Annotated in this window: 85 protein-coding genes, 3 rRNA genes, 3 pseudogenes and 1 riboswitch (2 of these 92 only partly in view); of the genes and pseudogenes, 54 read left to right on the top strand and 37 right to left on the bottom strand. The window is 46.1% G+C overall.

Annotated features, from left to right (window positions below):
* Together JNUCC31_RS19110 and JNUCC31_RS19115 are read left to right on the top strand one after the other, a co-directional pair.
* A protein-coding gene (locus JNUCC31_RS19110) for a glycosyltransferase family 39 protein (RefSeq protein WP_192263387.1) crosses the window boundary here: on the top strand, window positions 1-254 show its end. It extends 1,330 nt beyond the left edge of the window; only the last 254 of its 1,584 coding nucleotides appear in the window; the start codon falls outside the window, past its left edge; the stop codon is at window positions 252-254.
* 5 nt (window positions 255-259) lie between these two features.
* A complete protein-coding gene (locus tag JNUCC31_RS19115; protein ID WP_192263389.1) occupies window positions 260-796 on the top strand; it encodes a hypothetical protein in 537 nt (178 codons plus the stop codon).
* A gap of 145 nt (window positions 797-941) precedes the next feature.
* On the opposite strand, the gene JNUCC31_RS19120 is transcribed toward JNUCC31_RS19115, so the two are convergent.
* The 3 genes from JNUCC31_RS19120 to JNUCC31_RS19130 form a co-directional block, all read right to left on the bottom strand.
* Window positions 942-1,154: a DUF6366 family protein gene (locus tag JNUCC31_RS19120; RefSeq protein ID WP_192263391.1), complete on the bottom strand. Its 213-nt coding sequence runs from the start codon at window positions 1,152-1,154 to the stop codon at window positions 942-944.
* A gap of 119 nt (window positions 1,155-1,273) precedes the next feature.
* Window positions 1,274-1,879 (bottom strand): hypothetical protein, encoded by a 606-nt coding sequence (locus JNUCC31_RS19125; RefSeq protein WP_192263393.1) that lies wholly within the window; start codon window positions 1,877-1,879, stop codon window positions 1,274-1,276.
* A 146-nt stretch (window positions 1,880-2,025) separates the two neighbouring features.
* Window positions 2,026-2,532 (bottom strand): helix-turn-helix transcriptional regulator, encoded by a 507-nt coding sequence (locus JNUCC31_RS19130; RefSeq protein WP_192263395.1) that lies wholly within the window; start codon window positions 2,530-2,532, stop codon window positions 2,026-2,028.
* Between JNUCC31_RS19130 and JNUCC31_RS19135 the strand changes: the two genes are divergently transcribed.
* From JNUCC31_RS19135 to JNUCC31_RS19170, 8 genes are all read left to right on the top strand, one after another.
* Complete coding sequence (locus JNUCC31_RS19135; RefSeq protein ID WP_267132477.1) at window positions 2,488-3,531, top strand: glucose PTS transporter subunit IIA; 1,044 nt, start codon at window positions 2,488-2,490, stop codon at window positions 3,529-3,531. The two genes, JNUCC31_RS19130 and JNUCC31_RS19135, sit on opposite strands and share 45 nt — an antisense overlap.
* A 159-nt stretch (window positions 3,532-3,690) precedes the next feature.
* Complete coding sequence (locus JNUCC31_RS19140; RefSeq protein WP_228469104.1) at window positions 3,691-4,263, top strand: RNA polymerase sigma factor; 573 nt, start codon at window positions 3,691-3,693, stop codon at window positions 4,261-4,263.
* Window positions 4,238-5,083: a hypothetical protein gene (locus tag JNUCC31_RS19145; protein ID WP_192263399.1), complete on the top strand. Its 846-nt coding sequence runs from the start codon at window positions 4,238-4,240 to the stop codon at window positions 5,081-5,083. Before JNUCC31_RS19140 ends, JNUCC31_RS19145 begins: the two co-directional genes overlap by 26 nt.
* Window positions 5,064-5,939, top strand: coding sequence for an ABC transporter ATP-binding protein (locus JNUCC31_RS19150; protein ID WP_192263401.1), 876 nt, complete (start codon window positions 5,064-5,066; stop codon window positions 5,937-5,939). The genes JNUCC31_RS19145 and JNUCC31_RS19150 overlap by 20 nt, the downstream gene beginning before the upstream one ends.
* Complete coding sequence (locus tag JNUCC31_RS19155) at window positions 5,936-7,006, top strand: ABC-2 transporter permease (RefSeq protein WP_192263404.1); 1,071 nt, start codon at window positions 5,936-5,938, stop codon at window positions 7,004-7,006. The genes JNUCC31_RS19150 and JNUCC31_RS19155 overlap by 4 nt, the downstream gene beginning before the upstream one ends.
* 152 nt (window positions 7,007-7,158) lie before the next feature.
* Window positions 7,159-7,833, top strand: coding sequence for an Imm41 family immunity protein (locus tag JNUCC31_RS19160; protein ID WP_192263405.1), 675 nt, complete (start codon window positions 7,159-7,161; stop codon window positions 7,831-7,833).
* 89 nt (window positions 7,834-7,922) lie between these two features.
* Window positions 7,923-8,372: an SMI1/KNR4 family protein gene (locus JNUCC31_RS19165; RefSeq protein WP_192263407.1), complete on the top strand. Its 450-nt coding sequence runs from the start codon at window positions 7,923-7,925 to the stop codon at window positions 8,370-8,372.
* Window positions 8,369-8,815 carry a hypothetical protein gene (locus JNUCC31_RS19170; RefSeq protein WP_192263409.1) on the top strand — a complete coding sequence of 149 codons (447 nt, stop codon included), beginning with the start codon at window positions 8,369-8,371 and terminating at the stop codon, window positions 8,813-8,815. Before JNUCC31_RS19165 ends, JNUCC31_RS19170 begins: the two co-directional genes overlap by 4 nt.
* A 174-nt stretch (window positions 8,816-8,989) precedes the next feature.
* Here JNUCC31_RS19170 and JNUCC31_RS19175 read toward each other — a convergent pair whose 3' ends face one another.
* Together JNUCC31_RS19175 and JNUCC31_RS19180 are read right to left on the bottom strand one after the other, a co-directional pair.
* Window positions 8,990-10,141, bottom strand: a complete 1,152-nt coding sequence (locus JNUCC31_RS19175; protein ID WP_192263411.1) for a hypothetical protein — start codon at window positions 10,139-10,141, stop codon at window positions 8,990-8,992.
* Between the two features lie 279 nt (window positions 10,142-10,420).
* The gene (locus JNUCC31_RS19180; RefSeq protein WP_192273143.1) at window positions 10,421-10,825 is read right to left on the bottom strand and encodes a CBS domain-containing protein; all 405 of its coding nucleotides are present in this window, start codon (window positions 10,823-10,825) and stop codon (window positions 10,421-10,423) included.
* A 147-nt stretch (window positions 10,826-10,972) separates the two neighbouring features.
* Here JNUCC31_RS19180 and pbp4 point away from each other — a divergent pair, with 147 nt between their 5' ends.
* The 6 genes from pbp4 (at window position 10,973) to JNUCC31_RS19210 (ending at window position 18,444) form a co-directional block, all read left to right on the top strand.
* On the top strand, window positions 10,973-13,042 hold the full coding sequence (pbp4, locus tag JNUCC31_RS19185) for a penicillin-binding protein PBP4(5) (protein WP_192263413.1): 2,070 nt from the start codon (window positions 10,973-10,975) through the stop codon (window positions 13,040-13,042).
* 310 nt (window positions 13,043-13,352) lie between these two features.
* Entirely contained in the window at window positions 13,353-13,772 is a 420-nt protein-coding gene (locus tag JNUCC31_RS19190) for a VOC family protein (RefSeq protein WP_192273145.1), read from the top strand.
* A gap of 284 nt (window positions 13,773-14,056) precedes the next feature.
* Entirely contained in the window at window positions 14,057-15,301 is a 1,245-nt protein-coding gene (locus JNUCC31_RS19195; RefSeq protein ID WP_192263415.1) for an FxLYD domain-containing protein, read from the top strand.
* 14 nt (window positions 15,302-15,315) lie between these two features.
* Window positions 15,316-16,464, top strand: a complete 1,149-nt coding sequence (locus JNUCC31_RS19200; protein ID WP_192263417.1) for a S1C family serine protease — start codon at window positions 15,316-15,318, stop codon at window positions 16,462-16,464.
* A 120-nt stretch (window positions 16,465-16,584) separates the two neighbouring features.
* A complete protein-coding gene (locus JNUCC31_RS19205) occupies window positions 16,585-17,184 on the top strand; it encodes a TetR/AcrR family transcriptional regulator (protein ID WP_192273147.1) in 600 nt (199 codons plus the stop codon).
* A 39-nt stretch (window positions 17,185-17,223) separates the two neighbouring features.
* Window positions 17,224-18,444 (top strand): MFS transporter, encoded by a 1,221-nt coding sequence (locus tag JNUCC31_RS19210; protein WP_192263419.1) that lies wholly within the window; start codon window positions 17,224-17,226, stop codon window positions 18,442-18,444.
* A 97-nt stretch (window positions 18,445-18,541) separates the two neighbouring features.
* Here the strand turns inward: JNUCC31_RS19210 and JNUCC31_RS19215 are convergent, their stop codons facing one another.
* The 3 genes and pseudogenes from JNUCC31_RS19215 to licT form a co-directional block, all read right to left on the bottom strand.
* Window positions 18,542-19,951 (bottom strand): glycoside hydrolase family 1 protein, encoded by a 1,410-nt coding sequence (locus JNUCC31_RS19215; protein WP_192263421.1) that lies wholly within the window; start codon window positions 19,949-19,951, stop codon window positions 18,542-18,544.
* Window positions 19,952-19,993: 42 nt separating this feature from the next.
* Window positions 19,994-21,892: pseudogene (locus tag JNUCC31_RS19220) on the bottom strand (beta-glucoside-specific PTS transporter subunit IIABC).
* A gap of 184 nt (window positions 21,893-22,076) precedes the next feature.
* A pseudogene (licT, locus tag JNUCC31_RS19225) lies at window positions 22,077-22,937 on the bottom strand (BglG family transcription antiterminator LicT).
* A gap of 312 nt (window positions 22,938-23,249) precedes the next feature.
* Here licT and JNUCC31_RS19230 point away from each other — a divergent pair.
* The gene (locus tag JNUCC31_RS19230; RefSeq protein ID WP_064642109.1) at window positions 23,250-23,417 is read left to right on the top strand and encodes a DUF3934 family protein; all 168 of its coding nucleotides are present in this window, start codon (window positions 23,250-23,252) and stop codon (window positions 23,415-23,417) included.
* Window positions 23,418-23,589: 172 nt separating this feature from the next.
* Here JNUCC31_RS19230 and JNUCC31_RS19235 read toward each other — a convergent pair whose 3' ends face one another.
* Window positions 23,590-25,356, bottom strand: coding sequence for a methyl-accepting chemotaxis protein (locus JNUCC31_RS19235; protein WP_192263423.1), 1,767 nt, complete (start codon window positions 25,354-25,356; stop codon window positions 23,590-23,592).
* A 997-nt stretch (window positions 25,357-26,353) separates the two neighbouring features.
* Between JNUCC31_RS19235 and JNUCC31_RS19240 the strand changes: the two genes are divergently transcribed.
* The 6 genes from JNUCC31_RS19240 to JNUCC31_RS19265 all read left to right on the top strand — a co-directional run bounded on the left by JNUCC31_RS19240 (window position 26,354) and on the right by JNUCC31_RS19265 (window position 33,717).
* Window positions 26,354-27,906, top strand: a 16S ribosomal RNA gene (locus tag JNUCC31_RS19240).
* Window positions 27,907-28,216: 310 nt separating this feature from the next.
* Window positions 28,217-31,263 (top strand): 23S ribosomal RNA (locus tag JNUCC31_RS19245).
* 80 nt (window positions 31,264-31,343) lie between these two features.
* Window positions 31,344-31,460, top strand: a 5S ribosomal RNA gene (gene rrf / locus JNUCC31_RS19250).
* The 16S, 23S and 5S rRNA genes sit together here, the layout of an rRNA operon.
* Before the next feature lie 226 nt (window positions 31,461-31,686).
* Window positions 31,687-32,310, top strand: coding sequence for a deoxynucleoside kinase (locus tag JNUCC31_RS19255; RefSeq protein WP_192263436.1), 624 nt, complete (start codon window positions 31,687-31,689; stop codon window positions 32,308-32,310).
* The gene (locus tag JNUCC31_RS19260; protein ID WP_192263438.1) at window positions 32,307-32,963 is read left to right on the top strand and encodes a deoxynucleoside kinase; all 657 of its coding nucleotides are present in this window, start codon (window positions 32,307-32,309) and stop codon (window positions 32,961-32,963) included. The genes JNUCC31_RS19255 and JNUCC31_RS19260 overlap by 4 nt, the downstream gene beginning before the upstream one ends.
* 271 nt (window positions 32,964-33,234) lie before the next feature.
* Window positions 33,235-33,717 (top strand): hypothetical protein, encoded by a 483-nt coding sequence (locus JNUCC31_RS19265; RefSeq protein ID WP_228469106.1) that lies wholly within the window; start codon window positions 33,235-33,237, stop codon window positions 33,715-33,717.
* 271 nt (window positions 33,718-33,988) lie between these two features.
* Here JNUCC31_RS19265 and JNUCC31_RS19270 read toward each other — a convergent pair whose 3' ends face one another.
* The 12 genes from JNUCC31_RS19270 to JNUCC31_RS19325 form a co-directional block, all read right to left on the bottom strand.
* The gene (locus tag JNUCC31_RS19270) at window positions 33,989-34,732 is read right to left on the bottom strand and encodes a MerR family transcriptional regulator (protein WP_192263440.1); all 744 of its coding nucleotides are present in this window, start codon (window positions 34,730-34,732) and stop codon (window positions 33,989-33,991) included.
* 378 nt (window positions 34,733-35,110) lie between these two features.
* Window positions 35,111-35,776 (bottom strand): thiamine phosphate synthase, encoded by a 666-nt coding sequence (gene thiE / locus JNUCC31_RS19275; protein WP_192263442.1) that lies wholly within the window; start codon window positions 35,774-35,776, stop codon window positions 35,111-35,113.
* A complete protein-coding gene (gene thiD / locus JNUCC31_RS19280; protein WP_192263444.1) occupies window positions 35,776-36,588 on the bottom strand; it encodes a bifunctional hydroxymethylpyrimidine kinase/phosphomethylpyrimidine kinase in 813 nt (270 codons plus the stop codon). Before thiD ends, thiE begins: the two co-directional genes overlap by 1 nt.
* Entirely contained in the window at window positions 36,585-37,397 is an 813-nt protein-coding gene (gene thiM / locus JNUCC31_RS19285; protein WP_192263446.1) for a hydroxyethylthiazole kinase, read from the bottom strand. The genes thiD and thiM overlap by 4 nt, the downstream gene beginning before the upstream one ends.
* Before the next feature lie 313 nt (window positions 37,398-37,710).
* Window positions 37,711-38,778, bottom strand: coding sequence for an ABC transporter substrate-binding protein (locus tag JNUCC31_RS19290; protein WP_192263448.1), 1,068 nt, complete (start codon window positions 38,776-38,778; stop codon window positions 37,711-37,713).
* 161 nt (window positions 38,779-38,939) lie between these two features.
* Window positions 38,940-39,752, bottom strand: coding sequence for an ABC transporter permease (locus JNUCC31_RS19295; protein WP_416234320.1), 813 nt, complete (start codon window positions 39,750-39,752; stop codon window positions 38,940-38,942).
* Window positions 39,739-40,506, bottom strand: coding sequence for an ABC transporter ATP-binding protein (locus JNUCC31_RS19300; RefSeq protein ID WP_192263450.1), 768 nt, complete (start codon window positions 40,504-40,506; stop codon window positions 39,739-39,741). The genes JNUCC31_RS19295 and JNUCC31_RS19300 overlap by 14 nt, the downstream gene beginning before the upstream one ends.
* Before the next feature lie 177 nt (window positions 40,507-40,683).
* Window positions 40,684-40,786, bottom strand: a riboswitch (TPP riboswitch).
* Between the two features lie 116 nt (window positions 40,787-40,902).
* Window positions 40,903-42,015 carry a histidinol-phosphate transaminase gene (gene hisC / locus JNUCC31_RS19305; protein WP_192263452.1) on the bottom strand — a complete coding sequence of 371 codons (1,113 nt, stop codon included), beginning with the start codon at window positions 42,013-42,015 and terminating at the stop codon, window positions 40,903-40,905.
* 24 nt (window positions 42,016-42,039) lie between these two features.
* Window positions 42,040-42,816, bottom strand: coding sequence for an ATP-binding cassette domain-containing protein (locus JNUCC31_RS19310; protein WP_192263460.1), 777 nt, complete (start codon window positions 42,814-42,816; stop codon window positions 42,040-42,042).
* Between the two features lie 23 nt (window positions 42,817-42,839).
* Window positions 42,840-43,625 (bottom strand): ABC transporter permease subunit, encoded by a 786-nt coding sequence (locus JNUCC31_RS19315; RefSeq protein WP_228469108.1) that lies wholly within the window; start codon window positions 43,623-43,625, stop codon window positions 42,840-42,842.
* 27 nt (window positions 43,626-43,652) lie between these two features.
* Window positions 43,653-44,708 (bottom strand): ABC transporter substrate-binding protein, encoded by a 1,056-nt coding sequence (locus JNUCC31_RS19320; protein WP_192263464.1) that lies wholly within the window; start codon window positions 44,706-44,708, stop codon window positions 43,653-43,655.
* Window positions 44,705-45,865, bottom strand: a complete 1,161-nt coding sequence (locus JNUCC31_RS19325; RefSeq protein ID WP_192263466.1) for an iron-containing alcohol dehydrogenase family protein — start codon at window positions 45,863-45,865, stop codon at window positions 44,705-44,707. Before JNUCC31_RS19325 ends, JNUCC31_RS19320 begins: the two co-directional genes overlap by 4 nt.
* 286 nt (window positions 45,866-46,151) lie before the next feature.
* Here JNUCC31_RS19325 and JNUCC31_RS19330 point away from each other — a divergent pair, with 286 nt between their 5' ends.
* From JNUCC31_RS19330 to JNUCC31_RS19380, 11 genes are all read left to right on the top strand, one after another.
* The gene (locus JNUCC31_RS19330; RefSeq protein ID WP_192263468.1) at window positions 46,152-46,844 is read left to right on the top strand and encodes an aspartate/glutamate racemase family protein; all 693 of its coding nucleotides are present in this window, start codon (window positions 46,152-46,154) and stop codon (window positions 46,842-46,844) included.
* A gap of 137 nt (window positions 46,845-46,981) precedes the next feature.
* Window positions 46,982-47,857 (top strand): radical SAM/SPASM domain-containing protein, encoded by an 876-nt coding sequence (locus tag JNUCC31_RS19335; protein ID WP_192263469.1) that lies wholly within the window; start codon window positions 46,982-46,984, stop codon window positions 47,855-47,857.
* A 279-nt stretch (window positions 47,858-48,136) separates the two neighbouring features.
* Window positions 48,137-50,926, top strand: a complete 2,790-nt coding sequence (locus JNUCC31_RS19340) for an S-layer homology domain-containing protein (protein ID WP_192263471.1) — start codon at window positions 48,137-48,139, stop codon at window positions 50,924-50,926.
* Window positions 50,927-51,295: 369 nt separating this feature from the next.
* A complete protein-coding gene (locus JNUCC31_RS19345; RefSeq protein WP_192263473.1) occupies window positions 51,296-51,964 on the top strand; it encodes a pectate lyase in 669 nt (222 codons plus the stop codon).
* Window positions 51,965-52,853: 889 nt separating this feature from the next.
* Window positions 52,854-53,447, top strand: coding sequence for an ECF transporter S component (locus tag JNUCC31_RS19350; RefSeq protein ID WP_192263475.1), 594 nt, complete (start codon window positions 52,854-52,856; stop codon window positions 53,445-53,447).
* Entirely contained in the window at window positions 53,448-54,956 is a 1,509-nt protein-coding gene (locus JNUCC31_RS19355) for an ABC transporter ATP-binding protein (RefSeq protein ID WP_192263477.1), read from the top strand.
* Window positions 54,931-55,725, top strand: a complete 795-nt coding sequence (locus JNUCC31_RS19360) for an energy-coupling factor transporter transmembrane component T family protein (protein ID WP_192263478.1) — start codon at window positions 54,931-54,933, stop codon at window positions 55,723-55,725. Before JNUCC31_RS19355 ends, JNUCC31_RS19360 begins: the two co-directional genes overlap by 26 nt.
* A gap of 109 nt (window positions 55,726-55,834) precedes the next feature.
* Window positions 55,835-58,117, top strand: coding sequence for an outer membrane protein assembly factor BamB family protein (locus JNUCC31_RS19365; RefSeq protein WP_192263480.1), 2,283 nt, complete (start codon window positions 55,835-55,837; stop codon window positions 58,115-58,117).
* A gap of 133 nt (window positions 58,118-58,250) precedes the next feature.
* Entirely contained in the window at window positions 58,251-59,069 is an 819-nt protein-coding gene (locus JNUCC31_RS19370; protein ID WP_192263488.1) for a methionine ABC transporter ATP-binding protein, read from the top strand.
* Window positions 59,056-59,727 carry a methionine ABC transporter permease gene (locus JNUCC31_RS19375; RefSeq protein ID WP_192263490.1) on the top strand — a complete coding sequence of 224 codons (672 nt, stop codon included), beginning with the start codon at window positions 59,056-59,058 and terminating at the stop codon, window positions 59,725-59,727. Before JNUCC31_RS19370 ends, JNUCC31_RS19375 begins: the two co-directional genes overlap by 14 nt.
* 76 nt (window positions 59,728-59,803) lie before the next feature.
* On the top strand, window positions 59,804-60,643 hold the full coding sequence (locus tag JNUCC31_RS19380; protein WP_192263492.1) for a MetQ/NlpA family ABC transporter substrate-binding protein: 840 nt from the start codon (window positions 59,804-59,806) through the stop codon (window positions 60,641-60,643).
* Window positions 60,644-60,765: 122 nt separating this feature from the next.
* On the opposite strand, the gene JNUCC31_RS19385 is transcribed toward JNUCC31_RS19380, so the two are convergent.
* Complete coding sequence (locus JNUCC31_RS19385) at window positions 60,766-61,629, bottom strand: helix-turn-helix transcriptional regulator (protein ID WP_192273153.1); 864 nt, start codon at window positions 61,627-61,629, stop codon at window positions 60,766-60,768.
* 142 nt (window positions 61,630-61,771) lie between these two features.
* Here JNUCC31_RS19385 and fabF point away from each other — a divergent pair, with 142 nt between their 5' ends.
* The gene (gene fabF, locus JNUCC31_RS19390) at window positions 61,772-63,010 is read left to right on the top strand and encodes a beta-ketoacyl-ACP synthase II (protein ID WP_192263494.1); all 1,239 of its coding nucleotides are present in this window, start codon (window positions 61,772-61,774) and stop codon (window positions 63,008-63,010) included.
* 261 nt (window positions 63,011-63,271) lie between these two features.
* Here the strand turns inward: fabF and JNUCC31_RS19395 are convergent, their stop codons facing one another.
* On the bottom strand, window positions 63,272-64,501 hold the full coding sequence (locus JNUCC31_RS19395) for a nitrate/nitrite transporter (RefSeq protein ID WP_192273155.1): 1,230 nt from the start codon (window positions 64,499-64,501) through the stop codon (window positions 63,272-63,274).
* A gap of 428 nt (window positions 64,502-64,929) precedes the next feature.
* Between JNUCC31_RS19395 and nirB the strand changes: the two genes are divergently transcribed.
* The 7 genes from nirB (at window position 64,930) to JNUCC31_RS19430 (ending at window position 80,629) form a co-directional block, all read left to right on the top strand.
* Window positions 64,930-67,251, top strand: a complete 2,322-nt coding sequence (gene nirB, locus JNUCC31_RS19400) for a nitrite reductase large subunit NirB (protein WP_192263496.1) — start codon at window positions 64,930-64,932, stop codon at window positions 67,249-67,251.
* A complete protein-coding gene (gene nasC, locus JNUCC31_RS19405) occupies window positions 67,154-69,286 on the top strand; it encodes an assimilatory nitrate reductase catalytic subunit NasC (RefSeq protein ID WP_192263498.1) in 2,133 nt (710 codons plus the stop codon). The genes nirB and nasC overlap by 98 nt, the downstream gene beginning before the upstream one ends.
* 328 nt (window positions 69,287-69,614) lie before the next feature.
* Window positions 69,615-70,034: a hypothetical protein gene (locus tag JNUCC31_RS19410; RefSeq protein ID WP_192263500.1), complete on the top strand. Its 420-nt coding sequence runs from the start codon at window positions 69,615-69,617 to the stop codon at window positions 70,032-70,034.
* A gap of 23 nt (window positions 70,035-70,057) precedes the next feature.
* A complete protein-coding gene (locus tag JNUCC31_RS19415) occupies window positions 70,058-75,043 on the top strand; it encodes a DUF4132 domain-containing protein (RefSeq protein ID WP_192263502.1) in 4,986 nt (1,661 codons plus the stop codon).
* A gap of 639 nt (window positions 75,044-75,682) precedes the next feature.
* The gene (locus tag JNUCC31_RS19420; protein ID WP_192263504.1) at window positions 75,683-78,394 is read left to right on the top strand and encodes a beta-glucosidase; all 2,712 of its coding nucleotides are present in this window, start codon (window positions 75,683-75,685) and stop codon (window positions 78,392-78,394) included.
* 70 nt (window positions 78,395-78,464) lie between these two features.
* Window positions 78,465-80,030 (top strand): glycoside hydrolase family 30 protein, encoded by a 1,566-nt coding sequence (locus JNUCC31_RS19425; protein ID WP_192263506.1) that lies wholly within the window; start codon window positions 78,465-78,467, stop codon window positions 80,028-80,030.
* 152 nt (window positions 80,031-80,182) lie between these two features.
* Window positions 80,183-80,629: an acetyltransferase gene (locus JNUCC31_RS19430; protein WP_416234321.1), complete on the top strand. Its 447-nt coding sequence runs from the start codon at window positions 80,183-80,185 to the stop codon at window positions 80,627-80,629.
* Window positions 80,630-80,765: 136 nt separating this feature from the next.
* Here JNUCC31_RS19430 and JNUCC31_RS19435 read toward each other — a convergent pair whose 3' ends face one another.
* Window positions 80,766-81,554, bottom strand: coding sequence for a formate/nitrite transporter family protein (locus JNUCC31_RS19435; RefSeq protein WP_192263508.1), 789 nt, complete (start codon window positions 81,552-81,554; stop codon window positions 80,766-80,768).
* A gap of 386 nt (window positions 81,555-81,940) precedes the next feature.
* On the opposite strand from JNUCC31_RS19435, the gene JNUCC31_RS19440 reads away from it, so the two are divergent.
* Both JNUCC31_RS19440 and JNUCC31_RS19445 read left to right on the top strand, forming a co-directional pair.
* The gene (locus JNUCC31_RS19440; protein ID WP_192263510.1) at window positions 81,941-84,610 is read left to right on the top strand and encodes an S-layer homology domain-containing protein; all 2,670 of its coding nucleotides are present in this window, start codon (window positions 81,941-81,943) and stop codon (window positions 84,608-84,610) included.
* 48 nt (window positions 84,611-84,658) lie between these two features.
* Complete coding sequence (locus tag JNUCC31_RS19445; RefSeq protein WP_228469110.1) at window positions 84,659-88,696, top strand: S-layer homology domain-containing protein; 4,038 nt, start codon at window positions 84,659-84,661, stop codon at window positions 88,694-88,696.
* Window positions 88,697-88,798: 102 nt separating this feature from the next.
* On the opposite strand, the gene JNUCC31_RS19450 is transcribed toward JNUCC31_RS19445, so the two are convergent.
* The 4 genes from JNUCC31_RS19450 to JNUCC31_RS19465 all read right to left on the bottom strand — a co-directional run bounded on the left by JNUCC31_RS19450 (window position 88,799) and on the right by JNUCC31_RS19465 (window position 91,364).
* On the bottom strand, window positions 88,799-89,209 hold the full coding sequence (locus JNUCC31_RS19450) for a hypothetical protein (protein ID WP_192263514.1): 411 nt from the start codon (window positions 89,207-89,209) through the stop codon (window positions 88,799-88,801).
* A gap of 14 nt (window positions 89,210-89,223) precedes the next feature.
* Entirely contained in the window at window positions 89,224-89,736 is a 513-nt protein-coding gene (locus tag JNUCC31_RS19455) for a hypothetical protein (protein ID WP_192263516.1), read from the bottom strand.
* 27 nt (window positions 89,737-89,763) lie between these two features.
* On the bottom strand, window positions 89,764-89,982 hold the full coding sequence (locus JNUCC31_RS19460; protein ID WP_228469111.1) for a bacteriocin immunity protein: 219 nt from the start codon (window positions 89,980-89,982) through the stop codon (window positions 89,764-89,766).
* Window positions 89,983-90,374: 392 nt separating this feature from the next.
* Complete coding sequence (locus JNUCC31_RS19465; protein WP_192263519.1) at window positions 90,375-91,364, bottom strand: quinone oxidoreductase family protein; 990 nt, start codon at window positions 91,362-91,364, stop codon at window positions 90,375-90,377.
* 90 nt (window positions 91,365-91,454) lie between these two features.
* On the opposite strand from JNUCC31_RS19465, the gene JNUCC31_RS19470 reads away from it, so the two are divergent.
* The 3 genes from JNUCC31_RS19470 (at window position 91,455) to JNUCC31_RS19480 (ending at window position 95,172) form a co-directional block, all read left to right on the top strand.
* The gene (locus JNUCC31_RS19470) at window positions 91,455-92,369 is read left to right on the top strand and encodes a LysR family transcriptional regulator (RefSeq protein ID WP_228469112.1); all 915 of its coding nucleotides are present in this window, start codon (window positions 91,455-91,457) and stop codon (window positions 92,367-92,369) included.
* A gap of 15 nt (window positions 92,370-92,384) precedes the next feature.
* Window positions 92,385-93,485, top strand: coding sequence for a threonine aldolase family protein (locus tag JNUCC31_RS19475; protein WP_192263523.1), 1,101 nt, complete (start codon window positions 92,385-92,387; stop codon window positions 93,483-93,485).
* Window positions 93,486-93,792: 307 nt separating this feature from the next.
* Window positions 93,793-95,172, top strand: a complete 1,380-nt coding sequence (locus JNUCC31_RS19480; RefSeq protein WP_192263525.1) for a discoidin domain-containing protein — start codon at window positions 93,793-93,795, stop codon at window positions 95,170-95,172.
* Here the strand turns inward: JNUCC31_RS19480 and JNUCC31_RS33440 are convergent.
* Together JNUCC31_RS33440 and JNUCC31_RS19490 are read right to left on the bottom strand one after the other, a co-directional pair.
* Window positions 95,103-95,339 (bottom strand): annotated as a pseudogene (locus JNUCC31_RS33440) (aldo/keto reductase); the annotation flags it as partial. The gene JNUCC31_RS19480 and the pseudogene JNUCC31_RS33440 overlap by 70 nt on opposite strands.
* A gap of 9 nt (window positions 95,340-95,348) precedes the next feature.
* Window positions 95,349-96,380, bottom strand: a complete 1,032-nt coding sequence (locus JNUCC31_RS19490; protein WP_192263527.1) for a PocR ligand-binding domain-containing protein — start codon at window positions 96,378-96,380, stop codon at window positions 95,349-95,351.
* Between the two features lie 305 nt (window positions 96,381-96,685).
* Here JNUCC31_RS19490 and JNUCC31_RS19495 point away from each other — a divergent pair, with 305 nt between their 5' ends.
* From JNUCC31_RS19495 to JNUCC31_RS19525, 7 genes are all read left to right on the top strand, one after another.
* On the top strand, window positions 96,686-97,831 hold the full coding sequence (locus tag JNUCC31_RS19495) for a glycerol dehydrogenase (protein WP_192263530.1): 1,146 nt from the start codon (window positions 96,686-96,688) through the stop codon (window positions 97,829-97,831).
* The gene (gene dhaK / locus JNUCC31_RS19500) at window positions 97,828-99,597 is read left to right on the top strand and encodes a dihydroxyacetone kinase subunit DhaK (protein ID WP_192263532.1); all 1,770 of its coding nucleotides are present in this window, start codon (window positions 97,828-97,830) and stop codon (window positions 99,595-99,597) included. The genes JNUCC31_RS19495 and dhaK overlap by 4 nt, the downstream gene beginning before the upstream one ends.
* A gap of 990 nt (window positions 99,598-100,587) precedes the next feature.
* Window positions 100,588-101,967, top strand: coding sequence for a TldD/PmbA family protein (locus JNUCC31_RS19505; RefSeq protein WP_192263534.1), 1,380 nt, complete (start codon window positions 100,588-100,590; stop codon window positions 101,965-101,967).
* Window positions 101,968-101,981: 14 nt separating this feature from the next.
* On the top strand, window positions 101,982-103,325 hold the full coding sequence (locus JNUCC31_RS19510; RefSeq protein WP_192263536.1) for a TldD/PmbA family protein: 1,344 nt from the start codon (window positions 101,982-101,984) through the stop codon (window positions 103,323-103,325).
* A gap of 38 nt (window positions 103,326-103,363) precedes the next feature.
* Complete coding sequence (locus JNUCC31_RS19515) at window positions 103,364-105,133, top strand: ABC transporter ATP-binding protein (RefSeq protein ID WP_192263538.1); 1,770 nt, start codon at window positions 103,364-103,366, stop codon at window positions 105,131-105,133.
* Window positions 105,134-105,154: 21 nt separating this feature from the next.
* The gene (locus JNUCC31_RS19520; RefSeq protein WP_192263540.1) at window positions 105,155-106,876 is read left to right on the top strand and encodes an ABC transporter ATP-binding protein; all 1,722 of its coding nucleotides are present in this window, start codon (window positions 105,155-105,157) and stop codon (window positions 106,874-106,876) included.
* A 55-nt stretch (window positions 106,877-106,931) separates the two neighbouring features.
* Window positions 106,932-108,104, top strand: coding sequence for a trans-sulfuration enzyme family protein (locus JNUCC31_RS19525; RefSeq protein ID WP_416234450.1), 1,173 nt, complete (start codon window positions 106,932-106,934; stop codon window positions 108,102-108,104).
* A 161-nt stretch (window positions 108,105-108,265) separates the two neighbouring features.
* On the opposite strand, the gene JNUCC31_RS19530 is transcribed toward JNUCC31_RS19525, so the two are convergent.
* The 7 genes from JNUCC31_RS19530 to mprF all read right to left on the bottom strand — a co-directional run.
* On the bottom strand, window positions 108,266-108,835 hold the full coding sequence (locus JNUCC31_RS19530) for a class I SAM-dependent methyltransferase (RefSeq protein ID WP_192263544.1): 570 nt from the start codon (window positions 108,833-108,835) through the stop codon (window positions 108,266-108,268).
* A gap of 74 nt (window positions 108,836-108,909) precedes the next feature.
* A complete protein-coding gene (locus JNUCC31_RS19535; RefSeq protein ID WP_416234322.1) occupies window positions 108,910-110,010 on the bottom strand; it encodes a sensor histidine kinase in 1,101 nt (366 codons plus the stop codon).
* Window positions 110,003-110,686 carry a response regulator gene (locus JNUCC31_RS19540; RefSeq protein WP_267132478.1) on the bottom strand — a complete coding sequence of 228 codons (684 nt, stop codon included), beginning with the start codon at window positions 110,684-110,686 and terminating at the stop codon, window positions 110,003-110,005. The genes JNUCC31_RS19535 and JNUCC31_RS19540 overlap by 8 nt, the downstream gene beginning before the upstream one ends.
* A gap of 86 nt (window positions 110,687-110,772) precedes the next feature.
* Entirely contained in the window at window positions 110,773-111,354 is a 582-nt protein-coding gene (locus tag JNUCC31_RS19545) for a class I SAM-dependent methyltransferase (protein ID WP_192263545.1), read from the bottom strand.
* A gap of 22 nt (window positions 111,355-111,376) precedes the next feature.
* A complete protein-coding gene (locus JNUCC31_RS19550) occupies window positions 111,377-111,880 on the bottom strand; it encodes a DedA family protein (protein ID WP_192263547.1) in 504 nt (167 codons plus the stop codon).
* A 492-nt stretch (window positions 111,881-112,372) separates the two neighbouring features.
* The gene (locus tag JNUCC31_RS19555; RefSeq protein WP_192263549.1) at window positions 112,373-112,987 is read right to left on the bottom strand and encodes a HAMP domain-containing histidine kinase; all 615 of its coding nucleotides are present in this window, start codon (window positions 112,985-112,987) and stop codon (window positions 112,373-112,375) included.
* 154 nt (window positions 112,988-113,141) lie between these two features.
* Window positions 113,142-115,343: the 3' portion of a bifunctional lysylphosphatidylglycerol flippase/synthetase MprF gene (mprF, locus tag JNUCC31_RS19560; protein WP_192263551.1), read on the bottom strand. 429 nt of this gene lie beyond the right edge of the window; the window shows 2,202 of its 2,631 coding nt (coding positions 430-2,631); its start codon lies off the right edge, out of view; its stop codon occupies window positions 113,142-113,144.

Consider the following 115,343-nt stretch of genomic DNA (forward strand, 5'->3'; position numbering starts at 1 on the left):
ATTTCTTGATGTATTGTTTTATTTTCCTTCGCTTAATCGGTAGCATTCGTGGAAAACGGTATGATGAGGTCTCTTTAATCCTGATCATTCTCGGATTTATCGGGTTCTATATGCTGTGGGAGATTAAATCGAGGTATATCTACCCTGTATATCCGCTGCTGGTTGTGTTGTCGTACATGGGATTCAAAGATGCGTATGACTTTATTTTTCATAGAAAACTCGGCTGGGAACGTTCTTCCCTGAGAAAAGGGTGATCCGTATGCGGAAAAATGGTTATCTCACATCGGCCATGCTCCTGTTGTTGACCTGCTCAGTTTTGCTCGCAGCCTGCGACGCCATTACTGCCCAGAACATTACGAATACTGCTTCTGCGCAAGGCATGAACGGTGGAGGAATGATGAATGGCGGTGGCCCGGGTATGAACGGAGGAACACAGAGGGGGATGAGGAATGCCGATCTTACAGGTAGAGTGGTCTCTGCCACAGGGAGCACAGTCACGATCGCGTTACTTGAGGTGCAGGACAACGCATCCACAGGCTCCACGAATGGAAATGGAAGACAACCAGGCGGCTCCAGAGGCGAGAGCATGAATATGAAAGATACTGGCATCGAAATGAAATTGAACATCGGTGATGATGTGAAGATCACGGAAGGCATGGGCATAGGTGCCCCAGGTAACAACCAAAGCACTGATTCGTCTATTCAAGTATCCGATCTGAAAGAGGGCGATGTCGTTATGGTGTGGTATAAGGAGAACACCAAGACCGTAGAACGAATGGTTGTTACACAGTTTTGATACTTAATAGAGTATGATGGAAATAAAGAGCAGAAGCACGAGATGGTTGAGTATTTTCGGCAAACGAATAAGCGTATTCGGTGGAAAGCTTTGAATACGCTTATTTATTCAAGAAGCGAAGAATGCATAGTTATCCCTATCCTTTTTAGAACACTAATTTATAAATGACGTACCCTATTACCAATAACATAATGAGGATTCCGGAGACTTTCCAACCCAAACCGCCAACTAAATCTGCGAAACTCCCGAATTGTGCACGATTCATGCTATCACCAAACGTACCCATGGGATTTCCTTTTAATTCTTCTTGTCTCAAACGTTCTCTTTTTGCTTCGGGTGTTTCTTCTCGAAAATACATTGGACCACCCCTGGGATTTGATTTTTTGGTGAACAGAACCTATATTCAAAAAGAGCACAGGTGATCCAGAGTAAGTCAGGACGCTTTGTGCTCTTTGCTGTATTTAAATGATGTAGAGCTTAGGCTTCGATGCTTAGATCGAAATCAGGCTCACACATATAGTCGATGGGATAGAGATCATCTCTCGCCGAGATTAATGCACGTAGGTGCAGGTATATATTATTGGGTTGTACCACAACACCACCAACACAATAGGGGGCAAGTTCGGCTACGACGAAAACATCCTCTGCATTATTACATTTGAAAATTACATTATTCGGGTTGCACACTTCCTCCATATAACTGTAAGTCATAACATGGAAGGTGCGTCCCTTCCAATTCGTCTGGATTACTTGATAGGACTGCGTCCGCACAAGATCAAGATAACGTTCCAGTGAAAAGGTATGCTCGAACTGCGTGATATACCCCTTTTTATCCACATCAATCGTGAATTCCACATCATAGCTCTCTTGAAACTCTTCTTGGTACGTTCCCTTCATCATCTTCATCGCATCAAAGATTGAGCCGAATTCAGGATCTTCCACATAGGGAATGGCAATAAGCTCAGGATCAACATGATCGGTAATTATAGTATTCTTGGAAGTGCCAGTAATAAACTTGGACGGCTGAAGCTCAATTGATCCAATCATTTTTCCAGCGTAAGCAGGACTGCAGGTTATTCGCATCGTCATCTCCTTTGTTGATAATAAGTCATTAGACGAAAGATTTTAGGGGAAGTTGCGCCAGAATAAGGAAATAAAGATATTATATGACGCGCGATCCTCTATCGTCGAGCAACGTTGGCTTCCGAGTTACGCCCCTGTTCTCACCCTCATTCCTGCAATTTGGTAGTATGTTGCTCTCGATATTGCTGTGGCGTGATGCCGAAGTGATCCTGAAATTTTTTGTAAAAAAAACTGAGGTTGCTATGTCCCGTGCTGCTGGCTATGTCATAGATCGGGCGATCGGTATTGGCGAGCAGGAACGAGCAGTAGTTCAGTTTTTCGCTCTGGACCAGATCCTTGAACGTCTGGCCGGTCGTTTTTTTGATCAAGGTGGACAAGTAGTTGGGATTGAAATTGAAATGGTCTGCGGTGGATGTGAGAGTGCAATCCATGTAATGATTCTCGATGTATTTCAGAATTTCGATGATTGTCACCTTGTTCTGCGTCAGTGTGCCGGGGCGATTCGTATCATACTGAAACACACGTAGCAGTTCATAAAAGATCAACAGCATATAGGAATCCATCATTTCGGAAGAGCCTACAATTTCAATCCGATTCTGGCAGGACTTGTGCTGGGTGGACCGTGGATTCTCATTGTTATGTTTGGTTTGCATTGGGCCTTTATTCCAATCTTTATTAACAATATGGCAACAATCGGTTTCGATTCTCTTATGGGATTGCTGGCAGCGAATCAGTTTGCGATGGCGGGGGCCGCTCTGGCCTTTGGGCTGAGAGCACGGGACAAACAGATGAAAACGTTGGGAATTTCCACCGGTGGTACAGCCTTGCTTGGTGTGAGTGAACCCGCATTGTATGGCGTACTACTTCCTCAGAAAAAAACGTTAATCATGGCGATTATCGGCGGTAGTGTTGGTGGGGTCATCGGTGGAGCTTTTTTGTCCAAAGTCTATGCGTTTGCTCCGTCCGGTGTATTTGGTATTCGAGGTGCCGTTAATCCTCAAGGCATTGATGCTGGATTCTACGGTTATGTAGTACAGATGTTGGTGGGCCTCGTTGTTGGTTTCATTCTGACTTATCTGTGGGGGTACAAAACCCGATCAGAATCTGCGAAGTCTATACCCCAAGGTTCAGTAAATTCCGTATCTATATCTGATGTCCGTGGACAAAATAACAATTCAGGTTTACCCGTACAAAAGGCAGAGATGACGGTACACAGTCCACTGTCGGGCGAGGTGGTAGAACTGGCCAGTGTAGCGGATGAAGCATTCTCCAGTGAAGCCATGGGAAAAGGAGTTGCCATTATCCCTTCGAGTGGCACAGTGGTTTCTCCTGTTGAGGGTGTAGTAACAACCATAACCAAATCCAGACATGCGATTGCCGTCATTGGCAACGATGGTGTGGAGGTGTTGATCCATGTGGGCCTGGATACCGTCAAGCTGAAGGGCGAAGGATTCACCCTCAAAGTGCAGGAAGGTGATCAGGTGAAAGTCAGGGATGTAATGATGGAAGTGGATTTGGCAAAAATCAAGGAAAAAGGATTCCAATTGATTACGCCAGTAATCATCACGAATTTTGGCAATTATTCATCGGTAAGTGGGATCGGGGCACGGAACATCTCTGCAGGTGCGCCAGTGATTACGGTAAAAGTGTAGATTCATCCGTTATACGATTCATTTGCCTAAGAATTATGATAATATGACTCCAAGCCTGCGCTCATAGCGGGCTTTTTTTGCATTCAGAATATATACATAAATATTTTTGATCTTTTATGATCAGGTTATCGTTAATTGAATTGAGGGGGTGAGGGAGCGTTGAATGATGAAGAGTTGATTCAGGAAATTCGTAAAGGCAGCCGGGCTGCGATGGAAGTGCTGGTGAAGAGGCATTACAAGTCGATATTCGCCTATGTGTACCGGAAAACGGGTGACTATCATACCGCTTATGATCTAACCCAAGAGGTATTTGTGAAAATGATGAATTCACTGGACAAGTATCGGGACACCGGAAAATTCAGTCACTGGCTGCTGAAAATTGCAGTAAATCATTGCCTGGATTATTTTCGTGGACGCGATTTCAAACAACAGCAGAGAGAGAGTGAATTAACGGAAGAGGCGCTCCCTGCCAATGAACACCAGAATGTATGGAACATCTTCCATAAACGGCTTCAGAACGAACAAGTCAAGCAGGCGGTATTAAGTTTGCCCGAGCACCAGAGGGAGGCGGTTATCCTGAACTATTACAACGGACTAAAGATTAGGGAGGTTGCCGAACTGACGGGAGCAAATGAATCGACAGTGAAGTCACGCATACGTTTGGGCATAACGAAATTAAGGGAAATCATTCTGGGAGGTGATCGGGATGAAACGAAGAGGACACGGAGATAAACGAAATCGAGCAGCTGAATTGGAGATGGAGGAGTACAACGAAATTGCTCCCTATCTGAACGAGTATGCGGTCGATTTTCCATCCGAAATGGAGATCGACAGAACGATCAGGGCACTGGATGCCCATATGCCGGATCAGGTGAGCGTTCGCACGAAACAATCATACGGAAGGTTAATGCGGGAATTGTTCCAGCTTGTTCGGGGGGAGGTTGTGGTATTCCACAAATCATACTGGTTGGTTTGTTCACTGCTTCTGTTGCTCGGATTTTGGCTGGGAACACACAGTAAAATTGACCCTTACATGAGCGGTCTCGTTCTGGTTCCTGTACCTTTTGTTCTTGGATTGCTTGAAGTATTCAAAGGCAGGGATCAGGGGCTCATGGAAATCGAGCTGACCTGCAAAATAACGGCACAGCAGCTGATGCTGACCCGTCTGATCGTAGTGCTTGCAGGGAATATGGCATTTGTATTTCTGCTTATGCTGGTGATGTCCGGTGGATCAGGCAGTTCCATCTCATGGAGTGCAATCGGTCTATGGTACGTACAGCTGATGATTGCGGCAGGGGCCAGTCTGTGGCTAGCGATGCGTGTGAGGGGGGGGACAGCTGTCAGTATCTTTTTGACATTATGGTTCGGACTGATATGGCTTGCATTAAGTAATCCCCAATTTGTTGCGTTATTTCAATCGATCCAGCCGTCAGTACACATCGCAATCACGCTATGTGGAGTGATCCTGTTGATCAGTCAGATCTACCAGATGGCAAGAAAATATACATCACAAACAGAAAGAGGTTATTCCTTTGATATTGACCATGGATAACGTATCCAAAAAGTATAGAGACAAGTGGGCCGTAAAATCGTTCTCACTGGAGCTATCCAGCGGTGGCGTTTACGGTCTGCTCGGACCGAATGGAGCTGGCAAAACAACATTGCTGCGCATGCTTGTCGATATTGCCAAGCCAACGTCAGGGCAAATCATGCTGGATGGGCAATCCATAGCGCAGCTGGGAGATCGATATCGCAGTATATTGGGGTATATGCCACAGCGCTTTGGATTTTATAACCGTTTCAGCGCCCATAAATTTCTCATGTATATGTGTTCATTGAAAGGGCAGAGCGTGGAACAGGCCTCTGTCCGTGTGCAAGAAACGTTACGCATGGTTGATCTGGAACAGCAAGCCCAACATAAAATTCGTACGTTCTCAGGTGGCATGAGGCAGAGGCTGGGTATTGCACAAGCCTTGCTGAATGATCCGCAGATTCTGGTTCTCGACGAACCCACCGCTGGGCTGGACCCGAAGGAGCGCATTCGATTCCGCAATATTATTGGCGAGCTGGGGAGAGACCGAATTGTTCTGTTATCAACGCATATTATCTCTGACCTGGAGTTCTCGTGTAAGGAAATGATTCTGATGAACGAAGGTCAACTGATCACCCGGAACACGCCGGAAGAGATCATGAACAGGATGCAGGGCAGCGTTTGGAAGGCAATGTTAACGCAGCAGCAGCTTGCAGAGCTTACATCTCATTTCAAGGTAAGTGGCTTGTCCTATCAATCGGATGGCATCGTAGCCAGAATTTTGGCCAAAGAACAGCCTGTACCTCAAGCTGTACCGGAGACTCCTCGTCTCGAAGACGTATATATGCACTATTTTGACGAGGAGGCGACATCGTGATTCGTTTAACCCAATTTGAATTTGCTAAAATAATGACACGTAAAAGCATTTATCTGGCACTCAGCGGGCTGCTTGCGCTGCTTGTTTTATATGCCTGTTTCGGACATTCCGGCCCGTTGAACGGTACATCATATTACAAGCCTTACGAAGGAGCTATTACGGAGGAGAAGGTTAAGGCCGCGCAGGATCAGATGCAGAGCGAGGGTTACAGTGAAGAAAAGAATCAGAACCGATATGGTATATTTTATGAGATTGCCATATTTTCGCCGGAATCCATCAAGAACTTCACCAGATATGATGATAGCGGGAATGTCATGGAACGAACCGTAAGCGTCTCTGAAATTCACTACAATAAGCCATGGGGCTATCTGTTGGAATACATTGATCAATTTGGAGTGCTCTTTATGATGATCATGATTCTGCTGGGACTGGCACCCGTATTTGCGGAGGAATATGCACTCGGAACGGTAGCATTATTGCGTAGTAGCAAACGGGGGAGAAGCCAAATCGTATCAGCTAAATGGATGGCTTCCACGTTATATGTAGTGCTATGCGTCATATTGTTTACAAGTGCCAACTTGTTAATTTACTGGTTAAGGTTTGGAAATTTGGCTGGATCAGATACACCTCTTCAGAGTGTAGGGATGTATTTTCAGGGCTTTGACTATGAGTTCTCTCCTTATCGGTTATCCGCGGTTCAGTATTATGGAGTACAGTTGGTCACTCACTTGGCGGGCAGTCTAGTCTTTGCATGTGTTGTGTTATGCATCTCTGCGCTTAGTTCAACGTCGTTTGTTGCCATAGTCATTAATGTTGCGATTGTAGGCGTGCCTTATCTGGCATTCGATGTGTTGAACTTTAACCCGGGATGGGCCAAATGGATTGAGGAATTTTCATTCAGTACAATGATGCGGGCAACGAGGTTATTTCAAACACCGACGAGCTACTCCGTATTTGGATTGGAACTGTCCTATTTGAGTTTGTATATGATCATCATGGCTGTGGTTACTATTGGAGTCATACTTGGTACTTATCGTACGTTCCGCACTCGCGAGGTTTTTTCTTGATAGAATTCTATAGGGAATATTATTATTAAATGGGGGGTCCGCAGTTATGCGGGCTTCTTTTACATCATGTACATCATGTACATCATGTAATATTTCCAATCGTCCTACTCTTTTGATACAGTAACTGTAGTACATTGCGGAGGTAAAACCATATGGAACAATCGCTTCAGGAACTGCTGCGCAATGTGCGCGCGGAGGAGAATACCTTTTTGTACATGCTGCACGAGGAAGCGCGCTTCGACCAGAGGTTATTCTGGAAGTATGTAAACAGTATTATGGAACTGACCCGTCTCACCGCTGACCAGCCGTTGGATCGGGAAATGGCAAGTGCCGTTAGCTTCACATATTCCAAAATCATGGAGCATCTGCAATGGCATCATTCGGATCGGGATGTGTACGAGATCCAACAGTTTCCCTATGAATATGCACATCTCATCGTGGATCGTCTGGGCAGGGTGGTTGATGGTTTCTTTAAGGGCACCATGCTGGAAGAAAAGAACTTTGACGAAAAGTTTCCTAACCCGGCCTTCGCAGGGGAAATGGCAGAGGAGCAACCAGCGGTGTTGCAGCTGGGGTATTATAAACAAAATACGAATGTGTACGCGATCGACTTCCGAGAGGAAGATGGGACGTACCGAATTGTTTTGAACGAAGAAGAGGATAGAGAGCTTTTGGACTCCAGGCTGAGCCGCCGAGAGGTGGAGGGAACGTACCTCTTCATGGCTCCGAATGCCAGCAGCGCTCACCAATTATTTCATGAATGGGTGATGGGTAATCACACGCCATATCGCTCTGCAATTAATCTGTCTTCTGAAGATGTTGAATAGCCATACCTCTTACAAGCATTTAAAGTAAAAGATGAAATTTTACAGCCAGAAGGCTTACACTCATCATGTAATTCATTAGGAGGCTGAATATGTTATCCAATAAAATTATTGATTATTGTCAAAATCAGGGCTGGTGGCATGAAGATGTGCTAGCAGAGTATGAAGAAGCTTTACGTAAACTGGGTATTGATCTTGGATCGGAGTTTGCACAGTTTTATTTGCATGCGGACGATGGACCGACCTTTTACAGCAGGCATCAGGAGATCTATCAGATCTGCTGGGTGATGGAAAATACCGTATATTTGGAGGACATGACGGTGGCTCAACTCACGTTGGGATTACCAGAAGCTTACATACCGCTCGACAGCTTTGAGGGCGAGGGTGGATTCTTTTATAACCGCCAAACGGGAGAAGTGGTTCTGGTGGAGCTTGGTGAGTCGATTGAACGTTTCCTGAGCGGTGAAAGTGTACCGCAGTGGGCAAGCTTCAACAATTTTCTGGAATGGTATTTCGAACTGGAGGAGGCGGTTGCGGAGTGAAGGATCTGACACCAGAGCATCCCGAACTGGAAAGAGAAATTATCAAAACAGTTGAAGTGGGCAATGTTCTGGATGAAACGAAGCAGCATGAGCAGGCCCTGATCTATTATGATCAGGCTTGGGGGATGCTGCCTGAGCCGAAGACTGACTGGGAAATAGCAAGCTGGATTGCTTCCTGTCATGTGAATTCATATATGGACCTGGAGCAATACACACTGGCGAAGCCGTGGGCTGAAATGGCCCTGCAAACGAGAGGTTCCGATATTAATACCGGGCCGTGGATAGAGCTAGGTATGGTCTGCATGAGGCTAGAGCAGCATGATGAAGCTTTTGCTCATTTGAACCAGGCATATGCATATGGCAAGGAAAGAGCGTTTCAAGGCAGTCCGCGTGACGTTTTGCAATATTATAAGGAACAAAAGATGAAGCGTGAACGAAACTGATTCTACGGATTACAAGATGAAAAGGTACCCTATCTGCCAAAGCATTGGCCGTGGGGTACCCTTTTCTTTTAATTTTTTATATAAGTATGATCCTTCAGCGGGTTAATCTTTCGCTCCGTAAGGGAAAAATTCATCCACGAGATCCTGCGGCGATATGGATACAAATACGTGCGTTTACATGCGAAAAGGACGCCTTGCTTGTCGATCTTCCCGGGAACGTCGCTTTATGGCGCCAGAGGCTTTCCGTTGTCTTTTCCATAGCCAGTAGAGTATGAGTCCATGGATTCCGGCAGCTGTTAACAAGAGCCAAATAAACCATCCCACCGATGTTTTCATCAGTGGATCCGCAGGGCTGAGCACCTTGGTACCTTCAGATGGGTCAGGAATAGAACGTGGCGTCCCGTCGTTCTCCTGAACATTCATGGCCGAAGAGCGATCCAGTATGACGATTGTTGTCAGCCTCCATTTGCCATTTACAAGTGCGCGGATGGTGGCCCGCTCAGCATCAGCATCGGTATGAACCGTCAGCAGTCCATCCGGTGTAATGGATACGCCCTGAACGGGGGTGTCGAGCTGAAATTTTACATCAGGTGTTTCTTCTAAGGCGGATTGAACACCGTATTGGACTGTGGATTCCCCGGTTACAGGCTTCACCACACGCTCATCACCAGTCATTTGCAAGGTAGTGAGCCCGTTCTCGGCCACAGCTTGCTTCCTGGACAACGGCTTGATATTGCCGATGCGGAAGCTCAGCTTGGCGTTTTCGGGAGTAGTGGTAGTAATGCCCCAACCAATGACTTTGCCCAAGCTCACTTGACCTGTCGTGTTGGCTTTGTTCTTAACCATTAGGCTGGAAAAGGGAATGCGGATCTGTCCGACAAATCCCGGCTCCAACTCAATCAGGCCGGATACCGGGCGAACCAGTTCAGCCTGTCCGGTTGCTTTCTCGACTACGATGACGTTTCGATTATCAGAGACAGTCAGGGAAAGTTTATCCGATCGGGTCAGTACGATATTAAGAGGCAGCTTTTGGTCCGACTCATTGCGAATGGAGAAGGTCAAAGCCCCATAGCCTGACCAGTCCCGATTCTGCAGCTCATAGACGTAGGCCGAATAGTTTCCTTTTTTGAGCCCCTGTGTGGAGGTCTTAATCTGAATACTGCCTTTGTTATCAACGCTGGCGTCTACCTTGGCGCCGTTGTTCCATTCATGGAGTGTATTCCCACTCACCTTGAGCTGCTCTGCCTGAACAGCCTGAATGGGATATACGTTCCATAACACAGCAAGGCTGGCGACAAGCGTCAGTTTTTTCCACTTCTTGATCATGCTTCACTTGCCTCCTCTCTATAGAATACAGATAAGCCATCTCGTTCAGTTCGTCTGGAGAGATGTTGTTCTTGCCCTGGGGTGCAGGGTACAGGTTACCTCGTTTGTCACGCAAGGGTTGCCCCCATACGCATTACAGTGAGAGGTTTTCGCCAAGCGGAAGATGTGATCTGACATGAGCACCCAACACAAAAATGACAAGCCAGGGCTCGTCATTTTTGTTTCAGCCTTTTGATATCTTTCATCTTTCATCGGCAAAGGCCTATATTCAATTGAAAATCAGTCGGATATGTTGCGCGTGTAATACTCAATAATATCCTTGCGACGGATGATACCAAGGAAGACGCGATCCACGTCCACCACAGGCACAAAGTTTTGGTCCGCTGCGAGCGTCAGCATATCCTCCATTTCGGCCTTGATAAAGACGCATTCATTATATACCCGGTTGTCAATCTCATGCACCTGAACTTGATCCATGGTTTCGAAGGTCAGACCCGGAGTGCTCCGCATTTTCCATAACAAATCGCCTTCGGACAGGGTGGCAACATATTTTCCATCCTGGTCAATCACGGGAATGGCGGTATAATGCTGCGACTCAAGCTGCTCGATCGCATCTTTCATGGAAGCGGAAGACTTGATATAGGCCACTTCGGCTTTGGGGAGTAAAAAATAGCTGATTTCCATCATCGGGCTCCTTTACTATAATCTCACTATCCTTATTTAAACATATTATGTGAGCTTTCGGCTATTTTTAATGATAAATTCGTCAGATTTGTTCCATTGTTTAAATGCGGCTGGAAATCTATAGTGTATATTAGAGGTGATATGACCATGAAATCAAAACGTAAAATTATATACGGACTGCTTCCCATCTTGTTTGCCGGTGGAATTGGAATGTACTTATACATGCAGAATAACAAAACAGAGGAAGTAAAACCCGAAGCCACCGTTGACCAGTACATAGAGCATTTGCAAAAGAAAGAATTTGATCAGCTGTATACCTTGATGACACCTGCTTCGCTGGGTGAGTCAGGCATGAACCTTGAGCAATTTGTGGAGAAATATAATGCAATCTATTCAGGTATGGAGGTTTCTGCCGTTAAAGCAGAGGTAAAGCCGCAGGTAACCGAGTCGACAACCGATGGCAGTGGAAATCCAGCACAAACTCAGAACCCGGATACCTTTGAGACTGACTACAATCTGCAGCTTACGACCTTTCTGGGGGACGTGAACGAGACACATACGCTGAAACTGGTGCGCGAAGAACTTGAGGATGGGGGCAAAATCTGGCGGATTAACTGGAAGCCATCCTTGATTCTGGCCGACATGGTTAAGGGCAGCAAAGTCAGAGTGAGGACGCTTTTCCCTGAACGTGGGGACATTGTTGATCGCGAAGGGCTTCCTCTGGCAACAAAGGGAAACATATATGAATGGGGCATTGTACCGGAGAAGCTGGGGGATAACCCGGAAGCAATGATCTCCCAGATTGCGAAGCATTACAAGGTAACGGAGGATGGCATTAACAATGCGCTTGCTCAGAAATGGGTGAAGCCGGAATACTTTGTCCCCATCGCTTCAACAGAGGACTCCCGTGTACCTGCTGGACTGGCTGGTGTGCAAGTTCAATCCAAGGAGATCCGGTATTATCCGCTTGGTGAGGCTGCTGCACATCTGATCGGCTACGTGCGCAAGGCCACCAAGGAAGATCTGGAGAAGGATACAGAAGGTTACTACCGCGCGGAAGATTGGATTGGCAAAGCCGGACTGGAGCAATCGCTGGAGAAACAGCTTCGCGGGGAACGTGGTGGGCTGATTGAGATTACAGATGAATCCGGTAACACTCGCTCAGAGCTAATCCGCAAAGATGCAGTAGATGGACAGAATATTCAACTGACGATCAGCTCAGCGAAACAGCGAAAGTTGTATAAGACGTTATCCAGCAGTGGTGACGCCGGGGCGATGGTGTTGATGAACCCGACAGATGGTAACCTGCTGGCACTGGTCAGTGCCCCTGCTTACAATCCGAACAAGATGGTAACGGGGCTGACACAAGCTGAGTGGGATGCATATTCGGCAGATGAGAAGCTTCCTTTTATCAACCGATTCACGAATCGTTATGCACCAGGTTCAACCTTCAAAGCCATTACGGCAGCGGCAGGGCTGATGGAGAAGGTTACCACTGCGGACAAATCGCATGAAATCTCCGGTCTGCAATGGCGCAAGGATGAGAGCTGGGGCGGGTATTATGTAAAACGTGTAAAAAATGTGTCTCCTGTAAACATGGTTGATGCGTTGGTCTACTCGGACAATATTTATTTCGCAAAGGAAGCCGTAGAGATGGGCAGCGCCAAGTTCATAGATGGCATCCAGAAGTTTGGCTTTGGTGATAATTTTGGCCTGGATGAACTGTATTTGAAGCCAAGTCAGTATGCAAACGAAGCTCATCTCGATCTTGCATCCGAGGTGCTGCTCGCCGACACGTCCTATGGACAGGGAGAAATGTTGATGTCGCCGATCCATCTGGCATCGTCCTTCACCCCTTTTATTAATGAAGGAAAAATGGTGAAGCCTGTGCTGATACAGGATAAGGAGACCGCCGAACCGGAAGTTGTGATTACACCTGAGGTCGCAAATACGGTGAAGGATGCTTTGGGCCAGGTTGTGACCCGATCGGGGGGGACGGCCCATTCCTTGAACTCAATCCCTGAGGGACTTGCGGCCAAGACCGGAACAGCGGAGCTGAAGGCCAAGAAGGGAGAGAAGGGACAGGAGAACGGTTTTGTTGTGGTGTTTGATACCGATTCGCCATCCTTCCTTATAGCGGCAGTCATTGAAGGGGTAAACGGAAGAGGCGGCAGTCATTATGTTTTGGATAAATTGAAGCCTTTCCTGGAGAAATAGGGAGTAATGCAGTAATTTTGAGTACGATTTATGATGCATCTTTAGTATTTGAAAAGCCCAGCCATCATTTAAGTTCCTCTTAAAGGCGGCTGGGCTAATTTTTGCTTTTTATAAAATTATTTGCGGGCGTATCCCATGATAGCTGGCACGCGTTTTGACCCAGCCCGACGACTAATTACTTCGACGATTCGGTAGCAACATCCATTTCACCTCACCTTGTGGAATTACCGCTATTATAATGAATTGACAGCGTATACGCGAGGTGTTAATTTGAGATAGACTCTACTCTATTAGATTGAGGTGATCGATGGTGGCTGTTCGCGCCAAGCAGATTTTTGTCAATTTGCCCGTTAAGGATTTAAAGAAGTCCGTTGATTTTTTTACCAAAGTAGGGTTTGAGTTCAATGCGAATTTTACAGACGAGTTTGCGACTTGCATGATTATTGGAGACAACATCTATGCGATGTTATTGGTGGAGGATCGTTTCCAATCGTTTACTTCGAAGAAGATCTCCAATGCGGCGGACACGACAGAAGTCATTGTTGCCTTGTCGGTGGAGAGTCGTGAACAGGTCGATGTGATTGTACAAGCTGCCCTGGATGCTGGCGGCAAGCCACATAATGATCCTCAGGATCATGGGTTTATGTATGGATGGAGTTTTCAGGACCCGGATGATCATCTGTGGGAAGTTTCCTATATGGATCTAAGCAGCTTTCCGACACAAGAATAAATTTGAATTTACGTTCGTCAGTGCCTTCCTATTGAATAGGGAGGCATTTTTGGTGTCCATTTATTCGAATCATGCACACTCACACATCCATCTCAATATGGACATGAATAGGATAACGTAGGCAGAGATAGCGTTTGTCGGCATCTTTTTTTCGTGTTGTGGAAACAGGCACCGAATTTATCCTGATAACATATGGTGCAATTTACCTTTTTACTATATGATAAGTGTCGATTCATGTAAAAATAGCATAGTATACATACGTTCTTTTTGATGGAGGGATCAGGGTGTATTGTCACGTATGTGGGACCAAAAGCAGTCCAGGGGACAGCACATGTAGAAAGTGTAGAACGAAATTAAAAGATTCGGACTCTACAGAAGAACAGATCTGGGCAGAAACTGCGGTTGGACTGGAAAGTGGAGCGGGAAAAGCAGTAAACCAATTATCGAGACAGCAGCAGTCTGCACCGGAGCAGAGCAACACTGCTCAAGGCCGTGCATTTAGCTGGATCATTCCACTGCTTCTGGCAGCAGTGATGGGTGCTTTGCTGACGTATTATTACAAGCAGGAGATGGGGATTAATGCGGAGGTAAAATCGCTGCATCAACAGGCGGAACAAGCGGCCCTGGAAGGTAAATACAAAGTAGCTCTTCAGTTGCTGGACACCGCTCTAGCGAAACGACCGAACTATAATGCACTTGTACAGGATCGCCAAATTACGGCGAAAGCGTTCAATATGATGAATCAGTTAAATGAAGCGTCCACAAGTCTGAAGACGGGAAAATTGTCCGCAGGAGACAAGACCATACAGGCTGTAGCCAAAGTGCTGAACGAACGGAAAGAACCCGTATTTGCCAAGGTACGTGCCACATTAAACAACAGAAAGGTAACACTCGCTGTACTGAAGGTGAAAAAGGAAATCGATAGTTTGACCACGGTAGAGGCGCTTGCCGAGAAGCTGGATACCGTATCGAAACTGAAGGGAAATGAAGCCGAGGCTGTAGAGAAGCAAATCGTCGACAAGCTGGCAGGCCTCAGTTATAAACAGGCTGAACAGCAAGTGAAGAAAAAGGATTTCACGGCTGCCTTACAAACGGTGGATCAGGGATTGTCCTATGCGCCGGAAAATGAAAAACTGACTGCCTACCGTGAGCGGGTCATCAGTGAGAAAAAGGCGTTTGAGAAAGCCGAAGCGGAACGTATCCAATTGGCCGAGCAACAGGCTGCAGAAGAAGATTTGAAGAATCGGACATCCGCAGTAAACATCGTGAACGTTGAGGCAACGCTTGATATGTATGGTGACCTTTATATTAGCGGTTCAATGGTAAACAATGCGACCCGGCCAATCTCCTCCGTCACTGTCATGATCGATATTTATGGGACAGACGGTACCTATCTGGGCCAGACATATGTGGATGTGTATCCAAGCTGGCTGGATGTGAGGGAAGAAGGTTTCTTTGAAACCTATTATTATGGTGTGTACCAGGAAGCGGAAGTCTCTGTTGTGAATGCAACGTGGTATCTGGAATAGGAGGACAGGTTGGAATGGCCAAACGAACATGGAGTACGATCATATCCAGTGCCATAATTATTGGTGCTGGGGCAGGAGGCGTGTTCTGGATACATCAGCATTCAGTAGATCAGCTGCAGGATGGGCCCAGACTGGCCGTTGTCGCTGCGAAGGAAACGGAAAATGCGGCAAAGACGACTGCTTCCAAGAAACCTGAGAAGAAGACGCGCAAACAGATTATTGAAGAGAGCCAGAAGAAAGTGGTCACGATTGAGAGCAGCAGTGGATTGGGTTCCGGTTTCCTCTACAATGATCAGGGGGACATCGTCACAAATGCGCATGTGGTGGAAGGCTCAAAAGAAGTGATCGTCCGTACCCTGAGTCATGAGGAATATAAAGGGACAGTGATTGGTATGGGAGAAGAGACGGACGTGGCTATTGTCAGGGTACCGGATCTGAAAAAGGTCAAACCACTATCCATTGCCAAATCCAAAGCCGAGATCGGAGACGAGATCCTGGCACTGGGCAGTCCACTCGGACTGGAAAACACCGTAACTACGGGGATTATTAGCGGTGTAGGACGCAGCTTTGAAATAGCACCTTATATGTATAGCAATCTTTATCAGATCTCAGCGCCTATAACCCATGGTAATAGTGGCGGACCACTGATTAGTGCGGAGACGGGCGAAGTGCTCGGCATCAATTCAGCTGTGGTGGAGCAGGAAGGCGGAATTGGCTTCAGCATCCCTATGACCAGTGTGCTCAAGCAGGTACAGGCTTGGTCCAAGAATCCTTCAAGTACAACGACGATTCAGACGGCAGGAAATACGCATTCAGGCTCAACCTCCGCCTCAGTGGAAGCAGAGACACTTGTGACAGATTTCTATATGAGCCTGAATCTGAATGATTATGTAACCGCCTATGCATTGCTCGGCAGCGAATGGCAGAGTGGGACGACATATGCCAAGTTCCGCGAAGGGTATATAAATACGAGCTATGTAACAATCGGAGAAATGGCCTCTACGACCAACGAAAATAAAGAGATGGAAGTGGTGGCAGTCATTACTGCCGATGAGCGTAGAGATGGCGAGTATGTAACAACAAAATACAAGGTTACGTATCAGATAGGGTCTGAGAACGGCCAGCTGAAAATATTGCATGGCCAGGGCAAAAAGATCAAATAAAGCGAGGGAGGGGAGTTGGCAGATATGCCAACTCTCCTTTTTTGTTGATTATGCGCGATGGTTCTGTTAAAATACAGAACGAACGTTCAGTATGCGCGAGGTGGAGTGAAACGTATGAATATGAATAAAAAGCAACTACAAACCGAACAGACCAAGAAGAAACTTGCGGATGCCTCAAGAGCCCTTTTTGTGCAAAAAGGATATAAAGCAACGTCCATTGAAGATATTGTGGCTGCGACGGGCAGCAGCAAAGGAAATATTTATTACCATTTCAAAAGCAAGGAAGGTCTGTTTCTCTACCTGATTGATGAGTGGGATCGGGAGTGGGAAGAGAATTGGGCGGCCAAGGAACATCTGTATCATACGTCTACGGAGAAGATTTACGGCTTGACGGAACAATTGGTCCTTGATGACATGAATCACCCGCTGACGAAGGCGGCAGATGAGTTTTTCACCGGAGAAAAGAAAGAAAACGATATTGAAGAACGCATAGCTTTGATGTTTGAGCGGCATATTCAATTTAACAAACAATTGGTGGAACAGGGGATAGAGAGCGGAGAGTTCAAGGCGGACAACGCAGACAATCTTGCTCTCATTCTGGAAAGTACCATTATTGGACTTAGTCAGCTGTCGCGCGGAATGGAGCCAGAACAGGCTCTTGCCTTGTATCGTCAGGCGGCTAGCGTATTCTTGTATGGAATAGCAAAAGATAAAGCTTAAGCTTAAGGCAACATTTTGACAACTACGGAGGATGGAATCATGGCATTACTAACACGGAACAGGGGCGCATTGCTGCTGTTGATGTTTAATATTTTTCTCGTTTTTACAGGAATAGGGCTAGTTGTGCCCATTATGCCTGCGTACATGGATCTACTGCAAATCACCGGCTTCACGGTTGGTTTGCTGGTCGCAGCATTTTCCTTCACGCAGTTTCTGTTTTCTCCGGTTGCGGGCCGTTGGTCTGACATCCTGGGACGCAAAAAAATTATCGTTGGCGGCATGTTAATCTTTGCTGTATCGGAGTTTATGTTTGGTGCTGTGAATGCACCATCGCTGCTCTTCGCGGCCCGGATGCTTGGCGGAATCGGTGCAGCGATGATTTTTCCGGCAGTTATGGCGTATACCGCAGATATTACCACAGAGGAAGAACGCGGAAGAGGTATGGGATTAATCAATGCGGCAATTACTACAGGATTTATCATTGGTCCGGGGATCGGCGGATATATCGCTGACTTTGGCATTCGGATTCCTTTCTATGCCGCAGGTATTGCAGGTTTGCTGGCATCCATCATTACGTTAATCATTTTGCCCGAATCGACCAGAATTACCGGAGAGCAAACCAAACCTGTTGCGGGTGCACCGAAGGTCAAAAGCCCGGGCATGGTTTCCCAGTTGCTGCATTCGTACCGGGAGCCTTACTTTTTCAGTTTGATTATCGTATTTGTCATGGCGTTTGGTCTGGCTAACTATGAGACGGTCTTTTCGCTGTTTGTGGATCATAAATTTGGCTTCACCACCAAGGATATTGCATTTATTATAACGTTTGGTTCCATTGCAGGAGCGGTGGTGCAGGTCTCACTGATTGGCTGGCTGTTAAACCGATTTGGTGAGAAAAAAGTCATTTCAGTCTGCTTGCTCTTTGTCGCAGTATTTGTACTGTTGACTCTGTTTGTGAACACCTACTGGATGATTCTTGTCGTAACGTTTATCGTTTTCCTTGGTATGGATATATTGCGTCCGGCAATCAGTACGCAGATGTCCAAACTGGCGGAAGAACAGCAGGGTTTTGTGGCCGGATTGAACTCAGCTTATACAAGTTTGGGAAATATCGCGGGTCCAATTGTAGCGGGAGCACTATTTGATGTGAATATTAACTACCCTTACGTTTCGGCAGCCGCCGTTCTGGCAATCTGTTTCCTTTTATCTCTGCGGGTGTTAAGAGGTGTTAAATCCACAGGTAGTGCCAAAGCAGAAATGTAATTCTGATTTGAATAAGAGTACGTGAGTGAACCAACACCAAAAGCCAGTCGGCTGCACATGAACCATGTGTAAACGACTGGCTTTTTATTTTACAGTATTAACGGACTTCTCCATTGGTTTCGATCAGTTTTTGATACCAATGGAAGCTCTGTTTTCGAATGCGTCTTAATTCTTTGATATCGAATTCTTCCCGCTCCACGTAGATGAATCCATAACGTTTGCTTGATCCCTGATGTGTGCTGACCAGGTCAATCGCAGACCAAGGGCAGAAGCCAAATACATCTACACCGTCTGTAATAGCCAGTTGAATCTGTTCGATATGTTTATTGAAAAACTCGATGCGGTACGGGTCGTTGACCACGTCGCCTTCCTCCAGTTTATCAAATGCACCCAGACCATTCTCGGTAACGATCAATGGCAGATGATAACGGGAATAGATCTGGCGCAGTGTTGAACGGAAACCAACGGGATCAATTTCCCAACCAAATTCAGTCTTTTGCAGATTTGGATTTACAGATCCTCTATATGCGCCTGGTTCACCGACGATTTCGTGCTGATCTCCTGTATGGGAGAAGTCATTGCCATCGTTCAGACTTTCACCAACGGTTTGGGAAGTGTAGTAGTTGAATGCAATAAAGTCAGGGTTTCCTTGAGCCAGAAGATCCATGTCTCCATCTTCAATGACAGGGGTATATCCTTTTTCTTCGAGATAACTCCAGGCAATATGATTGTAGCGTCCATATACCGCCATATCGAGATAGAGCCAGTTTCGAATGGCAGCATAGTTATCAGCAGCGAGCGTATCCTCCGGTTTGGAACTCGCGGGATAGATTACACCGATATTGGGAGCTGGGCCGATTTTGGCTTCAGGAAGCATCTCGTGACACAGGACCATGGCTTTGGCTTGAGCGACCAGCATGTGATGATTTTGCTGATACAGCGTTTTTTGCGGATCAACAAGCGTTGTATCCAATGTACCCAGAGAGCCGGGATGCAGGATCAGCATATTTTGTTCGTTGATGGTCAGCCAATATTTGACCCGGTCACCGTAGTTCTCATAAAGGGTTTTGGCATATTGTTCAAAGGCTTCTATTGTTGCGCGGTTGGACCAGCCCCCTTTTTCTTCAAGTGCATATGGAAGATCAAAGTGATACATGGTCACAATGGGCTCAATGCCGTATTTAATTAACTCATTAATGAGAGAATCGTAAAATGCGAGACCTTTCGGGTTCACTTCACCTGCTCCTTGCGGATAGATGCGTGTCCAGGCGATGGAGAAGCGATAGGCTTTGAAGCCCATTTCGGCCATCAGCGCTACATCTTCCTTGTACATATGATAGTGATCACTTGTTACCTTGAAGTCGGTTACGCCTTCCACATGATTGCCCATGTCGATGACTGAAGGGCCTTTGCCATCTTCGTTCCAGGCTCCCTCGAACTGATAGGCGGAGGTTGAACCTCCCCAGAAGAAATCTTTGGGAAATGGCTTGAGTTGGGTATGCTTCATTGTTAGTTCCTCCTAAATTGAATACATAGGTTATAAGTTAAGTTAGACAACCAAAGTTAACAGGACATCGTTTTTCTTTACATGCTCTTGAGTCGTTTCGAATACATCCACTTCCTGCTGCGTAAGAGTCACAATGACAGGAGTCACGGTCTCGTATCCGGCTTCCTTGATTTTATCGATTTCAAATTGGATCAACAGATCGCCTTGTCTAACGATATCACCTTCCTGAACGACAGGAGAGAAGTGTTTTCCCTTCAGCGCTACTGTGTTGATGCCAACATGAATCAGAATTTCCGTTCCTGCGTTGGTCGTTAATCCAATGGCATGTCCAGTAGGGAAGAGTGAAGTTACAACGCCATCCACCGGAGCGACAACTTCACCAATTTCAGGGACAATCGCTAATCCTTTACCCATGGCACCTGTTGAGAAGGCTGGATCATTTATGGTGCTCAAGGCTACAGCTTTACCTGTAAGCGGGCTATAGATTAGTTCCTTTTTGATTTCAGTTGTCTTTGCCTCAGTTACGACAGGAAGTTCTTCCGTTGTAATTTCAGCCGCTGAGTTGGAGACCGATTCATTTTTTTCGGCAGCATTGTCTTTGGTTTTGCTTTCGTAACCGAACATTACGGTTAATACCGCCCCTATAGCAAAAGAGCAGGCAATCGCAATCACGTAGACAACCGTTGGTGTATAGACAGGAATGGCAAATAAATTATGGAACACATAAGCAGTCATTTTAACACCAAAGTGACCATTAATGGCGCCGCCAATCGCACCTGCAATGACAACGATAGGAATTACACGTTTATAACGCAAGATCAGACCGTATACAATGGGTTCAGTTACCCCTGCAAGTAAACCGGTAAGGCTGGTGGAGCCTGCAAGAGTTCGCAGCGTTTTGTTCTTTTTGGCTTTCAGGAAAATACCAAAGGCTACACCAATTTGTGCAAACACGGCTGCAGCAGCCATAGCCTCAATCGGATCGCCGCCAACCCCAATATTCTGAATCGTAATCGGTGTGAAGCCCCAGTGGAGTCCGAAGACTACCATGAAAGTCATGAATCCGCCCAGTACAATTCCTGACAAAATGCCGCTGACGCCAATAAGTCAAGTTACGCCGGAGGAGATCCAGTCACCTACCGTGGTGCCGAATGGTCCGAAGGCCATTGCAGATAAAGGAACCATAATCATCAGAGCAATCATCGGTACCAGGAATAATTGCAGATCCTTCAAAATGATCTTCTTCAGCTGCTTGTCGAGTACAGCGTAGATGCTGATGGATATGAAAATCGGGAACACGCTGGCTGAATAATTCATCATGACAACGGGTATGCCGAGGAACGATACATCCGAGCCTTTATCCATCAGTCCGGTGAAGTTTGGCTCCATCAGAGCGGCACCAATTACCCCGGCTACATAGGGATTGGTTTTCAGTTTCATACCGAGTGTGATACCGAGGAAGATAGGCAAGAAATAGAAGACAGCGTTGCCAGCAGCGGATAGAATCAGGTACGTGTCACTTGTATCAGACATCCATCCAAGCATGGTCAGGACGGTCAGCAAAGCTTTTAACATACCTGATCCAGCCATGGCCGGGATTAACGGTGAGAAACTTCCGGATATAATTTCAAAAACTTTGGATAATACCGAGGTCTTTTCCCCTGTGGACTCCGTAGATGAGGAGGAATCCCCTCCAAAATCTCTGTTCTTCATGATCTCTGCATATACATGAGCTACATTGCTGCCAATAACGACCTGGAACTGTCCGCCGCTTTCGACAACGGTGATGACACCGTCGTGTTTCTCAAGTGTTTCGCGTTCTGCTTTTTTTGAATCTTTCAGATCGAATCTCAGCCGGGTTGCACAGTGGACAAGCCCGTTGATATTGGCTTCACCGCCGACGAGGCGAACGATGTCATCCCCCATTTTTTTATGATCCATGTTCATTCTCCTTTGTTGTTAAGATTGCCTGAAAACAAAAAAATACCTAAACGAATGGCTATGATCATCGGAAAAATGACCCGCTGCCAATCATTTAGGTATCGCCTGCTTTACCGGTAACAATCCTTGTCGTTAAGTTGTGAGACCTACTATAAATGACGCCGAAATCGTTTGCAAGCTTTTTTTATTCAGCGTCCAGCATATCGTTACGGGAAGTGACACGGTGAATATGGATCGTCAAATACACTTTTTCATCAATGGACATGGCGCTTTCAAACTTCTCTTCAAGGTACTGATTAATCAATTGGGTACACTGAAAAGCCTTGGCATACTTGTCTTTAACCTGCTCATACAGGAAGTTGTCCCCCGAAGCAAATTGCTCCTGTTCGTTACTCAGCATTCTCTGAACAAAGTACTGCAGATGGGTAATAAACCGGGAATAATTAAATGAATTTTCATCCAGGGCGATGTGGTAATGATTGGTGACAATGTTGAAAATATCATCAATAACCTCGGTGATTTAAACTGTCTGTTTCATCCCCTGACCATCTTGGCGGGCGTTGACAAAATGCATGGCAATAAAGCTGGCCTCATGTTCATCCATTTGGATGCCAAATTGTTGCTGGATCAGCTCCACGGCGTTCATGCCAATCCAAAATTCCTTTTTGTAAAACTTCTTAATCTGCCACAAAAGGGAGTTCTTCAACCCTACGGAATTGCGGTACCGTGTAATGGCGAATTGAATATGATCGATTAACGAAATATAGATATTATCACTAAAAATATCGCCCATTTCCTTTTTGGCATAGGCCACTATTTCGTCAGCCAATTTTAAGTATTCAACTGATGTTTCACCGATCAGATCAATCAGTTTTTGCGGTATTTTATCCGATTTCAGCACAAAGGTTTTTTCGATTTTATCCTCATCCACGGGCTGTCCATTTTTCTTCTTGAAACCCAGACCGTTGCCAATGACAACAAACTCATGCCCTACCTGATTCTCGGCGCGAATGACGTTGTTGTTGAAAATCTGTCGGATAATCATATAGGTGTTCACCTCAATAGCACATAATAAATAACAAAAACCCAAACAAAGGCATGTTGGACAGCCTTTTGTTTGGGTATCGCCTGCTTACCAGTAACAATCCCGAAGAAGACGCAGCTTCCTCTTTCAATTATGTCCACTATACCGCTTTCATAACAGAATAACAATACAATGATTTATGGAAATGAACGTAAAGACGTCGATTTTTGTTATAATAAGAAATGCTGGAAGTGAATAATATGGGCTGGGTTGCATAACAAGTTACCGAGGACGGTCATTTTTAAGCATATACAGGATTATTGGAGTGATAACATGAGTAAAGCAAAAGGAAAAGGCGGCACCGGCCGTGGTACTGGCAAAAAAGGCTGGAACCGTTGGCAAGCCGCCGCTAACCGGGCGAAAAGTGCCCCGAAGCCATATAAAAGTAAAGGTACGAAGAATAAAACCGATGCTGAAACGCCAAGTGACAAGTCCGTGTAAATACACCAAAGATCTAATGGAAGAGGGAGCTACCTGAAGATGAGGCGGGTCTCTTTTTATTTCATCGCAAGCGAATCATATTAAACGAATAACAAAAAACCAAGACGCAGGAGTTACCCTCAAGCATCTTGGTTTTTTGTTAACGTTCTTATTGTTTACTTGGTATTCAGCTCTAGTTTGCCCTTACTTTAAAGAAGGAGATCAGTTCTTGCAATTGGCCCGATACAGCCGAGAGTTCATCAGAGGCAGCAACAATGGAAGCCATGGATGACTCCTGTTCGGCAATGGATTGCTCGATCTGTTTGCTGCTATGTGCTGCTTTGCTGACGCTCGCAGACAACTCATCCGCAGTAGCGGACATTTCCTGTGTGCTGGCGGATATTTCTTCGGTTGAGCTGGAGATATCCTGAATTTGGTTAGCGACTTTGTTTGTAGCTGTTAAAATATCTTCAAAGAATTGCCCCGTCTCCATAGTGACATGAGATCCCTTCTCCACTTCTTGGGAGCCAAGCTGCATAGCTTCGGCAGATTGAAGGATATCGCGCTGAATGCCGTCAATTAAGGTACGGATCTGTTTGGCAGAATCCTGTGACTGTTCAGCGAGTTTGCGTACTTCCCCTGCAACCACCGCGAACCCTTTGCCTTCCTCACCAACACGAGCTGCCTCAATGGAAGCATTCAGGGCGAGCAAATTAGTCTGTTCCGCAATTTGTGTAATCATATTCACGATGCTGCTAATTTCGTTGGAGCGGCTTTCCAAAGACTGTATGGATTCCGATGTGTGCTTCACCGCACCCGAAATCAGGCGCATCTGTTCAATGACCTGTTGCATGATTTCATGTCCTGAATTAGAACGTTGTTCCATGCTTAGGGCTTCATCCGCTACATCTGCAGAACTGCTGGCAATGGTCTGTACAACGGTAGACATTTCCGTCATTGCTCGGGCACTTTCCACGCTGGCCTTATCCTGAGAGCGAAGGCCGTGAGAGATGTCCCGGATATTACTGCTGATCATCTGGATGTTATCATTATTTTTCTCGGAAATATCTAATAATTTTTTGGATGAATCAGAGAGGTGATAGGATGTCGTTTGCACTTTGAACATCGTGTCATTGAATCGCTGAATCATCGTATTGAATTTTTCATTGATAATTCCCAGATCATCCCGTCCGGTTTGGATGGTTACATCCAGATTGCCTGCGCTTGCAGTCTCAATACCTTTCATGAGATCACGGATTGGCTTAAGTGTTTTCTTCAATAGAATATATTGCAGTATCATAAACAAGATCAGGAAACCGATAAGGAAAATACTACTGTATGTAATCAGCTTATGAAGTCCTTTTGGAACTGCGTTTGCATCAACGTCGAAGTAAAGTGCAGCGTACATTTTTCCTTCGGCATTTTTAATAGGGTACATAATCGTAGTCCAAGTACCATATTCGTCCGTATAAAAGCTGCTTAATGCAGGCTTCTCGTCTTTTTTCATACCTTCAAGAGCTATAACATTTTTCTGTGGTAATGGATACATTGAACCTGCTGCCATATTGCTTTCTTCAAATGGCCCGAGCAGGTTGGTAGGAATCGCGATGATGGACGTCTGATTTCCTTCCTTCAGTTCAGTGCCGAAGATATAGGCTTGTGCAATATTGGGATATAGCTCATGGATGGAATCCAGGTATTCTCTTAATTCTTTCTGAACAGGTCCGGAATAACTTTTCTCATTTACTGCTTCAAGTACTTTGTCTGTGTCCAGATCATCAAACCATTTCTGAGTCGTAACCTCAGCTTGCTCGTACAATTGTTGACTCAAAATATTCTTTTGCAGTTGATATCCCGCTGTAATCAGGATAACCCCAATTAACATAATGCTGCCGAATGAAATAACGAGATTTTTAGCAAAGAAGGGAAGAGTACTCCACCGTATCTTATCTAACAACATAGTTCACTCCTTTTTCTAATTGTGACCATCTGGATGCGTGTTGATCTGCGTTTGGTGCTATGTATCCATGTGATATATCGTAAGAGGGCAAGACTAATGTTAGTTTTTGAATGAAAATGATGCTTTAGTACCAAGGTTTTCAGAATTCCCCTCATTTCTTTCATTATTATGTTCATTATTAAAAAATGCGCAAATCTATTAGGGTAATTTTATTAAAGATTGGGGTAATGAAATGCCAAAAAGATTAAGATCCCTTCATTTTGAGAAATGAATTGTTGCCTAACATGTATATACATAAAGGGAAGAGGGGTTATGTTGATATAAAGATACGCGCATATATGAAATACATTAATACGCAAAAATGACTCAACGAGACTTTGCGAATATTGGAAAGATCACTGAATGATCTATTGAAAGACAGCAGTATATAGATGAAGTTAACTTAGTAAGTGATGACATTAATGAAGAAAAGTTTTCTCGGCCCTACGAATCAAACTGTTATTAGAGTAGGCATGGGGATTACAACCAATTAAGGCTGTCCCACAGAACTCGTAAGGCGGTTTCGTAGATTTCGTTAGCTTAACAACCGCTGGAGTGCATTTATAATAGGAGAGTAGATCAACTCAATGTAGTGAATAAAATTAATTTATAATATGGGTTGTAATTAGTATTAGAACATGATATATTATTAATCCGGCCAAGAAAACACGAGAAACACGGTGCGGCAAGCAAATGAAATAAGCTTCGAAAGAAACTTAAAAAAAAGCTTGCAAAGTTGGTTCGGACGTGATAATATATAAGAGTTGCTGAAGAGAACAACGGCGGCAGCATAAACAAGTTTGATCTTTGAAAACTGAACAACGAGTGAGTAACGGTCTTGCTTGCAAGATCGACGCTGAGAAATCGGTATTCGTCTTCGGACGGTATGGTTTCGAAGCACAAATGAGATTTTTAATCTCGTCAGTTTCAAATTGAGCTAATCGCTCTTTTCAATACTTTATTGGAGAGTTTGATCCTGGCTCAGGACGAACGCTGGCGGCATGCCTAATACATGCAAGTCGAGCGGAGTTGACAGGAAGCTTGCTTCCTTGATACTTAGCGGCGGACGGGTGAGTAACACGTAGGCAACCTGCCCTCAAGTTTGGGACAACTACCGGAAACGGTAGCTAATACCGAATAGTTGTTTTCTTCGCCTGAAGGAAACTGGAAAGACGGAGCAATCTGTCACTTGGGGATGGGCCTGCGGCGCATTAGCTAGTTGGTGGGGTAACGGCTCACCAAGGCGACGATGCGTAGCCGACCTGAGAGGGTGATCGGCCACACTGGGACTGAGACACGGCCCAGACTCCTACGGGAGGCAGCAGTAGGGAATCTTCCGCAATGGGCGAAAGCCTGACGGAGCAATGCCGCGTGAGTGATGAAGGTTTTCGGATCGTAAAGCTCTGTTGCCAGGGAAGAACGCTTGGGAGAGTAACTGCTCTCAAGGTGACGGTACCTGAGAAGAAAGCCCCGGCTAACTACGTGCCAGCAGCCGCGGTAATACGTAGGGGGCAAGCGTTGTCCGGAATTATTGGGCGTAAAGCGCGCGCAGGCGGTCATTTAAGTCTGGTGTTTAATCCCGGGGCTCAACCCCGGATCGCACTGGAAACTGGGTGACTTGAGTGCAGAAGAGGAGAGTGGAATTCCACGTGTAGCGGTGAAATGCGTAGATATGTGGAGGAACACCAGTGGCGAAGGCGACTCTCTGGGCTGTAACTGACGCTGAGGCGCGAAAGCGTGGGGAGCAAACAGGATTAGATACCCTGGTAGTCCACGCCCGTAAACACGATGAGTGCTAGGTGTTAGGGGTTTCGATACCCTTGGTGCCGAAGTTAACACATTAAGCACTCCGCCTGGGAGTACGGTCGCAAGACTGAAACTCAAAGGAATTGACGGGACCCGCACAAGCAGTGGAGTATGTGGTTTAATTCGAAGCAACGCGAAGAACCTTACCAGGTCTTGACATCCCTCTGACCGGTACAGAGATGTACCTTTCCTTCGGGACAGAGGAGACAGGTGGTGCATGGTTGTCGTCAGCTCGTGTCGTGAGATGTTGGGTTAAGTCCCGCAACGAGCGCAACCCTTGATCTTAGTTGCCAGCACTTCGGGTGGGCACTCTAAGGTGACTGCCGGTGACAAACCGGAGGAAGGTGGGGATGACGTCAAATCATCATGCCCCTTATGACCTGGGCTACACACGTACTACAATGGCCGGTACAACGGGCTGTGAAGCCGCGAGGTGGAACGAATCCTAAAAAGCCGGTCTCAGTTCGGATTGCAGGCTGCAACTCGCCTGCATGAAGTCGGAATTGCTAGTAATCGCGGATCAGCATGCCGCGGTGAATACGTTCCCGGGTCTTGTACACACCGCCCGTCACACCACGAGAGTTTATAACACCCGAAGTCGGTGGGGTAACCGCAAGGAGCCAGCCGCCGAAGGTGGGATAGATGATTGGGGTGAAGTCGTAACAAGGTAGCCGTATCGGAAGGTGCGGCTGGATCACCTCCTTTCTATGGAGAATCGTTTCCCGCGTGGAAACATTCAAATACAAAATCTAGCCAGGTCGGCTAGTTACTCACTCGTTGCTCAGTTTTGAGAGCTCAAACTCTCAAACAGCTTGCTTTTGCATGGAGCTTGTTCTTTGAAAACTAGATATCGAAACGAAAAATGCGAATTAGAACATTCCTTTTTAGCTGAACTTGTGTAAACAAGTTTCAATAAAAACGGTAGATTGCATGAGCGAGTGATCGAAATGGAGCGAATTTTGGCTTTGGACGCAGTCCAAAACAAGCGGAGCGACAGCTCGAACACGAGCGGAATGGTTAAGCTACTAAGAGCACACGGAGGATGCCTAGGCGCTAGGAGCCGATGAAGGACGTGGCGAACAACGAAACTGCCTCGGGGAGCTGTAAGCAAGCTTTGATCCGGGGGTGTCCGAATGGGGAAACCCAGCTGGGGTAATGTCCAGTTACACCTAACTGAATACATAGGTTAGTGTGAGGCATACCAGGGGAACTGAAACATCTAAGTACCCTGAGGAAGAGAAAACAATAGTGATTCCGTCAGTAGCGGCGAGCGAACGCGGAGAAGCCCAAACCAGAGAGCTTGCTCTTTGGGGTTGTGGGACGTCTCACATGGAGTTACAAAGGAGCCGGTTAAACGAAGAGGTCTGGAAAGGCCCGCCAAAGAAGGTAAAAGCCCTGTAATTGAAAGTCTGCTCTCTCCGAGACGGATCCCGAGTAGTGCGGGGCACGTGAAACCCCGTATGAATCCGGCAGGACCATCTGCCAAGGCTAAATACTTCCTAGCGACCGATAGTGAAGCAGTACCGTGAGGGAAAGGTGAAAAGCACCCCGGAAGGGGAGTGAAATAGAACCTGAAACCGTGTGCTTACAAAAAGTCAGAGCCCGTTTTAGGGGTGATGGCGTGCCTTTTGTAGAATGAACCGGCGAGTTACGTTCCCGTGCAAGGTTAAGGTGAAGAGCCGGAGCCGCAGCGAAAGCGAGTCTGAATAGGGCGAATGAGTACGTGGACGTAGACCCGAAACCGGGTGATCTACCCCTGTCCAGGGTGAAGGTGCGGTAACACGCACTGGAGGCCCGAACCCACGCACGTTGAAAAGTGCGGGGATGAGGTGGGGGTAGCGGAGAAATTCCAATCGAACTCGGAGATAGCTGGTTCTCCCCGAAATAGCTTTAGGGCTAGCCTCGGAAAACAGAGTCGTGGAGGTAGAGCACTGATTGGGTGCGGGGCCCGCAAGGGTTACCAAGCTCAGTCAAACTCCGAATGCCATAGACTTACTTCCGGGAGTCAGACAGTGAGTGCTAAGATCCATTGTCAAAAGGGAAACAGCCCAGACCATCAGCTAAGGTCCCCAAGTGTGTGTTAAGTGGGAAAGGATGTGGAGTTGCACAGACAACCAGGATGTTGGCTTAGAAGCAGCCACCATTGAAAGAGTGCGTAATAGCTCACTGGTCGAGTGACTCTGCGCCGAAAATGTAACGGGGCTAAACACACCACCGAAGCTATGGCTTGGATCGACTTCACTGCTTCTTTGAGGCGGTGTTTACCACAAGGACATTTTTGTCTGACAAGAGATGATATCTTGGATGACCAAATGCTTCTCAGGGGATAAACACAGGACTTCGAAGCTGGAGTGAAGTCGATCCAGGGGTAGGGGAGCGTTGTATAAGGGTTGAAGGTGTACCGTAAGGAGCGCTGGACATTATACAAGTGAGAATGCCGGTATGAGTAACGAAAAGATCAGTGAGAATCTGATCCGCCGAAAGCCTAAGGGTTCCTGAGGAAGGCTCGTCCGCTCAGGGTAAGTCGGGACCTAAGGCGAGGCCGAAAGGCGTAGTCGAAGGACAACAGGTCGAAATTCCTGTACCACCGTAAGCCGTTATGAGCAATGGGGGACGCAGCAGGGTAGTGACGCGGACTGATGGATGTCCGTCTAAGCAGTGAGGCTGATGTGTAGGCAAATCCGCACATCGTAAGGCTGGGCTGTGATGGGGAGCGAAAATTATAGTAGCGAAGGTCATGATCTCACACTGCCAAGAAAAGCCTCTAGCCAGGTGATGGTGCCCGTACCGCAAACCGACACAGGTAGGCGAGAAGAGAATTCTAAGGCGCGCGGAAGAACTCTCGTTAAGGAACTCGGCAAAATGACCCCGTAACTTCGGGAGAAGGGGTGCCCCGGTAGTGTGAATAGCACGAGGGGGCCGCAGTGAAAAGGCCCAAGCGACTGTTTAGCAAAAACACAGGTCTGTGCGAAGCCGTAAGGCGAAGTATACGGGCTGACGCCTGCCCGGTGCTGGAAGGTTAAGGGGAGCGGTTAGGAGCAATCCGAAGCTGTGAACCGAAGCCCCAGTAAACGGCGGCCGTAACTATAACGGTCCTAAGGTAGCGAAATTCCTTGTCAGGTAAATTCTGACCCGCACGAATGGCGTAACGACTTGGGCGCTGTCTCAACGAGAGATCCGGTGAAATTTTAATACCTGTGAAGATGCAGGTTACCCGCGACAAGACGGAAAGACCCCATGGAGCTTTACTGCAGCTTGATATTGAATTTGGGTACGATCTGTACAGGATAGGTGGGAGCCTTTGAAGCGTGAGCGCCAGCTTGCGTGGAGGCACCGTTGGGATACCACCCTGATCGTATCTAGGTTCTAACCTGGTACCGTAATCCGGTGCGGGGACAGTGTCAGGTGGGCAGTTTGACTGGGGCGGTCGCCTCCTAAAGAGTAACGGAGGCGCCCAAAGGTTCCCTCAGAATGGTTGGAAATCATTCGAAGAGTGCAAAGGCATAAGGGAGCTTGACTGCGAGACCTACAAGTCGAGCAGGGACGAAAGTCGGGCTTAGTGATCCGGTGGTACCGCATGGAAGGGCCATCGCTCAACGGATAAAAGCTACCCTGGGGATAACAGGCTTATCTCCCCCAAGAGTCCACATCGACGGGGAGGTTTGGCACCTCGATGTCGGCTCATCGCATCCTGGGGCTGAAGTAGGTCCCAAGGGTTGGGCTGTTCGCCCATTAAAGCGGTACGCGAGCTGGGTTCAGAACGTCGTGAGACAGTTCGGTCCCTATCTGTCGTGGGCGTAGGAAATTTGAGAGGAGCTGTCCTTAGTACGAGAGGACCGGGATGGACGTACCGCTGGTGTACCAGTTGTTCCGCCAGGAGCACCGCTGGGTAGCTATGTACGGAAGGGATAAGCGCTGAAAGCATCTAAGCGTGAAGCCCCCCTCAAGATGAGATTTCCCAGTATGTAAGACCCCTTGAAGACGACGAGGTAGATAGGCTGGGGGTGGAAGTGCAGCAATGCATGGAGCTGACCAGTACTAATCGGTCGAGGGCTTATCCAAATATGCAGGTTGTAATCGCAGGTTTCGTTTCGGATCTAGTTTTCAGAGAATAAACTCTGAATGTAAGACTAAGCTAAGCGTTTGGTGGCGATGGCGGAGGGGTTCCACACGTACCCATCCCGAACACGACCGTTAAGCCCTCTAGCGCCGATGGTACTTGGACCGCAGGGTCCTGGGAGAGTAGGACGCCGCCAAGCAATTAAAAGACACGATCATTTAATTCGATCGTGTTTTTTTGTTGTATTTTTAACTTTAGGGAGTTTGTTAAAAATACAATGAACTGCCTTTTGTACGCTTGATTGGAGAGATAAAACTCAGTTTATACATAAAATACTGGCATTCCCATCATCGAAGCTGTGATACAATAGGTGAGGTCTATATAGAAACGGAAACACGATGTGTACGAGGAGGTACTGGAACACGATGAAATCAGCCCCGTTTATTGCCGTGGAAGGTCCGATTGGAGCGGGGAAAACTACGTTGGCTACAATGCTTTCCCAAGAATTGAACCTTCCGCTGGTCAAGGAAATTGTAGAAGAGAATCCCTTTCTGGCTTCCTTCTATCAGGATATAGATGAGTGGAGTTTCCAGCTTGAAATGTTTTTTCTGTGCAACCGGTTTAAGCAACTAGAAGACACAGGCGCGCACTATATTAAACAGAACACACCGGTCATTTCGGACTATCATATCTACAAGAATATGATATTTGCCGAGCGTACCCTGAAAGGGACAAAGCGGGATAAATACCGCCAAATCTATCATCTATTAACGGATGATCTGCCGAAACCCAATCTGGTGCTCTATATCGAGGCTGAACTCGGTACATTGATGCACCGTATCAACAAACGTGGGAGGCCTTTTGAGCAGGATATGGATCCCGCTTATATGGAACAGTTAATTGCAGATTACAAAACAGGCATGGCCTACTTGGCCAGCAGCCCGAACCCGCCAATGATCATTAAGGTGAATGCGGAGCAGCTCGATTTTGTAGAACATCCGGAACATTTTAAACAGATTGTTAATCAGGTAAAGGAGTATATCACATGAACAACTATGGCATTCCGACGAATGCATTAATTACGGTAGCAGGCACCGTTGGGGTGGGAAAATCCACACTGACAGCGGCTCTGGCAGAGCGATTGAATTTTAAGACTTCTCTGGAGCAAGTTGACCACAATCCTTATCTGGAAAAGTTCTATCATGACTTCGAACGTTGGAGTTTCCATTTGCAGATTTACTTCCTGGCCGAGCGCTTCAAGGAACAGAAAAAAATCTTTGAACTGGGCGGTGGATTCGTACAGGATCGTTCCATCTATGAAGATACCGGCATCTTTGCGCAAATGCATGCGGATCAAGGTACAATGTCAGCCACGGATTTCGAGACGTACAGCAGTTTGTTTGAAGCCATGGTGATGACACCGTATTTCCCACATCCGGACGTACTGATCTATCTGGAAGGCAGTCTGCCATCCATTCTAAACCGGATTACCGTTCGTGGACGTGAGATGGAGATCCAGACAGATCGTTCTTACTGGGAACATATGCACGAGCGCTATTCCGTATGGATTAACCAATTTACGGCTTGTCCGGTACTGCGTTTGAACATTGATGAATATGATGTGAATGACCCTGCATCAGTGGATGCGATATTGGCACAGATCGCTACTGTCATTCAACCTTCCAACGCAACACAGCTATAAATGGGAATGCATCTGAGATACACTTTGCATAAGATAATGAAAGCTTATTAATAAATATAAATAGATGTAAAGATGTCCCCTCTGTGCCAGCTTTAAGGCCGCTAGAGGGGATATTTACGTTATTTTGAAACCATAGCATGGCGAACGCCATGTATTTTATATGTCAGAAAAAAAAGTAGAAATTTGTTGAATAAAAGGAGGATTTGTGGTTTCATAGGAAAGGTGAATTCTGGAAAACAAGCATAAGCATGACTCAGGAGGGAAAGACAACGTGGAAGAGAAACAAGGGATCAAGATCGGCATGCCAATCGTTGGTGGATTATTGGCAGCAATTGTAGGAGGCATTGTGTGGGCAGTGATCGCTGCCCTAACGGAGAGGGAGCTTGGGCTCATTGCAATCGTCATTGGGGCGCTTACAGGCTATGCGGTCGTATTGTTCTCGAACAAACGGATCGCAACGGTACATAAAGTCATCGCAGTTATCTTTGCACTTATCGGCATTTTGCTGGGCAAGTACCTGACGGTGGTTTATTTTACATCGGAATTGTTTAGCGATGCGGGCATGATGGATTTGGTGTTCGATGGTGAGATGGTTAGCGCGTTTGTGGATACCTTTACAGACTATTTCAGCGAACCGATTGACCTGTTATTCATCGTATTGGCCATCGTATCAGCATGGCAGATTCCAGGACGGATGGCGAGAACCAGTCTGGCATCGAATGCATCTTCATCTGACCATGCTCCAAGAGCTTAATTGATCCGACTGGAGACGCAGAAGGACTGCGAATGCAGGACTGCAAGCGTGGAAAGAGGAGTACTCAGAGTGGGTGCCCGTAAAAGGCGTGTTCACATTGCGGCTGAGATACGAAAAAAGGGACGTAGCGCCAAGGGCGTACGTCCCTTTTTGAATTAACTGAGCAAGAGCCGCGTCCGAGTGATGTTCAAATCGTGTAAGTAAATGAACACCACCTAATGGCGATGGACATTGGATGATGCAAAATGGGAAGTAAAGCCTAACCGACTGATTAGCTGTTTCGGTCAGCAAACACAGACATGGCATTTCGCATAAAAACAGCTAAACCTTCACCGAATTGGTCAATATTCCGTGTGAAACGTTCGTCATCCACATACATCTGGCCCAGCCCTCTAAAGGCCTCAGGGGAATAGGTTCCCATGTTGTTCAGATAGCTGTACCATTCCAAGATTCCGGCTTGAGCCTCGGCAGAGGTTGGGTCTGTGTGACGAAGTGCTGCTAGGCGGTTGTAGATTTCATTCATTTGATCGGAGAGGGCTTTTTGCTCCGAGGGAGACTTGTTCTGTAATTTTTGGTTAGCCTGATCCACTGCTTGATCTCCCCAACGTTCCCGCGCCTCCTGCTCATACGGGTTATGGCTGAAATTGAATCCTTCGAATTGTTCTTTGGCTGTCATCTTAATTTCTCCTCTCACGTGCTGAACCGATTTATCAATGGTGGCAATCATTTGGTCCAATCGCTGGCGCTTCTCCAATAGAATGCGGCGATGCATATTTAGGGCTTCCTCCCGATCGAAAGAGGGATTGCTTATAATCTCCTTGATATCTTTCAAAGAAAAATCGAGTTCTTTGAAAAATAAAATCTGCTGCAGCATTTCCAGATTGGCATCTGAATACAGTCGATATCCGGCAGAAGTCACTTCGTCCGGTGTTAACAGTCCAATCTCATCATAGTGATGCAGTGTGCGCACACTGATCCCGACAAGTTTGGCTACTTCTTTTACTTTCATGGCCATGATGGAAAACCTCCTTACACCACCGATTGTACAGCGTCACGTTACGTGAGAGTCAACAGGTGAAAATGGGAAAATAAGATACGAGTATGGAAACCGCATCTTGAGAATGGATTGGGTGACTGAATGGCTGTGTGTTTGACTGGATAAATGATGGAGTAAATGTGTAAATTAAATGAATGAAGGAACGAGTGAGAGCTTGGATAATTTCAACAATCAGTTAGCTTAAGGAGAACAGGAGCGCTTTCAATGTTATAGTCTGTTGCACTGTAGGAGGAGGGAGCTTGCCTTCTCAGTTATGGGAGGAGGCAAGGCGCTCTTGTGCAGGCTGCACCCTCCACTGGGTGCAGCCCACGGGCTGGCGGTGCAGGGAGCGCATGGCTACGCCTGCATCCCTTGCACCGCCGCAGCGAACTGCGCAGCCGCTGCGCGCACGTCGGCCGCGCCCGCGATGGCGGAGATGACGGCTACGCCGTCGGCTCCTGCCGCCATCACGGCGGCCGTGGTATCGGGCGTAATGCCGCCGATACCCACCACCGGAACTGCGATGCCTGCGGCGCGCAGTTCCGCCACCCCGGCGGGGCCCAGCACAGCGTGGGCATCCGCTTTGGACCGCGTTGGGTACATGGGCCCGACGCCAAGATAGTCGGCGCCCGCCTGTACCGCACGGCGGGCTTCCTCCACAGCGTGGGCGGATACGCCAAGCATCCGCCCTTCTCCGATGCGGGCGCGTACCAGCGCCGCGTCCGTATCGTCCTGGCCGACATGTACACCGTCGGCCTCCACTGCCACAGCCAGCTCCACATCATCGTTCACGATGAACGGTATACCGTGCTGGCTGCACAGCTCGCGAAGCCGCATCGCAAGCGTGATGCGTGCTTCGCCTATCAGAGCGCCAGTTCCTTTTTCCCGGAACTGGAAGAGCGTTATGCCGCCAGCGATAGCCTGGCGCAGCACCTCTACCGGGTCACGTGTCGTATTCACGCTGCCCATCACCAAATACACCTGCATCGCATGCCGTACTGCTTCTGCATCCAGATGGCACATCACTGCTCACCCCGCAGTCTGCGTTGATACGCAAAATGATTCGTTGGCCCATGCCCGGCCCCAATCCCCAGCACATCTTCGATGGCTGCCTGAATGAATGCACGCGCAGTCGTGACGGCAGCCAGCATAGCTGAGCCCTTCGCCAATTCGGCAGTAATGGCTGCAGAATACGTACATCCCGTTCCATGGGTATGCCGAGTCACCACCCGAACGTTCTCCAGGTAATGAAAAGACTGCCCATCGTAAAGTACGTCGACAATCATGCCACTTCCCTCATCATGACCACCTTTCACCAAAGCATACGTGGAGCCCATCTGCACAATCCGCTTTGCGGCTTCTTCGCGCTGACTCAGATTGGTAATAGACATTCCAGTAAGAAGCTCAGCTTCCGGGATGTTCGGTGTCGTGATCAGGGCATGAGGTAGCAGCTCTGTAATTAGAGCCTGAACGGCCTCCTGTTGTAGCAGAGTAGCGCCGCCTTTGGCAACCATAACCGGATCGATGACCAGATTGGACCAGCTGTATTGCTGCCATTTCTCGGCAACCAGTCGAATAATCTCGGCACTATAGAGCATACCCGTCTTCACTGCTGTAGGTTGAAAATCATCACCGGTCGAATCCAGCTGTTGAGCAATACCTTCATATGAGATAGGGAAGACGCCCTGCACACCGGTTGTATTTTGGGCAGCGATAGCTGTAATTACAGTCATGCCATATACACCAAGCTCCTGAAAGGTCTTTAGATCGGCCTGTATTCCGGCACCGCCGCCATTATCGGAACCTGCAATCGTCAAAGCCTGCGCAATACTCATTGTGCACCTCTATCAATCCGGCGAACCTGTGCCCGCTGCGCGAGAATGTCAGGTGTTACTTGGGCCAGTTGGTTCAGCAATTCGATCTGGAAGCTGCCCGGTCCAAGGTCAGCGGTACGTTCCGCCGCAATCTCTGCTGCAACGCCATAGAAGGCGAGAGCTTCCACAACACTGCTCAGCAAGTCTTCACCCGGTTTTGCTATGGCTGCAAAAGCACCGATTACTGAGCTGAGCAAGCAGCCTGCACCAGTCACTTGGGTGAGCAAGACATGTCCATTACTCGTCAGGAACGTCGTTTGCCCATCCGTAATGACATCCTCGCGTCCGGTAATGACGACCACACAGCCGAGTTTTTGTGCTGCACGTTCCGCTATTCCGATTCGATCTCCCTCACCTTGACCTGCATCCACACCTTTGATGTTCCAACGCTCGCCGATGACATTAGCGACTTCCGCCACATTGCCGCGCAACACCGTGAGGCGAAGCTCACGAACAAGTATCTGAACGGTTTCTGTACGATAGGCGGTTGCGCCAGCGCCAACCGGATCGAGCACCACAGGCACATTATTTGCATTCGCCGATTGACCAGCCAGGCGGATCGCTTCAACTACCCGTTCGTCCAAAGTGCCAATGTTCAATACAACTGCTCCCGAAATTTTGGCGACATCAGCCACTTCTTCATGCGCATAGGCCATAAAGGGAGATGCACCTAGTGCGAGCAAACCGTTGGCCGTAAACGGAGCAACGACAATATTCGTAATGTTATGAACGAGTGGATTTTGTGTACGAACACGTTCCAGATAAGACATATGAGTTCCTCCTTATAAATAAGCAATTTAATCAACAAAAGCAGGCAGGGTTACCCTTATACGCATAAGTTTTCAAGGTTGTTGGGTAGCAGGATTTTCATAAATGATTGAGTTATGAGTTAAAGGTCATTCTCGGATAGCTGCAATGTCCATATAGAAAGACTAGATAAATAATTCATCTACTTAATAAAAAATCCATATATTCTATAGAAATTTTGTACAGTTATTGAATACCGAAGAAACTCATGTGGCAATTTCCAGCATTGAATTTCCTACTTTAAGATTTTCTTTGATCTGATCCAGCAACCGATGTCTACTCGCCCTGCAAGTTGATAAAAGCATCCTCAGCCTTCACGGAACCGGGAATCAATTCACTTTGAACCAGCCATGCACGTACGTTTTTCCAAGAAGAGGCGTCCTGCCCGCCAAACGGCTGACCTTTTTCATTCATCAGTGGCAGTAAAATATTCAGGCTTTTGGTTTCGATCTCCGGGTCAAGTGGAGAAGTTTCGTTCTCATGCGCGAGCAGAATGTTCAGCGCATCCTCGGGGTGCTCTGTCACATATTTCTGTCCTTCCTGCATCGCTTTGATGAACCGGGTAAGCTGATTCTTTTTCAATTCAATACCCGTGTCACTTGCAGTCAGTACCAGCTCATAATAATCAGGTACGCCGTAATCAACGGGATTGATCGATTTCATGGCATGGCCTTCCTTTTCCAGAATCAATTGCTCATGGTTAATAAAACCGCCCATAATGGCATCTGCCTGCCCGGAAGCCAGGGAAGGAATCAGGTCAAATCCCACATCTACCAGATTCATCTTGTCGGGATTACCTCCATCCTGGCTGATCATGGTACGCACCATTGCCTCATACAGAGGAATTGAGGAATAGCCGACCGTCAATCCTTCAAGATCTTTAGGCGACTTCACTTTACCGTCTGCTTCAGTTAATAGATGCACGAGTGGATGCCGAACGACGGCCGCAATGGAACGTACAGGAATGTTTTCCCCGCGCGCAAGCAAAATTTGCGGCTGGTAGCTCAGCGCCAGATCGATTTTTCCGGCAGCAACCAGTTTGAGTGAGTCATTGGTATCGGCAGGCATTTGAACATCAACATCCAGACCTTGATCCGCGAAGTATCCTTTCTCCTGAGCTACATAGATGAAGGAATGCACTGCATTCGGATACCAGTCGAGCATGATGGATAGCTTGTCTTTGGAATCTACTGACGTTTCGGTCACAGATGATTCTGTATCTTTGGTATTGGAAGCTGAATCCGTAGCAGGCGTGTTGGTGCCCGTCTTGCTGCATCCGCTAACGATCAGCAACAGAGCTATGAGCAGGAGAGGGAGCAGGGAATATATATGCTTATTATTCATTACGTAAAGTTCCTCGTTTCTTCCTTGTTATCTGTTATGAAATTCATAAAATTCTACATACCGGTGATTGGAAACCGATGTGCTGCTATGGCCTCCCAGCGGATAGTAAGGGGAAGACGCTAAGTAAGATAAACCTGTCCCGTCAGGTCTACCTCCGAAAGTTATCCAGCCTTTCTTCTACCTGCATGACGTGGTGCAGCGAATCTTCTCTCCATCCATGCAATGAGTACAAACAGGGCGATACCAAGCAGGGATAACAGCACAATAGCGGCGAACATCGCATCCGTGTTCATGTTGCTCGACATTCTGCGACTGAAATAACCGAGACCCTTGCTTCCACCGAGCCATTCCCCGATCGTTGCACCGACCACACAGTACACTACAGACATTTTTAGTCCCGAGAAGAAGGAGGGAAGGGCAAGCGGAATCTGGAGTTTGCGAAAAATATCCCACTTGCTGGCCCCCATCGTCCGCAGCAATTCACGCTGCTCCGGATCACCCTGGCGCAGTCCATCGTAGGTGCTAACTACAATCGGGAAAAATGCGATCAGGAATACCACCGCAACTTTACTCCACAGCGTGTAGCCAAACCACAGGATGAAGACGGGGGACAGGGCAATCAACGGAATCGTCTGACTGATCAAGATGAAGGGATATAACGCTTTTTCAATCGACCGATTCATATACATACCTGTTGCAAGTGCAATTCCGGCACCAATAGACAAGCCAAAACCAACGACAACTTCCATCAAGGTAGCGGGCAGATGTGTAGCCAGCAGAAGGTGGCGATGTTCATACAGCGAACTGGCAATCGCCGTCGGGGCTGGAATGATGAAGGAAGGCACCCATCCCATATGCACAATCCACTCCCAGAGGGCAAGCAGCAAGATCATGAGCAAAAGAAACAGACCATAACGGGCAAGCCAACCTCTTACGCTATGCTTCATGCTATCTCTCAAGTTACCGTCTCGCATGCAATTGTTCCTCCAGTAATCGTCTCATCTGAACGAGAGTCGGTTCGTAGATCATGTCCGAATGTCTTGGACGCGGCAAAGGTACTTCCATATCTTGCAGCTGTTGGCCTTGGCCCACTGGAGTTAACAGGATAATCCGATCACTGAGCAGCAGGGCTTCTTCAATGTCATGCGTGATGAACAACACGGTTTTGCCCAGGCTTTCCCACAGCTCCAGCAGCCACCGATGCATCTCCCGTTTGGTCAGGGCATCGAGTGCGCCGAATGGTTCATCCAGCAGCATGAGCTGGCCGCCTGTCAGCAAAGTACGAAGCAGCGCGACACGCTGGCGCATGCCACCCGACAGCTCGTCCGGGTAAGCATGCGCGTAGCCGGATAAGCCAAATCTGTCGAGCCCAGCGAGAATGTCCGCTCGCATCCTTGCCTTATCCTGCCGCCCTGAAGCAAGTTCGGAGGGGAGCATGCAATTCTCCATGACGGTTCGCCAGGATAACAGGAGGTCCTTTTGTGGCATGTAGGCCACCTGGCCCAGTCGCTTTCCTTCTTGAACCCAAGGAATTTCAATGGTTCCGTGGGTGGGCTCAAGCAAGCCTGCCAGCAGCTTGAAGAGGGTGCTTTTACCGGAGCCGCTGGAGCCGATGATCGAGACGAATTCTCCTCTCGCTACACGCATCGACACATTGGAGAGCACAGGGGAATCCCTTTTTCCCGGGAAAGCATAGCTCATGTTGTGAATGGTGATGTCGTCACCCATTTTCTCGCTTCCTTTCCTCCTCGTTATCAAACAAACAGCAAACTGCGGGATCTCTAATTACACCTTCTGATCTGCCCGCAGAACGCGAAAAAGACCCACCCATTTCCGGAGAAATGAGTGGGTCTGTAAGTTCAATTCACATTAAATTTCATCATCAACATGAAAAAATCCACTTACTGAAAGGCCGCTCCACTTCCCTCCGCTGGTATGATCCAGATCAGGTTCAAAGGGTCCGAATCGTTCGATTCGTCTCAGCCGCAAGGCTCCCCTAGTGTAATGTTCAAGATATGCAGTTGTGTACTCAGCATATATCATAAAGAAGCGGAATGTAAAGAGCCTGATCAGGCAGGTCGTGGTGAGGAAGATAAATGAATGAGGGAAGAAGTCATATACCGACTAGGGAATGAGTGCGCCCAGCTCACGGATCAAACGGGCAATCTGCTCAGGTGTACCAATCGTAATCCGAAGCCAGGTAGGCATGCCGAATTCGGCACCGCCGCGAACAGAGATGCCTCGGTTCAACAATTCTCTGGTAATGGGGCCACTGTCCTGTAACAGATCCACCATGATGAAATTCGTTTCGGAAGGGATGTAGGGTAATTTCCACTGATCAAAGGATTGCATTAACGTTTCCCGTCCCTGACGATTGTAGTGCAGGCAATGAGAGACAAATTCATGATCATCCAGGCTGGCCGAAGCAGCGGCTTGGGATGTGGCTGTCAGACTGATGGGCAGCTTGACCCGGTTAATGCCTTCAATGATGCTTTCATTCCCGATGCCATATCCGATTCGCAGGCCGGCCAGCCCATATATTTTGGAGAAGGTCCGCAGAATAATCAGATTATTGTACTGTTCCAGCAGCTTAACCGTATCCGGATAATCTTCGCTTTCCGCGAATTCATAATACGCTTCGTCCAGGACAACCACGACATGGGAGGGAACATGTTCAAGTAAACCAAGCAGGGCATCTGCCGTGAAAATGGTTCCGGTCGGATTATTCGGATTGCACAGCCAGATGATTCGGGTTGAAGCATTGATCCGTTGCCGGAATTGCTCCAGGTCCAGCGAATGGTTGACCAAAGGCACTTCATGAATAACACCGCCTGCCAGCAGGGTAGCGCCTTTATACCAGTTAAAGGAGGGCACCGGAATGAGTGATTCCTCGCCGGGATTAAGATAAGCTTGGGCGGTAAGGGTCAGTAGCTCGAACGATCCACTGCCAAATACCAGTTGGGAGGTACGCACACCCAGCCGCTCCGCAAGTTTGTCACGCAACAGTTGGCTGGAACCGTCGGGGTATTGTGCCAAAAGATCGGAGCCCAGGGATCGGACTGCTTCCGCAGCCAAGGGAGAAGAGCCAAACGGATTCTCGTTCGCTGCGAGTCGATCGACACTTTCCAGTCCCAACTCCCGCCGAATCTGTTCCATGGATTTGGCAGGTGTATAGGCTGGAATTTGATTTAACAGGTCTTTGACAGGAGGAGAGGGAATGGGTGAAAGGGATTGCATGATCATACCTTCTTTCCAGTGGAATTAGATCGAGAATGATATCTGTTTCTGGGCAATCTGCTGTGCTGTTTCTTGTGGAGGAGTCAACAACCGATTAAGAATCAGGTTTTCAAAATGAGCAAACCCGCTGTCCCGAACGCGTGGCCGCTCCAGCGTAATTCGGGTATCCATCGTTATATGACCATCCTCGATTAACAGTACCCTGTCAGCAAGTGCAACCGCCTCGCTGACATCATGAGTGACCAAAATGACGGTCAGCCCTTCTTCTACCCACAAACGTTCGATTAATTGCTGCATCTCAATCCGGGTTAAAGCATCCAATGCACCCAGCGGTTCATCCAGCAGCAGTAAGCGAGGATGACTGGCGAGTGCGCGTGCCAGAGCGACACGTTGTTTTTGCCCGCCCGATAATACTCCCGGCCAGTCGCCTTCACGCTCTCCGAGTCCTACATTGCGAAGCGACTGGCGTGCATCTTCCTTGTTCTTGTCGGGGATGCCCAACCGTACATTGTCGAGCACGGATTTCCAAGGCAGCAGCCGGGCCTCCTGAAACAGAAACCTTGTCTCGGGTGCGGTACTGCCAAGCTTTCTATTGCCCAGCATAACGTTACCTGAAGAGGGGGCTTCCAGCCCGGCGATCAGACGCAGCAACGTACTTTTGCCACAACCGCTTCGTCCAACGATGGCTACAAATTCCCCTTGTCTCACACTGACGTTGATGTCGGATAGAATCGTGCGCTGATCATACGATTTCTGAACCCCATCCACTTGCAGAAAAGGACTGATCTGACTTGTGCTCATGAATAAATTCACGCTCCTTCACATTACTTGCGGGATAGAGCCGGGTTCCAGCGCAGCCAGCGCCGTTCCAGCCATTTGGCGATGGTGTCAGACAGCTTGCCCAGCAGGGCATAGAGCAGAATGCTTAAGACAATCACGTCCATCTGCATGAATTCCCTTGCGTTCATCGCCATATATCCAATCCCCGCATCCGCTGCAACCGTCTCGGCTACGATAAGTGTTAGCCACATGATGCCAAGTGCGTACCGAATACCCACCAGAATGGAAGGCAGCGCACCAGGCAGGATAATGTCCTTATAAAGGGACCAACGGCTGAGGCCATACACTTTGCCCATTTCAATCAGACCGGGATCGACCGACCGTATGCCGTGGAACGTATTCAGATATACCGGAAAGAATACGCCCAGGGAAACGAGAAATAATTTGGCTTCTTCACCGATCCCGAACCACACAATAACGAGGGGGATCAAGGACAGATGCGGAATGTTACGGATCATCTGGACCGAGGAGTCGGCGATCTTTTCCGCAAGAGAGGAAATGCCATTCAGTACACCCAGCAGGAAACCCAGACCTCCCCCGATGACGAAACCTCCCAAAGCCCGCCTGGCGCTGATACTTATATTGTTCAGCAACTCACCGTTACGAAGCAGACGAAAGAAGGCCTCCAGTACCTGAGCGGGACGGGGCAAAATATTGGCTGCAACGACTCCAGACGCAGTGAGCCATTGCCACAGAGCCAGAATGAGCAGTGGTACAACAAAAGGAAGACATTGGTTAAACCATGCCCGGTTAAAAGTGTTAGAACGCACGTTATACATACCTCCTTGCTTCGTTCGTTATTGGCTACCAGGAGCTGGAAGCTGATCACTAAGAGCGTCGCTCCAGAATTGGCTCACGTCTACTGCCTGCTCAAAAATACCCGCTTGCTGAAACGTATCCGCTACGTCCTGTTCGGACTGGATGGCCTCGTCGGATATTGAAACAATGCGTGAGGACCGTTGTGCTTCTCCATCGGTGTAGGTTTTAAGCGCTTGTTCCACAGGCTGGTGGGTGTTGTCTGCTGTAATTTGAGCCCATTCATCCTTATTTGCCCGCGCCCAATCATTGAATTTGTTGATTCGCTCCAGATAATCGGCAAGGGCCTTTTTCTGTTCATCATTCGCAATAGCTTGATCGGAAGCGGCTACAAGGAAGCTGCCTGACAGGATATCTTTGGCGCTGGCGAGCGTCGTTGCTTCATTCTGATGTGCGGAGATGATGGCATTGCCGTAACTCGCAAGGGCATCCACTTTCCCGCTGATCAGGGCGCTGAGTCCATCGGCTGTTGTAAGTTCAACCGGACTGATGTCACTCCAGGTTAATCCGGCTTCCTCCAGCATTTTGAGCAGGAAATAGTGGGCCGTTGTATTTTTTACAAATGCAACTTTCTTGCCTTTCAGATCGGCAACCGATTTGATCGTTGAACCTTTGGGAACAACGACCTCCTGATTTAAGGTACTGCCTTGTTGTACCGCAATAATTTTGAAGCTTCCACCGTTGGCAGCCTGAGAAGCAAAAATGGGCGGGATTTCACTGGTTACACCGAAGTCCAGTTGGTTTGCAGCCATCGCTTCAAGGATCAGGTTTCCTCCCTGGAATACGTTATAAGTGACTTTATAGGGGGTGTCATCGAGTCCGGCGGCTTTTAGCCCCCATTCGAGATTGCCCCATCCGGTCTGACCAACCCGTATGGTAACGTCACTATTCGAAGCAGCTGATGCCGCTGTCGGTGTTGTGCCTGTACCTGTAGCCTGATGATCAGCTCCTGTAGAGCAGCCGGATACAATGAGCAAGAGAAGTGCGCTCACAAGAGCGGTTAAAGGTAGGGAGTAACGGCGATTTCGACGAATCATAGGGAAGAAACCTCCTTGGTCTGTGAAATGCTCTCACTGGAAATACCGGACTCACTTAATTTGCTGGATGCAATAAACGCTCGGCCGATACGGTCTGCCTGAAGAATGGCTTCGGTTACCTGCGCTGTGCTAACTCCGAAGGACAGATGAGCCGCACTGCCTTCCCGCAGCTGTAGTCCTGCTGCAATGCGCGCAGCAGCTTCCTGGGGTTGTTGTTGTATGCCGAGTTGGGCAAGAGTGATCGGCAGATTCAGCTTATGTAAAAGAGTGGTCAGCTCATGAAGCTCATCCCCTGCTTTGCCTTCAAGAATCCACTGGGTGAAGAGTCCGAAGGCTACCTTTTCTCCATGTAGCAATGCGTGTGTTTCGGGTAATTTGGTCAGGCTATCATGCAGCCCATGAGCAATCGCAGCATGAAGTGATCCATCGCTAATGCTGCCTACAAGGCCTGCGAGCACAATAATGGCATCAGCAACATCACGGAATTGAGGTGTACTACCGGTCGTGTCGGGGGATTCATAGACATCGATGGCATGCGCTTCAAGAATATCGAGTGCAAGCTTGGCAGTGCTGACACTGTTTCGGAGAGTGAGGCTGGTCGCATTGCCACTCAGATTAACGGCGAACTCATGCCATTTTACGAGCGTGTCACCGATCCCTGCAGCCAAATATCGCCTCGGTGCACTTGCGAGAATATGAGCATCTGCCAGAACGAGATCCGGCGAGCGGCGCAGGGGGCGATAACCTGCAGATTGCCCTTGATCATCATAGAGCACGGTTAAAGCAGACCAGGCAGCACAGGTTGCGGCGATAGTTGGGACTGTTACGATCGGCAGCCCGGATTGTTCGGCAACCGCTTTGGACAGATCGAGTACTTTACCGCCCCCGACGCCGATGATCAGATCAACGTCCAGATCGAAGGCTTGCTGGGTGAACGCATCAATCTGACCTGTCGTAACTTCCCCACGAAATAGCTGCACATGGAACTTGACCTGATGCTCTTCCAGTGAAGGCAGAAGGTTGGGCTGTACAGTTTTCAACGCAGACTCACCAGCGATGATGAGAACATGCTGCCCAAGCTGTGCTATACGCGATCCGCTTTGCTCAAGAATGTTAGCCTCGTGTACATATACTGCGGGTGCTTTAACCGTAATCATGGATACACTCCCTTTATAACTTATTATTCTTACGTTTTAACTTGGTTTTTAAATTGTTTAGATTCTAGCATTGTGATCCTGCAACCACAATAACCTGAACAATCAATACATCCTATACTTCGATTGAAAGAATCTATAGGTGACAATAGAAAGGGGAAAAGAGAAACATCGACTCTCTACTCCTCTTACTGAGGCAGGTTTATTTAATAAGAAAGATACGGTAAAATGTCTATTAACTTTCTATATGTTGTTTTCGGAATATATCAAATGAAAAGGGGGAGTGTTTATGAAAACGATTGGCCTTATTGGTGGAATGAGCTGGGAATCATCGTTAGAATATTATCGAATTATTAACGAAGAAGTGAAAATTAAATTGGGAGGATTGCATTCAGCCAAGTGCATTTTATATAGCGTGAATTTCGAAGAAATCGAGCGCTATCAAGCTGAAGGTGATTGGGAAAGTGCTGGTAAATTATTAGGGAATGCAGCTCAGTCTTTGGAGAAGGCAGGAGCTGATATGATTGTAATTTGTACAAATACGATGCATAAAGTGATTAATCATATTGAAGAAAAAGTCAGCTTACCCGTTGTACACATTGCTGATTCAACAGCAAACCAGATTCATAAGTCCAAAATAAGTACGGTTGGTTTACTTGGCACCAAATATACGATGGAACAAGATTTTTATAAAACACGTATTGAGCATAACGACATTAAGGTTTTGATACCGAATGAAGAGGATAGAAAAGTTATCAATAAAATAATATATGAGGAATTATGTTTAGGGAAAATTGAACCCTTATCAAGGGATTATTATAAAAAGGTGATCAAGAGGTTAGTTGATAATGGAGCTGAAGGAATAATATTAGGTTGTACAGAAATTGGATTATTAGTTAAACCGGAGGATTCAGAAGTGCCCTTATTTGATACAACACGTATACATGCCATTGAATCTGTTCATTTGGCATTAGAAAAATAATTTTGACATATCCCGATAAACCCGTTGTCGGATTTACCTTGGCTCCCGAACCCGATATAATAGTGGTGGCGCATAAGAGCCGGATCACAAATGAGGGTGGGACTGTTCTCCCTCCTAAGCAGAATGGGGACCCCGAGTTGAAAACATTCAAGAAAGTATATATTGAGATCACAAGTATATGTAATCTGGCATGCAGCTTCTGTCCGCAGACCAAACGTGCCAAAAATTTTATTGACCCTGAAGTCTTCAACAATATATTGGATCAGATTAAACCTCACACCAAACATATATATTTACATGTTAAAGGGGAGCCGTTGCTTCATCCCAAAATTGATCTGTTACTGGATTCCGCACATGAGAAAGGATTCAAGGTCAACATTACGACCAACGGAACGCTGCTGCCCAAGACCCAGCACAAGCTGCTCGGCAAACCGGCACTGCGCCAAATGAACTTCTCTCTGCACAGCTTTGATGGTCACGAAGGTTCCACAGACCGTGAGGGTTATCTGGGCAATGTATTGTCTTTTGTCAGGGAAGCCGTAAAGCACAATGTCATTATTTCATTCCGACTCTGGAATCTGACCCAGGATAACTTCACGAATGCTCAGATGAGTAGAAACCGGGAGACGCTGGAGGTTCTTGAACGGGAGTTCAATCTGGATTTTCGCATCGAGGAGAAGGTAGTGCCGGGGAGTGGTGTCAAAATTGCCCCGAATGTGTACCTGAATCAGGACCATGAGTTCCAGTGGCCGAGTCTGGATGCACCGGAAGATGACGGTAAAGGCTTCTGCCACGCGCTTCGCAATCAGGCGGCTGTGTTGGTCGATGGAACGGTAGTCCCATGCTGTCTCGATGGTGAGGGTGTAATTAATTTGGGTAACGTTCACGAAAAATCGTTCTCGGAGATTGTGGATGGTGAACGAGCCAACAATCTGTTCTATGGTTTCTCCAAACGGGAAGCCGTGGAGGAATTATGTCGGAAGTGCGGATATCGTCAGCGGTTCGGGGCCTAGTATAACGATACACTAAGTGAAAAGTAAAAATTGAAAACATACCAAGATGAAAGATTTAATTTCATTTTGGTATGTTTTTTATATGGACAAATCCTCTGAAGAAGAAACGGAGATGAATCCAGTTTAACAACTTTTTTGTAAAATGATAGATTAATAATCTTGTTTTTATAAATTGCCATGGTATTATTATCCTATTGGCAAGGAGGTGTATTGGTTCTAAAGATTCATATTTTATAGTTTTTTACCTACCAGAAGCCTACAGAGGAGTGTGTCTTAGTTTTGAATTCAAAATGGAAAAAATTTAACAACAAACTATCTTTAATGCTTTCTACGTCGTTGGTTGTCTCCATGTTATCAATGAGTTTATCTGTATCAGCAGAAGTAGCTACTTCTAAAAGTTCTCTTACTGATATTGATAAGTCGTATGCCAAAACTGAAATATCAAAATTGGTAGAACAAGGTATAGTCACTGGATATGCAGATAATACTTTCAAGCCATCGCAATCTGTAACAAGAGCTCAATTAGCAAAAATCATGGTTGGTGCGCTTAATTTGAAGCCAGATGCTTCAGAGGCAATCCAATTTAAGGATGTTAAAGGAGATTTATGGTATGCTGGATATGTCGGTGCACTTGTCAAATCTGGGATAGCCCAAGGTACATCAAAAGAAAGTTTCTCACCTAACAAAAATGTTACTAGAGAAGAATTAGCAGTGTTTTTTGTCAGAGCCTTTGGCTGGAAACAACAAGATGTAACGGGTCAATCTGCTAAACCTTTGTTGTCCGATTTGGATCAGGTATCTAATTGGGCTAAAGAATCAGTATCTATGGCTTATCAATCCGGTTTCATCAAAGGGATGGTTCAAAAAGATGGAACTGTGAAATTTAACCCTTCAGGTGTCGCGGATCGACAGGCTCTGGCGAGACTTGCATATGAATTTGTAACCAACAAGTCTACATATGATAACTACATGACTCCTGCAAAAGCGGAGGAAGCAACAGAAGAATCAAATGAAGCAACACCGGAAAGCCCAAAACCTTCTCAAAGTAGTAATAAAGGAAATAGTGAAAGTAGCTCCAGTGGTAAGGGGAACGATAGTAACAATAGTGGGAATACTGGAGGTAATGAGCAAGTATCCAATAATCTTAAATCTCCAGGTACGTATACACTTGGGAATGTAACTGGAAATGTGACGATCAGTTCTCAAGGTGTTATATTAAAGAACACTAAAATCAACGGTAATTTGAAAGTGCTTCAATCTGTTGGCGACGGTGATGTGACACTTGATAATGTTGTCGTTACAGGAACCACAGAGATCCAAGGTGGAGGACCCAATAGTATTCATGCGGTGAACTCGATTCTGGCAACAGTCATTGTTAATAAAGCAGATGGTAGTATCCGTTTGGTACTTGAAGGTGGAAGCGATGTTCAACAGATTGAACTCAAATCTGGAGCGATTGTAGAAAACAGCTCAACGGGTAACATTGGTCCGATTGAAATAGCAGAATCCGTTCCACATAACTCTTTAGTAAGTTTTAAAGGAAGTTTTGATTCTGTATTGGTTCATGCCGAACAAGTGTCTGTTGAATTCGGTGATGATTCTACAATTGGTAATCTTGAAGTATTAGAAAAAGCATTGAGTTCGTCATTTAAAATTGGACAGGGAGCAGTAGTAAACAGGGCCATTTTAAATGCAATTGTTCAATTTTCTGGACAGGGAACATTAGTTTCAGCCCAAGTCAATGTAGATGGAGTTGATTTTAGCCAACTTAGTCAGTCTCCAACCATTGAAGCGGATCCCACAGTGACTCAAGTCGTTTATTCTCCTGGGTCAGTAGAGTTATCAGCAATGAATTCAACACGTCAGATTGTTTTTACTGGAATAACTGGAACGGCTTCTAAAGATATTACTTCCATGGCGAAATGGGAAGCAGAAGACAATTCCATTGTTGTTGTGAACTCTGGTAAGATTGAGGCCAAAGGCAACGGTACGACGCAAGTTAAAGTCCAATATGGCAACTTTGAAATGTATGTTCCTGTAACGGTCGCTGTTTATAATGAAGGGGAAAGTTATCCGACAATTAAAGCGATCCATGTCACAAATGGAAGTGCAAAACTTGAATTTACACCAGATATTGATATGAGCCTTCTGACTTCAGATCATTTCATCGTTACAGCCTATTTAAATGGAGCAGAAAAGCATTTGAATAATCTCCAGTATGCTAACGGAGAGTTTACGTTTGATCCTGTTGACAGTTATGGAAATACTCTATATGTTACTATAGAATCTGATGCTGATAAGACACTTTTTGCTGGAAGTCAAAGTGGAGCAATCAAGCTAACAGGTTTCAGTGGACACATCAAAGATGTGGCTGGAGAAGCGGTTGCGAATCTTGCAATTGATTTCAGAAAAGGTCTGGATAACAAGACGGGTGAAATTGTTGGATCAGTTACGACAGACACCTACGGAAATTATCAAATTTATCTTCCTCCAGGCATATATACAGGTGAATTGGGCGGAGGAAGTACAAAGTATATAAAAACATTTTTAGTTGCTGTCGCAGCAGTAAATGTAGAGAATAAAAATGAGAATCAAACAGCAATTGAGGTACCTTCACAAGATGAAACACGAATCGTTTTGACATGGGGGAAAGACCCACGGGACTTAGATTCTCATCTCGTTGGTCCTGCAGGGGATGAGGGCGTATTTCATACGTTCTTCTCAGACAAGCAACATTATTACAATGACGAACTTATGGTTGATCTGGACTTAGATGATGTCACTTCCTACGGGCCTGAGACTACCACAATTCGTCACTTGCTTCCTGGAATGTATACGTTCTATGTACATCATTTTTCCGGAGAAAGTACAATTAAAAGCTCCGGTGCTAAAATTGAAGTATATCATGGAGCAGTAGCCACTCCGAGTGCACAGTATATTGTTTCAGAAGGAAGCGGCAACGAGAGATATTGGGTTGTTTTCAAAATGAACGTCTCGGATACTGGGGCAGTAACTTTTGACGCAGTAAATGAATTTACTAATTTAGATCCTTTCTACACATTTCAGTAATCAAATTAGACACGTATACTGAATAAATTATCGTTCTTATGATGTTATTCTTTTGAAGAGATCCTGTCTTTTATAGACTAGGGTTTCTTTTTTTATAGATTCTTAGTTCTTTTGTTTATGTTTAAAGCTGTAAATGAAGCATATTTCAAGTTGAGATCAGCACATCATACGCTGTTGAGTGATAGAAGAGTACGTCAGCTACCCAGGTTTTATGCTATATGTTGTAATACTGATCTAATGATTATTATCGTTACATCCCTTTTTTGGTAGGATTAGGGTAGGTTCCGGGCAGAGGTGCACCTCTGAAAGGTTCCGTGAGGACGAGCTTATGTTTGTCCGCCAATCTGTCGAACAAGGGAGGATTTATTGATGAAAAAAATGTTGACGTTGTTGCTGTCCGCCGGTCTGGTCGCTTCACTATTCGGTGCAATTCCAGCTTCTGCTGCGCCTACGGTTGTAAACTCAACGATTGTTGTACCAAAGGGTACTACCTTTGATGGTAAAGGTCAAACCTATGTAGCCAATCCCTCTACTCTGGGCGATGGGTCCCAAGCAGAAAATCAGAAACCGGTATTTCGTTTGGAAGCCGGCGCTTCACTCAAAAATGTAATTATCGGATCACCTGCTGCTGATGGTGTTCACTGTTATGGCAGCTGTAATATATCGAATGTAGTCTGGCAGGATGTCGGAGAAGATGCACTGACACTGAAGTCTTCCGGAACGGTCAACATCACTGGTGGGGCAGCATACAAGGCGTATGATAAAGTGTTTCAAATGAATGCAGCCGGGACAATTAACATTAAAAATTTCAGGGCAGATGATATTGGCAAGCTGGTACGTCAAAATGGAGGGACGTCCTTCGCCGTGAACATGACGCTGGACAATTCGGACATCTCCAATGTCAAAGATTCGATTATGCGTACGGACAGCAGTACATCACAAGGGAAAATTACAAATACACGTTACTCCAAAGTACCGACCTTGTTTAAAGGCTTTGCATCGGGTAAGACAAGTCAATCGGGGAATACACCATATTAAAAAGGGAGCTTATCTTTTGAATTAAAGGTTCCTCTAAACGATATGAAGCATACAAAGGGTTGTCTCATAAGTCATGAATATGATGGGGGACATCCCTTGCTCGCTTTATTTTGGTCTAACGAACCTGACACAAGCTATTCGCTGCCCTTTACGTCGTACTGAGATGTAACGAATCACAGAGACGTTATTTCATCAATGGGGTCGATTTTTAGGCTCGGACGCCGCTTTTGCACTGAAATAACGTTACTGAAGTTCGTTAAAATTTGCATGCCTTAAGAATTGGCCGTTTAAGGTACGACAGATTCGTTAGAACGTTGCAAGCTTGATGCATCACGCTACCAGCAGGTGTGGTCAAGCTTACGGAAATGGGAAGCCTTTTCGAGACATTCCCTTGGTACGATGCGAAGGTTACATGCAAGAAATATGCCTTGAACCAGAAGCATATTATCACAAGAAAAAACATATATTTAACCACTCTATCTCAAAGGTGATGCATGATTTGCCTGATCGGGATTGTCACAAATACCCATGTGTTGTACAGTAGAAGCAATGAAATAAGTGAACCGGGAGCTCAATGAAGTTGGGCTGAGAGAGCGGCCTTGTGCCGCTGACCGTAGATCTGATCTGGGTAATGCCAGCGTAGAGAACATGAATTTGCGATGTGCAATGGTAAGGGTAAAGAATAGATGATAAATGTCAGCGTTCTTGGGTGTGGCGGTTTTTTCTGATGCGCACGAAGGATGAGGTCGTTTGTATCTACTTTTTCTATATCCGCTTACTGCGTAGCATCGTAAGAATTGTAAACTGTGCGTATGGCCTGCCTGGGAACCGGGGAGGCTTTTTTTGTTTGTTTTATAACCCAAGGGAAACAAGGAAGGAAGTAGAGAACATGTCAACAGCAGTAGGCAGCAACAGATTGAAGTTAACCGATATTCTGGTAACGATTGTGATTGCAGTGGTATTCGGGGTGATCTACAAAATATGGGGACCTACATATGATCTGATGAAGCCATTCGGCATTCATGCGGAGCAGATGATTTACGGCATGTGGTTTATGGCGGGCACCTTTGCTTATGTGATTATTCGCAAGCCGGGTGTAGCCATTCTGGCTGAAGTTGCGGCATCAACAGTGAGTGCTTTTCTCGGAAGTGAGTGGGGCATGTCCACACTGGTATATGGACTGCTGCAAGGGCTGGGAGCGGAGATTTTCTTCGCCGCATTTCTGTATCGGAAAAGCAATCTGCTCGTCACCTGCCTTGCGGCTATTGGTGCAGCGGCGGCTTCGCTTGTACTGGATTATCAGTACGGGTACATTGATTCCCTCTCGGCCTGGAACTACACGCTGTTTATCGGTTTCCGCTTCATTGGCAGTATTCTGATTGCAGGTGTATTCGCCTATTATCTTGCTAAAGCGCTGGAGCTTACAGGTGCAACACGATCCCTTAGACCGGTGTCGAAGCAGGATTATGAGGCGCTGGACTAGATGAATGAAGTGGAGAATGTGCAAGCGGTAGGTGTTACGAATCTAAGATGCAAGTTCCCGGGAGAGAAGGCCTTGGTGTTCCAAGGCTTGTCTCTCTCTGTGCGTCAAGGGGAGAAAGTATTGTTGCTTGGACCAAGTGGCTCTGGCAAATCAACCTTGCTGCAAATTCTGAGCGGTCTGATTCCGCGATCTGTGGAGATTCCAATGAAATGTGACGGTATTCAGGTGCCTGAGCAGCCCGGCATAGTTTTTCAAGATCCGGATACCCAGTTCTGTATGTCATATACGGATGAAGAGATTGCTTTTGTCCTGGAGAACCGGAATATTCCACGCGAGCAGATGCCTGCTCTTATCCATCAATACCTGGAACAGGTGGGGTTATGCTTTGAACATAATCGAACACTCATTCAATCCATGTCACAGGGCATGAAGCAGCGTCTTGCGATGGCTTCAATTCTGGCCATGGAACCTGACGTACTCTTCTTGGATGAACCAACGGCACTGCTGGATGATGAAGGAACCTCTCAAGTGTGGGAAACGGTGAAACAGATTGCACAGGACAAAACACTCATTATCGTAGAACATAAAATTAATGAAATTGTCGAGTGGGTAGACCGAATCATCGTATTGTCGCCTGAAGGAAAGATTGTGGCAGATGGCCCGGCAAATCAGGTGTTTACAGATGAGCGGAGTATGCTCAGGGAATACGGAATCTGGTATCCAGGAGTTTGGGAAGAACGAGGGCAGACGAAAGCACAGACGTTGGTCACAGGAGAGTTTAATCGTTATGGGGCAACAGAAAGTGAAAGTATGGATAACAAGGAGGGGCGAGCTTCTGCGCTGCCCCAACCAGCACTGGAAATGCAACAATTCACCGGATGGCGTGGAAAAACACCATTCATTCAGGTGGAACAGGCCAAGGTATGGAACGGAGATTGGGTGGGGATTGTCGGGGCTAACGGGGCAGGTAAAAGTTCATTATTACTGTCCATGATGAATATTCTAAAAACGACAGGTCACTATGTTGTGGAAGGACAATCAGCCGGGAAAACCGAGCAGCTTGCAGATCGCATTGCCTTTGTATTCCAGAATCCTGAATTCCAATTCGTGACGAATACGGTTCGGGATGAAGTGGAATTTTCCTTGCTGAGCGGCAAGCTAACTGCCGAAGAAAGAGGTGTCCGAACCGATCATATGCTGGAGCAATTCGGTCTGACTGACCTGTCGGGGCGGCATCCATACCAATTGTCGACGGGACAGAAAAGACGGCTGAGTGTAGCCTCAGCGCTGGTACGGGAACAGCGTATTTTGTTGCTGGATGAACCTACCTTTGGACAGGATGCGCGGAATACCTTTGCCATGTTATCACAGCTGGAGCGGCTGCGGCGTGAAGGGACAGCCATTGTGATGGTTACGCATGATCGTGAAATCGTGAAACGTTATTGCAACCGGATCTGGACGGTGGATGAGGGGAGGTTAACGGATGCAGCTCTCGTTTCCTCATCGTGAGACCTGGCTTCACGCGGTGAATCCGGGGTTGAAAATGATTTTCCTGACGCTGCTGTTTGTCTTCGTCATCCTTGTTCACAACCTGAATGTAATGGCTAATGTGGCGGTCGTCATGCTGTTATTGCTGGGCTGGACTGGTCACCCATGGCCCAGATTATTGCTGTATGCGTCTCCGTTCATTCTGGTATTTATATCAACTTCCACAGGGATGATCATGTTTGGTAAAGGCGAGACCACCTGGTTTCAGTGGGGATTGATTCATATTACCGAAGAGAGCTTCTATCGCGGGCTGCACCTGGGATTTCGTTCCCTAAGTATGGCGGCAGCTGGATTGTTGTTCGGCCTGACAACCAAGCCTGTCCGTCTCTTTTATTCCCTCATGCAGCAGTGGAGACTCCCACCCAAGTATGCTTATAGCTTTCTGGCGGCGATGCGCATGATTCCGATTTTGCTGGATGAATTCCAGACGCTGCGGTATGCCATCCGCATTCGGGGAACGAGTCAACGCGGCTCCCGCTGGAATGTATACGGCATACTGAAACGATATGCTATTCCACTACTTGCACAGAGTATTCGCCGTGCGCAGCGTATGGCGGTGGCGATGGAAGCGAAAGGATTCAAGGAGGGCGGGAGCCGGACCTATTACGTCCAGATCGGATATTCCCGAGCGGATGTATGGTTTGTGGGGTATTTTATCATCATGTTAACGGCTGCTTATATATTGGGAACCACATTCCCTTATCATTCAACGCTAGTGTATGTAAGGTAAGGCTTGTAATTATTTTGCACCTTGTAAATATATTTAGGATTAACGGTAACTTTTCCTTGTTCATAACGTCTTAAATGGAAATAACTTCAAATGATTGGAGTGGACTGACGTGAAGACGGGGCGTAAAAGGCAGGGGACGGGCTACCCATGGAACATCGTTGCTGGCATTGCAGCTCTGCTGGTTACGGGGGGGCTACTGATGAATACCCATTCAATGGCGCTGGAGGGGCAGGGTTCGGGTTCAGTAACGCAAGCGCTATCTGTAAAGCAGAATTATAAAAAGGGGGATAAAGTCACGATTGCAGAAGGAGTACCTATTTACAGCCAAGTGGTCGAGAGCAGTGTTTCCCCTGATCGGATGGACATAGACGGGTATAGCTCCGCTCAAGGAAGCTTGCAAATCGACGCTGTTCGCGGGGAATGGGTCAAACTAAAAGGTAGCGATTACACTGGATTTTGGATACCTGGCTGGTATACCTCCAAAGAAAGCCGAAGCCTGACGAAAATATCGCCACAGACGTTCAAGCTTCAATCGGGCAGCAAGCTGTATCTGTTTCCGGGAAGTCAGGCAAGCTGGTCTTCAGGGGCATTCCTGAAAGATCAGGCGTTCATTGTTGCGACGACGAAGGACTGGTATGGCGTGTCAATTGCCCCGCGCGTCTGGAACAAGGAATCGTCCATCTATCGTCCTGCATTGCTTTGGGTTAAGGCAAAGGATGTAGCAGAGCATGCCAAGGTTGCTGATGGCTGGTTTCGGCAGGAACTATCGATGCCAACAACGACGGTACGCCATTTGACAGATATGATGCTGAGCCAAAAAACAACCTCGAAACAGGTCGCGCAGTGGCTTGGCGAACCGGATTGGCAAGAGCATTCAGGCAATTTGAATGATACCGGTTATACGATGAGCATTGGGAAGACCTGGCGATACGAGCGAGCAGATGCTCATTTTCTCGTGACATTTAACAAGAGCGGCAGGGTGGTTCGAACGCGCTGGAATATACCGCAGGACGATCGAAACGGTGTAGTGTCTAATTGGGAATTTGGTCGTTCAGATGAATATCAGTTCACGACTAAAATCTATGGCACAACACTGCCTTCCACCTTACCCTGGAAATCGGTATGGACCAATCAGGGGGATATTAACTACACCTTTCTACAAGCAGCAACGGATGATGTGCTCCTGATGAAAGGGGATGACGGTGGATTTAGTGGTGGATATTACGAAGGTTCTGTTTACGCCCTTGATCGTCATTCCGGCCGGAAGTTATGGGAGATCAATGGTGGATTTGGAAGACAGCAGGCAGAGGTGGATGTCGGACGCCAATACGTCACAATCTATACCGATTATGACCCTGACAAGAAAGAATACGTGGATCGTATACGCCACCTCCAATTGAAGAGCGGTGATATTTTATGGGAGTATGCACCCAAGCAAAAATTCAGATTGAATGGCATCACGGCCGCAAAGAATGTCGTCATTGTGAACAGCGCGGTTGTTGAAGGATCGAGCAATGGCTGGTTGACGGTGCTGGACAGTACGAATGGTAAAACATTATGGAAACGAAAACTAACGACTGGGTATGAATTATTGAACAAGAGCGTGGAAGATCCTTATGTCATGTATTGGGAAAAGGATAAACTAATTGCAGCTGATCCGCAATCAGGCCGCACTGTATGGAGCATTGCAGCAGGGAAGTCGACGATAGAGCATCCCGAACGGAATCCTTATTTTGATGGAATTGCTCGTATTGATCCGTTTGAACCCGCACAGCCAGAACGCTGGATGCTGCTGGATGACCAGTGGGTGCTGGTCGATCTGAACACAGGACAGAAGCTTGCACAATTTACTGCCCGGGTTGGACAGCAAATTGAGGTGCTGAATGACGGCAGGGTGCTGATTCGTGATAACAAGAAAGGGGATATATACGGCGATTACGCAGATTTCACAACGACTCTGTACGATGCCAAGAGCGGCACAAAACGTTGGACGCTGAACAGCAAGATTGAACGAGGGTTCGTGGAGGACGATCAAATATATGTAATCAAGAACGGGTATCCGGCAGCCCTTGCCTATGATACAGGGGAGACCCATTGGTCCGCACAAAACACGATTGCTGCCTTTCAATACCCTACCAATCAGGGGAGTTACATGATGATTGATGATGAGCTTTTGCTGCCGATGGGTGACGATCTTCTGGTGATGAACAAACAAGACGGTACTTTGTTGGGGCGTGTGCATGACGTAGTGATGGGTAATCCGGAGCACCGGGATCGGGATGCGAAGAACGGGACCCTGAATCGGATTGGAAATGAAGTCTATATTGGTTCGTCCAATGGGCGGTTTAGTTTATATGAGGCAAGTGCCTTGAAAACGGATATCTCACGTTAAAGCTTGTTTCATGGGGGATGATGATTTATTATAAATAAACAGGATTGCTCGCGCTCCGGTCTTATCGGCTGTGCGGGCTTTCTTCATGTGTTCTTGAAGGACCATGTACGATCAATCGCAGGAGGAATCTCCCATGATTTCATTATACGGGGTAAGCAAGCGATATAACGAGCGTGGGTCCCGTGAAGATCAGGGATTCGAGGCGCTAAGCTCGGTGTCCCTAGAAGTAGGCCAGGGAGAGATCCACGGCATTATCGGCTCCAGTGGTGCGGGGAAATCTACGCTTCTGCGCATGCTCAATGGATTGGAGAGGCCGGATGACGGCGAAGTTATTGTGAACGGGCAGCATCTAACCCGGATGAGTGAGCAGAGTCTGCGTCAGGTGCGGAGGACCATTGGCATGATTTTTCAGCACTTCAATCTGGTCAGCAATCGGACCGTGAGCGGCAATGTCTGTATGCCTCTGGAACTTGCGGGTGTCTCCCGTTCCGAACGGGTTGTGCGGGGACATGAAGTCTTGAGATTTGTCGGACTTGAGGATAAGGCGAATCAGTATCCTGCACAGTTAAGCGGAGGTCAAAAGCAGCGTGTGGCCATCGCCAGAGCACTTGCCAGCCGTCCGGATGTGCTGCTCTGTGATGAACCGACATCTTCGCTCGATCCGCAGACAACGAGCGGAATTCTGGAAGTGCTGCGACACGTCAATGAGACGCTGGGTGTGACCATTGTGCTCGTTACACATGAGATGGAGGTTGCCCGAAAGCTCTGTGACCGGATATCGGTGATGAAGGAGGGACGGATTGTCAAAACGTTATCGGAGGCGGAAGTCCGCAGCATACCGGTACCGAAGCCTGATCTGCTGACATCGTTGCTGATGGGTGAAGATGCATCATCCATGAGTGGACCTAATACTTCTCTTCATAACGGGGAGGACAATAATGATGATACCTGAGTCCGTTGTGAAGTATCAGCATGAAATTTGGCAGGCCATCGGGGAGACCTTTGTTATGGTGGGTATCTCCATCACAGCGGCCGTGTTAATCGGGTTGCCTCTGGGTACACTGTTGTATCTGTTCAGAAAAGGGCAACGGTATCAGAATCGACCTCTGTTCATGATTCTGGGAAGTCTCGTCAACATCATTCGTTCCTTCCCGTTTCTGCTGCTCGTCGTATTTATGATTCCGTTCACACGTCTGGTCGTTGGAACATCCATCGGGACGCTTGCGGCAACCGTGCCGTTATCGGTCATCGCAGTTGCTTATTACGCCAGACTGGTAGAACAGGCATTGCTTGATGTACCGAAGGGGGTAGTTGAAGCTGCCTCTTCCATGGGCGCATCGACCATGCAGCTAGTGTTGAAATTCCTGTATGTGGAGGCTCGCTCAGGACTCGTCCTCGGTTTAACGACGGCAACCATCAGCTTTATCTCATACTCTACGGTCATGGGTATTGTGGGTGGTGGCGGTGTTGGTGATTTTGCCATTCGTTACGGTTATCAGCGATTCGAGACGGAGATCATGGTATTTACCATTATCATTATGATTATCCTGGTACAGATGATCCAATTTACAGGCAGCAGATTGTCCCGCTGGCTTGATCGCAGATCCTGAAGAAGGACAGGCCAGCAAAGAAAGAATGAAATACAGTATGACCAATACAGATTACATGATGAAGGGGTATATACAGATGAAAGCAAAACTAATGCTCATGCTGTTGGCAGTGATGCTGGTGGCAGTCGGATGCGGCAAAAAAGAAGAAACACCTGCGGCGGAGGGAAACAAGGAAGGCAGTCAAGCCGGACAAGAAGTGACATTGAAAGTAGCTACTTTGATTCCGCCAATGACGGATGTGCTGGATATTGTGAAGCCATTGCTGAAAGAAGATGGCGTTAAACTGGAAGTTGTGGTACTTTCGGATAACGTTCAACCCAACACTGCACTGGCGAATAAGGAAGTGGATGCGAACTTTTTCCAGCATGTGCCTTATATGAATCAATACAATGAAGCGAATAACGCGAATCTGGTCGCTGTGCAACCGATCTACAATGCCATTTACGGAGCCTATTCCAAAAAGGTTAAGTCTATTGAAGAATTGCCCGAAGGTGCAACGGTGGCAATTGCCAACGATCCGTCCAACATTGGGCGCTCGCTGGTCATGATGGAACAGAACGGCCTGATCAAGCTGAAAGAAGGCGTCGGTTTCAATGCAACGCAAGCAGACATCACCGAAAACACGAAGAACTTCAAGTTCAAGGAAGTAGATCTGTTGATGCTCGCTCGCATGTTGGATGATGTTGATCTGGTTGCCATGACTCCGGCCTATGCGAGTCCGCTGGGGCTTACACCGAAGAAGGATGCGCTGTTCACCGAGAAGGATGATTCCCATTTTGCCATTACCTTGGTTGCCCGGGAAGATAACAAGGATTCAGAAGCCATTCAGAAGCTGGCGAAGCGTATGGCGGGTCCAGAAGTGAAAGCTTTCTTTGAAGAGAAGTATGCGGATATTGCGATCCCGGCTTTCAAATAAAACGCTGTTAACCTGCAAATGAAATAATTTTAAAGGTATGTTTCAAAAGAAACAAGAAGACCCAGGCTCATTTGCCTGGGTCTTCTTTTACATGCAGTACGATGTGAATGGGAAGAACAGCATCAGCTCTTATCAGAGTCGTGTTCTGCCTTCGGTTCCATGAGACGGATCAATTTCCGCTCGGTAGCTGTGTCTATTGCAGGTGTGTAGATGCTGCATCGCAGATCAACATTTCCTTGAACCTGTAGTGAAGTAAGATCAAAAAGCATTTTGCCAGCTTTGGAATGTCTAAATTCAATCAATACATCCGGGGCACTACTGACACTGCTTTGTTTCCAGAGGATGTGAAAATCAGGATATCTGTCCATCATGTCGTCCAAAAACATGTTATACCATTCATCATCAACATATTGACCGTAATAAGCACGGAAAATAGCCAGGAAGCCGCTAACAAAATCTTCCCAATTGACGGCCAGTCTCCGAAATTCCTTTCGTTCAAACAACAAGCTGATCATGTTCCGCTGTTCCGCAGGAATCTGTTCAAAATCCATAAACACATGCCGGGCGGCTTCATTCCAGCCCACAATGTGACAGCGTCGATCCGAGATGATCGTGGGGCAATTGCGAAGTTCCTGCAATATTTTTTGCAAGGAAGGAGGAATTTGGAGTGGCTTCTCATCCAGGATATGAAGTTCCGAATGGTACTCCAGCGCAAGGGAAAACAAGTACTTCCGTTCGTCCGAGGTGAGCCTGAGAGCTGACGCAATATTGTCCAACACCGAATGAGATACCTGAATATCCCGGCCTTGTTCAAGCCAGGTGTACCACGTTGTGCTTACGCCTGCCAATTGGGATACTTCTTCTCTTCTTAATCCAGGCGTTCTTCGACGCGAGCCTGCGGGTAAACCGACGGACTCGGGAGAAATTTTGGATCGCTGGTTTTTTAGAAATGCGGACAATGCCTGTAGCCTGACATCATGGTTCAATCCATCACCTTCGATCATTAGTTTATCATGGTAGTGATTATACTATTATATTTGACAACTTGTAATAGGATAATACGAATGGCAATATAAGTGCATAACTTAATTAAACAATTATTCAAGGAGCACTAAAGGAGGATGCATTATGGAGCGTGTAGTTATTACAGGAATGGGGATTATCTCTCCTTTGGGGAATGATGTGCAACCATTTTGGAATGGCTTGGTAGAAGGCAAATCTGGGGTTTCGCCTATTGAGTCGTTCGATACAACATCCTACAAAACGAAGATAGCGGGAGCAGTCCGTGATTTTGACGGAGAGGGGCGCTTTGGACGGAAGGAAGCTCGGCGCATGGACCGGTTCGTGCAATTTGCTGTTGCGGCAGCGGATCAGGCTCTGGCTGACTCCGGTCTTGTGATGGATCATGTGGACAGGGAGCGGGTTGGCGTATATATCGGTTCAGGGATCGGCGGAATCCAGACTCTGATGGAACAAGGCAAGCTCCTGTCTGAGCGTGGGCCTTCCCGAGTCAGTCCAACTCTGGTGCCTATGATGATATCCAATATGGCTGCAGCCATGGTGAGCATGAGATTTGGATGTTGGGGTCCTACTCTATCACCGGTGACGGCCTGTTCGATCGGTAATACAGCGATAGGTGAGGCCTTCCGGCTGATCCGTCATGGTGGGGCAGATGTCATTTTTGCTGGTGGGACGGAGGCAGCTGTCACCGAAGTATCGCTTGCAAGCTTTGGCAACGCGACGGCACTATCTACACGAAACGATGCGTATGAAGGGGCGAGTCGACCATTTGATGCTGGCAGAGATGGTTTTGTCATGGCTGAGGGCGCCGGAGTCTTGGTTGTGGAGTCCTTGTCTCATGCCCTTGCGAGAGGCGCAAATATCCTTGCGGAGATTGTTGGTTATGGTGCCAGTTCAGATGCGTATCATATGGTCGCCACCCATCCGGAAGGGCGCGGTGCATACTTGGCTATGAAAGCCGCTTTGGCAGATGCACAGCTTCAGCCGCATGAGATCGATGTCATTAATGCTCATGCTACGAGTACCGAAGCGGGTGATCTCTCCGAGACCAGAGCGATCAAGCAGCTGTTCGGTGCAGAAGCCTATACTATTCCGGTAACGGCAAACAAATCAATGACCGGACATATGCTGGGTGCAGCGGGTGGAGCAGAAGCCATATCGCTCATTCAAAGCTTGCGTAGCGGTATCATTCCACCGACAATCAATCAGGAGCACAGCGACCCGGAATGTGATCTCGATTATGTACCCAACGTTGCACGAGAAGCTGATCTGAAGATTGGTATGTCCAACTCATTTGGCTTTGGTGGTCATAATGCGGTCATCATTTTGCAGAAATATTCATCCTGAATAGTGGGATCTGAATATGAATCCAATCGACGAATTAACGTCTGTGTGATTCGTTACATCTCAGAACTGTGCAAATGGGAGCAAATAGTGTGTGCCAGATTCATTAGACTAAAATAACGCGACAAAGGGGCGTCCACCGTCATGTTCATGACTAATGGGACAGCCCCGTTCGGCGTGGTGTTGATTATCTATATTTGTATACAGCAGACTGCGGACGAATACTCCTAATACTCAGGATCTCATAAGGGATGATCAGAATAATTAGGACGTGAGGGACGGAGATTCAGTGATGCTCTTGCTGCTTTTATTCAGCCAGCTGACACGCCAACGCGATTGCATGATGAGAACGAGGAACATGGACGCAGCCGCAATCAGACTAAGAATGACAAAGCCGGGTGTATAGGAGTGGTAGGAACTGTACAGTTGACCGAGAATGAGGGGCAATGCATATCCGCCCAATCCGCCAGCGGCACCTACAATACCAGTCATCAGTCCAATCTCGTTGCCGAATCGTTGGGGAACCAGTTGGAACACGGAGCCATTCCCGGCACCAAGACACATCATGCCAAGGAACAACATGACGACCACAACGGGAAGTGGTGGCATGAAGGACACGCCAATCAGCATGATACATGCTCCTGTGTACAGAAAGGTCAGCATGCGTGTTCCGCCAATTTTGTCAGCCAGGTAACCCCCGACAGGCCGGAAGAAACTGCCTGCGATCACACAGAATGTGGTAATGTCCGCGGCATGAACTGGAGAAAGGCCATACTGGGTGTTGAAGAAGATGGTCAGATAGTTGCATAACCCCACGAAGCCACCAAAGGTAACACAATAAAAGGCACAGAATACCCATGCATCCTTTTGTTTCAGCAGACTTCCGTATTGAGACAGTTTCTTTGGTTCAGGCCGGTTGGGGCTGTTACGAGCAAAGAGAGAAAAGAGAATAAATACGATTGTGATGGGGATAATTGCCAGTCCAAATACCACTTCCCAGCTGCCATAATGGGTAGCCAAGCGATTGGCAAACAACGTTGCGAGTACTGTTCCGCTGTTACCTGCCCCAGCAATACCCATGGCCAGACCCTGATGCTCCTTGGGATACCACTGTCCTGCCAAAGGAAGAGCAGCAGCAAAGGAGGCGCCTGCTACACCAAGCAAGAGAGCTACTACATACAGTTGGCTCAGGGAGTCAACCCATAGCCAGCCCAGTAGCAGAGGCACAAGTGTGACGAGCATCCCGATCTGTGCGGTCAGCTTCGGCCCGATATAATCGGACAGGAAGCCAAGTACAAGTCGCAGAATTGAGCCGCCAAGAATAGGCAAGGCCACCAGATTGGCTTTTTCCAATGGTGTCATTGGATAATCCAGGGCAATCACTACCGCGAGTGGACCAAGCATACCCCATATCATAAAACTGATGTCAAAATACATAAACGCCCCGAACAGGGTAGGCTTATGCCCGCTCTTCCAAAAACTTTTACTCTCCATCATCCATCATCGCTCCTCATCCAATTGAGATCTTCGAGACTTGTCTATGTGCATGTTCAGGCAGAAAAAGGCCGCAATTCGTCCTGATAAGAACGATTTGCGGCCCCGTTGCCGACAGGCGGTACACGTCATTGTGTTCCCGCACCTGAGTTGATCACAGCACTGTGATTTTGATTCAAATTATAAAAAGGGAAATTAAATATGTCAACAAAATTTACATGGAATTTAAAATATTTTGATTTTTTATGATTTTTATAATCACAATGTTAATGTTGTTGACATATGTTTGAGATTACCTTAATCTGAATCTATTATGAGTCTACACAATGGCGTGTGGATTCCGGAGGCAACGGTGCCCTTTTCCGATATATGGAGAAGGGATTTTTCTGTTTATTTTCAGATGTGTTACAGAGATTAGGGGGCAGCCCATGAGCAAAAAGAAACTGGTGATTATCGGGAATGGTATGGCCGGTGTGAAATGTGTAGAAGAGATTATTGCACTGGAGCCTGACAGTTATGAGATTGTGATCTATGGGAATGAACCCCGTCCCAATTACAATCGCATTATGTTGTCGAAAGTGTTGCAGGGTGAACATTCGCTACAGGATATCATTATTAATGATTGGAATTGGTATAAGGAGCATGGTATTCGGCTCTGTACAGGAGAAATGGTGCACAGGATCAATACTCAGGCGAACTATATAGAGACTGAATCCGGCATAAGGGAAACATACGATATTCTGATACTGGCAACTGGATCTTCTCCGTTTGTTCCACCGATTCCCGGCATAGATAAAGAGAGGGTCATGTCCTTCCGCACGATCGATGATTGTACACGCATGTCGGAGTATTCGAAAGAGTATCGTAAGGCAGCGGTAATTGGTGGGGGATTGCTTGGGTTGGAGGCTGCACGTGGATTGCTGCATCTGGGCATGGAAGCGGTGGTGGTGCACAACGCACCTTATATTATGAACCGACAGCTGGATCTGAAGGCTGCCTCGATGCTTCAGCAGGAGCTTGAGGCTCAGGGGATGACCTTCCTTTTGGCGAAAAATACTCAGAAAATTATCGGTCGTTCGCAGGCCCAAGGTCTCCTTTTTACTGATGGTTCCAAGCTTGAGGCTCAGGTTGTTGTTGTGGCTGTGGGCATTCGCCCAAATGTGGATCTGGCCAGGCGTAGTGGGATTGCTACGAATCGGGCGATCGTGGTCGATGACTATATGCGTACGAGTGTACCGGGTATATACGCGGTTGGGGAATGTGCTGAACATCGAGGGATCAGTTATGGTCTGGTGGCCCCGTTATACGAACAGGGAAAGGTCCTCGCACGTACATTATGTGGGCAGGACACGCCGGAATATAAGGGATCAATTCCATACTCCCAGTTGAAAGTATCGGGGGTCGATGTTTTCTCAGCGGGTGAGATCAGTGGTGAAGGACTGCAGACTGCTATTCAAACGCTGGACGGGATTCGCGGCACATACAAAAAAGTGCTGATGAAGGCTGGTAAGGTGCGTGGAGCCATTTTGTTCGGGGATACGGCTGAGGGGACTGCATTGCTGGGACTGGTGCAACGCGGGGCAGAGGTCGCGGAACTGGCTCCACGCGAGGATGCCCCCGACCCTGCCGAAATGGCAGCTGCTGCACTTCCGGATCAGGAGACCGTATGTGCCTGCAACAATGTGACCAAGGCCGTCATCATGAAGGCTATTCAGGAGCAGGGTCTTCAGACGGCAGATCAGGTAAGGGAGCAAACCAAAGCTTCAGGGTCATGCGGTGGATGTCGCCCCATGGTTGCTGCTCTGGTGAAACACACACATAATCAGAAGAATAACGGCGGTGCGGGTACGGTAACCCAACTGGAGGAAAAGTCTGTAATGCCAGTATGCAGCTGTACAGATCTTAGCCACGCCGGACTGAAGGAATCGCTGGATCACATTCTTAGAGAAGAACACATGGATATATTACATCATCAACCTGTGATAACTCGGCAGATAGACATAACCTTGATCTTACAGAAACTGGATTGGGCCACAGAGCAAGGATGCACGGTATGTCGTCCTTCGATCCACTATTACTTGCAGGTATCCACTTCAACGATGAATGAGCGGGTGACGATAGCTGATGAACATCCGGCTGCTGGGCGGGGAGGTATGCAGCAGCAATTTATGGAGGCCGGAATCAAGCGTAAACATGAAATTCAGATCCGCTGGGATGATGGTATTCCTTTGTCATCCTACACCCTGGATGTGGGAGACTTGGCGGCGAAACTTTGTTCGAGCTGGACAGACGCACATATGCCATCCCCCGTGAACGTGGGTATTGCACCTCGGCCTGGCTCATTGGTGAGTGCACTGGTTCAGGACCTTGGCTTGCTGGCTTCTCCTGTAGGGTGGGAAATTTACGCAGGCGGACATGCGGAGCATCCAGTCAAGGAAGGCAGATTGCTCGGCGTTGCAGAAACAGAGCTGCAAGCAGCATTGCTCGCAACTGCCTGCCTGCAGTGGTACCGTCAAACTGCTTGGTATGATGAACCATTATGGGCATGGACGGAGCGATTGGGATTTATGGCGATTCGGGAAACGCTTTTGGATGATCAGTTCCAGAAGGAACTTGCGATGGGTATCATAGCTGAAAGGCAGGGATGGGGAAATGAAATTACCCGTGAATTCAGAACTGACAGCTTCAAGGCTTCTTGTAAAGGAGACTCAATGTCCGTATTGCAGTGTGCAATGCAAAATGACAGTTGAAGCACTTGCTGAACCTGTTAAGGGAGAGCATCGTGGGGAGTATTCGGTTCAGGGCGTTCCGAATGAAGCCTCCCAGGGCAGATTGTGTGTTAAAGGCATGAATGCACATCAGCATGCGCTCAGTGGGCAACGATTGCTGCACCCTTTAATCCGTCGCAATGGCGAACTTGAGACGTGTTCCTGGGAAGAGGCCATCCAATATATCGTAAAGCAATTTCAGAGTATGAAAGATGACTATGGAGCAGATACGATTGGGGTATACGGAGGCGGATCTTTGACAAATGAAACAGCATATCTTCTTGGGAAATTCGCAAGAGTTGCAATAGGTACAAAATACATCGATTACAATGGACGATTCTGCATGTCAGCCGCAGCATCTGCCGGGAGCAAAGTATTCGGCATGGACCGTGGACTGACGTTCCGGTTATCCGATATTCCCAAAGCGAGCTGCATTATACTGGCAGGCACCAACATTGCGGAGTGTCAGCCAACCCTGCTGCCATACTTCAATCAGGCAAAGGAGAATGGGGCTTTCATTATTGTTATTGATCCGCGGAGAACCGCCACCGCGGCGATGGCCGATCTTCACTTGCAAGTGAAACCCGGGATGGATGCTTTGCTGGCAAATATGATGCTGAAGGTGATTATGGATGCCGGCCTAGTGGACCCTCATTTTATAGAAGATAGAACCCATGGATACGAACAATTAACGTATGTTTTGGCAGATTTACAACTGGAGCAGGCCGCAGCGGCATGTGGGGTTGATCTGGCTCAGGTTCGTCAGGCAGCAATGGCATACGGTAAAGCAGACACTGGAATGATTATGACAGCGCGGGGAGTGGAGCAGCAAACGGACGGTCATTTGGCAGTCAGACATTTTCTGAATTTGGTTCTGGCGACTGGCAAAATTGGCAAACCAGGCTGCGGATACGGGGCCATCACAGGTCAGGGGAATGGGCAAGGCGGGCGGGAGCATGGGCAAAAGGCCGACCAGCTGCCTGGCTATCGCTCCATCGAAAATGAAGCAGATCGTGCCTATGTAGCTTCAGTCTGGGGAGTGGACCCGGCAAGTTTACCGGGAAAAGGGGTCTCGGCCTACGAGATGATGGAGCGTGTGCATAATCAGGATATTCGGGCACTGCTTGTGATGGGGTCGAATCCGGTGGTATCCAATCCCAATGTGCGTTTGGTGGAGGAGGCACTACGTAAACTGGATTTCCTGGTGGTGGCAGATATGTTTCTGTCGGAGACAGCCCGATTGGCCGATCTGGTTCTCCCGGTCACGGCCTATCTGGAGAATGAAGGTACACTGACCAATCTGGAAGGACGTGTTTTGTTGCGAGAACAAGGCCGACCTTCCCCCGGAGAAACGCTTAATGATTGGGATGTTTTGTGCCGAATTGCTGCAGAATTGGGCAAAGGCACTTACTTTCAATATGATTGTGCTGAAGACATATTTAATGAGCTTAGGGTAGCCAGCCGCGGGGGGATCGCTGATTATTATGGGATAACCTATGAGCGTCTGCGTAACGAAAAGGGGGTATACTGGCCATGTCCTGCTCCAGGGGAACAGGGGGAAGGGTTGCTATTCAGTGAGCGGTTTGCCCACCCGGATGGCAAAGCTGTATTTACAGCCGAGTTAAGCCCGGGCTGGAATGAAGTATCCCCGGAATTCCCCTTGATTCTCACCAATGGACGTGTGCTTCCTCATTACCTGACAGGGGTTCAGACACATCGAAGTGCAGCGCTCGCAGCTCGTGAATTGGAGAACTTCGTTGAACTTCATCCGGCTACCGCAGCCCGTAATCGTGTACTGGATGGTGAATGGGTAGAAATACAATCGGTGTACGGGAGCTTCACCGTTCGTGCGCGAGTCAAAGCATATATTCGAGAAGATACCTTGTTCGTGCCGATGCACTGGGGTGGTGTTCAGAATGTGAATCGGGCAACAAGACCCGAATTGGATCCATATTGCCGTATGCCAGGATTCAAGACGGTCGCAGTAACCATTCATCCTTTACGATTAGTCAGGTGAGTAATACGAGTCGAATAACACTATGAGTGTCTGATGAAGAGCTTAACGGCTGTGTAGTCCCATATTTATATGAGACTGCACGGCTTTTTTTGCGTATTAAACGTAGAAATGCAATAGTTCCGAGGTTCCAGCTAAACATGAGGATTGGCCCATGAATATGGCTGGAATATTCGTTATGATATTAATTAGGGGCACATATGTACGTGTTTTGGAGTGGGTAATGAAACAAGCTGATGATTAAGTTAGGTCCATTATCCATGGTGGTATAGATATAAGGACTGTATAGAAGCTTCTTATTAATATAAGGCAGTACATAGGAGGGAAAGCAGTGAACGTATGGATTACGGTGAAAAGTCTGGGTAGACGCAAGCCGGCACTTGCCAAACAAGCTGCCGAACTTCCGGAAACAACCGATACGTTGAGACAGCTTATTAAGAACATGGTGGCTCAGCAGGTTAAGGTTCTTCAGGAAAAGAAACATGATGCGGAATGGCTTGCATACCTGATGCCAGAGGACATTCAGGAGCAGGGGACTACGGGAAAAGTGGGCTTTGGTGCAATTTACAACCAAGGGATTCCCCATGTAGAAGGCGCCATGGATACAGCTGTAACCGCATATGAAGATGGGTTATTTAAAGTGTTTCTCAATGATGAAGAGCTGCTGGGACTGGACGAGCCGCTAATCTTGCGGGAAGACGATAACGTGGTGTTTATCCGCTTTACAATGCTTGCCGGGCGTCTGTGGTAGAGAGTGACGAGGAGGAGATTGGAATGACCCAGGAAGATAACGTTCGACAGTATCAACATGATTTGCAGGGAAAGCTGAAGTCGCTGGATGGTGTAGAGCAGGAGCTTGCGGGCTATGTTGCAGAGATGGCTGGATTCACTTATTTGCGCGAAGACGAAAAGGCCTATTTGAATACAGATGAACTATTGAAGCGTGTGGCTGTGGAGACGCAATCGTCATTGTTCCGTCCTTTGCTTGATGTGCTGGAGCATCTGGTCAGTGATACATTCCTGGCACGTTTCCGTTATATTGCAGAACGAGCAGTGAATTTTCCTTATAGTAAAAATTATGAGCGCAGACCATTTCGTACGACCGATCCCGAACAGCATATTGGACAGGTTCTTCGTAAAATGATTGCCTTGTTTCGTATGGAGATGCATGGCTTTTCTCTGAACGAATATGTATCCATGCGGGAATACAAGTTTGATTATTTTCATGAGATCAGAGCGGTCTTGCCGGATTGCATTGCCTATGAACTGGATCATGGAACCGGAGATATGAAGCAGGTGCTGCATGATATTATCTATGGCGACAATCAAAATGGATTGCTGACCACTGAAATGATCAAAGGTATCTTTATGAGTGATCAGGCGGATGCCTACCAGATGATTGGGGAATTGCTGGTTGCAGCCAGACTGCAAGAGGGTCTGCGCCAAAGCATTGTGGAACGGATGGACGAAGGAACACTTGAGGCGTATAAATACATATTAAAAATAATTATCGACAACAACCTGATTCGGTTCAGTTCGGTGGTGAGGGCGCTCGCCGTATGGACAGGGATTGGAATTGAAGCGGCGAATCAGCGTGTTGCTGCGCAATTAATTACACAAGCGCATCAAGCATTGACTGATCCTGCGGTACGAGAGGCGTGGCAGCAAAGTACCAATGCAAATCAATTGTTTATCAGTCTCTGGGCAACCGCAGTCATCGAAGAGAATGAGTTGGAGCGAAAAGTCATCCAAATCATGGATCACGGGAAAGTATATCAGCAGATAGTTGCTCAATACGTACTTGCTAACAGTCAGAACAGAGGGCTGCGCTTAAACATGGCACGTCAGTATCTTGAAGTACAGGATCTGGAGCTGCTGCATTGGGTGATTGAGAATTATGATGCCATGTACATGTTTAACTGGAGCTTTGAAAATGGGGAGAATCAACGTAGTGTTCACGTCTGGCCACTGCCCGTTTTTGAGGATAAAGCTGTACGTCGGCGAGACTTTGATCTGTTTAAACAAATGCTGGCCTACATTCCGCAGGGAGGGGCTGGTGGACCATCTGGTGTTCTTGAATTTGTTCAATATCGGATCGATCCGGATGATGTAGTGAAAAAAATGCTGTACCTTGCTGCGTATGACATGGATCCGGAATGGATAGGCGAGGTCATTGCGCTCAAAGACAAGCTAAGCCCGGATTTGCGAGGCGAATTGTTGTCCCAGTTTGTCCATCATCCCGAGATTGAAGTACAAAGACAGTTTATTTTTGACAGTCTGTCGGATAAGAGCATGAACAACCGTGAGAATGCTCTGCTCAAAGCCAAGCTGTTAACGCTGACGCCCGAAGAGATGCTGCAAATGGAGGCGTTGCTCAAACTGAAGACGGGATCGCTGCGTCAGAAGATTATTCAAGTGTTATTGCTTCAGCCAACCGATCAGTTGATGGTATCGTTGAAACGACTTCTGCAATCCAAAAGTGAACTGCAGCGATTGGGCGCGCTGGAACTGCTGACCGAGATCTCCGCAGATCCACAGCGCTCGGAGCAGCAGGAGCAGATGCAACCATTAATAGAACTAATCAAGACACCAACAGCCAAGGAGCAGAAGCTGCTGGACAAGCTTACAGAGCAGAGCAGCAGATATACGGAGGCTAATGGTTTCGGCCTGTATGATCCTTCATGGGAAAATCCACTGCTTCAGGAAGAACGTGATCTGGGCGGCTTTAAGCCGAAGGACCTGTTTACCCTTTCCCTGGAAAAAGCGAAGCAGTTTCTTGAAGGTTTGGATGCGTTGCTTCATGAGCACAGAGACCATGAATATGAGGCTGAATATTATGCGGGCTACAAAGAAACTTTGCTTGTAGGTGCGACATTGCGTGCTATGGTCTTCATTCCTTATGATCAGCGGCAAGATATAGCATTATTGGAGCAGTTCCCTCTCCATAACATATGGGGAGAATATGTGCAGAAGAGTGGTCTGGATAGTAAGGAACTGCTGCAAATGTTGTTTGCGATCCGTTTGGAGGATCTGAATAAGAAGCTGGATCATTATTATCGATACTATTCCAACGTGTACGACTACAGTGAGTTGGAGAAACACTGGCTGTTGGAAGGGTGGCGCAAGGAATTTGCCGAAGAGGTCTATCCGGTTCAGCATATCCAGGACCTAAAAAAGATGGTCAGTGAGCTTCGTTATTCAGATCAGGTGAAAACGCTGATTGAGGCCGTGTATGAGGACAGTGATAAGTCAGATACATTTGAAATCGCTGAGCGGACATTGTATGCGCTGATGAAAATGATGCCTGAGGAACAAATGGAAAAGGAATCGGGCATACTTGCTCTCTTGTCCGGCCCATGGTTTTATATTGTCCGGGATCGTGTACATGACGATGAGAGTTTCATGCGATACTTTCAGACTATAAGCCAATTCGACCAATTAAATAGGGACAGTAACCGAGGTTCTTTCCTTACGCTGAACGATTACCTGCGTGCCTACGAGCTGGGCTTCATTGATGCACAGGAAGTCTACAAGCAGCTGCTTGTCGGAGAGTCCCGTGCCCTGTTTATTCGGGAATTGACATCCAGTCGGTCTGACTGGATTGCGGAGAAACCGTTACTGGCAGAACTGCGAAGAACAGTTGTTGAACGAATTTTGGAGATCGAGTTGACCCGAGGAGAGCTCTCAACAGAAGTAAGTACGCTGGCCATGAAGCTTGAGCGCATTGAAGGCATGGAGCATTGGGTGCATCTTGTTGCTGCCATGGATCAGGATACCTTTGTCCGTGGATATATCTACAGCTACGGTGACAATACGACACGTAAAGAAACGTTCAGCCATCTGATCCAGGTTTGCCATCCGCGTGCTGGAGAGGACGAACTGCTGTTGGGACAATTGCTGGCGAAGCATCCCATTCAGGAAAAAAAATTGTTGGAAGCCGCGATGTACGCGCCCCAATGGATGGAGATCGTTGCGAAGCATCTGGGATGGGAAGGCCTGCGCAGTGCAGCGTGGTACTTCCATGCTCACATTAATGAACGTTTCACTGCTGAAAAAGAAACTATTGTGGCGCATTATTCTCCAATTTCGCCACAGGACTTTAACGAAGGCGCATTTGATATCGCCTGGTTTGAGGAGGCATATGAAGCCGTCGGTGAGGAACGGTTCAGTCTGTTGTACGATTGTGCCAAGTATATTTCCGGGGGAGCCAATCACCGCAGATCACAACTGTTCGCGGATGCAGCACTTGGGAAGCTGAAACTTGAAGATATGCTTGAATCCGTGGAAGAGAAGCGCAATAAGGATCATTTGTTGACCTACAGCCTGATTCCGTTCACGGAAGAAAGGGAACAGGATCTGCGTGAGCGGTACGACTTCATACAGAAGTTTCTAATGCAGAGCAAGCAGTTTGGCGCACAGCGACGAGCCAGCGAGGGACTGGTATCCCAGATTGCCCTCGGCAACCTTGCCCGTAATGCAGGATATGCTGATGTTACCCGGCTGATGTGGGATATGGAAGCTCGCAAGCTGGATGAGATGAAATCCTATTTTGAGCCGCATGAACTGGATGATAGTACCACAGCCCAATTGGTCATTGATGAAGAAGGTCAGCCTGAAATGGTCATCGTGAGCAAAGGGAAGACACTTAAGTCTGTACCTGCCCGGTTCAAGAAAGATGGTTACATCACCGAATTGAAAGAATTAAAGGCGGATCTGGTGGATCAGTACCGCCGGGCAAGACAGGAATTGGAGCGTTCCATGACGGCTGGAACATTCTTCACACGTGAGGAAATCTCCAATCTGATGCAGAATCCAATCCTTCGTCCACTGGTTCGCAGCCTTGTATTCCAGGCTGGTGACAAATTGGGACGCTTCGATGTAACTTCTGGTGGTCTTATTGCTCCAGATTCGGCGGGTACAGATAGCTCGATTCAAACCTTGGCGGAACAGGATACATTGCTGATTGCACATCCATTGCATCTATTCCAGAGTGGAAGCTGGGGCAAATTCCAACGGGATCTGTTCAACCGTCAGGAACGGCAGCCATTCAAGCAGGTGTTCCGTGAACTCTATCTTCCGAATGAAGATGAGCTGTCTAATGGTACCGTATCCCGTCGGTATGCAGGTTATCAGATTCAACCGAAAAAATCAGTTGCCCTGCTTAAAGGGCGCCAGTGGACAGTCAGTTATGAGGAAGGCCTGCAAAAGGTTAGCTATGAGCATAATCTGATCGCCAATCTCTATGCCATGGCAGACTGGTTCTCGCCCGCAGATACAGAAGCACCTACTCTGGAGACGGTGCAGTTCTATGATCGGAAGACGTATAAACCTGTCGCGTTGAAGGATGTGCCTCCTGTTTTCTTCTCGGAAGTCATGCGTGACATCGATCTGGTCGTTAGTGTTGCCCATGTTGGCGGCGTAGATCCGGAAGCCAGCTTGACCACGATTGAGATGCGTCACGTGATTGTGAATGAGTCGCTTCGTCTGTTGAAGGTCGATAACGTACGTCTCGATGGAAATTATGCTCGAATTGATGGTGAACTGGGCGAGTATGCCGTTCATCTGGGCAGCGGCAATGTGTTCAAACAGGCGACGGGCGCACTTCACATCGTGCCGGTGCACAGCCAGCATCGGGGCAGAATCTTCCTGCCATTCCTGGATGAAGATCCGAGAACGGCTGAGATTTTGTCAAAAGTGATGTTGCTTGCCGAAGATAAAAAAATCAAGGACCCGCAAATTCTGGCACAGCTTCAACTATAGGAACCGATTGTGCCGCCCCGTTTGGGGCGGTTTTTTACGTGTTATTCCGAAATCCAATGTAACCAGTGGAGAGAAATGAACGGAATCACGTTGGAGGAGGGAAAAGTAAAGAAAAATCCAACATAAAGGCAGCTGAAGAACCTGTTAAAGGGGACCTCAGTTGCTTTTTAATTTTCTATTTATTTATTGGCCGGAATAGTTCCGGTTTCAAAAAGACTTTGAACCCAGGGGATCGCGGAATATTCCTTAATCTGATAATTAATTGAATTAATTGGTTGAACAGATATGGGCCCATTTGACTGTTTTTAAAGGTTAAGAAATTGTTCAACAATAGTTACGGAAATGTAAATAATTCGTTTTCTTGTATTGTTATTTGAACTCGAAGGGGGGTGATGCGAAAGAACTAGAAACGTGTGGAACGCTTTTTTACCAAATTTAAGGGGGTGTAATCTGCGAGCAGGTCGGCTATCGTTAGGAAACGAAATTGCTGTCTTGCTTGCAAGTGGCAGTTTCAGAAGCTCTGTGCAAGACGACCTGAATGCTTGAAAGACTGGGATTAAGCCAGTACGTATTCCCTTGTATACATGTATTCAAGGTGTATGCGAGAAAAATGATCAAGAGAGAAGGAGAACTTACAACATGAACAGAAGACTCAATCTGATTTTCCTCAAACGATGGTTTATGCTGTTAATCATCGTGGCAGTAGCGGCTATGCCGTTGCACGCCTTCGCCGCAGAAGCGGAATCCGGGGCTGATCGCCCATGGATGAACAAATCCCTGTCTGCGGAGGAACGCACCGCGTTGTTGCTCAAGGCGATGACACTGGAGGAGAAAGTCGGATTCGTTACCGGTAAAGTAAATAACTATTATGGTTTCTATAATGATGGACTGGAGCGTCTCGGCATTCCAGCGTTACAGATGGCGGATGGACCTGCTGGGGTACGTGTGGCGAACCCGGATGTTCAGGACAAAAAGTCCACGGCACTGCCCGCACCAATTGCCCTCGCGGCTTCATGGGACACCGATCTTGCCAAGAAATACGGTGATCTTATCGGGCAGGAAGCCCATGACACAACACATAATGTGGTACTGGGCCCTGGCCTGGATATCGCACGTACCCCCTGGGGTTCCCGTAACTTCGAATCCCTTGGTGAAGATCCTTTGCTGGCATCCGGCATGGGTGCGGCATATGTGAACGGGATTCAGAGCAATCCGGTTATTGCTACCGCAAAGCACTACATCCTGAATAACCAGGAGACGGAGCGTTTCACAACCAATGCAACAGCCAGTGAACGTGCCATTCAGGAAGTATATGCACGTCCGTTCCAGGCGATGGTGGAAAAAGCGAATCTGGGTTCGGCGATGTGTTCGTTTAACCAGGTGAACGGTACATATGCTTGTGAGAACAAGAAGATGCTGACGGATGTCCTCAAGAACCAGTTTGGCTTCGAAGGGTTCGTCATGAGTGACTACGGTGCCAACTTCAGTACAGCGGCATCCGCGAATGCGGGACTCGATCTGGAAACACCGGGTGAACCTTATGGCAAATGGGGAAGCAAGCTGCTTGAAGCCGTGAACAAAGGTGAAGTCAGCGAACAAACCATTGATGAGAAGGTCAGACGGATTTTGCTTCAAATGTTCGAGAAAGGGCTGTTCGATAACCCTGTAACAAATACACAAATCAATGCGAAGGCAGATGGCGCTAAAGCACGTGAGTTTGCGGAAAAGAGCATGGTTCTCTTGCAAAATAACGACAACATGCTTCCACTGTCGAGCAAAAATGTGAAGTCCATTGCAGTCATTGGACCAGATGCAGATAACGCATCTGCTGCTGGTGGAGGTAGCAGTATGGTTAACCCGACGTATACCGTAAGTCCACTGCAAGGAATTCGTAACCGTGCTGGTAACGGGGTGGATGTAAAATATGCAGCTGGAACTGATCCGATCTCTGCAGGGGATGCATTTAACGGTCCTTCCGCTGTTCCATCCACACTCCTGTCTCCGGCAAATGCCGAGAAGAGCGAGCAGAACTATGGTACGGAGAAAGCAGAGTATGGTCTGCATGCCGAATATTGGACCAACAAGGACATGGAGGGCAATCCTGAACTGGTCCGCACGGATAACCAGGTGAACATGAATCTTGGATTTTACAACTATGAAGGGTTCAACGCCCAGTCATCCAAGCTTCCGGTGACACCAACGAAATTCAACAGTAAAATGTCCGCTCGTTGGACGGGTTCCATTACGGCTCCCAAAACGGGTGAATACAAATTGTCTCTGACGAGTCTGGGCTCTGCGAAATTGTACGTGGATGATCAGCTGCTCGTAGACAATCAAGGTGAAAATTTGAGCACGACCAAGAAAGAAATCACGTTAGAAGAAGGCAAGTCCCACAACATTCGCATTGAATATCGTACCGATTTCCCGGTACAGTCGAGTCATGATATGGGTGCCCAAGTTCGTTTCGGCTGGGAAGCACCTGAAGATGCTGTGGATGCCAAGATGCAAAAGGCAGTTGATCTGGCCAAAAAATCGGATGTCGCGGTTGTCGTGACACGTACGTATGACAGTGAAGGGTATGTAGACCGTTCCGATCTGGAACTTCCGAACAACCAGGAGCAATTGATCCGCGAAGTGGCGGCAGCCAATCCCAAAACGATTGTGGTACAAATGAGTGGTCGCGCCGTGGAAATGGATTCTTGGCAAAAAGAAGTGCCATCCATTGTTCAAGCCTGGTATGCAGGTCAGGAACAAGGTAACGCGGTCGCACGGGTTCTATTTGGTGATGTGAATCCATCCGGCAAACTGCCCGTGACGTTCCCGTCTGATGATTCACAGACCCCGGTATCCACTGCGGAACAATTCCCGGGTGTGAATGGGGTGGGCAACTACTCCGAGGGTATCTTTGTAGGGTATAAAGGATATGACAAAGAAGGCATGACTCCGGCGTTTGCTTTTGGACACGGATTGTCTTACACGAACTTTGACTACCGTAACCTGCATGTGAAAAATACAGGCAAAGGTGATAAGGCAACGGTAGAAGTATCCCTGAACCTGCGTAATACCGGTAAAGTTACCGGTGCAGAAGTGGTACAGGTCTATGTTGGCAATCTGCCAACCAAGGTGGAGACACCGGAGAAGCAGCTTGCTGGCTGGGCGAAGGTCGATCTGAAGGCTGGCAAGCAGCAGCGTGTCAATATTCAACTGGATCGCAGTGCACTGTCCTATTGGGATGAAACATCGCATAAATGGGTGATGCCTAAGGGGAAAGTACAGGTTTATGTCGGCAGTGCATCCGATGATATCCGCCTGACAGGCAGTGTGAATATCGGAAGCAAGTCTGGTAAATAAAAGTTATAAATGAGTCGTGGCCGAATGGCCGCGGCTTTTTCCAATCAACGTGGGAAGGGAGTGATGAGTGATGAACATAGGCTGGCGAGAGCATCCCAAACGATGGATCATCCTATCAATCGCTGTTTGTTGTGTCGCCGTAGGAATCGGGCTTATCATCAACCGAAGCGATTCACCTGTTCCACCGCCAGTAGAGGACAAGCATGCAGAGGCTGAAGTTTGGCTAACGACGGGAGATCAGCAACATTTGCAGGAACCGCAACCAGCGATCCCTATAGCAGATAACCACGATGCTGGCACCAGCTCCGTTGATTCCGCATCACAGCAGGCGGAACATTCCCGGTTGGAGTTCACCATACGAATTGACCCGGAGAGGACCTATCAGACCATGGATGGATTTGGCGCAGCTATGACGGGTTCGTCGGCACATCTGATCAACCAGCTCCCAGAGGAACAGCAAGAACAACTGCTGAAGGAACTGTTTACGACTGAAGGACTGGACATGGATATGGTGCGTCATACGATTGGTGCCTCGGATTATTCGGTGGATGAATCAGGTCAGGCATCAAGTTATACCTATGATGATATCGCGTCAGGCACGGATTACAACATGGAACATTTTTCGATTGATAAGGATCAGGAAGTCGTGAAGATCTTGGAGCAGGTAGCTCGATTAAAGTCGGACCTGAAAGTGTTGGGCACACCATGGACGGCCCCGGCCTGGATGAAATATGGGGAGAAGACCACGAACGGCTGGTATCTGGATTACAACGACCCCCGGGTGTATGAAGCTTATGCGCGATATTTTATGAAGTATATTGAAGCTTATCATGCGAAAGGCATACCCATCTACGGGATAACGTTGCAGAATGAACCGGAGTTTACTACAGCTGACTATCCAAGCATGAGTATGGGCGCTGAGGAACAGGCGATGTTTATTCGTGATTATCTTGGTCCGGCTCTCAAAGATGCAGGACTGGACACGCGAATCATCGCGTATGACCATAACTGGGATCAGGCGGTCGAATACACAAGCAAGGTGCTTGAAGATGAGCAGGCTGCTGCATATATCGATGGATCGGCCTTCCATTGTTATGCGGGTGATCCGTCCGCCATGTTGGAAGTGCATGACCGCTTTCCAGACAAACATGTTTATTTTACTGAATGCAGCGGCGGGGAATGGAGTCCCGATTTTGGTGTGAATTTAAGCTGGCAGATGTCCAACCTCATGATTGGTGGCCCGCGTAACTGGGCGAAGAATGTACTGCTCTGGAACATCGCATTAGATCCCCAAGGGGGACCTACGAATGGGGGTTGTGGAAACTGCAGAGGAGTGGTGACGATTGATCCGGTGAGCGGTGAAATCATTAGAAATGTGGAGTATTATGCGCTTGGGCACATCAGCAGGTATGTTCGTCCAGGCGCTGTAAGGGTGGAATCTACGCAAGAACAGGGGAAGGTTGAGAACGTCGCCTTTCGCAATCCAGATGGAACTATGGTGCTGATTGCAGCGAACACGGACAACGCAGAAGTCTCTTTTAGCGTTGTCTTAGACGGACATTCGTTTCGATATACCTTGCCTTACCAATCGGTAGCAACGTTCCGCTGGAATCCGCAAACAACTGCGAAAAGTTAACTCAAGAATGGTAAACATGGGTACAGATTGATTGTTGGGCATGGTAAAATATATGTTAACGTAGAGTCATCTAAAATTTAATATAATAACCAAGTCCGATCTGAGGGTCGGATGGTACATAACCGTTTACTAAAAAGGAGAATATGTTGGACATGTTAATCGTTTCATATCGGGAACAGGATCATGACAAGTTGGTCGAGATTTGGGAGAGAGCTGTTCGGGCGACACATACGTTTTTGGAAGAGCATCATATCCAATTCTATAAAAAAGTAGTGAGCGATGTGTTGCAGCAAAGGCAAGTCGAGGTTTGGGAAGCATTGAATGCTGACAATGAACCCGTTGGTTTTATTGGTTTGGATGATAACTTTATCGAGATGTTGTTTGTAGATGTCAGTCAGCATGGACAGGGTCTGGGACGTCTTCTGATTAACCACACCCTTCACCTCAAAGGCCTTCACCTCAAAGTGGATGTTAATGAACAGAATACCGGGGCAGCCCGTTTCTATGAGAAGATGGGATTTGTACAAATAGGTCGTTCCGAATTGGATGGTTCGGGTAATCCGTTTCCGCTGCTTCATCTGGAGATCAAGGCAGATTAGGAGGGAGCTAGCTCGTAAACAAACACCCCCGCAACCTTCATCGCAAGATGGAAGGGTTGCGGGGGTGTTTCAGATTTCCCTTACCGGTTAGCCGAGGTCGATAGACCGGGCCGGGAGGGGATTTTTTTTTCCAAGATTAGTGTGTCTCTTCGTCCAGAAACGGTTTGTTCACGGCATAGTACATAAAGCCCATCAGCAGCACACCGCCCACCAGATTGCCGAGCGTTACCGGAACCAGGTTGTGGATCACCCCGCCCAATGAGATGGTCCCCGGATGATTCAGTACCAGTGCAATTGCGAACGTACACATATTGGCGACGCTGTGCTCATATCCCGAGATGAAAAAGCAGAAGACAAAGAGCATCATGGCGAACATCTTGGCTCCATTCTCCTTCATGAACATCGGCACAAAGAACGCCAGACATACGAGCCAGTTACACAAAATACCCCGAAAAAAGAGCTGCATGGCCGGAGCCTCCATCTTATGCTCTACGACACTCAGCAGAAAACCGTTCACTTGAGATGAATCGAACAGTCCCGTCAGATAGATTAACAGGGCGAATACCGCAGCACCCATCAGATTCCCGCTGTAACTGGCGATCCACAACTTGACCACTTCGAACCATTTCAGTTTTTTGCGTAATGCAGCATACGTGTAGTAGAACGTATTTCCGGTGAACAGATCACCGCCACCATAGGCGATCAGAATAATTGCCGCGCCGAACGTGAGGGCAGCCATAGGGTATGTAAAAGGGGAATCCTCCATATAAAAGAAGTTACCCGTCTTGAACGCCACGATGACGCCAAACCCGATAAACATGCTGGCGAGCATGGAGCGTGCAAGGTACCTGATTAAGCTTTGTTTGTAAATCTTGTGTTTCTTCAGAGCAAGCAGTTCCACGTTCCGTAAACCTTCCGTTTCCATAATTCGCCTCCAATAACCAAGTTGATTGATTGCATAAACTTACAAATCTCACCAAGTTCTTTTCATTATAACGAATTTTGAGATAGATACACGTGATTTCAGAAAAAGAATGTAAGAAAGCATAAAGAGGATTTTACATGAATGCATATTATATAAGTGGATATTATTTATCTATTTTTGCAACTTTTTATGCATTAAGTTCATTTTGATTGACAACCTTTTTTTGTATGTAACATCATGGCCTTATGTTAACGGAAGTGAGGGTATAGGCGTTCTTAATAAGCACCTTTTAATTGGATAATATGGTAGTCATTTTGTTCAGAATTTGTTCAGAAAATCTTGATAAGCTATGTGCCGAGTACGAGTTTTTTTGGGGAGGAACAAGCATGAATCAAGATTGGAAAAAAATACTGCTGACTTCAATTGTAGTAGGCGTGCTGTGGGGAAATCAGATCGTCAACGCAGCCGATCAAACGGGAGGAGCAGTAAATCATATATCATCGGTTTTCACAGATCAAACCGATATCCGTTCCACTTCTCTGCAAGCGGTTCAGGAAGCGGTAAAACAAGGACTAATTTCGGGTTATCCAGATGGATCATTTCATCCACGTCAGTATTTAACCCGGAGAGAGATGGCCGTATTACTGGTTAAAGCATCCCATCTAACGATTGAAGAACCATCGCAAACGGTACGAAATAATTTGGACTGGGCCGCTCCCTATATTGAAGCTATTCGGCAGGCAGGCTGGATGACTGGAGATGCATCTGGTAATTTCCGTGCCAACGATCCAATTCGCCGGGAGGAACTGGCTTCCATTTTGGTAAGAGTCACAGGAACACAAGGAATCAAGAGTGGCCAGCAGCAGACGGTTTCAGATGAATCCATGGTGAGTGGATGGGCTAAAGAACAGGTAAATACTGCATTGAAGATGGGATTATTGGAATCTATTGATGGAAGATTTGAATCCAAGGCTTTGGTGGAAAGGCAAGATATTGCAAAGATTTTGGTCGATGTCTTCCAGACGGGTGAGCAAACAGCTTCATTGACTGAGTTGGATGGAGATATTGCATATATCGATGGACGTCCGTTTGTAATTGGTAAGGAACTGCAAAGCATTCTGAATGAAAAGAACAAAGAGGCATTACAGAATGCTGTGATCACCTATGATGCACGTACACGTAATCTGTCATCCTTGTCAGCAATTCAGATTGTCCAAGCAGGTACGGTTAAAGATCCCGTGACATTGAATATGAAAGAATCAGCCTACCAAGGTGTAATTTCTGTCTCGGCAGATCATGTTGTTTTAAAAGCCGATACATTGTCGCAAGTTGTCTTAAAACCTGGTGTTAGTGTAGTGACAATCGAAGGGGACATCGACGAAGTTGCCCTGGATACCACTGACAAAGTTATTGTTCAGGGAAGTGGGAAGTGGAAACAGATTGTACTGAAAGATGCGAAGTCTGTTATTCAATTGCCTGAGAGTGTAAAAACAGACAAGGTTATTCTTCCGAAAGGAGGGGCATTAACACAGATCATCCATATTACACCTCCTGTAACGGCATCCTCCAGTGATACGGGGACTAGCAACTCTAATACAGGTTCAGGAGGCACTTCAGGACCATCAACACCAACGCCTGAACCAAGACCGCCTGTTGTCATTGTACCTCCGTCTCCCGAGAATCAACCGCCTGTTGTTCAATCGAACATACCCGACAAGAGCGTATTTTTAGGAGATGGTGCACAAGAGATCGATCTGAGCACTATATTTACGGATGCGGATGAAGATGAATTAAGCTATGAAGTTTCAGAAATAGACCAAAGTATCGCTTCTGCTGACATTCAGGGTTCCAAATTAAAAATACAGCCCATTGCTGTAGGTAATACACAGGTAACGGTGAAAGTTAAAGATGGCAAAGGAGGAAGTAAAACAACCTCTTTCCTCTATGTTGTTCATCCTTTTTTCATTCCACCGCCGATCCCACCAATTCCACCCATTGTAATCCCGCCAATCATATTGCCGCCCATAAACCATGCTCCTGAAGTGGTTGAACCATTGCAAATGGTTGAAGTTGAAATGGGAGCTTCAAATGATCCGATAGACTTGAAAACTATTTTCTCAGACCCGGACGGAGATGAACTGACTTTCGTTGTAACTTCATCCGATAACCACGTTGCGGATGCTGATATTACAGGAAGTATGATGACTCTGAACATCTATTCTCTGGGTAATGCTGAAATCACGGTAACCGCCAAGGACAGTAATGGAGCGGAAGTGGAGAACAGGTTTAATGTTAAGGTCAAAGCGCCTGTAGCTGTTAATCATAAGCCCACGGCAGTAAGGCAGATTTCCAAGTTGGAGGTAACTTTGGGAAAGGTAAGCGATACGGTTAACCTGGCTGGAGTGTTCGAGGATTCAGATGGAGACAGTCTATCTTACACGGCAGAATCTTCAGATGCGAATGTAGTAGATACAAGTGTGCAAGGAGAAACGTTGACTTTGCAATTCAAGAACGTTATGGGTTCAGCTACGGTTACGGTCAAAGCAACCGATCCCCGTGGTGAAGAAGCTGAGACCACATTTACGGTTAACGTGGAAGATCCGGATGCAGGAAAGGGATTATTTATTTCCGAGGTAGTCTGGGGTGAGGATTCCAATCAGGCAATTGAGCTGTATAACCCTACATCCAAACCGCTTAATGCAGGAGATATCACGATTGTACGCAGTGATTCCAGTACTCCTATTACGCTGGACTCAGGCACAATAATTCCATCAAATAGTACGTTGGTTCTCGCAGAAGAGTTTAGTGGATTTACAGATGAAGATTATTATTATTTGATTTTGGATCTGGTTGAAAAACAGGAACCGGTAACACTAACGCTTTATTACAAAGGGGAAGTCATGGATACGGCAGTTATTGTACCGGCTCAATCTTTGACAAGAAAATGGGATACCGTTCAAGGTGACAAAGTTTCTTATGAGCCATCCGAATGGAGCAATATTGGAGAAAACAATTATGGTAACTTGGGCAAGTTTGATTCTTTAATCACTCCTTGATTTCGTTAACTTAACACCAGATACAGAAGGAGAATAATGATGCGAAAAATGAAAAGAACAGCACAATTAGCCATAATTGCATTGCTTCTAAGTAATGCTGTTCCAGTTGCTGCACAGAGTCGGGATTCAGCAGATCGGATGTTAACCTCATCTAACATATCTTCAGCCTATAATGCTACAAATCAATTAAATGATTCAATGGATAAGGCTGTAACTATGGGTATCATTAAAGGAGAACCGGACGGTAACCTTAGGGCAGCTGATCCGATCACTCGTCAGGAACTGGCGGTTGTTCTTGCACAGGCCCTTGGATTAACAACAAGTAAAAAAGCTTCAGCACCATTTGCAGATGTGAAGTCAGCTAGCTGGTCAGCACCTTCCATTCAAGCGGTGAAGAAGGCTGGTCTTTTACAAGGAGATGCCAAAGGTTATTTCCATCCAGGGGCAGAGATTACTGGGCAGGAATTAATCACCGTTTTGGTCAGAGCAACGGCTTATGCTAAACAAGGTGATCAGGTAGAGTCGCTTCCTTCGGAATGGAAAGGGGCAAGTGCGTGGGCGGCTCCTTATATCCAAGCTGCTGAGAAGGCTAATCTTTTAAGTGAATATCAGGGAGAGAATAAAGTTAAACAAGGACTTGTTCGAGGCGAAGCCATAGGCATGATGTTGTCAGCGATCTTCCCAGAAACCCGCCTGTCTGTAGTTCAGTCCATCCAAGGAAGCCAAGTTCAGATCAACGGGGTTGTCTATCAGATCTCTGAACAAGTAGCGGGTCTTCTGAATGATCGTAACAAGGCTGTGCTTAATCAGGCAGGAATACAGTTCATGAGCCGAAATCATATGATTACCGATATTAAGACCTTGGAAATTAGAAAAGGCGGAGAAGCAGCACAGACAGGAGAGGCGGAATTCACCCGTAATCTGTTATTGAATGCTGGGGAAACCACACTGAATGGAGATTTGACGATTAAGGCAGACTTCATCTCGGTACAAGAGCTTAAGATCAAGGGGAAACTGACGATAGCCCCGGAGATGGAGCATGACTTTTATGCCAAAAATATAAATGTGGAACAGCCTGTCTTAGTTCAGGGTGGCGACAGCAATACCGTTGTGTTCGAGAACGCTGTTCTAAATAATGTGAATGTAGACAAAAGTGATGTGCATATGGTGCTCTCGGGAAGTACCCATGCTCAAGAGGTTAGCATTGAATCCGACAGTGCGCTTAAAATTGCAGATACGGCTGAGCTGTCTTTGTTGAATATTGTAAATGGCGCAAGTAAGGTGGAATTGCAGGGAAGCGTCGATACGGTCAAGTTGAATACGTCACAGCCTCTGCAACTTAACGGTAATGTCAACTTGCGACAATTAACGGCAGATGGGGTTGGGGCAGTTAATCTTAATGCAGTGGGCACCATTCAACAACTTCAGGTGAATAATGCAGCAGCACAGGTTAATCTAACAGGAAATATTAAGGTTGCCGAGGTTTCCTTGGCAGCCGGAGTGCCATCTTCGGCCGTAAGTGGAAACACAGGAACAGTAACTTCGAATGTGGCATCTCCTTCGTCAGGAGGAACGGGAGGAAGCGAAACGACTCCTGTTGTTGCCAATCGGTCACCTGAACTGCTGAAGCCATTTGAAAACCGCAAGTTTACAGCAAATGGTCAGGGTACATCGCTAAACCTGAACAACTATGTGACTGATCCGGATGGTGATCCAATAACGTATACGGTTGCTTCGTCCAAATCCTCAGTAGCTAAGGTTGTGCTTAGTGGATCAAATCTCGAAGTTATACCATTGGAACATGGTACAGCCACAGTAACGGTGTCCTCAAATGATGGTCGTGGCAAAAGGTTGAGATCCACATTTGAAGTCAATGTGAATGCCCCTCCGCTCGCATCGCCTATTCCTGATCAAGAGTTAATAGCAGAGTCAGGCAACAAGGATGTGGATCTCATGGTCTATGTTATGGATGATGAGAAATATGAATCGGAGTTGCTTTACAGTGTAACGAATAGTGCCCCGGAAATCGTGGATACGGAGATCGTGAAATCGGAATATGGGCAGTCTGTATTGAGGTTAACGCCTAAAAAGGCTGGAGAGGTTGTTCTTAAAATCAAAGTGGATGATGGGCAAATCGCAGATGATGGCAGTACGGGTGTTACAGAACTCGACATGAGGGTTGTTGTTCTTCCGCCACTCAACCGTGTGCCTGTGGGGGAGGCTCCACCAAAAATAGACGTATATCTGGGGGATGACATCCCTGTAGTGAAACTGAACGAGCTATATACTGATCCAGACGGTGACCCACTTACATTCAGCGCCAGTTCATCTGATCCGGACGGATTGATAGTAGAAGAAATTTCCGGAGTGCTGAATTTTACTGCTTTGAAATTTGGAGAATATACCATTCACTTTTTGGTAGACGATGGTAGGGGCGGTTTCATTTCAACTGCATTTCAAGTAAGGGTTAATCCTAAGCCTAATGCTTCTCCAGTTCTTACGAGTAACCTACCTGCTCAAACGTTGTTTCTGGGTAAGGAAGATACTGTCATTGATCTCTCACAATATTTTAGTGATCCAGATGGGGATGTGTTAGAGTTTCAAACGCCACTTGACTTCAATAATCTCCTCATTGCAGAGGTGAATATTCAAGATAACAAGCTGATTATTCATCCCAAGCAAGTTGGCAAATTTCAAGCTGATATTATAGCAAAAGATATATATGGCAAAGAGGCAACAGCCTCTATTGACATAGAGGTCTTAGAATCAGGAAGTATCGGTTCGATCCCGGATCAAACGGTAACATGGCCTTGGTCTACTTTGGATATAGACCTTACTCCGTATCTGTTGAATTTTGACATGAACACATTAACGGTTGATGCTTCTTCTGCAGACGTCAATATTGCAGCGGTCTTAACCAATGGCCCACAGATTTCGGTCACTCCAGTAGCAGAAGGACAAACAACGGTGACGCTGACGGTTTATGATTTGGCAGGACGAACAGAACAGATGTCGTTTGGTGTGACCGTTGCAGGGGAGCCTGCCAGTCCGAACGTGGCGCCAGAGGTTGTAAGCAGCATTTACGAACAAGTGTTAACGCCAACGGTAACGAATGATCGTACGTTTGATCTGAGTCAATTGTTCAGTGATCCTGATGGAGATACGTTGCAGTATACCGTCAGCAGCAGCTTGGACGAAGCAGTTAGTGCAAGCATTAATGGAAGCCTGTTAACATTGAAACCGGGAACAGGGAATACAGTTGCTCCTTTAACTATAACTGCGAAGGATGGAAAAGGTGGAGAGGTCGATTACACCTTTAATGTTCGTACGGCTTCACTGGTGAATGGCGGGGTGATGCAGATCAATACGAAGTCAGGGGTAAAGGATGCTCTAACTTATCCAACTTCGAATGCGTTCCCGGGACAGACGAGTTTCAAGGTATACAGCGGTACGCCAGATTCGACGTTTGCAGGACCGAATACGGTCAATGGGACGCAAATTCCTTTAACTGTATCTCCGTTGTTATTCTGGATTATCGGGAATGATGGTAGAGCGGTGGTAGTGCAAGTGAACTCGCTAGCACAAGGTTCACCGGAATTATTTTTCTCCCAGTATATGGATGCGGGAGATGGGCGTAGTGTCGTCCAACTTTATTACACAGGTGATGGAGACCCGTCACATAAAGCAACTGGGTATCAGTTAGAAGTACATCAATGGATGAAAAAGACGTCAACAATGAAAGTGACGACGAAAAATGTACTCGATGTTAATCCAGGTATGCCTTATATAAACATTAATACTATTTTTTACGACTTTTTCGATATCACTCCAGCCTCATACTACAATGATGAACTGGAATTATATAATCCGGATGAGTATAATGTCGTTGCATTAGTTCTCAAAAAAGATGGACGAACTGTGGACGTTTTGGGCGACCCATCTTCGCATGATCAATTTATGCCTGCTGGCGGGACATTTATTCGCAAACGTGGAATTTACACGGGTTCACAACAATTTTCATTGACAGGTGAATGGAATGGGTTTCCTAAAGGAACGTTGCAGTATGTGAGTACACATACACCGTAGATTGTGGGTAAAACCAAGTGTGTATGGTTTTACATGTAAAGTGTTTCGATAGCACCAGATATAAAAAATCCTCGATACTCAGAAAATGAGTATCGAGGATTTTTATTTAACGGGATAAGGAAACATGCAGCACCTGAGAATTTCTGCCTTCTGCTCTTCTGTACGTTCACGTGGGGCAAATTCTTCTGCGTAGGAACGCTCTAACTTGTTGCGCATAAATGTCTCTGCATATGCATTGGGACGGGAGTGAAAGTCTTTGGCGAACTCTCTGAATGCACTGACCTTAAGCACCTTTTCCAGCACGCTGTTCAACAAGGGGCTGCCCGCGTATAACAGGGAATCGTTCTCTTCACATTCAAACTTGAGATAGAGAAGGGCCTTCTGTAATGCATTGATCTCGCCTTGGGTAAGGTGAATCGGTCGTGTAGCGTTTTCTCCCGATTCTTCACTGGACTGAGCAGGGTTCTTGTTAGGCTCATGTTTATTTCGGGAAGGTTCGTCCTGCTTACTCATTGAATATCACTTCCTTAATTCGGATGAAGTTCCCGTCTCGCAGATGCGCCAAAATCGGGATGGTATTGAAGTGACTCTAATGCGGACCTGGCACCAGAAACATGTTGATGTGCAACAAGAATAGCAAAGGCAGCCCATTTGACCAAAATATACGCATCCCCCTCCAGAACCTCCTGAGCCAATTGGATCTCGGCTTCTGTAATGGGCAATAACGCGAGAGTTTGTAAGACGTAGTTCTGTACATCCTCATCTTCTTCCGAATCGCGAACAAGTTGCGCGGCAGCATGAAGGATCTCATCCAGAAGAGCAGAGGAGCCTGCCATACCAAGAGCACGCCAAGCTTCTATACGTACCAGATCTTCTTCGTGTGAATCCAAGCCAATAGCGAGGACTTGGTGAATAAGGTGGTTATCCGTTAGCTCAATCAGATCACGAAGTGCCTGCAGTTTTTCTTCTCCACGGACTGCGGCAAAATCGGGCTGTTTATTTTTGTTGTTGTCGTTGTCGTTATAATTCATATCAGACATATCCGATCATTCACCTCCTGAAGTTTGTTAGGGCTGGGGCGGAAGAATGATTGGACGAGCAGCCAGGGCCTCCTCCACGATCTGTTCGGGTGTCAAGTCCCGATCATCCCAGAAAATCAGATTACTGATCTCCGTATAAGGCAGCTCTTGCTCTAACTCGTTTAGCATGTCATCCAGTTCATCCTCGGTTCCTTCGGCATTCATCAGCTTGCGAACCAAATCGATTAAATGCACATGGTTGGACATATTCATACCTCCTAAATGAATCATAGAGTGAACAAACTAGTCTTTCATGGGCTGATCCAATGGATCATACGTAACGAGTACAGGCAACCATTTCGGTTCTAGCGTCAGGCTCATGGGTTTTCCGTCTTGATCAGCATAAGAAATGATATAGCTACCAAAATGAGATTCATAGATGAAATCCCTGTATTGAAAGGAGTGTTCGGGGTACTTTATGTTCACATATAATGTTGTTACCCCTCTGGAAAAGGTCTCTTTCAACATCGGAATTTGGGCCAAAAGCATAATAGCAACAAGAACAATGGCTGTACGTTTAGCGAGACGGGTCAGATGGATTCACCCCATTATCGAAAATGATTTTTACCCATTAATGAAGGTCCATCTAAAATCAGATGTCACTCCACGAGTATAGCAAGATTGCCAAACTGCTTGCCCTTTTCCATGCGTTCGAATGCTTGTGCTGTATCCTGCAACAGATATGTGCCATCGATTACAGGATGTATATCATGCCGTTCCACCCATTGCAGCATCTGGACAAACTCTTCACGGCTTCCCATGGAAGTTCCAAGCAGGCTAACTTGCGGGAAAAAGATCGAGCGGATCGGAATATTCAGATCATCTCCCGAGCTTGCACCGTACATCACGATACGTCCACCTGGTCTGATTATATCAAAATATTTTGGGAACATGGTTTGTCCTATGCTATCCAAGATCATGTCAACAGGTTCCAGACCGTTATGCGAATTCCAGTCTGTATGGCTATCCAATGCACGGTTAGCGCCCAGACGCAAGGCCTCTTTTCTTTTGGCTTCACTTCTGGAGGTGACGGTTACCTTGGCACCAGCAGCTACAGCCATGAGCAGGGCATAGGTCGCTACACCTCCACCGATGCCGGGAATGAGGATATGTTCACCCTGCTTAAGTGCGCCACGAGTGAATAGTGCGCGATATGCAGTCAATGCCGAAAGGGACAACACGCCTGCTTCCGTCCATGAGAGATGAGCGGGTTTGGGCAAGGCATTTCTGGCAGGGAGCGTCATATATTGTGCGAGCGTTCCATCCGCAGGTCCCCCTATAATATCGGGCACGATAGGTATGTCAGCTGCATGCTCCCAACCGAGAGTAGGGTGGATGATGACCTCATCACCTACAGATAATCCGTCTACACCTTCTCCAATCTCTACGATTACACCTGCTCCATCTGAACCAAGAATGAGAGGTGTGTCCTGTGAGGTACGTCCTGCCATGATGAACAGATCTCGATGATTGATTCCAGCGGATTTCAGTTGGATCTGTACTTCACCTGCTCCGGGTGACCGAGATGTTGAATTTGTATATTGAAGACCTCCAAGGCCGCTTTGGCCTGAATGTATTATAGCTTTCATTTTCATAATTCCTCCCTGTCTATATAAATACTTCACTATTGAGCCTCATTGTACAGATAGGGCAGATTCACGTAAAATGAACAAAAATGAATGTCAGTATCAATTCAGATCATAGATAACAAGAAGGTGACCAGGGGCATGGATGCAGGAGATTTAAAAATATTTCAGGCGGTTGCCCGTGAAGGCAGTATCAGCAAAGCCGCATTAGCGCTGAATTATGTGCAATCCAATGTAACAACGCGAATCAAACAGCTGGAAGAACAGCTGCAAGTGCCACTGTTTCATCGTTCCAATCGAGGCATGTCGCTCACACCGGCGGGTGAGAATTTGCTTGGATATGCGGATAAAATATTACATTTGTTATATGAAGCGGAGCAGGCAACGCAGATCGGAAATCCACCTTCAGGTATGCTTCGTGTTGGTGCGATTGAGACCGCAGTCTCCAGTTATCTGACGCCGCTGCTCGCTGAATACCGTTTATGTTATCCCGAGGTTCAGCATTCGTTAATTACAGGGGGTACACATGAACTCAATCAGAAGGTCATTCAACATGAGCTGCATGGGGCTTTAATATATGGCCCGGTCGACCACCCTGAGCTGAACTATATGAAAGTGTACGACGAAGAATTGGTGCTGATTGCCGAACCCGGGACCCATAAAATGCATGATTTATTGTGCAAACCCATGTTGTTTTTTGAAGTAGGCTGTACTCATCGCGAACAGGCAGAAGCCTTTTTGAAAGATCAAGGCGTGCACACCCTCAATGTCACGGAATACGGAACACTGGATACTATTTTGAACGGCGTATCTGTCGGGTTGGGTGTATCATTGCTTCCACGTTCCTCGGTTACGAAAGCAGAACGAAGAGGTGAGGTTGCAGTCTTATCTTTGCCTGATCCGTATCGCAGGTTGGAAGTAGGATTCGTGCATTCCCGGAGTGAGCATCGATCCGGAGCACTGGGTGCATTGGTGCAGATGATGACGAAACAAGGACCAGAACAATAAAAGGAGTGAATAACCTTGAAGGATACAGAGCTAACGTTAGCGGAAGCATTTGATCAGGCGGAGTTTATTATAGGCGGCCATGGCAGCCGTAAAGTCAAAGTGCTTCAGGAAGTGCTGGCGCATGTGGATGGGGAACAATATAGTGATCATTATGGCAACGGTAAAATCATTGATCAATTCCAGCAGCAGATGGCTGACGTTCTGGGCAAGGAATCGGCTGTGTTTTTCCCCAGTGGTACGATGGCACAGCAAATTGCTTTACGTATCTGGTGTGACCGCAAAGGCATCAAGCGGGTAGCTTACCACCCTTTATCTCACCTGGAAATCCATGAGGAAGACGGACTGAAGGAACTGCATCAGATTGAAACCATTTTGCTGGCAGACAAGGATCGACTGATTCGATTGGAAGATGTAGAGGGGATCGATCAGGACGTTGCCTGCCTGCTGCTTGAACTGCCGCAACGCGAGATTGGTGGACAATTGCCTGCGTATGAAGAATTGGAGGCGATCTCGTCCTATTGCCGTGAACGCGGGATCAAGCTTCATTTGGACGGGGCACGCCTGTTTGAGATCACTCCCTATTATCAGAAGACACCAGCTGAGATTTGCAGTCTGTTTGATAGTGTCTACGTGTCTTTTTACAAAGGCATTGGTGGGATTGCGGGTGCTATTTTGGCAGGGGATACGGATGTTATGCAAGAATCCAAGGTATGGAAACGTCGTCACGGCGGCGATCTGATCGGGTTGTATCCGTACATCCTTAGTTCTCAGTATTATTTCAATGAACGGATTGGCAAAATGGAGCTTTATTATGAGCAGGCCAAGGAACTGGCCTCCTTGTTAAATGCGTGTGACGGTATACATACGTTGCCAGAAGTGCCTGTCTCCAATATGTTTCACGTACATATTCCGTTGGCCCAAGCCGAGGTGGAGCGTATCCTGGCATCCATGGCTCAGCAATTCGGTATTGGGATCACGTCGTATCTGCAAGAGACAAGCGGTCACAGCTGCGCTTTTGAATTCTCCGCAGGTGATCGTTATGAAGGTGTTCCCAAGGACAAGCTGCGTTCTGCGCTGGAATGGCTGGATGAAGAGATGCGGAAACATGTGAAATAAAAGAAGCTGACCAAATCGATATGTATAGTTGCTCTATCCGTTTGTTGGATAGGGCTTTTTTTATGTTTTTAAAAGGGCACTCCTGCATGAATGGGCACTTGTCATTAGTCCAAAGTCCGGCTTCTATCTCGAAAATAGGATGAACGGATGCATGAACCTGTAGAGAAAACAGGTATGCAGGATTATTCCAATATTTTCTTTACCATGTAAAATATAAAAAGGTAATATATTCCATTAGAAATAAAGGAGCGAAACTATACCGTTTATTGATTTCAACTTCATTTTAGGGAGAGAAAGGATGAATATCATGTTTTCACGTCAAAAATTTACGTTAGCTGTGATGTCACTCGCTTTATCTGCAACCGTACTGGGAGGAAGTGCTGTCTGGGTTCCAGGTACATCCGTAGCGGCTGCAGCTGATTCTGGTGTATCGATCAACGCCGTATTGTCGGACATGCCTTCGGAATTGAGATCATCTATTGAGTGGGTGTATACCAATCGCATGATCAAGGAAGGTTCGGTGAACCGGAAGAACCTGATCTATGATCAGATTTTTGCCGGGAAAGGAACGATCAACTACGTAGTGCGCTGGCAATCGACCAAAAACCTTACACTGCAGCAGCGGAAGGATATTGAGAAGATGCTTGGGCGGCAAATGAATAACTGGACGAAGCATCTTAAAGGGTATGATGGCTGGCCATATGGAGATATTGCGGTTAAGGTTGTGGGTTGGGCTGTAGCCAATCCGGCACAAATTTTGGACAAGCAGTCCAGTGAAAAGGTCTACACCACAACAACAGTGGATGAACTGAGCAAAACAGACCCAAGAATCCCGGCGACTTTGCCGTACGCTCCGAGCGAATTGTCACGATTTGAACACTTCACCAATCCGAACTATGTCTATCCAGGTGGTTTGGACAAGCGGTTTGACATGTATTTGTGGGGAACGTCCAACTTCGGCGGTGGTGCAGGCGGAGACTGGGGACAGCGGGTGTCCGATGATTACATTTTGAGTACTGTGAACAATAATGAAATCCAAATTACCGAGCATGAGATTGGACATGGGTTCGGAATGCCTGATTTCTACGAAGCGCAGGATCGTCCGCCGGGTGGTTTCCCGTTACCGACGATTATGTGGGCGGGCAATTCATCGACGATTACAAATTGGGACGTATGGTTGCTGCGTTATACGTGGAGCCAGTTGAAGAAGGATACTGCACGTTTCCCGGTTGCACCGTCAACCAATCAACCTGTTAATGCTGCCGTCAGCGCCAACGTGACGACATCGTATGTTTCCCCATGGGAAACGATTACTGCGTTGAATGACGGATTGGACCCAGCGCACTCCAATGACCGAAGTCAGGCGGTGTATGGTAACTGGCCGGAGACGGGTACGCAATGGGTACAGTATGATTTGGATCGCGCTTATACGGTATCGCAGAGTGATGTCTACTGGTTCAAGGATAACGGCGGAATCGATGTACCTCGCTCGTACAAGATTCAATACTGGGACGGGAATGTATGGCGTGATGCAAGCAACGCGAAGGGGCTGGGCACACGTGCGGATACGTATAATACGACGACATTTGATCCGGTAAGCACAACGAAGATCCGGCTTCAGATGGAGGCGAGCAATCCGGCTTCCACTGGGATTCTGGAATGGAGAGTAACCGGTGTCGCGTTATAAGAAAGACTCTTTGAATTTGTAAACGAACGGCTGTTCAGTGGATAAAGTCCCTGATCAGCCGTTTTTTGCAGGAAAAAGAAAAATGCCTCTTCAAGTGGAGTGTTATGATCATAACGGTGAGCATAATAGACATCGATATAATCGGTCTGTAACATTTGCAACGATGCCGTGGTTGCTCATTGTTCCTGCATGTATTTGCGATAGAGGGCAGGCGTAATCTCCTCGAATTTTTTGAATATTTTGATAAAATACCCCGATTCATTGAACCCCAGTTCATCACTGATCTGTGACACGGGCATGTCCGTAACTTCAAGCAATTGCTTGGCCCATTTGATTTTGAGTCGAGCAATATAAGTCGTGAAGTTTTCACCCGTTTCCTTGGCAAACAGCCTGCTGAAATAACTTGGACTCAAGTGGCACAGATCGGCCATTTGTTTAAGCGAGACTTGCTCACTCTTGTGACTATGAATATATTCAAAAGCAGGTTGGAGCACCGGGCTGGAGCTCTCTGTATCACTTGGACTGTTTTTAAGATAGGCATCCGCAATCGCATTGGTCATTTCTTTTTTGATCGACTCAATGTTACGGATAGAGTATCCAGGCAGAATAGTGGACAGATTCAGAGACTCTTGATTCCCCGAAGCTTTCTCGAACATCTCCACCAGCAAATTTTTATTGAGTGCTTCCTCGACAATGTAGTTACAGAGTAAAGATAGCATGTTGGAAATTTTCACAACCTCTTCATAGGTCATGACAGGCAGCTGGTCATAATCGTCCCGTAATTCCTCCAGCTTTGCAGCATGCATAGGCACGTTCTTCGACGTAACGATCTGTTCTAGATCTGTCCCTTTCTCCGGGTCAGCAAGCTTCACTTGTCCTGCCATTACAGCACCGATATATTTTCCATCAATCGTAATTGGAATGGCGATGTCGACTATATTGAAATGACACAGGTAGACATAAGGTTCATTCAATCGAACGGCTTCCAGACCCCCACGAGAATCACATTTCTGGCAGTAGGGGAGCAGTTCGGGATCTTTGCGAACATTTTGGCAAAAGGACTGACAGCTGCTATGGCTGGTTACGGGAATGCCTTTATAATCAACAGTTAGAATGGCCAGCTTGGTTACGGTGGCAAGGGAATCCTGTAGACGCTTCCATTTATTCAGATCAAGGATTTTATTGATATGCAGATATTCTTTAATCATGGGCAGAACCTCCATAGCTAACCTGATGAATGATTTTGGTCGTTAAAAGTTAGCAAGTTGTACATATTAAGATGAGATAACAACGGGTACAGAGTGATGGAAGGTCAAAATTCAACCATCGCATGACAATAAGATACCATGATTCCACTAAAAAGCAAAAAATTACGATTGCAAATTATAATAATTTGTTATCAAAGTCCACTGTAACCCTGACATGTAAGGTATATATTTATATTAATTGTGAGCCATTAAAATTGAATGTTTTAAACACTATATTAACGACGCTATAGGAGGCATATATCATTATGAGAAAAGCATTTATCAGTCCGACGAAATACGTGCAAGGCGAAGATGAATTGTTGAACCTGGGTTACTTTGTGAAATCCTTTGGTGAATCCGCCTTGCTGATCGCGCATCCCGATGATGTAAATCGTGTAAAAGGGAAGCTCGATGCAACAGCACAGAAATTCAATATAACGTTTGTTGAAAGCGGTTTTAGAGGAGAATGTTCGCGCGAGGAAGTCGCTCGTCTGCAAGACATTGCGAAGGAAAAAGGATGTACATGCACCATCGGTCTAGGTGGCGGTAAAGCGATTGATGCAGCCAAATGTGTTGCAGAAGGCGAGGCGTTGATCATCTGCCCAACCATCGCTGCAACGGATGCACCAACAAGTCACTCTGCTGTGTTGTACACGCCGGAAGGTGCGTTTGATGACTATGCATATTTCAAACAAAGCCCAAGTGTTGTTCTTGTGGATACAACGGTTATCGCAAACGCTCCAACACGGTTTCTCGTATCAGGTATGGGTGACGCACTATCTACGTACTTCGAAGCAAGAGCTACAGCAAAATCATACTCTCGTGTGAATGCAAGTTTGCCTATGGGTTCACGTGAAGGATATACCCCATCCGCTGTAGGAACGAATGCAGCACTTGCACTGGCGAAGCTGTGCTACGAAATGCTGCTGACTGACGGATTGAAAGCAAAAGTAGCCAGTGACAGCAACGTCGTGACTCAAGCGCTGGAAAACATCGTTGAGACAAACATCCTGTTGTCTGGTCTCGGATTTGAAAGTGGCGGGCTGGCCGCAGCACATGCGATCCACAATGGTTTGACCGTTCTGGAGGGTACACATCACTTCTTCCACGGTGAAAAAGTAAGCTTCGGTACGATTGCGCAGCTCGTACTCGAAAATGCGCCAACTGAAGAGCTGCATGAAGTCATGGACTTCTGTCTCGCAGTGGGACTGCCTGTAAGCTTGGCGGATATCGGTGTAGATACCATTAGTCAGGAAGAGTTGTTGAAAGTGGCCGAGATCGCTTGTATTCCGGAAGAATCCATTCACGCTATGCCATTCCCGATTACGGTTCCTGAAGTGGCTGCTGCCATTGCAGCGGCTGACCGTATGGGACGGGACTACAAAGCAGCTCGCCGGGAGGTGAAATCATGAAGAAAATCATCAATCAGGCTGAAAATGTAGTCATGGAAATGTGCAACGGGATTGCGCTCGCGCACCCGGAGCTGGAATTCCTGAAAAAATATAAAGTCATCAAACGCAGAGAGATTCAAGCTGACAAAGTCAGCCTGATCAGCGGCGGCGGAAGCGGTCACGAACCGGCTCACGCAGGTTATGTGGGCAAAGGCATGCTGGATGCAGCCGTCTGCGGAGATGTGTTCGCGTCTCCTTCCCAGATTCAGGTGTACCAGGCGATCAAGGCCACAGCCAGCAAGAAGGGCACGCTGCTAATCATCAAGAATTACAGCGGCGACATGATGAACTTCAAGAACGCGGCGCATCTTGCAGAGGAAGATGGCATTGACGTGCAATATGTACGGGTTGAGGATGACATTGCTGTACAAGACAGTCTGTATACGGTTGGACGCCGTGGCGTTGCCGGAACCGTACTGGTGCACAAAATCGCTGGAGCCGCAGCTGAAGAAGGCCGCAGTCTGGCAGAGGTAAAATCCGTTGCTGAGAAAGCAGCACAGAACGTACGGAGCATCGGATTTGGATTTACTTCCTGTACCGTGCCTGCCAAAGGCACACCGACGTTCGAAATTGCCGAAGATGAAATGGAATTCGGTGTAGGAATTCATGGTGAGCCAGGTATTCGCCGCGAGAAATGGGTATCTGCGGATGAGCTCGCAGGCCGCATGGTTGAAGCGCTGCTTGCAGACATGAAGCTGGACAGCGATGCATCCGCTGAGATTGCTGTGCTTATCAATGGCTTTGGCGCGACACCTTTACAGGAGCTGTATCTGCTCAATAATTCAGTTCAGCGTGAGCTGGCACAGCGTTCAGGTCTGGGTATAGCCACGACGTTTGTTGGCAATTACATGACGAGCATTGATATGGCAGGCGCATCGGTGACGATCCTGAAACTGGACGATGAACTGAAAACGTTGCTGTTTAAGGAAAGTGATACACCTGCGTTCAAAGTATCTGGCCCTCCAGTAGCACAAGTGGAATACTCCGAAGCGTTGGAAGCCGTCGTGACTGAAGATGTTCCAGTATCCTATGAAGTGGAGACCCCAGCAGCGTCTGCGGTAATCAACAACAATCAGTTCACCCTGGATAATATCGTCTACCTGATCGATAAGATGAGTGAGATCATCATTAAGAAAGAAGTCCCGTTCTGTGAACTGGATTCCCATGCAGGTGACGGCGACTTCGGCATGAGCGTAGCGAAGGGCTTTAGACAACTTAAGCGCGAATGGAACCATATCGTGAACGAAGAGAAAACGAATATCGGTTCATTCCTCGATGCATGCTCTCTGGTCATTATGGAATACTGCGGCGGTGCATCCGGCCCGATCTGGGGTTCGGCATTCCGGGCGGCGGGCAAAGCTGTAGGTGACAAACAGCAATTGAATGTTGCCGAATTCGCTAATATGATGCAGGCGGCAGTACAAGGGATTCAATCGACAGGTGAGCGTTCCTTCGGACGTGGTGCCGTTGTAGGTGACAAAACATTGATCGACGCACTCGTTCCTTGTGCCGATGCCTGGACGCAAAGTGCGAAGTCCGGAGACGACTTCAAAACAGCGTTTGCCAAAGGTGCCGAAGCGGCAGTAGAAGGTGCGAAGAAAACCGAAGACATTGTGGCACGCATGGGCCGCGCGGGTGCTGTAGGTGATCGCAGTCTGGGCTACCCGGATGCTGGCGCATATGCGCTGGGGGTTATTTTCACAGAGCTATCCGAGTCCATGAAATAAATATATTCTATGGGTTTGTTTGACCACTAGTGTTTGTTTTATATTATAATGTCGGTAACTTTATAGTATTTTGGCGGTAGTTTTATTTAATGTTGTCGGCAAACACGAAAAAACTCGAATTATTCAGTGAAAAATATAGGATTATGGATTGTTTCCTCCATAAAGTGCAGTATCACATAGTGATACTGCACTTTATGGTATAATGTCGTTTTTTTATTCTGCATTTATGGTACAAGATATTTTGAGCTAATACTATATCTTCATTATATAGCGATGGTACAAGAATTCAGTTCTATAGAGAAAAATGCGTTGTATCATTATGATTTTTACCTGTTCGATGAGAACATCCACTAGTAGATATTAGTACCCGCGAAACAGTTCATTTTTGGCCTTTAAACATGGACCTCCTTCGCACATAATTGAGATAAATATTAGAATGATGTCAGACGATCTACATCATTCAAAAAAGAAATGAAGGGACTGCTTTTAGTAGTCCCTTTGTGGTTTATATCATCAATTGAGACAACATATGTACTGCTGAAACCCAGTAAGGGCGGGGATTCAGCGTATAAACATTCTGAAGGTCTGTTATTCGTCTTCGTGGCAACAGGATTCAAGTGGAAATGCGTATGAGAAGGGGTTATCAATAATGGACCACCAGGCACTTGAGCATTGGAGCAAGAATTGTGTTGGCAGGGATTGAACATTTTGAAAGAAATAAATCAGTAAACCATTGAAAGTCGCTGTAATAGCGGCTTTTTTTTATTTTAGGAAACCAAGTACCAGCCATAAAGGACAAGAATATATTCTAATTGTTATTGAGGAAATACCAAATGAACAAGGTAACTACCAGAATCGACAAATCCTATTGTATAAATTCGTTCGAACTATTAAATTAAGAACATATTTTATTGTGTTAATCAATCTTCCATGACACGATATGAATACTATCATATATGTATTATTAGAAACATGACAGGAGTGAATACGATGCTATCACAAATCGAGATTGAAAAAATGCTAAATGCTGCACTTGAAACAGGTGGTGATTTCGCCGAAATTTTCGTTGAGGATAAGACAAACGCCAGTTTGAGCATGTTAGGTGGAGTACTGGAGAAAGCTGTCTCAGGGCGGGATTTTGGTATCGGAATCCGCATATTAAAAGGAGATTTCTGTGTCTATGCCTATACGAATGATTTTGCAGAAGAAAATCTAATTAAGGTAGCCCGTACGGCTGCTCAAGGGATTCAAGGACAGAAACAGGATATTACTTTGAACTTGATAAAAAAAGAAAAGTTTAATGCTCACCCTATAGAAATACCAACCTACAGCATTAGCAAAAAAGAAAAAATTGATTGGTTGAGAAGGGCGCATCACGCGGCTAAGGATTATGATCCAGTCATTGGTCAGACCCAAATGTCATATAGCGAAACGATTCAAAATGTATTGATTGCCAATACGGAAGGCATCTATGTCGAAGATCGCAGAACCCGGAACATACTTAACTTCATGGCGATTGCAACTGCTGGAACAAGTATGGAGACCGGCTATGTGAATCCGGGTTATGTAGGTGGACTAGAGCATATCCGAAATCTCGATATTGAGTCTTATGCCAGAGAAGCTGCCAGAAGTGCAAAAACCATTTTAAATGCTGATTATGCTCCGTCCGGGAAAATCCCGGTCATCATTGACAATGCTTTTGGTGGAGTGTTGTTCCATGAAGCTTGTGGACACGGTCTTGAGGCGACATGTGTTGCGGATAATGCTTCCGTATTCTCAGGAAAGCTGGGAGAGTATGTTGCTTCACCTCTTGTTAGTGCCTATGATGACGGAACGATTACCAATGCATGGGGATCTGAAAATATTGATGATGAAGGTATGCCGAGTCAAAGGAATCTCCTCATCGAGAATGGCATACTTAAAGGATATCTTATTGATAAAATCGGCAGTCGCAAAATGAACATGGCCCCTACCGGATCAGCAAGACGTGAATCTTACCGTTATAGTCCGACATCGAGAATGACGAATACCTTCATTGCCTCCGGCAATTCGACACCTGAAGAGATTATTTCCAACACGGAATACGGAATATTCGCCAAGTATATGGGAGGCGGGTCTGTAAACACAGCAACCGGCGAGTACAATTTTAATGTAAGTGAAGGGTACATGGTGAAAAACGGGAAACTCGCTGAGCCAATCAAGGGTGCAACGCTAATCGGAGACGGGATGAGCACGCTGAAGAATATTGATATGGTAGGTAGCAATTTGGATTATGGCGTTGGCATGTGTGGGGCAAGAAGTGGGACGATCCCCGTAACTGTAGGCCAACCAACGATTAGAGTTTCAGAACTAACTGTAGGTGGAAGATAGGAGGAGATTGGACAATGAATATATATGAATTTCAAAAAGGATTGTTTGAACAAGGAAAGCAATATGGATTCAGTGATATGGAAATATTCTTTTCATCGAGCAAATCCACGAACGTAAGTGTGCAGAACGGCAAGGTGAAAGACTATAACATCACGGAATCAGCGGGTCTTTCCTTCAGGGGAATCTATAAGGAGAAGATGGGTTATTCATATAGCGAAAAAATAAGCGATGAATCTATAGATTTTCTGCTCAAAGAAGCCTTGGAGAACGCCGAAGTCATTGAAATCGATGATGAAGAGGAACTATTCGAGAGCAGTGAGCGCTATGAAGCCATTAATAAATATTCTGAGGATATAGCTCTATTGCCTGTAGAGAAGCTAATCGAGTCAGCATTCTCAATGGAGAGAACGGTATTGCAAGCGGACTCTCGAATTAAACAAGTGCTCGATTGTACCGCTTCTAAATATTTATATGAGGTAGCCATTATGAATACGAAAGGACTGAATTGTTATTCACAAGGTTCTACGGCAAGCGCAGCGGTATATGTAATGGCGAGTGAGGGGGAGCAGACCTCAACAGGCTTTTACTACGATTTTACGCTGACAGACTTCTCTGAAATTGATGTTTATCATATTGCAGATACTGCAGCAGCTGAAGCTGTTTCGAAGTTAGGTGCGGAATCCTTGCCATCCGGAAGTTACCCTGTGATATTCCGTTATGACACGGCGACGAATCTGTTAGGTTCTTTGGTATCCAGCCTCTCAGGTGAAAATGTAGAAAAAGGACTGTCCAAACTGCAGGATCAGTTAAATAAAAAAGTCGTCGGCTCAAACATTAATATCATTGAGGATCCTCTTATGATTGGAGCACCTGGTGCAGCGGCTTTTGATGCAGAGGGTTACCCAACCCAAACAATATCTTTGGTTGAGGCTGGAAAACTGTTAAGTTTCATGCATAATCGTAAATCGGCTAAAAAAGCAGGAGTCAGCTCTACCGGTAATGCTTCAAAGTACAGTTATCGCTCCACCGTGGCAGTTGGTCCTCATAATGTGTATCTCAAACCGGGCGAGAGAGATTTAGATGAAATCATCAAAGATACAGAAAAAGGTATCTTCATCATTGAACTTCAAGGTACACACTCAGGCATAAACAGTGTATCAGGTGACTTCTCATTATATGCTTCAGGCTTCCTGATAGAGGACGGAAAACTTATCAAGCCAGTGAATCAAATCACGGTATCCGGAAATATTTTTGATGCTCTGAACAATGTGGATGAGATCGCGAACGATCTAATGCTTCGAGGCAATGTTACAGCACCATCCGTGAAGGTGAGAACCTTAGCTATAGCGGGACAATAATCGACAACGGTTTTGTGGTTGTACTAGGGGGAAATTTGATGAGAAATCAAGCAAGTGTTCAACCCAATGTGCGGATGTTATTGGATACGGATGAAGATCGAAAAGTAAAGGTATGGAAGCCTTTTTTTAAGCTTATTGCCATGGTAAGGCTTCCCTATTGGTGGATAGCTCTGTGTATAGTTGCAACACTCTCTCAGGGCAGTATCGCACTGCTCTACCCTCAGTATGTTCAGAAAATCTTAGCAGGTGATCTCAGCCAAGGAACTATGTGGATTACGATCGCTTTATTATTTGGCATAGGTTTAACAGTGAGCTTGGTGCAATTTGTTGCGAGTGTAACAAGTGCCAAGATTTCTTTGAAATTCAGAAAATTGATTTGGGAACATCTAATTCATCTGCCGGTTCCTTATTATGACGTCAATATGCCAAGAGAAATGATCAGCCGTACAACAGATGATACCACAAAACTAAGTGATCTTTTTGCAAGAGATTTGGGCAATGCCATTTCTTCAATATACCTCTTGATTGGAACTTTTGTCATTCTGTTTAGTTATGACTGGCGTCTGGCCTTCGTCGAAGCATTAATAATCCCACTCATCATAGCGCTAGGGATTATTAATGGTCGACTTAGTTTTAAATGGACAAACAGAGTTCAAGCCAGTCTGGCCCAATTAACTGAATTTTTGTCGGAACTTCTACTAAATATCCCGCTGATTAAAACATTCACAAAGGAGAACAGAGAAGACAACCGGGGAAAAGAGTTAATTGACAAGTTGTATATTACGCGACTCATGTATGAGGTCATCACTAAAACACTACTATTAATGAATGAACTGATCAGTGTTCTACAAACCATCATTGTTATAGTGCTAGGGATCTATCTCGTCTCTAAAGATATCATCACATTACCCATATGGATTGCATTTTATCTCTATGCACAAGGACTAACCAGTTCTGTAACTGTTGTTATGAATGCTTGGACCAATCTAAAAACTTGCCAGGGAGCAGCAAGACGAATTACAGAAATCTCTATCGAACCCACTGAGCCATATAATACTGTCTCGCAATCTAAAGAAATAAATGGTGATTTGTTGTTTGAGAATGTAACTTTTAAATATGCTGAAAATAACATACTGACCAATGTGAGCTTTATGATCCCTCATGGGAAGGTTACCGCTATTATTGGGCCAAGTGGAGCTGGTAAATCTACCATTTTCAATCTGGTTGAGCGCTTTTATAAGCCCGATACTGGCGAGATAAAGTTGGGTGATTACTCTATTAATGACTATAACCTTCAGGAGTGGAGGAGGTCGATTGGTTGCGTTTCTCAGGAAACCAAATTATTCTCGGGTACAATCCGGGATAATATCACGTATGGTATAGATCGGGAGTTAAAAGAAGACGAGATCATTCGTGCTGCTAAAGCTGCTTCTGCCTGGGATTTCATTACGTCCTTCGACAATGGACTAGACACTGAAGTGGGTGAAGTTGGTTCCAAATTGTCCGGTGGGCAGAGACAGAGAATCGCAATTGCTCGCGTAATCTTAAAAGATCCCGAATACGTATTACTTGATGAAGCGACATCAAATCTTGATGCTGAAGCAGGATACTTGGTCAATCAGGCTTTAAAGAAACTGTGCGTCGGCAGAACCACGATAATTATTGCACATCAGTTATCAACTATTGAGGCAGCCGATCAGATCATTTTATTATCCGATGAACAAGTGAGTGGTACTGGTAGTCATGAGAGCTTATTGGAAAGTAACGCGTTGTATAGGCAGATGATTAATATTCAACAAGGCATATAGAAGCACAGAGGGGGTGACTACATGAGTAACGCTGTTGTAAGGGAGCAGGGGTGGGGAAATTTCATCAAATTATTATTAAAATCCAAATTGCCTTGGAAATGGTATGTGGTGCAAGTAGTCGCTGGCATTATTATGTCGACGGCTATTGTAAAGCTGCCACAATTAGCCGGACAAGTCATGCAGGGTCAAATATTTGATAAGCAGCTGGTTACTCAATTTATTGTTTTAACAGTTGTCACTACGCTGCTAAAGGCATCGGTAAACATATTTACCAGTTGGGTTAACTTGAACACGGATCGCAACATTGAGAAGTCTATTTGGACAAAATTAATCAGAATGCCGATGAGTTTCATAAATAGTCTGAATCCTTCTTCACTAACAAGTCGTGTGACAAGTGATGCTATAAGTGTCAGTCAGGCCCTTAGTCAGTTCTTTGCTCTCTTTTATGTGACATATACATTAATTTTAACTTTAATTACGGTCTATGACATGAATACGAAAATTTTTATGGCTATGTTTGCTCTTATTCCATGGGTCTTACTTGTAACCATACTGCCTGGAAGATTTATGTTTCGTGCTCAAAACAAAATACAATCCAGATATTCGGAATTCACCAATTTTGTCACGGAGCGATTAGCCAACTTGCGCCTGATCAAATCTGCAAGTTCTGAAAAACATGAGGTACAGAAAGGCTTCGCAACAGCAGAAGACCAGTATAAATCAGAACTGTATATGGCCAAAGTTAACTTGATTGTGCAACCATTTATATTCTCAACACAAGGCGTTTGTATGGCCATCATACTTATTTATGGCGGTGTTCTTGTTAATCAAAACGAACTGGATATAGGGCAGCTGATTACGTTGTTGATGTACTCGCAAATTATCCCAGGAATGGTCTCACAATATATATTATGCTACCAGGAGATCAAAAGAGCACAAGGCGCTACAAACAAGATTAGTGAGATTATGGAGTCTGACAGTGAGAACGTTGAAGGGAAAATATCGTTTGCCCTGCCGGATGATGATATTGTCTTCAATAAAGTGTCGTTCAGTTATGGCAGAGAGAATGTGTTATCCGACTTGAGTTTTGTCATTCCTAAGGGAAAAGTAACGGCCATTGTGGGGCCCAGTGGTTCGGGTAAATCGACTATCCTGAATATGCTGGAACGTTTCTATAAACCAAAATCCGGGAAAATTTCGTTTGGCAATGTACCCGCGGAGGATATTCATCTGGATGAGTGGAGAAGTGCAATTGGTTATGTTCCACAGAACAGCCCGCTTCTTTCTGGGTCCATTTGGGATAATATCGTGTACGGACTTGATCGAGAAGTGAAAGAAGAAGAAGTCATTCGCGCAGCTGAACAGGCAAATATCTACGAGTACATTAATAAGTTACCAGCAAGATTTCACACGAAAATTGGAGATTTGGGCTCCAAATTGTCTGGTGGACAGAAACAACGTATCGCTATAGCTAGAACAATTATTACCAATCCTGATTACTTGCTACTGGATGAAGCCACCTGCAGTCTTGATCCGCAAAATGAACATGAGGTTCAGAAGGCTTTGAATAATCTAATGCAAGGACGAACAACGGTAGTTGTAGCTCACAATATCAAAACGATCGCCAATGCGGATAATATCATTGTACTGAATCAAGGTAAAGTTAGTGCAACAGGAAAACATGATCAACTCTACATCGAAAATTCGCTTTATCGCAAATATTTTGACTTACAGTTTCATTAAAAACATCAGTTTGTTCGCTTATCATTCTAAGGTGAAGGAGTTTAAGGATTTGAATGTGGAAAACAGTGTTACTACCTGTATACACGGAGTGCATACAGCCCCTAAGAAGATTGGTCCCATTGCCAGCAAGATCATACCGGCTGTAGGATACTCATTTCCGGATTTGGACAGTGCTGTTGACACGGTTTCCGGAAAAGTGAATGGGAATTTCTATGGTAGATACGGGAATCCGACAACCCAGACTTTGCAAAGCAAAATCGCCAGTTTGGAGCATGGAGAAGCATCCCTTGGCGTAAGCAGTGGAATGGCAGCCATATCGAGTGCTTTATTGATGTTTCTTCAAAATGATGATCATGTAATATGTACGAAGGATGTTTATGGAGGCAGTTATAAGTTCCTTACGAATATAGCACATCGTTATGGAATCACAACAGATTTTGTTGATTGTACTGACATTTCTGCAGTTGAAAGATCAATCAGGCGGAATACGAAAGTGTTATATATCGAGACGCCATCGAATCCTTGTCTTACCATTCTGGATATTCAAATGTTATCTGAGCTTGCCCATTCATATGGTGTGAAAGTGATTGTCGATAATACGTTTATGACGCCAATTCTGCAATGTCCATTAGACCTGGGTGCCGACATTGTTGTTCATAGTGCAACCAAGTATTTAAATGGTCATGGGGATGTCATTGCTGGGTTTATCGTCGGAGATGCTGAATCCATTGATATGATGAATAAAAAAATGGTTGGTGATCTGGGACAGGTACAAAATGCGTGGGATTCATTTCTAATTGATCGAGGATTAAAAACGTTGGGTGTACGTATGAAGCAGCATTGTCAAAGCTCCATGAAACTTGCTGAATTCCTGGAACAGCATCCATGTATTGAAAGAGTGTATTATCCAGGACTCACTTCACATCCACAACACTTGCTCGCCAAGAAACAAATGAAAGATATGGGTGGCATTGTATCGTTTGAGCTAAAGGGAGGATATGAGGAGGCAAGAAGGTTTATCAACGCCCTGAAGATGGCCATGATTTCGTTTAGTTTAGGTGATCCCGAAACGCTCGTTCAGCATCCTGCAACGATGACCCATGCCAGTGTACCACTAGAAGAAAAGTTAAAGTGCAATATAACTGACAGTCTGGTTCGAATATCTATAGGATTAGAAGATACAAAAGATATTATATTGGATATAGAGCAGGCGCTTTCTAAAGTATGAGTGGTTCCATCCTTATTAATATGCATCATGATACAGATGCTGGATCTGTATCATGGTGCATTAGCTACATATTTATCAAATGTTGCTCCTGTGATCATCCAAATCCAAAAAAAAGATAAATTCCGTCATACTCGAGTTAGTGATGAGTGGATTTGTTTTCTTCAATTTCCGTCTTCTTTTTTGCGACAAGTGTACACATAGACGGGAGGGAAATTGTAGGGTACAAACTTAATATTCTCAATAATCAATTGCTCAGCCAACTTTTTCTTCATATGAAGTGAGTGTTGGTATAACACTAACAAACCTCCAGGCTTTAGTGCCGTTGTAATCTGAGAAAGGATGTTCTCTCTCATTTCCCTTGAAAAATTAAAAAACGGTAATCCGCAAATAATACAATCCAGCTGATGGACGTGCTCTTGATGCATCTTTTTTAATAAATAGGATGCATTGGAATGGAACATAAAATCAGGATATTTCCCTTTCAGATTATTCCTCATACCTTTGTCTCTTTCAAACAAAAACACGGTTGTTGAGCATGGTAAGTGTGCTTTCATGAGATGTGTGATAGCGCCTGTACCTGAACCAAGCTCTGCAATGATGCTAACTTCATTCCATGGTATAGACTGGACGATTTTACTTGCCAGAAACTTTGAACTGGGTAGGATACTTCCTACTCGTTTTGGATTTTTAAGAAATGCTTGAAGAAAAAGGAGAGTTTCAAATTTTTTCATGTTATCCTCCATCTGTGTTCATTAAGATGTTCTAAAAGAGTTCTGAAAGATGAAGGGACGAGCAAGGGTAAATATCACTGGACGTTGGATGGCAAGCTTAACTGAAACGTAAATGCGTTATGGACATGTTGAAGTGTTAACGTGCCTTGATGTAACTCCGCAATATTTCTTGCAATCGAAAGACCCAGACCAGACCCCGATTGAATGCCTTCGCTACTCCTTGAATAATCAACCTTATAAAAGCGATCAAACAGTTTATCTTTTTGTTCTATTGTGAGCGGCGCACCTTTATTTTCGACTTCAATGGTAATGTGTTCATGACGCATGTTCATTCGAATATGAATCATACCAGGCTTAAAGGAATATTTAAGGGCATTCATAAGAAGATTATCGATGGCCCGAGCAATCTTATCACTATCCACGCAGGCAATAATTGGGACATTGCCGATCTCTTTCTCGATATGAATACCATTCTCCTGTGCTAAAGGTTCAAATTCAAACAACAACTGGTCCAATAGCTGATACAGATCAACCTTTTTCAAGTCCAATTGCGTATCTACGGACGTTAGACGCGTGTATTCAAATAAATCATCAAGCAGCTTCTTTAAATGCGTTGCTTTGTTATAAGTGTTTTGAATGAACCGGTCATACTCTGCTTTGTCTCGAAAGGATTCTGTTCTTAGAAGCTCAATATACCCGATTATGCTGGTAAGCGGTGTACGCAGGTCATGTGAGATGCCCGTGATCATGTCCATCTTGGATTTCTCCAATTCACGTTCTTTAGCGATCTGTTGCTGTAACTGTTCTGTCATGTGATTGATGTTGGAAGCGACTCGCCCCAGTTCATCTTGCCGAACTACAGGCACCCGGTAGTCCAGATTACCTTCAGATATGAATTGAAGCCCCTGCTCTAACTGAATGATGTCTTTAACCATTCGGCGTGTTAATAACAGAAAGGTTATGATGAAAGTTAATATAAAAATCGGAGTAATGACATAGGGAAGCGAATTACGGAACCAGGCCTGCTCCCAAGCTTTGAAAACATCTATAGAAAGGAAAATGAGCATATTATTAAAACCAGCTGCAGCAATAGTACTCAAAATAACTCGGATCAAAATGTTAACCTGAATTTTTTTCTTTCGGTTTCGCTGAGGAGGGTTAGATTGATTAGTCAATTTTATAGCCCACTCCCCATACCGTTTTAATATACTGAGGGTCCCGTGGGTTCACTTCCAATTTCTCTCGCAAATTACGAATGTGGACCATCACCGTATTATCCGAGTACCCATAAGGCTCTTTCCATACGGTTTCGTAAATCTTCTCGGAGCTAAATACTTGTCCGGGATGGCTGGCAAGCAACACCAGAATGGAAAACTCCAGTGGAGTTAGTGGAATGTCATTCTCTTTTAGCTTCACGGAATGTTTACTTTTATCAATGACAAGGTCCTTAATCAGGATAAGTGAATTGAATTCTGCTTTGCCAATCAGTGTTTGACGCCGTAGCTGAGCCTTAACACGGGCCAGTAATTCTAACGGATTAAACGGTTTGACCATGTAGTCATCAGCCCCGGTAGTCAGGCCTGTAATTTTATCAATGTCCTCTTCCTTGGCGGATAGCATTATAATGGGAGTCGTTGATACTTCCCTTATTTTGAAACAGGCTTTGATTCCGTCCATAATGGGCATCATGACATCCAGTATAACGAGCTGGACTGATGTTGTTTTGATAATATTTAATGCTTCTTCACCATTGGCTGCCTCAACAACATGATATCCTTCGTTACGTAAATAGACATGAATGACATCACGGATATCGGGTTCATCATCAACAACGAGAATGGTACTCATCATCAACACTCCTTTTATGACTTGTTTTAAATAAAATTTTAATCCTTTTAAAGAAGAATAATATCAGTGTAAACGATAGCCCAGGATGTTTAAATTGTTTCCTTCTTGCGACAGACATAAACGAACGCAGCTGGGATATTCAAAGGCACTAATTCTATTTTTTCGATGCTAAAGTGTTTGGATAATGTTTTTTTCATTTGAAGTGAATATTGAAAGGCGATGAATAAACCTCCAGGTTTGAGAGCCTTATGGATCTGATCTACTAAGGTATTTCTCAATTCAGGTTCAAAATTAAAAAAAGGTAAACCACTAAATATAACATCTAATTGCTCAATGTTTTCTTGCTTCATTGAATCCACCAAGTGAGCAGCATTCGGAAAGCAAATGGACTCTGGATATGCTCTTTGTAGATTATTTCTCATCATCTCATCCATCTCAAATAATAATACTTTCGTGGAATCGTGTACCTTACTATAAATATAACGTGTGATAGCTCCAGTACCTGATCCAAGTTCAGCTACAGCTTTAGCCTCAAACCAAGGAGCATGATTAACCATGTTGTTGGCCAGAAAACGGGAACTGGGTATGATACTCCCTACATTTTTTGGGCTGTGAAGAAAGCTTCTCATAAATAAGATATAGTCATTTGAATTCAATTTGTATTCCTCCATAGGGTTTATTTAGGGCAAATCACTAAAACTTAATGTGATGGAGTATGGTTAAGAAGGGATAACCAAAGTAGATGCCGATAGTAAAATAAATTATGGTCCATAACAGAGCACTGGAATATGAGATAAGTGCAAACTTCCTGAAAGGTAAGCCGTTTAAGCCGATTACTATTGGGAGAACATATCGTACCAGTGGGATGAATAGGCCGAAACTCATTGCCCAATTACCACGTTTGTTCAAAATCTGTTCGGCTTTGATAAAGTGTTTATTATGTTGGAATCGTAGCTTGATTTTTGGTCCGAAAAATTTCCCGGCAGAATATGCAATAGTAATGGCTGTTAAAAGCCCAGACAAAATACAGAAGTACGTTATCCATGCATTGATTACACCTGTGTGGCTTAATATAGCTCCGCTGATAATTGTGATTTCATTCGGAATTGGAATGCCAAAAGGTCCAAGGGAGAAGGCGAAATAAAAAATCAAATATCCGTACTGATGAAGTAGTTCCAATATGGTATTACTGATCATCGATGTAGCTCCTCTTTCGTTGATAATGACAGCATAATAAAAAAAACTGAGGAATTAATGAGGATAATTCTGAAGGAAATCTAAAGATTTGATAAGTGATGACTTATGAGTCAGTATTTAATCAAAAAAATCTTGCCAACTTGTATATTGGCAAGATTTTTAATGTTTTATTCCTCAGTACTGAACAAGCGGGAGTGTGAAAATTATAATGTGGTCAACTGTGCTTAAGGATAGTGAACTCCCGTGCAACTCAATAACATTCCTAGCTATATGAATTCCTAAGGCCGTTTTGAGGTTGATCCCACGTTGATTGCTTTTACGCCGATAATAAGGTGATTATGATCTCTTTGGATACTATGGCGAATAAGTCCTGATTAAGTGAAGGGCAACTGCTTCTCAACCAAAAAATCCTGTTCGATGGCAATGGGTATAAATTTAGTTAAGCTATGATTAGTAACACGGACTATCTCTGTGTCTTTTAAAGACATGAATTTAATGGGAAGATAAACGGGCATATTGTGACAAATCATTAATTAACTTCCTTAACTCGTATGCTGCAGTATACGTTTCATGAACAATTTGTACATGATCCTCTTCACTTTGATACGAATGTCTTTTTAGCATGCCTAGGTTACGAATTATAGCATCTAGAGGCGTGTGCAACTCATTGATTACTTGTTCAATCCATTCCTTTTCAGCACTTTCACTTTCACGTTCATTTGCGATCTGATCTTGGATATGTTCTACCATAGAGTTTACTTGAAGCGAAAACATCTTTAATTCAATGAGATGCATCGGCGGGATACGGTGGTTAAAATCTCCGTCCGAGATCGTGTCTATCGCACTTTCTAGAGCCACGACCTCTTTAATTATAGGATGAGTCAATATGAAAAAGGAAAGTATAAAAAAAACAGCAGATACCATAGGAATAAACTGTGAAAGATACAACCCATATATCTGCAGTTCGGCTAAATAAGGGAATGCAGATAGCATAAACATCGACATAAAATTCATGAAGTTAGCAAATACAAAACTGAAACCAAAGCTAAGTACAATATTGGATCGAATACTACTGTTCTTTAACAACCATGGTACGCGATCTGTCAAAGTTCATATCACTCCTATCTGCTGTTATATGTTGTTTGCGACCGCATTAGAGAGAATAATAAGAATGGTTAGGCTGGAAGTCATCGCGCAAGTGAAACTTGAAATTATACTTGCGCCTCTAAGAATCAGGTAACTTGTTAACAATGAATACAGATCAATCCGGCTGGCGAGACACCAAACGAATAAGATCAATTGTCAGTATAGGAAGTGCAATACCTGCGGGATACGCTAAATATCGTGCATGCCATTCGGGAGAAAATTTTTCTTTATATCGACGTAATCCTTCAAACCCGTACCAGTATCCACCATATCGAAACACCAAGCGTGCTAATTTTTCTTGACGATGAGCATTGTGGTTTTTACCCACACTCGAGAGTGGGGACATCCCTAGATTAAAATAGGAATAACCTTGTCTTTTAGCCCATTCAATTAATCGTACAAATAAAACATCCATAGTACCGTTCGGCGTATCATTTAGATGGCGCATCAAATCAATAGAGATAACCTGTTGTTGGCTGTATGATGGAGCCAGCGACGCAAAAGCCAGAATATGGCCATCAGCATTACGGAGTATGGTTACGGGTGAGCGCTGAATATAAGCTTCGTCGAACCACCCTAATGAGTAGGTTTTTTCCTTACGACTGCCGAGCCACTCATCTGAAATCTGACGCAACGCAGATAATAATTCTGAAGCATATGGAGGATAGAGTATTTCAAAAGTCTGACCTTCACGTTCTGATTTGTTTAGGGCTGTTCGTAAATTTTGGTTACATCTTCCCCTTAAAGTAAAGGTGTTTAGAGGTACCATAGCTTCTTCGCCTAATTTGAAAAATTTGTACCCATTCTCATGATAGATTGATAGATAATCAGGTGTGGCCTGATAAAATACAACCATCAATGCATAGTGATGCGCGTAGTTCTGAAATTCTTGAATAGCAGCACCAACAAAATTTTTATTTCCCATCGGATCACCAAGTACGATTAGTTTCCGACCCACTCGTGAGTAGGGAATCAAAATCTGGTCATTTTGTGCCCAGTAAAAATTTTTGTCTCCTAGATATAAAAGATGCGTGAGCAGATTGCCGTCTTCTGCGGCGATAAATTGAGTCAGTTTTTCAAAATCTTCTGGACCAGGACGCATTCCTGAGTAGCGAGATGGACGTAATGTGAAGACGAATGCTATGAGAACCAAAGCTCCCATTAATACGCTAAGTGCTGTCAGTGCATAATTATGGGGGCGTAAAACCCATTGCTGCGCTCTTGTGGGCAGATGTTGTACAATAGCTGGATGCATATTTGAACCAACAATGTAATATGAAACCGACAGGATCAGAGCAAGGAATGCACCAAGGTAGATGCTTTTTCCTGAAATAGGAACACTCTCGCGGTCAAACCGCGTAGGAGATATCCATAGAATGAATGCTACGGTTAATAAAATGAGAGCCTCTTCATAGTCAAATCCTTTTGTGAACGTGAAGACTGCACCTGCTAATAATAATACTCCCGTCCATAGGTAAGCGCGGCGAATACGCATGGATATTCCGCGTGATATCACAATAAGCATGGCACCAATAATAACGGACAACTGTTCTGATAAACGCATAATTGGTAATGATAACAGATGCTCCATGAAGCTTAAGCGATTAATTAGACCTGGTGAAGCTGCAGAGATGAGCAGGAGGATACCACTAGCGAATACTAATTTCCCAAGCAACCATGCCCCTAAATCATTAAGCAATCGGAATCGAGATGGCCAACTCCAAAATCTGATCCCTGTATTACGTGCAGTATTCACACAGGTCATCATGATTTCACGCCATTGCTTACAACTTGGACTCAACTCAAGCCCAGCTAGAACAAGTCCAATAAACCAAGGAATCACAAAGTAAAACATCCTAAACAATAACAAGATTGTTAGTGCTCGTGAGGATTCAACACCTAATGTTTGCAATCCAAGTAATGCAATTAGATCAAAGGCACCAATTCCCCCCGGCGCCATACTAATAATCCCCGCAATAGCTGCTACCACATATACACCGAAAACCGGAGCGAATGGTATATGAATTGAGTCATGAAAGACGAATAACCAAAATAATGTTCCCGCACAAACCCATTCCAAAACAGAAGAACCCAGCGAAGCAATAATCACTTTCCATGGTAATTTACCGTTGCCTTTGTTGAACCACTTAGCGAATAGGGAGGATCGTTGCATAAGCAAGAAGAACGGCAAGTACAAAGCAACTCCCCACACGCCGTAACGGAGCCATGAATGTTTCTCAAATACAGGGTTCACTGGCAAGATACCTATTAATGCAAGAGAACCAAGTAAGGATAAACCAACTAATAAGATCGGCGA

The sequence above is a fragment of the Paenibacillus sp. JNUCC-31 genome (assembly GCF_014844075.1).
GTDB lineage: Bacteria > Bacillota > Bacilli > Paenibacillales > Paenibacillaceae > Paenibacillus.

Excerpts from the sequence above, each read along its gene's own strand:
- JNUCC31_RS19115 (WP_192263389.1), top strand. The coding sequence starts at position 260 with ATGCGGAAAAATGGTTATCTCACATCGGCCATGCTCCTGTTGTTGACC.
- JNUCC31_RS19120 (WP_192263391.1), bottom strand. The coding sequence starts at position 1,154 with ATGTATTTTCGAGAAGAAACACCCGAAGCAAAAAGAGAACGTTTGAGA.
- JNUCC31_RS19125 (WP_192263393.1), bottom strand. The coding sequence starts at position 1,879 with ATGCGAATAACCTGCAGTCCTGCTTACGCTGGAAAAATGATTGGATCA.
- JNUCC31_RS19130 (WP_192263395.1), bottom strand. The coding sequence starts at position 2,532 with ATGCAAACCAAACATAACAATGAGAATCCACGGTCCACCCAGCACAAG.
- JNUCC31_RS19145 (WP_192263399.1), top strand. The coding sequence starts at position 4,238 with ATGAAACGAAGAGGACACGGAGATAAACGAAATCGAGCAGCTGAATTG.
- JNUCC31_RS19160 (WP_192263405.1), top strand. The coding sequence starts at position 7,159 with ATGGAACAATCGCTTCAGGAACTGCTGCGCAATGTGCGCGCGGAGGAG.
- JNUCC31_RS19165 (WP_192263407.1), top strand. The coding sequence starts at position 7,923 with ATGTTATCCAATAAAATTATTGATTATTGTCAAAATCAGGGCTGGTGG.
- JNUCC31_RS19175 (WP_192263411.1), bottom strand. The coding sequence starts at position 10,141 with ATGATCAAGAAGTGGAAAAAACTGACGCTTGTCGCCAGCCTTGCTGTG.
- JNUCC31_RS19180 (WP_192273143.1), bottom strand. The coding sequence starts at position 10,825 with ATGGAAATCAGCTATTTTTTACTCCCCAAAGCCGAAGTGGCCTATATC.
- pbp4 (WP_192263413.1), top strand. The coding sequence starts at position 10,973 with ATGAAATCAAAACGTAAAATTATATACGGACTGCTTCCCATCTTGTTT.
- JNUCC31_RS19200 (WP_192263417.1), top strand. The coding sequence starts at position 15,316 with ATGGCCAAACGAACATGGAGTACGATCATATCCAGTGCCATAATTATT.
- JNUCC31_RS19205 (WP_192273147.1), top strand. The coding sequence starts at position 16,585 with ATGAATAAAAAGCAACTACAAACCGAACAGACCAAGAAGAAACTTGCG.
- JNUCC31_RS19210 (WP_192263419.1), top strand. The coding sequence starts at position 17,224 with ATGGCATTACTAACACGGAACAGGGGCGCATTGCTGCTGTTGATGTTT.
- JNUCC31_RS19215 (WP_192263421.1), bottom strand. The coding sequence starts at position 19,951 with ATGAAGCATACCCAACTCAAGCCATTTCCCAAAGATTTCTTCTGGGGA.
- JNUCC31_RS19230 (WP_064642109.1), top strand. The coding sequence starts at position 23,250 with ATGAGTAAAGCAAAAGGAAAAGGCGGCACCGGCCGTGGTACTGGCAAA.
- JNUCC31_RS19235 (WP_192263423.1), bottom strand. The coding sequence starts at position 25,356 with ATGTTGTTAGATAAGATACGGTGGAGTACTCTTCCCTTCTTTGCTAAA.
- JNUCC31_RS19255 (WP_192263436.1), top strand. The coding sequence starts at position 31,687 with ATGAAATCAGCCCCGTTTATTGCCGTGGAAGGTCCGATTGGAGCGGGG.
- JNUCC31_RS19260 (WP_192263438.1), top strand. The coding sequence starts at position 32,307 with ATGAACAACTATGGCATTCCGACGAATGCATTAATTACGGTAGCAGGC.
- JNUCC31_RS19270 (WP_192263440.1), bottom strand. The coding sequence starts at position 34,732 with ATGGCCATGAAAGTAAAAGAAGTAGCCAAACTTGTCGGGATCAGTGTG.
- thiE (WP_192263442.1), bottom strand. The coding sequence starts at position 35,776 with ATGTGCCATCTGGATGCAGAAGCAGTACGGCATGCGATGCAGGTGTAT.
- thiD (WP_192263444.1), bottom strand. The coding sequence starts at position 36,588 with ATGAGTATTGCGCAGGCTTTGACGATTGCAGGTTCCGATAATGGCGGC.
- thiM (WP_192263446.1), bottom strand. The coding sequence starts at position 37,397 with ATGTCTTATCTGGAACGTGTTCGTACACAAAATCCACTCGTTCATAAC.
- JNUCC31_RS19290 (WP_192263448.1), bottom strand. The coding sequence starts at position 38,778 with ATGAATAATAAGCATATATATTCCCTGCTCCCTCTCCTGCTCATAGCT.
- JNUCC31_RS19295 (WP_416234320.1), bottom strand. The coding sequence starts at position 39,752 with ATGCGAGACGGTAACTTGAGAGATAGCATGAAGCATAGCGTAAGAGGT.
- JNUCC31_RS19300 (WP_192263450.1), bottom strand. The coding sequence starts at position 40,506 with ATGGGTGACGACATCACCATTCACAACATGAGCTATGCTTTCCCGGGA.
- hisC (WP_192263452.1), bottom strand. The coding sequence starts at position 42,015 with ATGCAATCCCTTTCACCCATTCCCTCTCCTCCTGTCAAAGACCTGTTA.
- JNUCC31_RS19310 (WP_192263460.1), bottom strand. The coding sequence starts at position 42,816 with ATGAGCACAAGTCAGATCAGTCCTTTTCTGCAAGTGGATGGGGTTCAG.
- JNUCC31_RS19320 (WP_192263464.1), bottom strand. The coding sequence starts at position 44,708 with ATGATTCGTCGAAATCGCCGTTACTCCCTACCTTTAACCGCTCTTGTG.
- JNUCC31_RS19325 (WP_192263466.1), bottom strand. The coding sequence starts at position 45,865 with ATGATTACGGTTAAAGCACCCGCAGTATATGTACACGAGGCTAACATT.
- JNUCC31_RS19330 (WP_192263468.1), top strand. The coding sequence starts at position 46,152 with ATGAAAACGATTGGCCTTATTGGTGGAATGAGCTGGGAATCATCGTTA.
- JNUCC31_RS19345 (WP_192263473.1), top strand. The coding sequence starts at position 51,296 with ATGAAAAAAATGTTGACGTTGTTGCTGTCCGCCGGTCTGGTCGCTTCA.
- JNUCC31_RS19350 (WP_192263475.1), top strand. The coding sequence starts at position 52,854 with ATGTCAACAGCAGTAGGCAGCAACAGATTGAAGTTAACCGATATTCTG.
- JNUCC31_RS19355 (WP_192263477.1), top strand. The coding sequence starts at position 53,448 with ATGAATGAAGTGGAGAATGTGCAAGCGGTAGGTGTTACGAATCTAAGA.
- JNUCC31_RS19360 (WP_192263478.1), top strand. The coding sequence starts at position 54,931 with ATGCAGCTCTCGTTTCCTCATCGTGAGACCTGGCTTCACGCGGTGAAT.
- JNUCC31_RS19370 (WP_192263488.1), top strand. The coding sequence starts at position 58,251 with ATGATTTCATTATACGGGGTAAGCAAGCGATATAACGAGCGTGGGTCC.
- JNUCC31_RS19375 (WP_192263490.1), top strand. The coding sequence starts at position 59,056 with ATGATGATACCTGAGTCCGTTGTGAAGTATCAGCATGAAATTTGGCAG.
- JNUCC31_RS19380 (WP_192263492.1), top strand. The coding sequence starts at position 59,804 with ATGAAAGCAAAACTAATGCTCATGCTGTTGGCAGTGATGCTGGTGGCA.
- fabF (WP_192263494.1), top strand. The coding sequence starts at position 61,772 with ATGGAGCGTGTAGTTATTACAGGAATGGGGATTATCTCTCCTTTGGGG.
- JNUCC31_RS19395 (WP_192273155.1), bottom strand. The coding sequence starts at position 64,501 with ATGGAGAGTAAAAGTTTTTGGAAGAGCGGGCATAAGCCTACCCTGTTC.
- nirB (WP_192263496.1), top strand. The coding sequence starts at position 64,930 with ATGAGCAAAAAGAAACTGGTGATTATCGGGAATGGTATGGCCGGTGTG.
- nasC (WP_192263498.1), top strand. The coding sequence starts at position 67,154 with ATGAAATTACCCGTGAATTCAGAACTGACAGCTTCAAGGCTTCTTGTA.
- JNUCC31_RS19415 (WP_192263502.1), top strand. The coding sequence starts at position 70,058 with ATGACCCAGGAAGATAACGTTCGACAGTATCAACATGATTTGCAGGGA.
- JNUCC31_RS19420 (WP_192263504.1), top strand. The coding sequence starts at position 75,683 with ATGAACAGAAGACTCAATCTGATTTTCCTCAAACGATGGTTTATGCTG.
- JNUCC31_RS19425 (WP_192263506.1), top strand. The coding sequence starts at position 78,465 with ATGAACATAGGCTGGCGAGAGCATCCCAAACGATGGATCATCCTATCA.
- JNUCC31_RS19430 (WP_416234321.1), top strand. The coding sequence starts at position 80,183 with ATGTTAATCGTTTCATATCGGGAACAGGATCATGACAAGTTGGTCGAG.
- JNUCC31_RS19435 (WP_192263508.1), bottom strand. The coding sequence starts at position 81,554 with ATGGAAACGGAAGGTTTACGGAACGTGGAACTGCTTGCTCTGAAGAAA.
- JNUCC31_RS19440 (WP_192263510.1), top strand. The coding sequence starts at position 81,941 with ATGAATCAAGATTGGAAAAAAATACTGCTGACTTCAATTGTAGTAGGC.
- JNUCC31_RS19445 (WP_228469110.1), top strand. The coding sequence starts at position 84,659 with ATGAAAAGAACAGCACAATTAGCCATAATTGCATTGCTTCTAAGTAAT.
- JNUCC31_RS19450 (WP_192263514.1), bottom strand. The coding sequence starts at position 89,209 with ATGAGTAAGCAGGACGAACCTTCCCGAAATAAACATGAGCCTAACAAG.
- JNUCC31_RS19455 (WP_192263516.1), bottom strand. The coding sequence starts at position 89,736 with ATGTCTGATATGAATTATAACGACAACGACAACAACAAAAATAAACAG.
- JNUCC31_RS19460 (WP_228469111.1), bottom strand. The coding sequence starts at position 89,982 with ATGTCCAACCATGTGCATTTAATCGATTTGGTTCGCAAGCTGATGAAT.
- JNUCC31_RS19465 (WP_192263519.1), bottom strand. The coding sequence starts at position 91,364 with ATGAAAGCTATAATACATTCAGGCCAAAGCGGCCTTGGAGGTCTTCAA.
- JNUCC31_RS19470 (WP_228469112.1), top strand. The coding sequence starts at position 91,455 with ATGTCAGTATCAATTCAGATCATAGATAACAAGAAGGTGACCAGGGGC.
- JNUCC31_RS19480 (WP_192263525.1), top strand. The coding sequence starts at position 93,793 with ATGTTTTCACGTCAAAAATTTACGTTAGCTGTGATGTCACTCGCTTTA.
- JNUCC31_RS19490 (WP_192263527.1), bottom strand. The coding sequence starts at position 96,380 with ATGATTAAAGAATATCTGCATATCAATAAAATCCTTGATCTGAATAAA.
- JNUCC31_RS19495 (WP_192263530.1), top strand. The coding sequence starts at position 96,686 with ATGAGAAAAGCATTTATCAGTCCGACGAAATACGTGCAAGGCGAAGAT.
- dhaK (WP_192263532.1), top strand. The coding sequence starts at position 97,828 with ATGAAGAAAATCATCAATCAGGCTGAAAATGTAGTCATGGAAATGTGC.
- JNUCC31_RS19505 (WP_192263534.1), top strand. The coding sequence starts at position 100,588 with ATGCTATCACAAATCGAGATTGAAAAAATGCTAAATGCTGCACTTGAA.
- JNUCC31_RS19510 (WP_192263536.1), top strand. The coding sequence starts at position 101,982 with ATGAATATATATGAATTTCAAAAAGGATTGTTTGAACAAGGAAAGCAA.
- JNUCC31_RS19515 (WP_192263538.1), top strand. The coding sequence starts at position 103,364 with ATGAGAAATCAAGCAAGTGTTCAACCCAATGTGCGGATGTTATTGGAT.
- JNUCC31_RS19520 (WP_192263540.1), top strand. The coding sequence starts at position 105,155 with ATGAGTAACGCTGTTGTAAGGGAGCAGGGGTGGGGAAATTTCATCAAA.
- JNUCC31_RS19530 (WP_192263544.1), bottom strand. The coding sequence starts at position 108,835 with ATGAAAAAATTTGAAACTCTCCTTTTTCTTCAAGCATTTCTTAAAAAT.
- JNUCC31_RS19540 (WP_267132478.1), bottom strand. The coding sequence starts at position 110,686 with ATGATGAGTACCATTCTCGTTGTTGATGATGAACCCGATATCCGTGAT.
- JNUCC31_RS19545 (WP_192263545.1), bottom strand. The coding sequence starts at position 111,354 with ATGGAGGAATACAAATTGAATTCAAATGACTATATCTTATTTATGAGA.
- JNUCC31_RS19550 (WP_192263547.1), bottom strand. The coding sequence starts at position 111,880 with ATGATCAGTAATACCATATTGGAACTACTTCATCAGTACGGATATTTG.